This window comes from Gammaproteobacteria bacterium, assembly GCA_036381015.1.
Lineage (GTDB): Bacteria > Pseudomonadota > Gammaproteobacteria > Steroidobacterales > Rariloculaceae > ZC4RG20.
This window is the reverse complement of record DASVDR010000037.1, coordinates 1-115,343: the sequence shown is the minus strand read 5'-3', so window position 1 is coordinate 115,343 and position 115,343 is coordinate 1. Positions and strand designations below refer to the sequence as shown.

Below are 115,343 nucleotides of genomic sequence, written 5' to 3'. Positions count from 1 at the left end.
GGTGTACATGCTGACGGTGCCCACGGATGTGCCCGAGCACATGGAAACGGCCTTCGAGATTCTCGAGGACTGGTCGCACGCGCTCACGCTCGATCCCGACGAGATCGAGCAGGAGCGGAGCGTCGTGCTCGAGGAATGGAGGAGCGGACAAGGCGCCGGATCCCGGGTTCGCGATCTGCACTTTCCGATTCTCTTGCGAGGATCACGGTATGCGCAGCGGCTGCCGATCGGCACGCCGGAGAGCATTCGGTCGATGGACCGCGACACGCTGCTCGGCTTCTATCGAAAATGGTACCGCCCCGATCTCCTCGGAATCATCGCCGTCGGCGATTTCGACGCCGACCGCATCGAGGCCCTGATTCGGCAGCACTTCGAGGATCTGCCGGCCGCCTCGCCCGAAGCGCCGGAGCGTGTCGCCTACGACGTCCCGAGTCACACGGAGACGCTGTTCTCCGTCGCGGCCGACCCCGAGGTCGGAACGGCGTCCGTGCAGGTTTTTCACAAGATGGCGCCCGACACCGACTGGACGATCGGCGGCTATCGCCGGCGCCTCGTCGAGGAGCTCTACAACGATCTGCTCAACCTGCGCCTGCTGGAGATCGCACGCGAGCCGGACGCGCCTTTCTTGCAGGCGTCCTCGGAAACGACCCAACCCATTCGCGCCACCGGTGCCTACACGCTCTCCGCCGTCGTCCCCGAGGACGGCATCGAGCGCGGGTTGCGCGCCCTGCTCGTGGAATCGGAGCGCGTGGAGCACTTCGGATTCACGGAGTCGGAGCTCGAGCGGGGCAAGACTGCGCTCCTGCGCGAGATGGAGCGCCGGTACGCCAGGCGTGACGACCGCCCTTCGAGGGCGTTCGCGGGCCGGTACACCGAAGCTTTTCTTACGGGCCGGCCCGTTCCGGGCATCGAGTACGAGAAGGCACTGCACGAGCGCTTCGTGCCCGGAATCACCCTCGAAGAGGTCAACGCCGTCGGGCGCCGCTGGCTCGACGATTCGAGCCGGGTAGTGCTGGTCACTGCGCCCGAGAAGGACGGGCTCGAGCTCCCGGACGAGGCGGCGCTCGCGGCGGTCCTTCGCGAGGCCGAAGAGGCCGAGGTCGAGCGCTACGTCGATACATCCGCCGGCGCCGAACTGCTCGCCGAGCCGCCCGCCGGCTCGAGCATCGTCGACGAGCGGACTCGACCGGGCGGCCTGACGGAGTGGGAACTGGGCAACGGCGTTCTCGTCGTGCTCAAGCCCACGGATTTCGACGACGATGAGGTCGTCTTCCGCGGCATTCTCCCCGGCGGCCTATCGCTCGCGAGCGACGAGGACCTCATCGCGGCGCGAACAGCCGTGCCCGTGATCATGGCCGGCGGCCTCGGCGAGCTCGATGCCAACGCGCTTCAGAGGGTGTTGACCGGCAAGGCGGTCAGGGTCGACCCCGTGATCACCGACAGCGAAGTCGGCGTCTCGGGCCGGGCATCGGTGCAAGACCTCGAGACGATGTTCAAGCTGATCTACTTGCGGTTCACGGCGCCGCGCGCGGATGAGCGCGCTTTCGCCGCGGTCCAGAATCAGCTGCGCCTCGTCCTCGCGAACCGAGACAACGATCCTGCCGTCGCGCTGAACGACGCGTTCACCCGTCTGATGACGCGCAATCATCCACGCGCTCGGCCGATGACGGCCGAAATGGTCGACCGTATGAGTCTCGAGCGCTCGCTCGCGTTCTATCGCGATCGTTTCGCGGATGCGAGCGGCGCCACCTTCGTCTTCGTCGGCGCATTCGATCTCGACACGATACGGCCGCTGGTCGAGCGCTACATTGGAGGGCTTCCCGCCGCGGGCAAGGCCGAGGCGTGGCGCGACCACGGCTTGCGCTGGCCCGAAGGCGTCGTCGAGGAGACCGTGCGTAAAGGCCTCGAGCCGCGCAGCCAAACGCGCATCGCCTTCCACGGCGACCTCGAGGGTCCGCGCGAAAGAACGATGGTCGGCGCCCTGGCGGCGTTCTTGCAAACGCACCTGTTCGAGGTCTTGCGCGAGGAGCTCGGGGGCACATACGGCGTGTCGGTGCGGCCCGTATACCGCTGGGTGCCGGCCGAGGGCTACATGATGACCATCGAGTTCAGCTCCGATCCGGAACGCGCAAACGAGCTCACGGCGGCGATTTTCGCCGAGATCGAGGAGCTGAAGCGCGCAGGTCCCCCAGCCGACAAAGTGGCCGACACGCGCGAAGCCATGCTGCGCAGACATGAGACGCGCCTCAGGCAAAACGATTGGTGGTTGACGGCGCTCAGCGGCTCCTACCAGCACGAGCCGGAGCCGGGCGCCGCGACCCTCCTCGCCTTTCCGGAATGGATCGAGGCGCTGACGCCGGAAGCGATTCGCGACGGCCTCGAGCGCTACCTCGACCCGGAGCGCTACGTGCGCGTGACGTTGGTGCCGGAAGAGAGCGACGCCAGGAGCCTGTCCGAGTAACGAACGCCGTAGCTACCGCGAGGACTCGTCGGCCGCCGCCTGCCGGCTCTGCGACGTTTCCGCAAAGTAGTTCGTGATCCCGTCCGGATCGTCCAGCCAAATCGTCTGCAGGCTGAAGCCGCGCAGCTCGCTCAGCGGCTGATCGATCGCCACGCCGCGCTCCTTCGCAAGACGGTCCACGGTCTCGACGTTCGTGACGACGTATTGGATACCGCCCGTTCCCGTGTCGGCCGGAAGCTCGTCGCCAAAGCTGCGCAGGCTCACGATGGTCGTGCCGTGGCGGTACGGATACTTGGTGGTATCGAAGACCGGATCTCGAACCGGCGGCAGCTCCTCGAGCCCGACGAACTCCCGATAGAATGCGCGGCTCTCGTCGAGATCGCTTACCGTCAAGCCGATCTCGACGGTATCGTAAAGCTCGGCCGGCGCGTCCGGAGCGATCACGAGCTGTACCGGATGGCCGTCGGGATCGTTAACGAGCGCGGACGAGCGGTTCGTGCCCGGCAGCGCATCGAACTGCGGCTCGGGATAGCCACGCGCGAGAAAGCGTTGCACGACCTCGTCCCGATCCGGATAGAAGAACGTCAGCAGCCGAAGGCCCGTGGCATCGCGAACGCCCCCCGGCACGTAGGTTCTGTCGCCGACGCGCTTCGTCAGCTTCACGACCGATCCGCCGGCGCGGAACCGCGCCACGCCGGTCCCGCCGCCGACGTTGAAGGTTTCCATTTGCTCGAGACCCAGCACGTCGCCGTAGAACTCGAACATCGCTTCCGGCTCCACCGCGAAACGGCGAAACACGTTCATCGACGGCTGCCACAGGAGCGGACCCGCGGACGGCGGGGGATCGTCCTCGGCGGACGCCGCAGGGCCCGCACCCATCAAAACGATCGATACCGCGGCCAGCGCCGACATCGAACCGACTGACCATTTCATGTCCGCCTCCCGCTCCAATGTGATGCTCGGCCTCCGGGTCGCATTTTCCGCCCGACGGGCCGGTCGGACACGCGCGCCTGCGCGTCCCCGCCGACCGAGGATACGACTCGGGCAGCGCCTGCCACAATCTCCGCCGATTCCCCGGCGCCGGCCGCTGCTTGACACGCCGGCTCGTGTTACAGTATTACCGTATTGCTTATGCAATACACCAAAGCGGGAACGGTGGCCGCAGTCGCGTCCCGAAAACGATCGCATCGAAATTCGTGCCGGCGAACCTTGGCGGCACCGAGCGGGAGGAACGAATGAGCGCGGTGCATGAACTTCAGGAGTCGAAGCCGTCCCGCCATTCCCTCGCCGTGGAGGGGCGCGACCCGGAACGGACCGAAGGCCGAGTCGCGCACGCCAGCCGCACGCTGATACGTCTGAAGGGCGTCACGAAGCGCTACCGCACGTTCGAGCTCGAGACCAAGTCTCTCGACGGCATCGACCTTGCCGTCGAGCAAGGCGAGTTCGTCGCGGTCATGGGGCCCTCGGGCTGCGGCAAGTCCACGCTGCTCAACATCGTCGGTCTGATCGATACGCCGACGAGCGGAGTGTATCACTTCGGGGTGCACGAGGTCTCGCGCTACTCCGAGGACCAGCTCGCCGACCTGCGCCAGGGCAAGGTCGGCTTCATCTTCCAAAGCTTCAATCTGCTCGACGAGCTGACGGTGTACGAGAACGTCGAGCTGCCGCTGCTGTATCAGAGCATTCCGCGAGCGCAGCGCCGCAACCTCGTGCGCGAAGCGCTCGAGCTCGTCGACCTCTCGGCCCGTGCGAAGCACAAGCCCGATCAGCTTTCGGGCGGTCAGCAGCAGCGCGTGGCCGTCGCGCGCGCGGTCGTCGGCGATCCCAAGCTGATCCTCGCCGACGAGCCCACCGGCAACCTCGACTCGCAGAACGGCGAGGAGATCATGAGCATGCTGGAAATCCTGAACGAGCAGGGTGCGACGATCCTGATGGCGACGCATTCGCCGAGCCACGCGAAGCGCGCCGACCGCATCGTGCATCTGCTCGACGGGCGCATCGTGCCGCCCGATCGGGCCGAAATCTGACATGCTCGCGAGCTACTTCACGACGGCGTTTCGCTATCTCCTTCGCCGCCCCGGCTACTTCGCGATCAACGTCCTCGGCCTCGCGATCGGTCTTGCCGCGTGCCTTGTGATTGCGCTCTACATCGAGAGCGAGCTCTCGTACGACGACTTCCACGCGAAGGCCGACCGCATCTACCGGGTGCTGCGCGAGTTCGACCGGCCGAATCTGCATGCGACGATCGAGACGACGCCTTTAGCGCTCGCGCCGGTGCTCGACGGCGTGCCGGGCGTCGAGCAGGCCGTGCGCGTCGCGCCGAGCAGCCCGCGCGTGCGCCGAGGCGGCCGGGAGTTCGTCGAGCCCGCGTTCCTCTTCGCCGACGCGGGCTTTTTCGACGTCTTCTCGTTCGAGGTCCTGCGCGGCGAAGCGCGGCTCGACCGTCCCGGCACGCTGCTGATCACGGAGAGCAGCGTTGCGAGGTATTTCCCGGACGGTGATCCGATCGGGGAAGTGCTGCGGGTCGACGACATGGACATGGTTGTCACTGGCGTGCTCGCGGATCCGCCCGCGGTCTCTCATCTCCAGTTTGACTTCGTCGCGTCGGTCCCCGAGGTGCCGGCGAACCAAGGCGGCCTCGAGTGGAGCGTGAACAGCTTTCTGACGTACGTGCTGCTCGACGAGGGCGCGATCGAAAGCCGGGTCGCCGACGAGATCGCACGCGTCATCGATGCGCGCAACACCGTGCCGGCCGACCAAGGCAGCAATTTCGTGTCGCATCTTCAGCCGCTGCCCGACATCCACTTCGGCCAAGGCGTCCCGGTCGAGATCGCGGCCGACGGCGATCCGCTCTACGTGTCTCTTTTCGGCGTGCTCGCGGTCTTCATCCTGCTGCTCGCGTGCATCAATTTCACGAACCTCGCGACGGCCCGATCATCGGAGCGGGCGCGCGAGATCGGCGTGCGCAAGACGCTCGGCGCGCGCCGCCGGCAGCTCGCCCGGCAGTTTCTCGCCGAGTCGATCTTGACGAGCGCTTTCGGCCTCGTGCTCGCGCTCGCGTTGTGCAAGCTCGCGCTGCCGTGGTTCAACGCGCTCGCCGACAAAACGCTGACCCTCGACACGCTCTACGATCCGCCGCACGCGCTCGCCCTGCTCGGCTTGACCGCGCTCGTCGGCGTTATCGCGGGGGCATACCCCGCGCTCATGCTCAGCCGCTTCCAGCCGATCGGCGTGCTGAAGGGCGGGCCGGTCCGCGGAGGCGGCGCCGGCGAGCGCTTACGCAAAACCCTCGTCGTCTTTCAGTTCGCGGTCTCGATCGGGCTCATCACCGCGACCGCGATCGTGCTCCAGCAGTTCCGCTACCTGAGCGGCGCGGGGCTCGGCTTCGATCCGGAGGCCGTGCTCGTCATACGGCAGATCGACTACCTCGACGAAGGCGCCGACGTCTTCGAGCAGGAGATCGGCCGGCTGCCGGGCGTGCAGGCCGTGACCTCGGCGGCATCGCTGCCGGGCACGTTCTTCTTCAACTCGATGTGGCGGCCGGACGCGCCGGGCGCCGAAGCACGTAACCTCGATTACACGTTCGTCGATTCCGATTACGTCGCGACGCTCGGGATGACGCTCGCCGCGGGCCGCGCGCCGTCCCCGTTGCGGGCCGAGGACGCGACGGCCTTGGTGCTGAACGAGGCTGCCGCGAAGCAGCTCGGCTGGACGCCCGAGGAAGCCGTGGGCAAGAGGCTCGTTCCGCCGTGGGGAGGCACGCTCGTGCACACGGTCGTCGGCGTGACGGAGGACTTCAACTACCGCTCGCTGCACAGCGAGGTCTATCCGGTCGTGCTGGCCGTCGCGTCCGATGCGCTCGAGGGGTTTGCGAGCGACGGGCCGCGCTACATCGCCGCACGGGTCGATGCGAACGCGGCCGCAAGCACGATCGACGCTGCGCAGGCGCTGTGGCGGCGCTTCTCGGACCTCCCCTTTCAGTTCTCGTGGCTCGCCGACGATCTCGGCGCGCAGTACGGCGCCGAGGAGCGTCTCGCCGGCGTCTTCGCGTCCTTCGCCGGGCTCGCCGTGGTGATCGCGTGCCTCGGTCTGCTCGGGCTCGCCGCGTTCGACGCGGACCGCCGGCGAAAGGAGATCGGCGTGCGCAAGGTGCTCGGGGCGAGCCGGCGCCGCCTGCTCGGCGTGCTTTCGGCCGAGTACCTGCTGCTCGTCGCGATCGGGTTCGCGATCGCCGCGCCGATCGCTTATGTCGGCATGCAGCGTTGGCTCGGGACCTTCGCCTACCGGACGGAGCTCGGGGCGGGACCCTTCCTGCTGGCCGGCGCGCTGGCCGCAGCGACGGCGCTGCTGGCCGTCGGCTCGCAGGTCGCGCGCGCGGCGAGGACGCACCCCGCGCATGCGCTGCGCTACGAGTAAACCGTGCGCTCTAGTTCTCCCGATCCTCCGCGCGGCCCGAAAACAGCTTCTGCCCGTTCGCGAGCACGACCGAGCCCGCATTCGCAACGTGCGGCGCATTGCGCGCGCGCCACCCGTTGACCGTGACCGTGTCGCCGGGCTTCAGCGAGTCCGGCCTCCACCCCTGACGCATCAGAATATTCGGCGTCGTCAGCTCGAAATCCCAAGTGACCTTCGCGCCGTCCTCGCCCTCCGCCTCGACGTAGAAGCGCGCGTGCGGGTTCATCCACTCCACCTTCACCACCTTGCCCGTGACCTCGATCGGCAGATCGCGGCTGAACTCCGCGGAGAACGAGTGATGGCCGAGTGCGATCGTCGGCAATGCCATTCCGCCGATGCCGGCGAGAAGCGCGACGGCGAGATATCGCTGACGTGTCATCCTTTGCATTCCTCGTGGATCGTCTTCGTGCTGCGGGGCGACCGCCCTCCCCGACCGATCGTACTACATCGGCCCGTCCGGCGCTCAATCGAGCATCGAGTACAGATCCATCTGCCGGTCGTCGCCGATCACGCGCTCGAAGTCGAGCCCGAGCGCCGCGAGCACCGGCTCGGCCACCGCCTTGACCTGCTTGTGAACGTAGTGCTCGCGGTCGAGCGGATGCCGCACGTTGTCGATCGGCTCGGCGCCGGCGGTCGTCATCACGTAGCTGACGAGCTTCCCGGACTGGCTCGACTTGCGCGCGGCGGCGACGTGAGGCGGCGTGGTCGCGGTGTACTCGTCCGCGCTCTTGCGCAGGCTCTTGCGATAGACGAGCGCGTCGTCGAGCTCGCCGTTCCTGACCCGGCGCACGACATCCGCGAGGTAGCGATCCACGGCCCGATCGGTGAAGAGCCGCCCGTAGAGCTCGCGCTGCACCTCCTTCGCGAGCGCCGTCCAGTCGCGCCGCACGACCTCCATTCCGACGAACTCGACCGCGTCGGCGCCCTCCTCGCCGTGGCGCAACCCCGCATAGCGCTTGCTCGCGCCCCGCGTGCTGTGGCGCGCCCGCGGCAGAAAGAGCTTGGAGTAGAGCTTCTCGAACTTGAGCTCGAGCCGGCTCGTGACGCCCCAGCGATCCTCGACGTGCCGTGCGAGATCCGCATTCAGCGCGGCGGCAAGCTCGGGTCCGCGACGGCGGGCGGCGTCGGCGTCCTCGATGCACGAGCGCACGAACAGGCTGTCCGTGTCGCCGTAAAGCACTTCGAATCCCGCGTCCTCGAACCAGCGCTTCGACCACAGCAGGAGATCGCGCCCCATGCCGGTGATGGCATTCGCGAGGACGGGATTGTGAAAGCGGCATGCCGGCGTGCCGAGCACGCCGTAGAACGAGTTCATCAAAATCTTGATGGCATGCGAGGCGACCTCGTCGCCCGCCGCTTTCGCGGCCTCGCGGCGCGGAAAGAGCTCGTCGAGCATCCGCGGCAGGATTGCGGGCTCGCGGCGGAAGGCCGCGCCGGGCGTTTGGATCGGGGCGGTTTCCAGACCGAGCTCCGGTCCGGCGCCCGAACCGCTTTCCAGTGCGGCTTCCGGATTGCTTTCAGGCGCGGCGTCCAGACCGCCCGTACGCTCGGCCACAAGCGCGCCGCCGCCCCCCGGCTCCACGAGCGACAACGGATCGATGTTGAACGTCCGTATCACGCTCGGGTAGAGGCTCTTGAAATCGAATACCCAGACGTTGCGGTGCAGACCCGGGACCGGCTCGAGCACGTGCCCGCCCTGCTGCGCGACGTGCACTCGGGAGTCTCCGGAGCGCACGGTCGGGGCCACGATGCCCTTCCTCTCGAGCTCGGTGAGGTAGAGGAAGTCGAACGAGGCGATGCTCGCGGCGACACGGTCCGGCGTCATGCCGGTGAGCCGCGAGCGCGCGTACGCGAGCTCGACGAGATGCATGCGCTCGATGATCCGGTACGCGAGACGCGCGTCGGTGCGCGCATAGAGGGCGAAGGCGTCTAGATCGTGCTCGTAGTTGCGCATGATCTCGCCGATCCGATCCCGCACATCGCCCTTCAACGCCTTGCCTTCACCGAGCACCTCGCGCGCCACCGCATCGAGCGAGTAGTCGTCCATTCTCACGAACGCGCCGCGCAGAAGATCGATGCCGTCGAGCACCAGGCGGCCGGGAATCGTGGCCTGACCGCTGCCGAAATAGCCTTCCGCCTTTCGCAGCCGCAGCGCCCCGGGGCCGCGCCCGAGAACGAACGGGTGCTCGAGGCGCTCGGCGATACGCGCGAGAACCGTGAAATCGAAGTCGATCGTGTTCCAGCCGGTGAGGACGTCCGGGTCGAGCGTCCGGATGCGTTCGCAGAAGAGATCGAGCGCCGCCCGCTCGCTCTCGCACCGCGTCGCATGCTCGGGCATCGGGCGGCCGCGCGAATCGACGATCAGCACCTCGTCGAGCTCCGGCGAGAACAGCGAGATCGCGAGCAGCCGTTCGCCGGCCGGGTCCGTCTCGATGTCGAACGCGAGCATTCGCGGCTTCACGTCCACGTTCGCGGGGCGGACCTCCGGATTGTCGAACACCCAGGTCACGCCGTTGCCGGGAGAAGCGCCGCCGTCGATCTCGCATCCGCCTTTGACGCCTCGCTCGATCAGGTAGCGCATCGCGAAGCGTACGTCGGCCTCGAAAGTTTCGACGCCCGCGTCGTGCAGGCGGCTTCGGAGCGGCGGCACGTCGGACGGGACTTGCACCTCGACGCGCGCGACCGGCGCGCCGTCGAACGTTCGCTTCGGCGTCGGAATCGGCCGCGGGGCGCCCAGGGCCTCGATCCGCGACGCATCCGCCGCGCGGACGTAGAAATGCGGCCGGCGCCGGTCGTCGCGGACGAGAAACGTTGCTCCGTCCTCGAGCCGGCCGTAGACATGAACGACGGGGATGCGCCCGCCGTCTCGACCTTGGACGATCCGGTAGCTTGCCTGAAGGATGAAGCCGCGTGCGATCATTGGGGCTTAAGAGCCTGTCCGAGTAACGATGCGGTCAAAGCGGGCCCGGCATTAGGTATAGTTTCCGGCTCGAGGTCGTTCCACGTCCACCCGGCGCACCGGAAATAACGAGGAGAACCAGGGTATGTGCGATCATCACTTCGTAGAAGACATGAAGAAATATCTGCAGCGCGGCAACGTCACGCGGCGGGAGTTCGGCGCGATGTCCGCAGGCGTCGGCGTGGCGGCACTTCTGCCGAGGGCCGCAAATGCGCAAGACGTCGTCGAGTCCGACGTGGAGATCGAGACGCCGGACGGCGTCGCGGACTGCCACTTCGTCCACCCGTCCAGCGGCGCGCACGCAGGCGTTCTCGTCTGGCCGGACATTCTCGGCCTGCGGCCCGCCTTCCGCGAGATGGGCAGGCGGCTGGCCGAGTCCGGATACTCGGTCTTGACGGTCAATCCGTTCTACCGCCAGGCCCGCGCGCCCGTCGTTCCGGAGGGGGCGAGCTTCGCGGACGAATCGGTCCGCAACAAGGTGTTTCCGCTCATGCAATCACTGACGCCGGAAACGACGGCGACGGACGCACCCGCGTTCATCGCCTGGCTGGACGAGCAGGACGCGGTCGACACGAATCGCGGCATCGGGACCACCGGCTATTGCATGGGCGGGCCGCTCGTCATGCGAACGGCTGCGGCCGTGCCGAACCGGGTGGCCGGGGCGGCGACGTTTCACGGCGCGAACCTCGTCAGCGACTCGCCCGACAGCCCGCACCTTTTGATCCCGAAGATGAAGGCACAGTTCCTCGTCGCGATCGCGGATAACGACGACGAGCGACAGCCCGAAGCGAAGGACGTGCTGCGCCAGGCCTTCGCGGACGCCGGGTTGCAAGCCGAGATCGAGGTGTACGAAGGCGCCGCGCACGGCTGGTGCCCGCCCGACTCCGCCGTCTACAACATGGAGGCGGCGGAGCGCGCCTGGAGCCGGCTGCTCGCGCTCTTCGGCACCGCGCTCGCCTGATCAGCGCCTCCGGGGCGGAAGGAAACGGCGTCTGACACCCCCGAAAAAGGTGTCAGACACCTTTTCCACCGAACAGGTGTCAGACACCTTTTTTGCCGAAATGGTGTCTGACACCTTTTTTGCGCGGTCAATGCGTGAGCGCGTATACGGCGAAGTTCACGCCGAGGCGAATCGCCAGGTTCGCGGCCTCTTGGGGGTACCGGTACTCGTCGGCGCGCTGCCAGCCGTCGGCGATGTCGTTGTTGTACGCGATCATGACCATCACGCGGCCGTCGTCGTCGAGGATCGCGCGCCAGTGCGGCGTCGCGCCGTCGTTGCGGTAACCGCGCGGCAAATGCTGCCACGTGGGGACCTGGGGGCGCTCCGTCAGATCGTAGACCACGTGAAAGAGCGGATGATCGTCCGGTAGCTCGACGATCGGCCGGTCCGGAAACACGCGCCGGATCCCTTCGAAGAACCCCGCCCACTCGTACGTGCCGTAGAAGCTGTCGCAGAGGAGGAAGCCGCCGCGCAGCAGATACTCGCGAAGCTTCGCGGCCTGCGAGTCGGTGAGGTCCCAGGCGCCGACGAGCCCGGAGATCAGGAACGGCCAATAGTAGACGTCGATCTCGTCGTCGAGGTTCACGGGCTGCTCGACGAGTCGCACGTCGATCGTCGTCAGGCGCTCGAGCAGGCGCGCGAACGTACGGTCGCCTTCCGGATAATCCACGGTCCACGCCGTGCCGCCGCGCCGCCAATCGCCGGGACCGACGCCGAGCGCGAAGCCGGTGCGCGACTGCGGGAACATCAGGCGGCCGACGACGAACTCCGCGGGCTCGCGGTCGTGGTCGGCAGGCAGCTTGCGCGCCCGGTACCAGCCGCCCTCGATGCCCGGATATTCGCGCCACGCCTTCTGCGCCCACGCCCCCTCCGCCGCGAGGCACAGGACCAGCAGGGCGAGCAGCAGGTGCGTTGCGTGCCGGACATGCATTGCGTGCGTTAGGTGCCGGACACCATTCGCCCTATTCGCCGTCGTCGGACGCGAAGGCCCTTTCCGCGGCCCCCTCGAGCAGATTCTCGAGGGCGAGATCGGGGTACTTCTCGAGCATCTTCGCCTCGAGCTCCTCCCCGGAGCTCGACGAGGCTACGGCTTCGCGAAAGTCCGCGATGTACGTGCGCATGAAGTCGATCGCACCGGGGTCGTTCGGCGCGCCTTGCCGCTGGTGACCGGCGACGAGGATGGCCGGATCGAGCGCCTCGATGCGATCGAAGGTCGCGAAAAGAGCCGCCGGATCCTCCGGCGGAGAGAAATGCGACGCGTTGAAAACGATATCGCCCGCAACCACGGCGTCGAGCGCGGGCACGTAAACGAACGAATTTCCGGGCCCGTCGCCCATCAGTCCCCCCGTAATCGGCAGCTCGTGGCCCTCGATCGTCAGCGCCCCTTCGATCGGCTCCGGCATGATCGGCGTCGCCGAGGGCAAATCGTCGCCGTACGTCGCGTACCAGAAATTACGCCGCGCCGGCCACGCCGTCGCGATCCGCTCGCGCACTTCCGGCAGCGCCACGTATCGGGCGTTCGGGAACGCCTCCTTGATCGCAGCCACGCCGAGGAAGTGATCCGGGTGCGCGTGCGTGGTGTAGATCGTCGTCAGCGTGCGCCCGGTGGCCTCGATCCGGTCGACGACCTGCCTCGCCTCGCTCAACAGGAACTGCGGGTCGATCAGGATCAGCTCGCGCTCGCCGTAGATCAGCGTCGACGTGACCGAGAAGCCGTGTGGCGACGACGTGTAGACCTCGAGGTGCAGCGGCGACGGCGAGGCAGCCTCCTGTGCAATCGAAGCCGCACCGAAGCCCGCGACGAGCACCGACGAAACGACAGCCAAGACGTGGTTCTTCTTCATATCGACTCGCTCGTTGTTCCTTTTCGGGGGCGCGCCGCCATGTTTGAAGAGCGCGAGCGCAGTGTCAAGGCGCGCTCGCGCGCCGGAGCTCCTCCGCCGGCACCCACGTCCCGTGCACCTGATTGCGAAGCCGCATCGGCATCTTGATCCGCGCGATCGGTCCGCGCTCCGGATGCTCCGCCTCGAGCAGGAAGATTTCCGAGGACATCGTCTCGTGAAAATCGACGGCGAAGACGAGGTAGCCCTCATGATCCGGCACCCGCGAAGGCACGTGCACGTGCTCCTGAACGGTATGCGCCGGCCCCGGGCTGAACGTGCGCAGCTCGCCCGTCCGAAGATCGATCCGCACGATCGTGTTGAACCCCGCACCGACCGGCCCGGCGAGCCGCGGAGGGCCCTTCTCCGGATCGAAAAGCTGGTAGTAGCCGATCGCGTAGGCCTTCATGTGATCCTTGCGGGCCACGATCGGAAAATCGCCCCCCGGCCCGAGTCGAGTCTCGCGCCACGTGTCCGTCGCGCCGCCGAGATCGAAGGTCCAGCGCACGAGACCGCTGTGCTCCCCGGGCACGAACGGCCCTTCGAGCCCGGAGGCTTCGCGGATGAACGGGAACATGATCTCGTCGAGAACGCCGAAATCGAGATGCACGAGGTCGCCCTCGGTATGCGCGTTCATGAAATGGAAGAACGAGCGGGCCGGGCCGCGGAACCAACGGATTTCGTCCACGCCGCCTTCTCGAGGCATGATGCCGACCACCGTCCCCTTTTCGGGCTCCCATACCCAATGCGGTCCGCCGGCTCGCAGCCTCGCCTCATCCGCCGTGACCGGCTGGAACGGAAAGATCACGTGCTCCTCCGTCACGGCGAAGTCGTGCACGAGCCCCACGTACGGCGCTTCGAACCAGCTCTCGCGGACGAGCCGCCCCGCCCGGTCCGCGACGCAGAACGCGACGTCGCGCGACGCGAGGCCGCCGGCCTCGTAGCCGAAAAAGAGCATCTCCCCGGTGTCGTAGTCGATGCGCGGATGCGCCGTCATCGTGCGGCTCTCGAGACGGCCGCCGAAGTCGTACTCGCCGAGAGTCTCGAGCGTGTCGGGATCGAGCTCGATAGGCCGGCCGTCTTCCTTCGTCGCGAGCAGCTTGCCGGCGTGATGAACCGGCGTAGTGTTCGCCGTGCTGCGCCCCGGCTTGCCCTGCACGGACGGGTCGTCGGTGAACGGATTGCGGTAGAGCCCATAAAGCGACCGACGCGCCGCGCGCTCGTTCTTCAAGCGCTCCGTCATCACGTAGCGGCTCTTGTAGTCCACGTGGCCGTCCTCGAACGTGAACATCGACACCATGCCGTCGCCGGAAAGATACGTATCGCGGCCGAGCATCGGCGGGTACTGCGGGTCCGGCGTCTCGCGGTACCAGCGTCCGCGAATCTCGGCCGGTATCTCGCCCTCGACGACGAGGTCGTAGATGTCGCACTCGATACGCAACGGCTGATTGAATCCGGCGAAGTCCATCGTGTCCGGGAAAGGTGTCGTCATTGGGCGTCCCTCTGGTCGAAAGCGATGGTCGAAGGGCCGAAGCCCGGTCACGCGTAGCGGGAATTGATCTCGCTCAGCTGGCCGTTCAGCGTCCAGTAGTCGTACACGATGCCGATCAGAAACAGCCCGCCGGTCAGGAGATAGAGGATCCCCGTGATCCACTTCTCCATGTAGAACCGGTGGATGCCGAAAACCCCGAGGAAGGTCAGCAGAATCCACGCCACGTTGTAGTTCTTCGGTCCGGGGGTGTAACGCACTTCCGCGACGCGGTCCATCCATGGAATCAGGAAGAGGTCGACGATCCAGCCGATGAAGAGCAAACCGAGGGTGAAAAACCAGATCGTGCCGGTAATCGGCCGGCCGTAGTAGAAGCGGTGGGCGCCCATGAAGCCGAAGATCCAAAGGACGTACCCGATCAGCATGTTGTGCATCCGGACGCCTCCCGAGAGGTCGCGTGGGCCGGCGAAGCGCGGCCGGGCACGACTTTACCTCAAACGGCGCGGCGGACGGCGATCGACGGCGCTTGCGGAGCAGCAATCGACGGCGCGCACGGATCGGCGATCGACGGCGCGCGTGGACCTGCGGCAGCCGGCGCCGGCGCCCGGCGCGGCCTCCGGCGTCCGGCCCGCGCGCTATGGCGCAGCAGGAGGTGGCGCACGATGGTGACGAAATCGTCGATCTCGTCCAAAACTTGAAACAGACGTTCCATGCGATCCGGCCCTTCGGCTGTTCCCTCAGCTCTTTTCAAACACGGCCCGCAGCACGCCGCGTTCCGCCGGGCAAGCGAGGACACCGGGCAATTTTCGGGCCATCCGGGGGACGGCGAGGCCTCGCATGGCCGGAAGGTCTCGCGCCGAAAGGCGTCGCGCGGCCGGAAGGTGTGCCGAAAGGCGTCGCGCAACCGGAAGGCCGCGCCGAGAGGCATCGCGCGGCCCGAAGGTCGCGCCGTGAGGCGCCGCGTTGCCCGAAGGTCGCGCCGTGGGGCGCCGCGTGGCCGGGAAGGCCGGCGTGGAAGGACATGCCCCCGGGGCGGCGAGGCTCGCGCGCGTCAGTAAACGAGATCCCGGCGCACCTTGCCGCGGAACACGTAGTACGAGTAGGTCGTGTAGAACAGGATCGCGGGCAGCGTGATCGCGGCGCCGACCAGCATGAAAATCTGACTGGACGGCGCCGCCGACGCTTCCCAGTAAGGGATCTCGTGCGGAACGATGTTCGGCCAGAGGCTGATCGCGAGGCCGGCGTATCCGAGGGTGAAGAGGACCATCGTCAGCACGAACGGCGCGATCAAGCGCCCCCGCGTCGTCGTGTACCAGTGCAGAAAGCCGGTCACGACCGTCAGGAGCGGCACCTGGGAGAGCACGTAGAAGTTCGGCAGCGAGAACCAACGCTGCTGAATCGTCTCGTTCAGGAACGCGACCCATACGCTGATTACGGCGATCGCGCCGAGCACGACGATCAGCAGGCGCACCGACACCCGGCGCGCCCACCGCTCGAGCTCTCCCGGCCCCTTGATGATCAGCCAGGTGCTCCCGAGCAGCGCGTAGCCGGCGATCAGCGCGACGCCGACGAGCAGGCCGAACGGCGTCAGCCAGCCGAGCGTGCCGCCAGCGTAAGCGCCGCCCTCGATCTCGAAGCCGCGGACGAACGCGCCGAGCACGATGCCTTGCGCGAACGTGGCCACGAGCGAGCCGATCTGGAACGAACGATCCCAGATTTTGCGGCTGCGGCTCGCCTTGAAGCGGAATTCGAACGCGATCCCGCGGAAAATCAGGCCGAAGAGCATGAAGATGAACGGCAGGTAGAGCGCCGGCAGGACGATCGCGAAGGCTTCGGGGAACATCGCGAAGAGGCCGCCGGCGCCGAGGACGAGCCACGTCTCGTTACCGTCCCAGATCGGCGCGACCGACATCATCATCGTGCCGCGGTTCTCGTCGCTCGGCGCAAAGGGAAACAGGATGCCAATGCCGAGGACGAAGCCGTCGAGCAGAACGTACATGAAGATCGCGAACGCGATCAGCGCGAGCCAGACGAGGTCGAGCCACTCCCCCGCCATCACCCCGGCTCCTCGATCGAATCGCCCGGCACGGACAGCGGCCGCCGCACCGTCGGCGTATCCGGGCGCGCGGGCTCGGCCTCGAGGGGACCGTGCCGGATCAGCTTCATCACGTAGTAGGCGCCGGCGCCGAACACCACGCCGTAAACGAGAACGAACAGCGCGAGCGTCGTGCCTACGCTCGCGCTCGGCACCGGCGAGACGCCTTCCGCGGTCCGCAGCAGACCGTAGATCAGATACGGCTGGCGGCCGACCTCGGTCGTGAACCAGCCCGCGAGCAGGGCGACGAGCCCGGCCGGCGCCGCGTAGCGGAACGCACGCAGCAGCCAGCGGGTTCGCTCCAGCGTGCCGCGCCAAAGGTGCACGAGCGCGATCCAGGCGAGCGCGAGCATCACGAGACCCAAGCCGACCATCACCCGGAACGAGTAGAACACCCACGCGACCGGGGGGCGCTCGTTCGGCGGAAAATCCTTCAAGCCCGCGACGCGCGCGTCGAGATCGTGATGGAGGATCAGGCTGCCGAGGCCGGGGACGGCCATCTCGAGCCGGTTGCGCTCGGCCTCCTGATCGGGCACGGCGAAAAAAATCAGCGGGGCGCGGGTTTGCGACTCCCAATGGCCCTCGATGGCCGCGACCTTTACCGGCTGGTGCTCCTGCGTGTTGAGGCCGTGCAAGTCGCCGATCACGATCTGGATCGGCACGACGATGCTCGCGAAGATCACCGCGAGACGAAGCGTCGCTCCCGCACGCCGTGGAAACCGGCCTTCGAGCAGATGCGTGGCCGCAACGCCCGCGATGATGAAGCAGGTCGAGAGAAACGCCGCGGTCACCATGTGCGCGAGGCGGTACGGGAACGACGGGTTGAAGATGACTTCCAGCCAGCTTTCGGCGTAGAACACGCCGTCCTCGTAGCGGTGTCCCGCGGGCGTCTGCATCCAGCTGTTGGCGGCGAGAATCCAGAACGCCGAGAGCAGCGTCCCGAGCGCGACCATGCACGTGGCGAAGAAATGCACGCCGCGGGACACGCGTTGCGCTCCGAAGAGCATGACGCCGAGGAACGTGGCCTCGAGAAAGAAGGCCGTCATCACCTCGTAGCCGTGCAACGGCCCGATGATGTTGCCGGCCGCCTCGCTGAAGCCGCTCCAGTTCGTGCCGAACTGGAAGCTCATGACGATGCCCGAGACGACGCCGAGACCGAACGAGACGGCGAAGATCTTGAGCCAGAACTGATAGAGGCTCTGGTAGGCCGGCTTGCCCGTGCGAAGCCAAAGGAGCTCGAGCATCGCGAGCCAGCTCGCGAGCCCGATCGTGAACGCCGGGAACATGATGTGGAACGCGATCGTGAAAGCGAACTGGATTCTCGCCAACAGGACCGCGTCCATGGCCTTCAGCCCTCGACGCTCATGTCGGGAACGTCATGTTCGGCTACCTAACGCACGCGACTCACGTCCACCCGGTGCACACCGCTCATGTCCAGCACACGATACACATCCTACGCACTCGTGTCCGCCACCCGATGCATGCTCAATGGGCGAGCGGATCGGGGCGAATTTGAAAGCGCACGAGCTTGCCGCGCGTGCCCTTGCCGCCCTCGATGTGCCAGACCAGGTGCGTGCCGTAGTTCGCGTAGAGGGCGCGGCCCTTCCAGCCGGCGCTCGGATCGTCGATGCGACCGTCCATCCCGCGATGGTAGAAGCCGAGCGGGTACGGCACGCGGAACGTGAGCCACTCTCCGGTTTCCGGGTCGAGCGCGAGCAGCGCGTCGGAGTTCGAGCCGGTGGCGAACGGCGTGTTCTCGCCGAGCCCCGAGACGTTGTGCTGGTCCACCCAGTTGTAATAGTGGAAATCGGTTGGCACGTCGGTGCCTTTCAGGTTCGGCCCATCCGTCTCGTAGAGCGTCCAGCCCTGCGGGCACAGCTCGCCGAGATGCGCCTCGGGGCCGTTCAGCACGTCGCACTTCGAGCGGTCGAAGCTCGCGAGGTGGCTGCTTGCGGCGAGCGCCGTCCAGACGATGCCGTTCGAATCGATGTCGATGCCGCGCGGATCCAAGCCTCCCTCGGGCACCTTGTAGACCTCGGTGATGCAGGTCTCCGGCGGATTGTCGCCTCGGTCGACGCGGACGATGTAGCCGGGGAACTCCTCGGATGCGCCCCATACCGCGCCGTCGACCGGGCTCGGGATGACCGAGTAGAGGTTGAAGCGGACCTCCGTGTCGCGGCTCGGATCGAACTCGCCGTCCGGCGCGTTCCACGGCTTCGTGATGCGCCCGTCGCCGTTGGTGTCGACCACCTGCGGGCACCAGCCTTGCGAAGCCTGCTCGTCACGCGTGAGGTCGTACTGGCGGGTATTGATCCAGCCGACGATCGGGCCGAGCAGCTCGTTGAAGTAGAGCGTGTGGTCGGCGTCGTTGTCGAACTGCAAGTGGTGCGTGCTGAAGCACGTGTCGATCAGCACGAACTCGCCGGTGCTCGGGTCGTAGTACGACGCCTGCCGAGCGCTGAAGTTCAGCGGATAGTACTGCGCGAACTTGTTGTCCGAGCCCGGCCGGCACCAGGCCGGCTGCTCGTTGCGGATCTTCGACGTCATCCACACCCGGCCCTTGTGATCCATCATCGGATTGTGGGGGTCGGCCGGATTCTCGAGCCCCCAAAGGTGCTCGTTCCCCCAGAAGTTCGACGGCATGCCGGGAGGCGGGAAGCGCGAGTTGACCTTGCGCGGATCCTCCCGGGTGGGAATCGTCAGCTCGTAGGTGTCGTTCTCGATGGGGTCGAGCACCGTGAGCTTGCCGTGCCCCGACGAGACGGCGTAGATCGGCCCGTAGGCATTGACCGTGGGGTCGTTCTTGTCGGTGGCGACCTCGTCGTGCATGAACGAGGTCTCGACGCCCCAGTCCCAAAGCGTCAGGACGACGTTGCGCTCGATGCCTTCCGGCCGCGGCGGCTGGGGAGGCACTTCGCCCGCGGCGATCCGACTCGTCCAATCGGCGAAGACGCGGGAGGCCGCCTGCGTGCCGAAGGTCGCGAACGCCCCGGCCATCGAGCTGCCGCGCACGCCGAGCTGCGTGCGATAGATCCACGCCTCCTCGGGCGTCGCGAAGCCGAGGTGATCCATGTGATCGAGCGTGCGCGTGATGTGATTGCCCAGCTGGTGGCAGAAATTGCACGCGCTCTTCAAGTTATAGATCCAGTGCTGCTGCGTGAGCATCTGCGGGGAGATGCCGTTCCCCTCGGGGCCGGTGCCCGGAAACGCGCTCTTCGGCGGCGGCTCGTACAGCGACATCCAATAGTTGCCCGGATAGACTTGGGCGGCCTCCTGCGGCGTCTTGGCGACGACGGCATCGAGCTCGAGCTCGTGGTCTCCGGGGCGGCCTTCGATCGGCTCGGAATCGACGAGCCCGTACCCGCGAACCCACACGCGGTAGGTCGCCTCCGGCATCTGCGGCAGCACGAAGCGGCCGTCGTCGTCCGTCACGACGATCTTGATGAAGGGCGTCTTCAACTCCGAAGTCTCCGCGATGACCCACACGCCGGCCTCCGGACCCTCTTCGCTCTCGACGACTCCCGCGATGTACCCCTCGGGGATCTGCTCGGCGCGCTGCGCGTGCGCGGCACCGAACGCCGCAGCGGCCGCAGCGGCCGCGCCGACTCGCAATGCCAATCCCCGAATCCGCCGACGCATGAGCTCACTCATCGAACTTCCTCTCCAGCAAAAAGGGGCGAGAGCGCCGGCGAATTTCTCTTCTTGCTCATGCCGGCTCCGTGCCCCGAGAGAAGCGATTGTACCGACGATCGCGGCCGGCCGGTCAAGCAGCGCAAGAAGCCGCCGGAAGGGGCTCTTCCGGCCGACCCGTCAGGTCTTCGCGCCGCTCGCGAGCGTGCCGTCCCGTTCCGCGCTCGCGAGCCACTCCCGAATGACCTTCGCCTTGTTCGCGAGGTGCAGCGCGAGGATCTCCTTCAGCCGCTCGCTGTCCCGGTGGACGAGGGCATCGAGAATGCGCTCGTGCTCGCTCATCACCTCGTTCCACCGCGGACGAGAGAGGTTCGCCATGTAGCGGCCGCGGCGGATGCGCACCGAGATCCGGCGGTAGGCGTCGGCAAGCTCCCGATTCCCGGCGCAATCGATGATCTTCTGATGGATTTTCTGATTCAGCTCGAAGTACGTCACGAGATCGCCCGCCTCGTGGCATCCGCGCATCTTCTCGTGGAGGCGCCTGACCTCGTCGATGTCCTCATCCGACGCTCGGCGGCACGCGAGCTCGCCGCCGAGCGCCTCCAGCACGGCCATCACCTGGAACATGTCCTCGGCGTCGGCGCGCGTGATCGTGGTGACTACCGCGCCGCGGTTCGGCAGAAGCTTTACGAGCCCTTCCGAGGAGAGGATCTTCACCGCTTCGCGCAGCGGCGTGCGTGAGATTCCGAACCTCTGCGTGAGCAACCGCTCGTTGAGGCGCTCGCCGGGCGCCAGCTCTCCGCGCGTGATCAGCTCCCGCAACCGGTCCGCCACCTCGTCGTGCAGCGGCCGCGGACGAATGGCTTCGAGCGTCTTCATCTCTCGTAAGTGGAAGTTCTTCGAATTCGCTTCCGCAGCTTACCATATCTCGTAATCGAGACTGTCCCCGCGATCGGCGCACCTCGGCGCGTTTCCGGTCTGCGATACTAGCGAGGCGCGGCGGCGAGATCGAGGCTGATCGAGACGAGCTTCGGGTCGTCCGGCACGTTCTCCTGCTCGAAGCCGATCTCCTTCGCGAGCGCGAGCATGTTGTGGTTCTCGCGCAGCACGAGGCCGTTCATGCGCTCGAGCCGGCGCTCGCGGGCGATGTCGATCAGCCGGCGCAGCAACCGCGTCGCGATACCCCGCTGCCGCCATTCGTCCGCGACCACGACGGCGAACTCGCAGCTTCGGCCGTCGGCGTTCACGACGTAGCGCGCCACGCCGACCTGCTCCTCGCCCCGTTCGGTCTCGACGACCGCGATCAGCGCCATCTCGCGGTCGTAGTCGATTTGCGTGAACCGCGACAGCATTTCGGGCGTCAGCGACCGCAGCGAGTACATGAAGCGCAGGTATCGCGACCGCTCCGAGAGATTTTCGACGAAGCGCTTCTCGATCAGCGCGTCCTCGGGCCTGATCGGCCGGATCTCGAGCGGCACCCCGTCGCGCAACACGTACGGGCGGGCCAAGCGGCTCGGGTACGGATGGATCGCCATGTGCGCGTACGGACGGGCGTCCGGGTCGACGGGACGCACGACCACGCGCGCGTCGAGCGCGGCCGCCCCGTGCTCGTCGACGACGAGCGGGTTGACGTCGAGCTCGTCGATCCACGGCAGCTCGCACGCCATCTCCGACACCCGCAGCACGGCTTCCACGAGCGCGTCGCGGCTCGCCGGCGGCTTGCCGCGGAACGCGTCGAGGTACTTCGCGGCGCGCGTTCGATCGATGAGACGCTCCGCGAGGTAGCGGTTCAGCGGCGGCAGGGCGACCGCCCGATCGGCGACGATCTCGACGAGAGTGCCGCCGAGGCCCACGCTGATCACCGGTCCGAAGACCGGATCGCGCACGACGCCGAGCATCAGCTCGCGCCCATGGGGCACGCGGTACATCGGCTCGAGCAGCACGCCTTCGATGCGCGCGTCGGGCCGGGCTGCGGCTGTGCGCGCGACGATCTCGCGAAACGCGGCGGCCGCTTGCGCCTCCCCTTCGATACCGAGCCGCACGCCCCCGACGTCGGTCTTGTGCGTGATGTCCGGCGACAAGAGCTTCATCGCCACCGGGAAGCCGATCTCGCGCGCCCGCACGGCCGCATCCTCCTCGTCGCGCGCGACCGCCGCCGGCAGCACGGGAACGTGAAACGCGGCGAGGAGCGACTTCGACTCGAGCGGGTCGAGCACGCGGCGCCCGGCGCGGAGCGCCGCCTCGATGACGCGCCGAGCCGCGTCGAGATCCGGCGGGTCCCGACGGCGCAACGGCGGCGGCACTTGCAGCAGCAGCTCCTGGTTACGGCGATGCGCCGCGATCGCCGCGTACGCCTCGACCGCGTCCTCCGGCGTGCGGAACGTCGGGATGCCGTGCTCGCGAAACAGACGCCAGCTTTCCCGCATCGATGCATCGCCGATCCAGCACGTCAGGATCGGCTTCTCGGTGCCGCGTGCCGCGTCGATCACGGCGCTCGCGACGTCGCCCGGCGACGTGAGCGCCTGCGGGATCAGGATCGCGAGGATGCCGTCGACGCCGGGGTCCGCGGCGCAGACACGCAGCGCGGCGGCGTAGCGGGCGGCGTCCGCGTCTCCGAGGACGTCGATCGGATTGCCGCGGGACCAGGCCGCGGGCAGGATGCGGTCGAGCTCGGCCTGCGTCGTCTCTGCGAGCCGCGCGAGCTCGATCCCTTTGTCCGCGGCCGCGTCCGCGGCCATCACGGCCGGCCCCCCGCCGTTCGTGACGATCGCGAGGCGCGGCCCGCGCGTCGTGAGCCCGGCGTTCAACGTCTCGGCAACGGCGAAGAAATCCGCGTACTCGAGCACGCGCACGACGCCGGCCCGGCGAAGCGCGGCCGCGAACACGTCGTCGGCGCCGACCAGCGCGCCCGTGTGCGAGACGGCCGCCCGGCCGCCGGCGGCATGCCGGCCGACCTTCATGACGACGATCGGCTTGGCGCGCGAGACCGCGCGCAGCGCGCTCATGAAACGGCGCGCGTCGTGCACGCCTTCGACGTAGAGCATGATCGCGCGCGTCTCGCCGTCGAGCAGGAGGTAGTCCAGGATCTCGCCGAAGTCGACGTCGGCGCCGATGCCGGTCGAGACGACGCACGAGAACCCGATGTCGCGCACGCTCGCCCAATCGAGCAGTGCCGTGCAGACCGCGCCCGACTGGGAGACGAGCGCGACGTGCCCCGGCTTCGCCATCGCCTGGCTGAAGCTCGCGTTGAGCTTCGCCGCGGGGCGCAGCACGCCGAGGCAGTTCGGCCCGATGAAACGGATGCCGCGCCGCTTCGCGACGTCCACCGCCCGATCCTCGAGCGCGCGCCCCGTCGGCCCGCTCTCGCGGAAGCCGCCGGAAAGGATCACCGCGGCCCGGATGCCGGCCTCGCCGCACTCGTCGAGCACGCGGGGCACGACGCGGGCCGGCGCGACGATCACGGCGAGGTCCGTCGGCGCGCCGATCTCCACCGCGCTCCGGTAGCAACGCCGCCCGAGCACCTCCGCGTACTTCGGGTTGACCGGATGGACCTCGCCGTCGAAGCCCGCGTCGAGCAGATTGCGGAGCACGACGGTCCCGAGCGAGCCGGGCCGCTCGCTCGCGCCGATCAGCGCGACCGACGCAGGCTCGAAGATGCGGGCGATCTCGAAGCCCGCACGGCCGGGGCGGATACCGGGCTTCGTGGACGGCGCGTCGCCGTGTGACTTCATCCGCAAGACTCCCCCCTGGAGCGCCTGCAACCCTCGTGCCGTCGCCGCAATCGGCGGCGCCGCGGCCGACGGCTGCAAAGCCCGCGCTCGGTCAAGGCAGCGTTGCGCCGAGCAGCCGCGGGACCGCCGCGCATCGGTTCCGCGGCGACAGCGGTAACGGTTCCACGTTACGCTGACCGCATGGTCGCCGTGCCCGCGGAACGCCCGAAGAGCCGCTCGCTGAAGCCGTTGCGCGCGCTGCCGCCGCTGCTGCGCCCGCATCGGCGCATCCTCGCGGCCGCCGTGGCCGCGCTCCTGATCGCCGCCGCGGCGCAGCTCGCGCTGCCGATCGCGTTGCGCTTCCTGATCGACCAGGGGCTCGCACCGCGAGACGCCGAGACGATCGATCGCTATTTTCTCGCCTTCCTCGGCGCCGCCGGCGTGCTCGGCGCGTTCGCCGCCCTGCGCTACTACCTGATCAGCTGGCTCGGCGAGCGCGTCGTCGCGGACCTGCGCACCGCAGTATACGACCGCGTGATTCGGCTCGACCCCGCCTTCTTCGAGATCACGCGAACCGGCGAGGTGCTGTCGAGACTGACGACGGACACGACGCTCGTGCAGTCGATCGCAGGCGTCGGCATCTCGATCACGCTGCGCTCGGGCGTGATGCTCGTCGGGTCGCTCGGGCTGCTCGTCGCGACGAGCCCGGTCCTGACCGGCATGATTCTGCTGCTGATGCCCGCGGTCGTCGTGCCGCTGATCGTCCTCGGCCGCCGCGTACGCCGCCTATCCCGCGACTCCCAGGATCGGATCGCCGACGCGAGCGCGCTGGCGGGCGAGACGATCAACGCGGTGCAGACGGTGCAGGCCTTCACGCTCGAGACTCTCCAAGCGCGGCGCTTTCGCGACGCGGTCGAGCACTCCTTCCGCGTCGCGGTCCGACGAATCGGCGTACGCGCGGTGCTGACGGCGCTCGCCACGATGCTCGTGTTCGGCGCGATCACGCTCGTGCTCTGGGTCGGCGCGCATCAAGTCATTCGCGGAGGGCTGACGTTCGGGCAGCTCGGTCAGTTCCTGCTCTATGCCGGCTATCTCGGCGTCTCGGCGGCGTCGCTCAGCGAGATGTGGAGCGAGGTGCAGCGCGCGGCCGGGGCGCTGGAGCGGCTCGTCGAGCTCCAGCACGCATTGCCGTCGATCCGCACGCCGGCGCATCCCGTCGCGCTGCCGACGCCGGGCGAAGGCCGCATCCGCTTCGACCGCGTGACCTTTCGCTATCCGTCGCGCCCGCAGTCGCCCGCGCTCGAAGACTTCTCGCTCGAGATCCGGCCGGGGGAGACCGTCGCGTTCGTCGGGCCGTCCGGCGCCGGGAAGAGCACGACGTTTCAGCTGCTGCTTCGGTATTACGATCCGACGGCGGGACGCATCCTGATCGACGGCGTCGACATCGCGGAGGCGCGGCCCGAGGACGTGCGCTGCCGCATCGGCCTGGTCCCGCAGGACACGGTGCTGTTCGGTGCGACCGCGCGCGAGAACATCCGCTACGGTCGGCCGGATGCGAGCGATGCGGAAATCGAGGCGGCCGCGCGCGCGGCCGCCGCCGACGAGTTCCTCCGCGCGCTTCCGGAAGGCTACGACACGTTCCTCGGCGAGCGGGGGATGCGGCTCTCCGGCGGGCAACGCCAGCGCATCGCGATCGCCAGAGCGCTCCTCAAGGATCCGCCGATCCTGCTGCTCGACGAAGCGACGAGCGCGCTCGATGCAGACAGCGAGCGGCTCGTGCAGCAGGCGCTCGAGCGCCTGATGGAGCATCGCACGACGATCGTGATCGCCCACCGCCTCGCGACGGTTCGCAAGGCCGACCGCCTCGTCGTGCTGAACGAAGGGCGGATCGTCGCGGTCGGATCGCACGCCGAGCTGCTCGAGACGAGCGCCCTCTACGCCCGGCTCGCGGAGCTTCAGCTCACCGTCGACGCGCCGTCGGCCGTGCCGGACCTAGTGTGAATGTGAATGTGAATGCGACGTCTCGCAAATATCTATTCATCGTGCTTGCCGGGACGCTCGCGGGCACGGACGCCCGCGAGCGAGCCTACAGGGACGTATTCACGGCGGTCCCGGCAAGCACGATGCATAGATGTTTGCGGGACACGATAGTTGGGTTCCGCCTTCAAAGGCACTTCGCGATCTCGGTGTAGTCGACGGGCTTCGTCAGATGCCGGTCGATGCCGGCGTGCGCGGAACGCTCGCGGTCTGCACGCTGGCCGTAGCCGCTGATCGCGATCAGCTTCAGCCCGGTCCCGCCGGCGGACTGTTCGCGCAGCGCGCGCGCAAGCTGCCACCCGTCCATGTCCGGCAGCCCGAGGTCGAGCAGCACGACTTGCGGCGCGAACGCCCGCGCGATCTCGAGCGCCGAGTGCGCGTCGCCCGCGGCCCGCACCTCGTGCCCGGAACTCTCGAGCAGCATGGCGAGGCTGTGCGCGGCGTCCTCGTTATCGTCGACGACGAGGATCCGGCGCGCCGGCAGCGCCGGCGCTGCGGGCTCGGGCCTCGCGCCGGATACCCGGGCCGCACCGCCCGCGAGCGGCAGCCGCACGATGAACGCGGCTCCGCGACCCTCCCCCTCGCTCTTCGCCTCGACCTTGCCGTCGTGCAGATCGACGAGCCGCTTGACCAGGGACAAGCCGAGCCCGAGGCTGCCGTCGTCACGCCGCTCGTCGACGCGGGTGAACGGGTCGAAGAGGTGCGGCAACGCTTCCTTCGCGATGCCGATTCCGCTGTCGCGCACGGTGACCACCGCCCATCCTCGGTCCTCCTCGAGCGTGATCTCGATTCGGCCGCCGGCCGGCGTGAACTTCGCCGCATTGTTCACGAGATTCGTGACGACCTGCGCGAGCCGCACGGGATCGCCGTCGACGTGCACCGGCGCATCGGGCTCGGCGCGCACGATCGTATGCTCGCGCGCCGTGACGAGCGGCTCGCTCGTCTCGACGGAGTGGCGCAGCACGTCGCGCATGTCGAGCTTCTGCCGCCGGAGAACGATCTTGCCCGTCGTGATTCGGGACGTATCGAGCAAGTCGTCGACGAGCCTCGTCAGGTGCTCGAGCTGACGCTCGATCATTTCCTTGAGCTCGCGCACGCCGGGTTCCGCCGGAAGGCGGCGGCCGAGCAGCTCCGTCGCCGTCGTCAACGGCGCGAGCGGATTCCTGAGCTCGTGCGCGAGCGCGGCAAGGAACTCGTCCTTGCGCCGGGCGGCGTTCTCCAGCGCCTGCTCGGCGAGCTTGCGCTCCGTGATGTCGATGATCGAGCCGATGTAGCCTTTGAACTTCTTGCCGGGACTGAAGCGCGGCACGGCGGCCTGAAGGGCCCAGCGGTACTCGCCGTCGCGGCGGCGCAGCCGAAACTCGCTGCGGAACGGCTCGAGCCGCGCCTGGGCGTTGCGGAACGCTTCCGCCAGCGTCTCGCGGTCCTCGGGATCGACGGCATCGAGCCAACCCGCGCCGAGCCCGCTCGCCGGCGGGAACCCCGTGAACTCGTACCAGCTGCGCGACAGGAACGTGAACGCGCCGTCGGGCGCGCTGACCCAGACCATGAACGGCGCGTGATCCGCCATCTGGCGAAACCGCGCCTCGCTTTCGCGGAGCTGCGCCTCGGCGAGCCGTCGCTCGGTGATCTCCTGCACGACGGCGGCAAGCCCTACGATCTGCCCGCGCACCCGTACCGGGAAGAAGTCCTCCTTCCACGTGCGCGTCTCTCCCGGGCGCGCCGGCGTCTCGCCCCGTACCTCGACGCCGAGCCACGGCTCGCCGCTCGCGAGAATCTCGCGCCATTTGAGGTAAAGCTCGTCGGTCTCCTCGATGTCCGGGAGCAGCTCGTCGATCCGGCGCCCGATGTGCGCGTCGACCGGCAAGCCGTGCATCTCGGCGAGACGCTCGTTGATACGCTGGAAGCGCAGGTCGCGGTCCCAGAATCCGAGTCCGATCGGCGCGGCGGCGAAGATCGCGTCGAGCAGCGCGTTTGCCTCGCGCTCCCGCTCGCCCGCGAGCGCGGCCGCGAGCTCCGCGTGCTTGCGGTGCGTGATGTCTTCGCTGATGCCGACCCAGCCCCGGACCGTGTCGTCGTCGTTCATCAGCGGCACGGCGCGAATGCGCACCCAGCGCCAGTCGCCGCTCGCATGTCGGACTCGAAGCTCCTCGTCCACCGAGGAGCGGCGCTCGACCGCCGCACGCCAACGGGCGCGAGCATCCGCCGCGTCGTCCGGATGAGCGGCGCCGAGCCACCCGGCATGCACCCAGTCCTCCTCCGACTGCCCGGTGAACGCGCGCCAGGACGGCGAGTCCTCGATCCCCCGCCCTTCGGCGTCGCACGTCCACGTGACCGGCGACGAGACGTCGATCAGCGCACGGGCGCGGGCCTCCTCGGCGCGCTTCCGCGGCGTGATGTCGAGAGCGACGCCGAGCACGCGGACCGGCCGCCGCTCCGCGCCCTGGCCTTCGAACAGGGTCCTGCCCTTCACCAGGAGCCAGCGGATCGTGCCGTCGGCGCCGAGGGCGCGATGCTCGGACTCGAAGTGGCCGTCTCCGGACGGATCGTTCGATCTCCGGATCGCCGCCTCGACGCGCGGCCGGTCGTCGGGATGGACGTGCTCCGGGACGATCCCTTCGGCGCCGAAGGTGCCCGAGTCGGGCGGGAGGCCGAGGACGCGGCACATCTCCGGCGACCAGTAGGTGCGGCCGGCGGTGAGATCGACGTCGAACACGGCGGCCGGGATCACCTCGGCCCAGACGCGAAACGCCTCCGCCCGCGGGCCCGCCGAAGCCTGTGTCGCGGCGATCGCCACGGGATATCCGCCGTCGTCGCGCAGCAACGCAAGCGACAGCATTCCGAAGCGCGCCTGCCCATCCTTCGTGACGCGCGAGCTCTCGACGGCGCGCACGAGCGCACCGGCCGCGCATTGCGCGCGCAAGTCCTGTTCGCGTCCGCGTTCGCCTGGCGGAACGAGCATCGTGTAGGGCTGCCCGATCAGCTCGTCCCTGCGCCAGCCGTACCAGGCTTCGGCGGCGGCGTTCGCATCGAGGATGCGCCCGTCGAGGTCCTCGATGACGATCGGCTCCACCGCATCGACGAACAGTCGCTCGTGGAGCAGGTCGAGGCCCGGGTAGGCCGTTTCAGATCGCATCAGCACGCTGTCGCGTCCGGGGCAACGTCGGATGGCGCGTCGTGCCGCGCCGCCGGCCGATCACTGAGCGGATCGAACGACGAGCGTGACTCCGCCGCGAACGATGAACGTGCACCGTTTCCCGCCTGCCACTCCGGGCAAGTGAGTCCTGCTGTATGTCCCGCGCAAACGGCCGCGATGGGTAGCGGCGGTCCGGTTCGGGCCGAGTATAGCTCGCCGACGAAAGCGGACCAATGCGGGTTTCCGGCCGTGCAGGCTGCGTCGATCGGCGCACCGATCGCCCGGGAAGCCGGCCACTTGCATGGAAGCGCGCTCCGGATCTACTGTCGCGACGATCTCGCTCCGAGGAATACCAATGACGAATCTCGGCCGCCCGCGCCGCGGGGACATGCTCCTTGCCGGCTTCCCTCCGACCGCGCCCGCCGACCGGCTTCGGCCGTCGAGCGCCGCTCGGCCGCGCGTCCGCCTCGCGGTCGCCTCGCTGCTCGTTGCCGCCGTGCCCGCCGCCGCGCAGACGGACGCCGAGGTTGCGATCGACGCGGACGACATCGGCGGCATCGTCACGAGCCCCGATGGTCCGGAAGCGGGCGTCTGGGTCATCGCCGAGACCGACGATCTCGGCACGCGCTTCGCCCGGATCGTCGTCACGGACGACACCGGCCGTTACGTCGTGCCCGACCTGCCCGACGCCGACTATCGCGTCTGGGTCCGCGGCTACGGCCTCGTCGACTCCGAGAAGGTCGCCGCCCGGCCGGGCCGCCACGTGAACCTCGATGCCGTCGTCGCGGAGGACGAAGCCGCCGCGGCCCGCGTCTATCCCGCGATCTACTGGTACTCGATGATGAAGCTGCCGTCGCCGGCGGAGATCGCCCACGTGCCGGGCGGGCTGAATCAGTATCTCGCGACGATGAAGAACCTCGGCTGCGTCGGCTGCCACCAGCTCGGGCATCTCGCCACGCGAACGATTCCGCCCGCGCTCGGCGACTTCGAAAGCTCCGTCGATGCGTGGACGCGTCGTCTTCAGTCGGGGCAGGCCGGCGGCCAGATGATCCGGATCGCCGGCGGGCAGCTCGGCGGCGTGCCGTTCCGCTATCTCGCCGATTGGACCGACAGGATCGCGGCCGGCGAGCTGCCGCGCACGCGGCCCGAGCGGCCGGCCGGCATCGAGCGCAACGTGGTCGTCACCGTGCGCGATTGGTCGACCGAGAAGGCGTACATGCACGACCTCTCGTCCACGGATCGCCGCAATCCCACGTCGAACGCCTACGGCAAGCTGTACGGCGCGCCGGAGCTCAGCACGGACGAGTTCCCGATCCTCGATCCCGTCGCGAACACCGCCACGAGCTTTCACGCGCCGGTTCGCGACGCCGACACGCCGACGACCGCGTCGACGCCGCCGGTGCAGCCTTCCCCGTATTGGGGCAACGAAGCGATTTGGGACAGCCGCGCGAACGCGCACAACCCGATGTTCGACCACCTCGGCCGCGTCTGGTACACGGCGCGCATCCGCGCGCCCGCGAACCCGGACTTTTGCCGAGGAGAATCGGACCAGCCGTCCGCGAAGCTCTTCCCGCTCGAGCGCTCGGGTAGGCAGCTGGCGGTCTACGAGCCGGACACGGGCGAGTACACGTTCGTCGACACGTGCTTCTCCACCCATCACCTTCAGTTCGACGATGACCCCGACCACACGCTGTGGACGAGCGGCGGCGGCCAGGTGGTCGGCTGGCTGAACACGAAGCTGTTCGACGAGACCGGCGATGCGGCACAAGCCCAAGGCTGGACGGCGCTCGTCCTCGACACGAACGGCAACGGCCGCCGCGACGACTACGTCGAGCCCGACGAGCCCGTGGATCCGTCCAAGGACAAGCGCATCGTGGCGGGCTTCTACGCAGTGATGCCGAGCCCCGTGGACGATTCGGTGTGGGGCTCCACGTTCGGCTACCCGGGGTCGATCGTGCGCCTCGATCCCGGTCCGAATCCGCCCGCGACGGCGCTCGCCGAGATCTACAACGTGCCGCTGCCGGGATTCGGTTCACGAGGCGCGGACATCGACGGAAACGGCGTCGTCTGGGTCTCTCTCGGCAGCGGGCATCTCGGCGCGTTCGATCGGCGCAAATGCGAGGGGCCGCTGAACGGACCCGAGGCCACCGGCGACCACTGCCCGGAAGGCTGGACGTTTTACCGCTTCCCGGGCCCGGGCTTCGACGACCTTCCGGAGCAAAGCGCCGAGTCGAGCTACTACACGTGGGTCGACCAGCACAACACGCTCGGTCTCGGCGAGAACGTGCCGATCGCGACCGGCAACCTGTTCGACGGCGTGCATGCCCTCGTCGACGGCGAGTTCGTCACGCTGCGTGTGCCCTACCCGCTCGGCTTCTATACGAAGGGCTTCGACGGCAGGATCGACGATCCCGACGCGGGCTGGAAGGGCCGCGGGCTCTGGGTGCCGAGCGGCGACCGCACGCCCTGGCTGATGGAAGGCGGGAAGGGTAACAAGCCGCTCGTCGTGCACTTCCAGGTGCGGCCGGATCCGCTCGCGAAGTGAGCTGGCCCCCGGCCCTCAATCCGCCCAGCGAAGATCGGCCGTCGGCAAGGGCTTGATCGTCACGCGGTCGCCGATATCGACCCACGGCTTCGCGAGCACGCGATCGACGTAGAAGAAGACCGGAGCGATCGCGTGCGCGTCGAGGAGCCGCTGCTCCGCTTCGTGCAGCAGCGCGAGCCGGCGTTCGGAGGACGTCTCGCGGTGCGAGCGCTCGAGAAGCTCGTCGTAGACGGGGTCGGAGAAGCCGACGAAGTTGTTCGGCGAGCCCGTGCGAAAGATTTCGAGGAAGGCATACGGGTCGTCGAAGTCGGCGCGCCACGAAAGCCGGGCGACGTCCCAGGCCGACGGGTCGCGCAGCGTATCGAGGAACACGCCGAACTCCATGTTCCGAAGCTCGGTCTCCACGCCGAGCGCCGCCCGCCACATCGACGCGACCGCAACCGTGATCAGCCTGATGCCTTCGTTCGTGTTGTAGAGGACGCGCAGCCGCGGCGGAGCGCCGCCGTCGCGCTCGAGCAGGGCTTTCGCGGCCTCGTCGCGCGCCTCCGGGCTCAGGTCGGCGAATCCGACGCGCGCGGGCTCGTAGCCGGCGAACATCGGCGGCACGAAGGAGTACGCGGGAGGCTGCCTGATCCCGGTCACCTCGGCGGTGATGATCTCGCGCCGAATCGTCGCGGACAGCGCTTCGCGAAGCGCGGGCGAATCGGCGAGCGGCCCTTCGCGTAGGTTGAAGGCGTAATAGAACGTGTCCTTCGTCGGGCGCACATACAGCTCGCCGGGGAACTGGTCGCGCACGATCTCGAGGCCCGAGGCCGGCACGACGTCCGTCAAATCGATGTCGGCGACCCGGTACGCCGTGAACTGCGCGAACTCCTGCTCGAACGGCACGTAGCGCACGCGCTCGATCGCAATGCGGTCTGCGTTTCGATACGTTTGGCTGCGCACGAGCTCGACGTATTCCTGATTGCGCCGCGACAGCACGTAAGGGCCGTTCGAGACCAGGTTCTCCGGGCGCGTGAACTCGCGATCGAAGCGCTCGACGCTCTCGGCGTGCAGCGGCACGAGCGCCGGATAGGTCAGCATCGCGAGGAAATACGGGGCCGGCGTCTCGAGCTCGATGCGCAGCGTGCGCGGGTCGAGCGCGGTGACGCCGAGCGCGTCCGGCGGGAGACGGCCGGCGACGATCTCGCTCGCGCCCCGTACCGCGACGAGCTTGCCGGCATGCGGGGAGCCGGTCGCCGGATCCACGAGCCGTCGGAACGACCAGACGAAGTCGTCCGCCTCGACCGGGGAGCCGTCCGACCAGCGCACGTCGTCGCGCAGCACGAACGTGTATTCCCGGCCGTCGGCGCCGATCGTCCAGCTCTCCGCCGCGGCCGGCACGACGTTGCCCCGGGCATCGAGCCTGACGAGCCCTTCGTAAAGGTCCATCAGCAACGATTCCTGCTCGACGAGGACGGAGAAGTGCGGATCGAGCGTCCCGATCTCCGCCGTGATGCCGCGGCGAAGCACGCGCGCGTCGTCGGTCGCAGGCGCGGGCACATCGCAGCCCGCGATCGCGAGCGCCGCCGACAACGCGGCGAAGAGAACGACGCGACCGGCCGCCAAACCCTTCATGCTCCCCCCCATGCCCCGCTTGGTCGCCGCACGCGCGGCCGACCGCGGCGATTCTAGCGCCGCCCCCCGGGGGCCGTGCCGTGAACTGCTACGCCGCTGGGCCGACGACGGTCCGGCCGCCCATGTAGGGGCGCAGCGCGTCCGGCACGCGGACGGTGCCGTCCGCTTGTTGATAGTTCTCGAGCACCGCGACGAGAGCCCGGCCGACGGCGACGCCGGAGCCGTTCAACGTGTGCAGCGGCTCCGGCCGCCCGGTATCGGGATTGCGCCACCGTGCCTGCATCCGCCGCGCCTGGAAGGCCTCGCAGTTGCTGCACGACGAAATTTCACGGTAGCGGCCCTGGCCGGGCAGCCACACCTCGAGATCATAGGTCTTCGCGGACGCGAAGCCGAGGTCGCCGGCGCAGAGCGCGACGACGCGGTACGCGAGGCCGAGCTTGCGCAGTATCGCCTCCGCGTGCGAGGTGAGCCGCTCGAGCGCATCGTAGGAGTCGTCGGGGCGCGTGATGTGAACGAGCTCCACCTTGTCGAACTGATGCTGCCGGATCATGCCGCGCGTGTCCTGCCCGTGCGCGCCGGCCTCGGACCGAAAGCACGGCGTATGCGCCATCAGGCGCATCGGCAGATCCTCCGCCTCGACGATCGTCTCGCGGACGAGGTTCGTGAGCGGCACTTCCGCAGTCGGAATCAAACGGTAGCCGCCATCGACGGCGAAGAGATCCTCCGCGAACTTCGGCAGCTGGCCCGTGCCGTACAGCGCGTCGTCCCTGACGAGATAAGGGACGTAGACCTCGGTGTAGCCGTGCTCGCGCGCGTGCACGTCGAGCATCAGCTGTGCGAGCGCACGGTGCAGGCGGGCGACCTCGCCGCGCAGCACCACGAAACGGCTGCCGGAGATCTTCGCGGCCGCGTCGAAATCGACGAGGCCCAAACGTTCGCCGACGGCGACGTGGTCCTTCGGCTCGAAGTCGAACTGCGGCGGCTCGCCCCAGCGGCGCACCTCGACGTTCGACGTCTCGTCGGCACCGTCCGGCACGCTGTCGTGGGGCAAGTTCGGCAAGCCCGCGAGGAAACCGTCGAGCTCCGCGCCGACCGCCGCGAGGGCCTGCTCGGCGCGCTCGAGCGCCGCACCGAGCTCGCCGACCTCCGCCTTCAGCGGCTCGATGTCGGCGCCGGCCGCCTTCGCCCGGCCGATCTCCTTCGACCGCTCGTTGCGATCGCGGCGCAGCGTCTCGACCTCCACTTGGAGGCGCTTGCGATCGGCCTCGAGCGCCTGGTAGCGCTCCCGGTCCAGCACGAAGCCGCGCCGCGCGAGCGCGCGGGCCACGTCGTCGAGATCGGTGCGAAGGAGCTTGGGATCGAGCATCGGCGCAAAACGCGAATCAGGCGACGAGGATACACGCCCTTCAGGGGCGCGACCACGCGAACCACCGCTCCATGCGCTGGCACCAGCCTTCCAGCAGCCAGAACGACAACGCGAACGCGATGAGGATGCCGGCCGCATTGGCGGCGATGTCGCGCGGATCGAAGCTGCGGCTCGCGACGCTCAATTGCAGCAGGTCGAGGCCGGCGCCGAGCGCGAAAAGCACCAGCGCGATCCACACATGGCGCGCGCGCGGGTAGAGGCCGGCGAACCAGACCATCAGCAGGAAGTAAGACGTGCCGTGCTGCAGCTTGTCGCTGAAGCCCAAGTCGGGCACGGCGGCGCCCGGCAGCAGGCTCCCCGCGCACACGCCGGCGACGAGCAGCCAGCCCAAGAGCATCCACACCCAGCGGTAACGCAGCGGCAACATCGGCGGGCTAGCGGGGCGTTCCGATGACGTCGACACGGCGCGGCGGATCGAACTCGAAGAGGTCCTCGTCGAGCTCGGGGTTCACGGCGACGTTCGACAGCTCGATCTCGGTGGTCTGGTTCAAGCCGTCGACGAGCTCGAGGCGCTGCGGTGTCGTGTCGCGAAAGCCGATCAATACGGACATGAAATCCGTGCCCTGAAGATTCGGCGCGAGACGCACCCACTCGAGCCCGTCGCGCTCGAAGCGCTCCACGACGTCGAAGCCGTCGCGCACCGCACGGTCGCCGCTCAGCAACATCGCCGGCGTCGATGCGACGTCGTCGTCGAGCGGCGTCACGGTGACCTGCTCGAGCTCGACGTCGTAAATCCAAAGGTTCTTGCCGTCGGCCACGACCAGCTGATCGAACGGCTGCTCGTAGTGCCAGCGGAAGCGCCCCGGGCGGCTGAGCGCGAGCGAGCCGGACGACGTCTGCATCAGCCGGCCGTCCGCGCCGTGAAGCTGCTGCACGAAATCGGCCTGGAGCGATCGGACCTCGTCGAGAAACGTGTCGAGCACGCCCGCCGGCTGCGCCGCATCGGACTGCTCGCGCCCCGGGCTCTCGTCCGGATCCTCGGCCGGCTGTTGAGGCGACGCGGGAGCCGCGAAGGCGGCGGCGACGACGATCGACGAGACGATCGCGGCGGGCAAGCGGCACCGCCGCTCAATCGGAAGCCGGAGGCGGCGCGAGAACCTCCCTGAAACCATTCGACTGCAACTCTCCAACGATGCCGGCCTCCTCCATGGTCTCGACGAGTCGCGCCGCGCGGTTGTACCCGATCTTCAAGCGCCGTTGGATGCCCGAGATCGACGCCTTCCGCGTTTCCGTCACGATCCGCACCGCTTGATCGTAAAGGGGATCCTGCTCGCCGTCCAATGCTCCCCCGGGCTCGGCATCGAAGCCTCCCGAAGCGTCGCCGCCCGGGCCGTCGAGAACCTCGTCGATGTAGGTCGGCTCGCCGCCCGCGCGCAACGCGCGCACGACCGCGTGCACCTCGTTATCGGAGACGAAAGCCCCGTGGACGCGCATCGGAATCGACGTTCCGCCCGGCAGATACAGCATGTCGCCGTGGCCGAGCAGATGCTCGGCGCCGATTTGATCGAGGATCGTCCGGGAGTCGACTTTCGCCGACACCTGAAACGCAATGCGGCACGGAATGTTCGCTTTGATGAGCCCGGTGATCACGTCGACGGACGGCCGCTGCGTCGCGATGATCATGTGCATGCCGGACGCACGCGCCTTCTGCGCGAGACGCGCGATCAGCTCCTCGACCTTCTTGCCGACCGTCATCATCATGTCCGCGAGCTCGTCGATGATCACGACGACGTACGGCAGCGGCTCGAGATCCGGGGGCTCGTCGTCCTCGAGCACCTTCTTGAACGTCGGGTCCTTGAGCGGCTGGCCTTTCGCGGCGGCGTCGGCGACCTTCTTGTTGTAGCCCGCGATGTGCCGCACGCCGAGCCCGGCCATCAGCGCGTAACGGCGCTCCATCTCCGCGACGCACCACCGCAGCGCATTCGCCGCCTGCTTCATGTCGGTGACGACCGGCGCGAGCAGGTGCGGGATGCCTTCGTAGACGGAGAGCTCGAGCATCTTCGGGTCGATCATGATCAGCCGCACGTGCTCGGGCGTGGCCTTGTAGAGAAGGCTCAGCACCATTGCGTTGATCGCGACGGACTTGCCGGACCCCGTGGTGCCGGCGATCAGCAGATGCGGCATGCGCGCGAGATCGGCGACGACCGGCTGGCCGCCGATGTCCTTGCCGAGCGCGAGCGTCAGCGGCGATTTCAGCTGGTCGTACGCCTCGGACTTGATGATCTCGCCGAGGGCCACGAGCTCGCGCACCTCGTTCGGAATCTCGAGCCCGACGTGCGGCTTTCCGGGGATGACCTCGACGACGCGCACGCTGATCGTCGAGAGCGAGCGGGCGAGGTCCTTCGACAGGTTCGTGATCTGGCTCACCTTGACGCCGGGCGCGGGCTTCAGCTCGAAGCGGGTGACGACCGGACCCGGGTGCACGGCGACGACCTCGACCTCGATCCCAAAGTCCGCGAGCTTGATCTCGACGAGGCGCGACATCGCCTCGAGTGCCTCGGCCGAATAGCCGCCTTCGCGGGGCGGAGGATCGTCGAGCAGGGACAGCGGCGGCAGCTCGCCGGACGTGACCGGCTCGAACAGCGGGACTTGCCGCTCGCGCTCGACGCGACCGCTCGTCTCGACCCTCTCGATCGTCGGCTCGATCCGCGGCGCCTTCGCCTTCGGCTTCGCGCGGCTCTTCGCCACGACCTCGTGGCGCTGCTGCTTCGCCCGGCGGCCCACGAAGAACAGCCGGATGCGGCCGAAGAACGCGTTGATCGCGCTGAGCACGGCGAAGACCGCGCGGCCGATGCCGTCCATGATCGCGAGCCACGAGACGCCGGTCGCGAGCGACACGGCCCCGAGCCACACCACGAGCAACAGCACCGTCGCACCGAGGATGCCGAGGACATTCGACAGGCCGACGCCGACCAGCTGACCGAGGACGCCCCCGGCCGTCTCCTGAAGCTCGGGCGCCGTGAAGTGCAGCGTGGCGAGGCCGGAGCTCGTCGCGATCGTCACGAGCACGCCGACGACCTTGTAGAACGCCGAAGCCCGCGGCAAGGCCGCATCGCGGGGCCGGAACAGCAGCACGCCCCCGAGCAGCACGAGCACGGGGAACAAGTACGCGGGAAGCCCGAACAGCAGGAACGCGACGTCCGCGAACCACGCACCGGCCGGACCCATCCGGTTCGAAACGGACGAGTCGTCGCCGGTGACGGTGAAGGCGGGGTCCGACGGGTCGTAGCTCAGCAGCGCCCACAGCAGAATCAGGGCGAGGCCGGTCAGCACCCAGAACGCGGATTCCTTCAACCCTTTGATCCGAGGCACGAAGAACCCCTGCACGTCCGTGCTCGTCTTTGCTCTTGTCAAGTTCTACCGCAGATTCCGATCTTAAGGGCCTGATTATACGTCTCGCCGACCCGGATCAAAGCCGACTCCTTCCGGCCGCGAAAAATAGTGTCAGATGCCGAAAAATGGTGTCTGACACCCATTTCGGTAGACCTTTTCGAACCCGTCTTCGGACGGCTACACTGGCCCGGCCGGGCGCGAGAAGATGGACCTGGAACGCCTCACCACACTCGACGACGTCGAGCCGCGGGAGTGGAACGCGCTCGCCGCCGGCCACCCTTTCCTGCGCCACGAGTTCCTGGCCGCGCTCGAGCACAGCGGTTGCGTCGGCGCGCGCACGGCGTGGCAGCCCTGCCACATCGGCGTCCGGGACGAGGCAGGCGGCCTGATCGGTGCACTGCCGCTTTACCTCAAGCACGACTCCCGCGGCGAGTTCGTCTTCGACTGGAGCTGGGCGGACGCGTACGAACGAGCGGGCCGAAGCTATTACCCGAAGCTCGTCGCGTCGATCCCGTTCACGCCGGCCACGGGCCCGCGGCTCCTCGTCAGGCCGGACGCGGACCGCGCCGCCGTCGTCCGGCGCATGGTCGCGGCGGCGCTCGCGCTCCAGGAAGAGCTCGAAGCCTCGTCGGTCCACGTGCTGTTTCCGACCGACGCCGAGCGCGCAGCGCTGTCGGCCGCCGGCTTTCTCGTCCGCAAAGGCTGCCAGTTCCACTGGCACAATCCGGGCTATGTCGACTTCGACGACTTTCTCGGCCGTTTCAGCTCCGAGAAGAGAAAGAAGGTGCGCCGCGAGCGGCGCCGGATTGCCGAAGCCGGCATCCGTTTCGAGCACCTGGCCGGCGACGAGCTCGATGCCGAGGACTGGGACGCCGTGTTCGCGTTTCACGCCCGCACGTTCCTGCGCCGCGGGCGGCCGCCCTACTTGAACCGCGCCTTCTTCGAAGAGATCGCGCGGACGATGCCGGAGAACGTCGTCGTGATCCTCGCCCGTCACGGCCGAGCGCCGATCGCCGCCGCGATTTGCTTTCGCGGAGACGACGCGCTCTATGGGCGCTACTGGGGCAGCCTCGCGGACTTCCACAGCCTGCACTTCGAGGCGTGCTACTACCAGGGCATCGAGTACTGCATCCGGGAACGACTCGGAACGTTCGAGCCCGGCACGCAGGGCGAGCACAAGATCAGCCGTGGATTTACGCCGACGCCGACTTGGTCCTGCCATCGACTCCGCGACCCCGGCTTCCACCGCGCGGTGCAGCAATTCTTGACCCGCGAGACCGTGCAAGTGGATGCTTACATGGACTATCTCGAGGATCACGTGCCTTACCGGCGGGACCTGCGCGATTCCGAGCCGACATGAGCGCGATCCGGTGGCTTTCGGCCGGCGCCGACGTGGACGCGTTCCCACCGCCCGACGAAGCGCTGGAAGAACCGAACGGGCTGCTCGCCGCGGGCGGCGATCTCCGCCCCGAGCGCCTGCTGCTCGCCTATCGATGCGGGATCTTCCCGTGGTACGAGCGCGGGCAGCCGATCCTGTGGTGGTGCCCCGATCCCCGCGCCGTGCTCTTCCCGCCGAGCCTCAAGGTCTCGCGAAGCCTGCGGCGCGTCGTCAGGCGGGGCGAGTTCGAGATCACGGCCGACAGCGCATTCGACGACGTCGTCGAAGGCTGCGCCGCGCCGCGTCGCTACGGCGCCGACACATGGATCACGGACGAGATGCGCATCGCCTACTCCCGCCTCCACCGGCTCGGTTTCGCGCACTCGTTCGAGGCCTGGCGGGACGGCCGGCTCGCGGGCGGGCTGTACGGCGTCGCGATCGGTGCGGTGTTCTTCGGGGAGTCGATGTTCGCGCGGGCAACGAATGCATCGAAGGCGGCGTTCGTCGCCGCGGTGCGTTACCTCGAGGCGCGCTCGTTCGCGCTCATCGATTGTCAGGTCGCCTCAGCGCACTTGAGCAGCCTCGGCGCCGTCGATCTCCCCCGAACGAAATTCCTGAGGCTGCTGTCGAAGCTTTGTGAGCGGCCCGACCGGCGCGGCCGCTGGACCGCGGATTTCGCGGAATGGGCGGCGGCACGGAGGCGCAGCGCCGGCGGGGAGTGATCCCGCGCGACCGGCCGAGGGCACTGACGACCGCCGCTCGGCCGCCCCGAAGTGTTTGCCGCTTTCGCCGGCGATGTGCAACAATGCTGCGCCCCGCCAGGGCAGAACTGTTGTTTTCGTGGCAAAAGAAGACGCCATTCAAATTGAAGGCACGGTAATGGAGACATTACCGAACACGACCTTTCGCGTGGAGCTCGAGAACGGGCACATCGTCACGGCGCACATTTCCGGCAAGATGCGGAAAAACTACATCCGCATCCTGAAGGGGGACCGAGTCACCGTGGAGCTCACCCCCTACGACCTCACGAAGGGCCGGATCGTCTACCGGTCGCGCTAGACGCGCGGGCTCGCCAAATCACGAATCGGCCGCGCCGTTACGCGGGCCGCCGTGTGACCGCCTCGGCGCTCACGTCTATTCCGGCAAATGCTCGAGCTCGCGGGTCGCAGGCTCCGGCAGAAGCACGAGGGTCTCCTCGTCCGGAGCGACGTCGACGCGCACGTGGCCGCCGTCGACGAGCTTGCCGAACAGGAGCTCCTCCGCGAGCGGACGCTTGATGTGCTGCTGGATCACGCGCGCCATCGGCCGCGCGCCCATCTTCTCGTCGTAGCCGCGCTCGGCAATCCACGCGCGAGCGGCCGGCTCGAGCTCGATCGTGACGTTGTTCTTGTCGAGCTGCGCCTCGAGCTCGAGGATGAGCTTGTCGACGACGCGCGCGATCGACTTCTCGTCGAGCGGCTTGAACTGGATGATCGCGTCGAGGCGGTTGCGGAACTCGGGCGTGAACAGCCGCTTGATCACTTCCATCGCGTCGGACGTATGGTCCTGCTGCGTGAACCCGACCGACGCTCGGCTCATCTCCTGCGCGCCCGCATTCGTCGTCATGACGATCGTGACGTTGCGGAAATCCGCCTTGCGGCCGTTGTTGTCGGTGAGCGTGCCGTGGTCCATGACCTGAAGCAGCAGGTTGAAGACCTCGGGATGAGCCTTCTCGATCTCGTCGAGCAGCAGCACGCAGTGCGGATTCTTCGTGATCGCCTCCGTCAGCAGCCCGCCCTGATCGAAGCCGACATACCCGGGCGGCGCGCCGATCAGCCGTGAGACCGTGTGCCGCTCCATGTACTCGGACATGTCGAAGCGCACGAGCTCGACGCCCATCGTGAGCGCGAGCTGCCGGGTGACCTCGGTCTTGCCGACGCCCGTCGGCCCCGAGAACAGGAACGAGCCCACGGGCCGACGCTCGTCGCCGAGGCCCGATCGCGACATCTTGATCGCGGACGCGAGCGCCTCGATGGCCTCGTCCTGACCGAAGATCACGAGCTTGAGATCGCGGTCGAGGTTGCGCAGCACGTCGCGATCCGACGCCGAGACGGTCTTCGGCGGGATCCGAGCCATCTTCGCGACGATGTTCTGAATGACCTCGACGTCGACGACCAGCCGGCGCGATTCCGGCGGCTGGAGCCGGCAGTGCGCGCCGGCCTCGTCGATGACGTCGATCGCCTTGTCGGGCAAGTGCCGGTCGTTGATGTGCTTGCTCGAGAGCTCGGCGGCCGCGCGCAGCGCTTCGTCCTCATAGACGACGCCGTGGTGCTCCTCGAACCGCGTCTTCAGCCCGCGCAGGATCTCGACGGTCTCCTCGATCGAAGGCTCCGGCACGTCGATCTTCTGAAAGCGGCGCGCGAGCGCATGATCCTTCTCGAAGATGTTGCGGAATTCGGTGTACGTGGTGGAGCCGATGCAGCGCAGGTCGCCGTTCGCGAGCACCGGCTTGATCAGATTCGACGCGTCCATCACGCCGCCGGACGCCGCGCCGGCGCCGATCAGAGTGTGGATCTCGTCGATGAAGAGAATTGCGCCGGGCTGCTTTTTCAGCTCCGCGACGACGCCTTTGAGCCGCTTCTCGAAGTCGCCGCGGTACTTCGTGCCGGCGATCAGCGAGCCCATGTCGAGCGCATAGATCGTGCATTCGGACAGAACCTCGGGCACCCGCCCCTCGACGATGAGCCGCGCGAGCCCTTCGGCGAGCGCGGTCTTGCCGACGCCGGCCTCGCCGACGAACAGCGGGTTGTTCTTGCGCCGCCGGCACAGAATCTGGACGGTGCGCTCGATCTCGAGCTCGCGGCCGATCAGCGGATCGATCTTGCCGGCCTCCGCCTGCGCGTTCAGGTTCGTGGTGAAGCGCTCGAGCGCGCTCGGCTCGGCGCCGCCGCGGCCCTCGGGGCCGCCGATCGTGCGCTCCGTCTCGGCCTTGTCGTCGTGCAGCTTCGCGACGCCGTGGGAGACGTAATTCACGACGTCGAGCCTCGAGATGTCCTGGAGCCCGAGGAAATAGACCGCCTGCGACTGCTTCTCGCTGAAGACCGCCACCAGCACGTTGACCGGCGTGACCTCCTTCTTGCCGCTCGACTGAACGTGGAAGACGGCCCGCTGGAGCACGCGCTGGAACCCCAGCGTGGGCTGGACGTCGACGTCTTCGTCCTCGTCGGCCCGCAGCCGGGGGGTGGAATCGTCGATGAAATCGGTGAGCTCCTGCCGCAGCCGTGTGATATCCGCGCCGCAGGCCCGTAAGATCTCGATGACTTGCGGGACGTCGAGCAGCGCCAGCAGCAAGTGCTCGACGGTGATGTATTCGTGGCGTTCCTCGCGTGACCGCTGGAACGCCTCGTTGAGGCAGTATTCGAGTTCGCTCGAGAGCATCAGGTTTCTTCCATCGTACAGAGCAGCGGATGTTGATGCTGCTGGGCCATGCCGGTGACCTGAGCAACCTTTGTTTCCGCTATTTCATAGGTGTAGACGCCGCAGACACCCTTCCCCTTCGTGTGGACCTCCAGCATGATGCGGGTCGCCGTGTTGCGGTCGAGCGAGAAGACTTTCTGCAGCACCTGCACGACGAATTCCATCGGGGTGTAATCGTCATTGAGTAGAATGACGCGGTACAACGGCGGGCGTTTCAGGAGAGGGCGAGCCTCCTCTATCGCGAGCCCGTGGTCGTCGTCCCTGCCCGGTTTCAATCGCTCGTCGGACATACGCGGAATTCTATCGACCTTCCTCACTCAATTTACAGACGGATTCGGCACCTCGCAATGTTCGGGCGAGGCGTTCCGACCGCTGCCTATATGACAGCGCAAGTGGCATTAAATTCAGGCACTTGTCGTTTAACGACGACTTGTAGACGACACGCCCGGCTGCCTATGATTCCTCACCTGCCGGCGAGGGAAGGAGCGGACGGATCGTGATCGACGTCGCAAGAACGCTGACCCTCCTGAAGGAGCGCTCTCCGGAGCACTGGGTGCGGGCGGTCAATCGCTTCGGGCCGCCGATAGTCACCGCTGCCCTCGTGCTCGTGATCGCCCGTCAGCTCGCAGCGCTCACATGGACGGTGGTGCCGCATCACACCTTCGACCGTCCGGCGCCGGTAATCGTTCAGCCGGCCGCCGGAGCGGAGGAGATTTCGGCCGCGCGTTTCGCCGCCTTGGAGGGCGCGCACCTCTTCGGCGAAGCGCCGGCCGAGGCCCCTGCCGCGCCGATCCCGGCCGAAGTCGAGGCGCCGGACACGACGCTCAGCATCCGCTTGACGGGCGTAATCGCCGGCGGCGAAGGCGGCGGCGGATACGCGATCATCGCAAGCGGCCGGGACCAGGAGAAAAAGTACGGGATCGGGCAAGCGATCGACGGCACGAACGGCGCGACGCTGCAGGCCGTTTACGGCGATCGGGTGATCTTGAGCCGAGGCGGCCGGCTCGAAACGCTGCGCCTGCCGAAGGAGACGCCGACCACGGGCACGGGTCCCGCCGCCGCGCGGCTTGCAACGCCGCGCCCGGCGGCCGAAGAGGACGCGTCGCTGCGCACCGTGCTGAGCGACAACGCGTCGCGATTGACCGACATCATGCGAATGGCCCCGCACGTCGAAGGCGGCCAGATGGTAGGGTTCCGGATCAATCCCGGCCGCGACCGGGAGACGTTCGAGGCGCTGGGGCTGATGCCGGGCGACATCGTCACCGACATCAACGGCATCGTCCTCGACGATCCGAGCCGTGCGCTCCAGGTGTTCGAGGCGCTCGGAGAGTCGACGCAAGCGAACATCACGGTCCTTCGGGACGGCGTCCCGAACGTGATGGTCATCGACACCACGCAGCTTCAGAGCCTCGCACAGGACAGGCAGTAGAACTTACGTAGAGCATGGGGGCACGATCATGGATCCGATCTTGAAATCGAGGGGCGGCACGTGAACGCGGCGAGCGCGCTGCGCGCCGGCGCCGGCTTGCGCTCGACGTTTCTCGTCCTCGCCGCCGTCGCGGCCGGCGCCGCGCACGCGCAACTGCTGACGCCGAACTACCGGGACACGGATTTGCGCCAGGTGATCGAGGCCGTGGGCGCCGTCACCGGACGGAACTTCCTCATCGATCCTCGGGTGCGCGCTCAGGTCACGCTGATCTCGAACACGCCGATGTCGCCGGAAGCTTTCTACGAGGCGTTTCTCGCCACCCTCGCGGTCCACGGCTTCATCGCGGTCGAGGAAGGCTCCGTCACGAAGATCGTGCCGGACGTGAACGCCCGTCAGCTTCCGGGCGGGGCCGCCGAGGCGGAAGGCGAAGAGCTGATCACGCAGGTGGTGCGCGTCGACAACGTCGCCGCGCCGACGCTCGTACCCATCCTCCGCCCGATGCAGCCCCAATACGCTCACTTGGCCGCGCCGCCGGGCGCCAACGTCCTCGTCATCGTCGACCGGGCGTCGAACGTCCAGCGGCTGCTCCGCATCATCGAGCGCATCGATCAGGAAGCCGTGTCGGACGTCGAGGTCATTCCGCTCGAGAACGCCTTCGCCGGTGAGGTCGCGCAGACCTTGATGACGCTGACCCAGGCGGCGCAGGCCGGCGGCGGTGCGGCGATGGCGCAGATCATCGCCGACGAGCGGACGAACAGCATTCTATTGAGCGGCTCCGAGTCCGACCGCATGCGCTATCGCGCCCTGATCGCCTATCTCGACGCGCCGACCGAGGGCGGCGGCGACACGCGGGTCCGATATCTCAACTACGCGGACGCCGAGGAGCTCGCGATGCGCCTGCAGACGCAGTTCGGCGCGGGTGCCCCGGCCGCCGCGGGGGGCGAGGGCGGTGCGCCGCCCGCGGCCGAAGGTCCGGTCAGCATCTGGGCCGACCCCGCGACGAACGCGCTCGTGATGAGCGCGCCGGCGAGAGTCATGCAGGACATGATGGCCGTGATCGACCAGATCGACATCCGCCGCGCGCAGGTCGCGGTCGACGCGATCATCGTCGAGCTCACGGAGGAGAAGGCGGCCGAGCTCGGCGTGACCTGGATCGTCGCCGACGAGGACGATGCCCCCATCGGGCTGACGAACTTCGGAGCGACGGTCCGCGGCCTCCCGCAGCTCGGCGTCGCCGCGCAGGGCGACACGCCGTCGATCGACGTGATCCCGGACGGCATCCTCACGGGCGTCGGCAAGATCACTGACACGGGCACGAGCTGGGCGGCGCTGCTTTCGGCGCTGCGCGGCGACGGCTCCACGAACATCATCGCGACGCCGCAGATCACCGTCCTCGACAACGAGGAAGCCGAGATCTCGGTCGGACAAGAGGTGCCGTTCCTCACCGGGCAATTCACGAACACCGGCACGTCCGACGGCGCGATCAATCCGTTTCAGACCATCACGCGAGAGCAAGTGGGCACGCGCCTGCGGATCATTCCGCAGATCAACGAAGGCAGCGGCGTGAAGCTCACGATCGAGCAGGAGCAGTCGAGCCTCAGCCCCGGCGCGGGCGGCGCAGTGGATCTCGTCACGAACAACCGCACGATCACGACGTCCGTTTTCGTCGAGGACGGCGACATTCTCGTGCTCGGCGGGCTCATCGATAACCAGCTTCGGGAAAGCGAGCAGCGCGTGCCGGGTCTCGGCCGCATCCCCGGCCTCGGGTGGCTTTTCCGCGCTCGCAACACCGAGCGCGTCAAGACGAATCTGATGGTTTTCATCCGCCCGCGGATTCTGCGCGACAGCATACAAGCCAACTCGCTGACGAATGAGAAGTACGACTACATCCGCGAGCTGCAACGGCAGCAGGCGGAGGAACGCGTGCGGCTGATGCGCGAGGAATCACGTCCGGTGCTGCCGGAGCTTCCGGCCGGCCAGCCGCCGGCCGGCCAGCCTCCGGAGGCGCCGACGGACGAGGCTGCGCCGCCGCCGGGCGAGGCCGACGAGCCGGAAGGCACGGAACCGGACGATGGCAACGAACCCTGATCCCGCCGTCGTTCCGGTCCCCGAGGCCTCTGCGGCCGTCGAGACGCCGCGGCCGCGGCGCCTGCCGTTCGCGTTCGCGAAGCGGCACGGCGTGCTGATCCAGGACGTCGACGACGGCCGGGCGCAGGCGATCTATCGGGAAGGCGCGTCGCCGCTCAGCCTTGCCGAGGTGCGGCGCTTCGTCGGAATTCCGGTGAGGTTCACGCGAGTCGATGCGGAGAGCTTCGATCTGCGCCTGCAAGCGGCGTACGAGAGCGGCGCCGCGATGACGATGGTCGAAGGCCTCGACGACGATACCGATCTCTTTGCCGTCGCGCAGCAGCTGCCGGAGCCTTCGGATCTTCTGGACAGCGACGACGAAGCGCCGATCATCAGGCTGATCAACGCGCTCCTCACGCAAGCCGTGAAGGACAACGCGTCGGACATCCACATCGAGCCCTACGAGAATCGGCTCGTCGTCCGCTTCCGAATCGACGGGGTACTGAAGGAGGCGCTCCAGTCGCGGCGGGCGGTCGCGCCGCTCGTCGTGTCGCGCATCAAGGTGATGTCGAAGCTCGACATCGCCGAGAAGCGGCTGCCGCAGGACGGGCGGATCTCTCTGCGGATCGCCGGCCGTGCGGTCGACGTGCGCGTGTCCACGATCCCCTCCGGCCACGGCGAGCGCGTCGTGCTTCGTCTGCTCGACAAGCAGGCCGGCCGCCTGACGCTCGAGCACCTCGGAATGTCGGCCGAGGATCAGAAGGCCATGGATGAGCTGATCCATCGGCCGCACGGCATCCTGCTCGTGACCGGGCCCACGGGCTCCGGCAAGACGACGACGCTCTACGCCGCGCTCGAGCGCATCAACGATGCGAGCCGCAACATCCTCACCGTCGAGGATCCGATCGAGTACCACATCGACGGCATCGGCCAGACGCAGGTGAACACGAAAGTGGACATGACGTTCGCCCGCGGGCTTCGCGCGATCCTCCGCCAGGATCCGGACGTCGTGATGGTCGGCGAGATCCGCGATCTCGAGACGGCCGAGATCGCCGTGCAGGCGAGCTTGACGGGCCATCTGGTGCTGTCGACCCTGCATACGAACACGGCGGTGGGCGCGGTGACTCGGCTGCGCGACATGGGGGTCGAGCCGTTCCTGCTGTCGTCGAGCCTGATCGGCGTGCTCGCGCAGCGGCTCGTGCGCGTGCTCGATCCGGCAACCCGCGAGCCGTACACGGCGAGCGAATACGAGTGCCGGCTGCTCGGCATGGATCCGAGCGATCCGCCGACGTTGTACCGGCCGCCGGAAGCGGATGCGGGCTACCAGGGACGCACGGGCATCTACGAGCTGATCACCGTGGACGGGCGCATGCGCACGATGATCCACGACGGCGCCGGCGAGCACGAGCTCGAGCAGTATGCGCGCACGCGCGGCCCCAGCATCCGCGAGGACGGCGTCCGCAAGGTTCTCGCCGGCACCACCACGCTCGAGGAAGTGCTGCGCGTCACCCGGAGCGACTGATGCGCCCGGCGTCTGTGACGGTGGTGCATCCGGGGTCCGGGAGGCGCACGGCGTGATGCTTTCCGGGACCGCCGTGAACCCATCCCTGGGGGCTCGCTCGCGCGCGTCCCTGCGCGCGAGCGTCCCGGAAAGCATCACGCCGTACGCCTCCCGGACGCGACACCGTCACACGCCGCCGGTACCGATACCGATGTGGTCCCCACGGCTCGACGTCGCGGCAAGCGATTCGCGCACGCGCGCCCTATCGGACACCGCGACGCCTTCCTGCCCGCGCGACGGTTTCGCGGCGGGGATCACACAACCGAAGGGCATCCGCAAGACGCTGGCGCGCCCGGGAGTCGGTATGTCTCCGGCTTTCCGGGGCGCTCGCGCGCAGGGACGCGCGCGAGCGAGCCTACAGGGACGTACTTGCGGCGGTCCCGGAAAGCTGGAGACATGCCGGCTCCCGGGCCCCGAACGAGGGGAACCCAAGACGCGCCGCCCCGAACTAAGGGAACCCGAGACACCGGGCACTCTGCATCGGCGATGCCCGGAGGGGTGCGGCTGATGGGCGCGTATCAGTACGTCGCCGTCGACGCGAGCGGCAAGGAGCACAAGGGCGTCCTCGAGGGCGACACGCCGCGGCACGTCCGGCAGCTGCTGCGCGAGCGCGAGCTGCTGCCGGTCGACGTCGCCGAAGTCGAATCGCGCGAGCGCGCCAAGTCGCGCGCGCTGCCGCTGCGCCGCGGCATGTCCACGCTCGATCTCGCCCTGCTCACGCGGCAGCTCGCGACGCTGCTCCGCGCGGGCCTGCCGCTCGAGGAAGCGCTCCTCGCCGTCAGCGAGCAAACCGAGAAAGCCCGCCTGAAGAGCATCGTCCTCGGCGTGCGCGCAAAGGTGCTCGAAGGTCACTCGCTCGCGACCGGCCTCGAGGACTTCCCGCACGCATTCCCGAACGTGTACCGTGCGACCGTCTCGGCCGGCGAGCAGGCCGGGCGCCTCGACGCCGTCCTCGAGCGCCTCGCCGACTACACCGAGTCGCGCCACGGCCTGCGCCAAAAGGTCAGCCACGCCATGATTTATCCGATCGTGCTGACCTCGCTCGCGCTCGCGATCATCGTGCTGATGCTGATCTACGTCGTGCCGAAGGTCGTCGGCGTGTTCGAGAACACCGGGCAGACCCTGCCCTTGCTGACCCGCGCGCTGATCGCGCTTTCGACCTTCCTGCAAAACTGGTGGTTCGCGGTTCTCGCAGCGATCGTGCTGGCCGTAATCGGCGTGAGGCGGATACTGCGGACCGAAGCGGCGCGCCGCAAGCTGCACCGGTGGATGCTGAAGACGCCCGTCGTCGGCCGCGTGCACCGCGGCCTCAACACCGCGCGCTTCACGCGCACGTTGAGCATCCTCACATCGAGCGGCGTGCCCGTCCTCGAGGCGCTGCGGATCAGCGCCTCGGTGGTCACGAGCCTGCCGATGCGCGACGCCGTTCAAGACGCGGCCGTGCGCGTCAGCGAAGGCGGCGCGATCGGCCGATCGCTCGGGCAGTCGAAGCTCTTCCCGCCGATGAGCATTCACCTCATCTCGAGCGGCGAGTCGAGCGGTGAGCTCGATCGGATGCTCGAACGGGCGGCCGCGCACCAGGAAAGTGAAATGGACGGATTACTCGGCGCGTTGCTGAGCGTGCTCGAGCCGGCCCTGATCGTCGTGATGGGACTCATCGTGCTGGCGATCGTCATGGCAATTCTGCTGCCGATTTTTCAGATCAATCAGCTCATCGGCTGACGCTCCAGACGGCGCCCCGTAGGCATTGTGACGCGCTTCAAAACCTAGTGCGAAGACGCCTTGCGAGGATATTGCCAAGGTCTTACCTTAGGTTTATAACAGCGCCGATTCGGCAAGGGTATACCGGCTCATTGATCTGGGAGGGAGTGATGAAACGCGACGAGTCGGAACCGGAAGACGACCTGAAGGAAGACGAGTCCGCCGAAAGCGAGGAAGAAGACGAGGTCGAAGAGGTTACCGACAACGTGGGTGACGCGTCGGTCGAGATCAACGTCGAAGAACTGATTCAAGAGCTCGAGATTCAGGGCATCGCGCATCAGCTCGGCAAGGAAGCCGCTACGCGACGCCGTCTCGAGGAGCTGATGGAGCAAAGACGAGCGAGAAGAGAGCTGGAGGATTTCGAAGACTACGAGATCTGAGTGCCGGAGAGACGCCGCACGGGGATCAGCGGAAATTCCTCGCATCGGTCTCGACTCCGCCGAGCAAGGGGCTGTAGTCGTAGAGCCGTTCCGCGATCACGTGCAGCACCTCTCCCTCCTTCTGCACACGCCCCGTGACCCCGAGCAGCCGGGCTCCGAGAAGCGGCCGGCGCTCCCGTTCAGCCACGCGAGCCCAAACGATCAGGTTCAGATAGCCGGTCTCGTCCTCCAGCGTGACGAAGATCACGCCCGAAGCGCTCGACGGGCGCTGCCGCGTGATGACGATACCCGCGGCATGCACGCGCTCGCCGTCATCGAGGGCGTGGACTTCGGCGGCGGACCGTAAGCCCATCCGCACGAGCCGCGCGCGCAGCAATGCGAGCGGATGGCGGCCGAGCGTAAAGCCGAGTCGGCGGTAGTCGGCAGCGATGTCCTCGCCTTCGGACGGACGCCTCAACATCGGAATACCCTCCGGGATCGGCGCATCGCCGAGCAGCGGCGACTCCTTCTCGACGCCCGCGACCTCCCACCGGGCGCGGTGGCGGTGCGCCGCAAGCGGCTTCAACGCGCCGGCCGCCGCCAATGCGCCGAGATCCTTCGCGTCGAGGCCCGCGCGGCGGGCGAGATCGCTCACGTCCGTGAAAGGCGCGGCGCGGCGTGCGGCCGTGATGCGCTCCGCGGCCTTGACCGTCAGCCCCTTCACCCGATCGAAGCCGAGCCGAATGCCGGGCTCGCCGCGCTCATCCGCCTCGAGCGTCGACTCTACGTCGCTCGCCGTGACGTCGACCGGCATGACCACGACGCCTTGCACGCGCGCGGCGCGGAGCAGCTGCGCAGGCGCGTAGAAGCCCATCGGCTGACTGTTCAGAAGCGCGCAGAAGAACGCGGCGGGCTCGTGGCACTTGAGCCACGCGGAAACGTAGACGAGCAGCGCGAAGCTCGCGGCGTGCGACTCGGGGAACCCGTATTCGCCGAAGCCTTGAATCTGATTGAACAGGCGCGTGGCGAACTCTTCCGAGTAGCCGCGGTCGCGCATGCCTCGGATCAGCCGCTGCTCGAAGAACGTGAGATCGCCGCGCCGCCGCCAAGCGGCCATCGCCCGGCGCAGCTGATCGGCCTCGCCCGGCGAGAAGCCGGCCGCGACGATCGCGAGCTGCATGACCTGCTCCTGGAAGATCGGCACGCCGAGCGTACGCTCCAGAACCTTGCGTACCTCCGGGCTGGGATAGTCGACCTCCTCTTCGCCGTTACGGCGGCGAAGATAAGGATGCACCATGTCGCCTTGAATCGGCCCGGGACGAATGATCGCGACCTCGATCACGAGATCGTAATAGCAGCGGGGCTTCAGCCGCGGCAGCATCGCCATCTGCGCGCGCGACTCGATCTGAAAGACGCCGATCGTGTCGGCCTTCGAGATCATGCGATAAACGGCCGGGTCCTCGGCCGGAATCTTCGCGATCGACATCGGCAGCATCGCCGCCCTCGCGGAGGAAGAAGGTGTCTGACACCTTTTTTCGCCGGTGTCCGGCACCTTCTTCTTTCCGTAGAAGGCGTCGATCAGCTCGAAGCTGCGCCGGATCGCCGTCAGCATGCCGAGGCCGAGCACGTCGATCTTGAGCAGCCCGAGCTCCTCGAGATCGTCCTTGTCCCATTGGATGACGGTGCGCTCCGGCATCGCCGCGTTCTCGATCGGCACGAGCCGATTGAGCGCGCCGTGCGAGATCACGAAGCCGCCGACGTGCTGCGAGAGGTGGCGCGGGAAGCCGATCAGCTGAGCGACCAGAGCACCGAGCATGCGCAGCCGCGGGCTTTCCGGATCGAGGCCGGCTTCCTTCACGCGATCGGCATCGATGCGGCGGCCGTCCCACCAATGCAGGGACTTCGCGAGCGTGTTCACCTGCACGTCGTCGAAGCCGAGCGCCTTGCCGACGTCGCGCACGGCGCTGCGCGCGCGGTAGGTGATGACCGTAGCGGCGAGCGCGGCGCGCTCGCGCGAATACTTCCGGTAGATGTACTGAATGACTTCCTCCCGGCGCTCATGCTCGAAATCGACGTCGATGTCGGGCGGCTCGTTGCGCTCCTTCGAGATGAACCGCTCGACGAGCATCTCCATGCGGGAAGGATCGACCTCGGTGATCCCCAAGCAGTAGCAGACGGCGGAGTTCGCGGCGGAGCCCCTGCCCTGGCACAGAATGCCGCGGCTGCGTGCGAACTCGACGATGTCGTACACGGTGAGAAAATACGGCTCGTACTCGAGCGCGCGAATCAGCTCGAGCTCGTGCTCGACGAGGCGGCGGACCTTCTCCGGCGCCCCCGAAGGCCAGCGCCGACGCATGCCTTTCTCGGTCAACGCCCGCAGATGACTCGCCGGCGTCTCGTTCTCCGGCACGAGCTCGTACGGATATTCGTAGCGCAGCTCGCGCAGCGAGAAGCTCACGCGATCGGCGATCTCGACGGTTTCCTCGAGCAACGCTTCGGGGTAAAGCTGCGCGAGCTCGGAGAGCGGCCGCAGGTGCCGCTCGCCGTTCGGATACGCATCGAAGCCGAGCCGGTCGACCGGCGTCTTCAGGCGTATCGCGGTCAACGTGTCCTGAAGCGCGCGCCGGCCGCGCTCGTGCATGTGAACGTCGCCGGCGGCCGTCATCGGCAAACCGAGCGCCGCGGCTGTGTGGCGGAGGCGCGCGAGCTTCTCGCGGTCGCCCGCGTCGCGGTGCAGCTCGACGGCGAGCCAGACTCGGCCTTCGAAGCGCTCCTTCAGCCACGCGCCCGCTTCGGCGTCCGGGGACGCCGACGGCACCCACAGGATCAGGCAATCGGACGGCTCGAGATAGCGGACGAAGTCTTCGCGGCAGAGCCGGTAGCCGCCTTTCTCGGCGGCGCGGCGCGCACACGTGATGAGCGCCGACAGCGCGCCGTAGGATGCCCGATCCGGCGCGAGCACGACCGTCTTCATACCACCCGGCAAAGCGAGCTCGCTGCCGACGATGAGCTTCAGCCCGTGCTCCTCGGCCGCGGCTAGCGCCCGCACGACGCCCGCCACCGAGCATTCGTCGGTCAATGCGAGCGCGGCGTAGCCGAGACGCGCGGCCTCGGCGACCAGCTCCTCCGGATGCGATGCGCCGCGGAGAAACGTGAAGTTGCTCAATGCATGGAGCTCCGCGTAGCGCATCAGCCGAATACTCCGTGCAGATACCAATGGCCGGCGGTGCGATCACGGTAAATCCAGAGCCTTTCTCCGCTTCGAGCGGCGGCGGCGAAATAGTCCCTGGCGATCCCTCCATCCCACCAGCCGCTCTCGATGCGCTCGGGACCATCGAGCAGCCGCAGTGCCGCGCCGCGAAAGCACGGCTCGCCTTCGACGCAAGCGAGACGCTCCGGAGCGGGAGCGAGCCACAGCGGCCGATGGGGCACCGGCGGCGACGCCGAGCCGCAAGGCGCACCGGGGACGACCGCGATCCATGCGCGCTCCGGGCGGTGATCCGCGGCCGGCGCGATCCCGTGAACGGCATCGGCGCCGAAGCGCGCGCGCAGGCGCTCGACGAGCTGCATGCGCGAGACGTGAGTCTCGGCGCCGTGCGCCCCGCCCGGCCTTCCGAGCAGCGGGCCGGTGGAAGGCCGCACGGGCTCGAGCGGCCCGGCCTCGAGAACGACGGCGGTTGCCGGAGCGGGCAGCGCGATGCGCTCGAGCCGGTCGCAAAGCAGATCGAGCAGCCTCGACCGATCGGCGGTGGCTTCGAGGAGATCGAGATCGTGAATGCTCGCCGGATGCCGCCTGTGCTCGAATCGCAGCCGCATCTTGCCGACCCGAGCTTGCCGAATGCGAAGCTCATCGGCCAGGCGCGCAGTCATCCGCGTCACGGCATCGACGAGGACGCTCAGGCTCGTGCTTTCGTCGATCAGCTCGATCTTGAAGCTCAGGCTCCGCGGCGCTTCGAAGCCCGTGCGCAAATCCGGATGCCGGCCGAGCGCCTTGTCCAGATCCTCGAGATAGCGCTTGCCTACTCTTCTTGCGAACCCGCCGCGCGGCAGCCGCAGGCACTCGCCGACGGTGCCTATACCGAAGCTTTCGAGGAGCTCGAGGACCGTCTCCGGCCAGCCGGTGACGTGCAACGGCAGGGGCCCGAGGCGCGCGACCAGCTCCTGCGACGAGACGGCATCGCCGCCTCCGCATCGCGCGAGCCACAGCGCGCCGAGCGGCGTGACCGCGGCCGAGAGACGAAAGTCGAGACCGCGGCGCGCGATTTCCGACGCCAGCGTCCGTTTCAAGCGCTCGAGGCCGCGGAAGAGCCGGAGGCTCGCGAGCACCTCGAGCAGCAAGGCCTGCGGAGGCTCGAGGCTGACCGCCGGAGTGAACCGGCAGCATGCGGCGGCCAACGCTTCGAGCAGCACACGCTCGGCTTGCGGAGAACGCTCGAGCACGCGAAGCGCGCCCGAGAACCCGAAGGCGGCGCTCAGATCGAGGCCCGGACCGATCCCTCTCGATCGGGCCGCTTCGTTCAGCGCGACGACGCGAAGCCGGCCTCGCAGCGCTTCGACGACGATCGTCGGCCGCGCATCGGCCGAGGCCGCCTGCGCCGCGCGCAGCGCGAGATCCGGCAAGTGCACCGCGATCCACAGCTGGACCTTGCGCAGCGGCGGATGCGCATCGACCGAAGAGGCGCGAGCCTCTCCGAAAGGCGGAAGAGCAATCGGCTTGGCGAACGGGGCCATGGCCAAAAGCGGACGTCAGAGCCCTTTATCGTGGTGACTCCGACGGACCGGCGATACTCCCGGTAAAAAAGGCGCCGCCTCTTCTGCAGGCTGCGAGAACGAACCGCTCGACGCCGACGAGGAGAGGTCGAGAATGAGCGTCGTGGGCCGACCGCCGCGGCACTTCAACACTTCGACCCGGACGCCTGCGGCGTCTGCGGACACTCTCAGCCTGAGCGCGGCGGGCGATCGCTGCGCACACGCGGCTTCGGGACGGAATAGCACGAGCCCCGTGTCGCGCTCCTCGGCGGAGAGCTGCAAGCGCCGCAGCGCCTTGTCGTTCGCCGAGTCGACCCACGCGAGCACGACCGCGCTCGTGCCCGAGCGCACCGCCTGCTCGGTTGCCCAGAGCGCCTCCTCCCCGGCCGCCGGCCCGGGACGCGCCGCGCCCTCGAGACCATTCGACGTGCGCGCAGCCGGACGCGGCGGCCGCACCAGCAGAACGCGCGCCACGTCGACGCCGTGACTGGCGAGCGCCGGCGCATACGGCACGAAAGGCGGCGCAATCCAGACGATCCACCCCGCGCTCGCCGCCTCGGAACGGCTCGTGGCGGCCAGCGCCGGCATCAGTAAACGAAGCTCGCCGATGCCGTAACGCGCGACGAAGATTTCGATGACCGCGCCCCAAGGCCAGCCGCCGCCGATCGTTTCGTCGAGCGCGGGGAAGCCGGTGGCGAGCACGGCCCGCCTCGAGCAGCCGCTTGCGCCGCGCCAGACGTGCGGGCCGGTGAGCGCTTCGAGGCTTGCCGCCATCGTCACCCCATCGAATGCCTGACGACGCCGACGACGATGCCTTCGATCGTGAGCGACTCTTCGCGGAGATCCACCTCGATCGGCTCGAACTCGGGATTCTCCGGAAGCAGCCAGACGCGATGACCTTCGTGCCGGTAACGCTTGACCGTGACCTCGTTCTCGAGGCGCGCGACGACGATCTGCCTGTTTCTGATCTCCGGCGTGCGATGCACCGCGACGAGATCGCCGTCGAGAATGCCGGCGTCGCGCATGCTCATGCCGTGGACGCGCAGCAGGAAATGGGGCTGCAGCTTGAAGAGATCCGGATCGATTTGATAACGGGCCTCGATGTTCTCCTCCGCGAGGATCGGTGCGCCGGCGGCGACTCGGCCGACGAGCGGCAACCCGATCTGCTCCCGAAGCGAATCCTTCAACCGAATGCCGCGGGAAGTGCCGGGTATCAGCTCTATCGCGCCCTTGCGCTCCAGTGCCCGAAGATGCTCCTCGGCGGCATTCACGGAACGGAACTTCAAGCGCCGCGCGATCTCCGCCCGCGTGGGCGGCATGCCGGTAGTGCTGATCGCCTTTTGAATCAGGTTGAGGATTTGCCTTTGCCGTGGGGTGAGCTCGCGCATCGCTGGACCTGCCCTGACCTGTATAGGTACCTACCCTGATGATATGTACAGGTCGAGGGCGCGGTCAAGGGGAAAACGGCCGTATCCGCATGCGCCCCGACACGCTCCGATGCGGCACGGCAGCCGCCGATGCCACCGGCAGGAAAGGGAGGAAGGTGCTGCGTGCCGGTCGAAGCTCAGTCGACCTGCAGATGCTCGAGACGATTGCAGCTGCTGACAACGATCTGCAGCTCGTCGATGCAGCCGCTCGATGACGGTCTGCGACGCCGGCCCCATCGAACAAGACGATCGATCAGCTCGAAGACTCGAGCCTCCGTGAGCGGGGTAACGATCCGCCCTTCGATCGCAACCTCCACGCAATTCCTGCGGATGAATTGCGCATCGGCACGCCCCGGACGTCCCCTCCTCCGGCCCTTCGATGGGTGAAAACTTCTGTTGAGTCAATTGTCTGCTTATGGAGACGCCCTTATAACCGCAATTGCAGTAGCGTTCGCTTTAGTCAATAATCACGCGTGTTTTTCCACCACCAACCCAGGGGATACTCAATGACGATGAAGTTAACGGGCGCACTGCGAGCAGCAGCACTGATCGTCGGAGCGGCAATCGCCACCGGCTGCGCCTCGGTGACCGCCGAGCAACTCGAAGAGGTCCGTGCCGCGGCTGAAGCTGCTCAAAACGCCGCCGACCAAGCGCAGCGTGCAGCAAACGAAGCCCGTCAGGCTGCTTCCGGTGCGCAGAGCACCGCGAATCAGGCGCTTCAGGCCGCTCAAGCCGCACAGGCCTGCTGCGACGCGAACAGCCAGCGCATCGACAGGATGTTCGAGCAGTCGCAGGCCAAGTAGTCAGGCGAACGAACAACTCGAATAAAGCCTTCAAGGCGACGTACTCCCGATACCGCCTCCCGTCTTCGAGAAGAGCCGCCAAGGCCCATTTGGCGGCTCTTTTTTTTCTCGCTGAAAGCTCTTCGAAGCCGGCGCCCGAACGAGCCCGTGCGGTGCATCGTCGGATCGCGCGTAGGCCGAACGGCCGCAGGTGGAGGTTCGAGCCGGCGCCGTTCGGGCGGCGGCACCGCGTAGAGAAAGCGAATCAGTAGCCGGCAGCGTCGGGAAGGGCCGGGTCCGCTGCGGGAAGCGCCGCCTCCGCAGCCGGAAGGACAGCCTCCGCCGCCGGAACGGCCGCGTCGACCGCCGGCGCGCTCGCCGGCTTGCTCGCGAGGCCCGACTCGTTCTCGGCCGCGTCATCGGACGCGGTCGTCGCGAGCGCGCCGCTTCCGTCGAGCTCCGCGAGCGACACCGCGAAAGGCATGCCGAGCGCGTCCCGCATGACGCTCTCGGCCAGGCCCCAATCGACGCGCGCGGCGCGCTCTTCGGTGGCCGCGACGAACTCGCGCGTGAGCTCGGTCAACGTCCAGCGGCCCGCCTCGACCTCCTCGGCGAGCGGCGGGTGCGCCTCCAAATAGAGCTCGCCGCCCTCGCTCCAGCCGGCCTTGTAAGGCTGGTTCACGATCCGGACCGGCGTACCGATCGGCACGCGCGCGAACAGCGCCTCGATGTCCTCGGGGAACATCCGCACGCAACCGTGTGTGACGCGCATTCCGACGCCCGATGGCCGGTTCGTGCCGTGAATGAGGTACCCGGGGATTCCGAGGTACAACGCGTGCTTCCCGAGCGGGTTGTCCGGGCCCGGAGGCACGACGGCCGGCAGCGGATCGTTTCGCGCCGCATGCTCCTCGCGGATCGATTCGGGCGGATACCACGTCGGGTTTCGCGCCTTGTCGACGACCGTCGTTTTGCCGAGCGGTGTCGTCCAGTCCAGGCGGCCGATGCTGATCGGGTACGTGAAGACCTTGTCGGGCGCGTCGGCCGGATAGTAATAAAGCCTGAGCTCGGCGACATTGACGACGATGCCTTCGCGGGGTGCGCGCGGCAGGACGTACTGCGTGGGCAGAACGATCCGCGTGCCCTCTCCCGGCAGCCATGCATCCACGCCGGGATTCGCGTCCTTCAGCTCCTCGTAGCCGAGGTCGTACTGCCTCGCGAGCGCGACGAACGTGTCCTCGTAGCGGGCCGTGACGTAACGGACCTCCCCGATCACGTCGTGACCCTTCGGCAGAAGGTACTCCGCCGCGTCGGCCACGGATACGGCGAGCGCGAGCAGCAGCGGCAAGAGAAGGGGCGGTTTCCGCATCGCCGCCATTATACGTATCACGACGCGTGCAAAAAGCGAACCGCGTTCACCAGGCGCGACGCGGGCCGACACGACGATCGGGCTGTCTCGCGGCGCGGCGCCGAAATGCGCTTCGACCCGATTCCCGACATGATGGAGCGGGGCCGCTCGGGGTCAGTAGCGCACGAGCCCTGCGCCCCAAGTGAAGCCGCCGCCGAAAGCCTCGAGCAGCAGCAGGTCGCCGCGCTTCACGCGCCCGTCGCGGACGGCGGCGTCGAGCGCGAGCGGAACGGAGGCCGCCGACGTGTTGCCATGCTCGGCCACCGTCAGCACGACGCGTTCCATCGGCAGCTGCAAGCGCTTCGCGGTGGCCTTGATGATCCGGATGTTGGCCTGGTGCGGAATGAGCCAGTCGATCTGGCCCTTGTCGAGGCGGTTGGCGTCGAGAACCTCGTCGACCATCGTCTCGAGGGTCTTCACGGCGACCTTGAACACCTCGTTGCCCTTCATCCGCAGCGCGGCGCGCTCGCAGTCCCGGCCCTGCTTCGAGACGCCGTTCGATGCGTAGAGCAGATCGCGAAACCGGCCGTCCGCTCCGAGCCTCGTGTAAAGGATGCCGGGAGCTTCCGCGGCCTCGAGGATCACCGCGCCGGCGCCGTCGCCGAAAAGCACGCACGTCTCGCGCTCGCTCCAATCGACGATGCGCGACATCGTCTCTGCGCCGACGACCAGCGCCCGCTTCGCCTGGCCGCCTTTGATCATCTGATCGGCGACCGTGAGGCTGTACATGAAGCCGGAGCAGGCGGCCTCGAGGCTGAAAGCGGGGCAGCCGCGAATTCCGAGCCGCTCCTGAAGCAGGCAGCCGACGTTCGGGAAGATGAGATCCGGAGTCGTCGTGCCGACGAGGACGAGATCGATGTCCCCGCCGTCGACGCCCGCGCTTTCCATCGCCGCGACGGCGGCCCGGTAGGCCAGGTCGCTCGTCGTCTCGCTCTCGCCGGCGATGTGGCGCCGCTCGATGCCCGTTCGGCTGCGGATCCATTCGTCCGACGTATCGACCATCCGCTCGAGGTCGAAGTTCGTGAGGACCCGCTCGGGAAGATACGACCCGGTGGCCGCTATGCGCGAATACATTCTGCTGGCTGGTCCTCGATGAGCTTGCCGATCTGGATCGGCACGCCTTTTCGGGCTTCGACGATCGCCGTGCGCACGGCGGTCTCGAACGCGAACGAGTCGGCGCTTCCGTGGCTCTTCAAGACCACACCGTTCAGACCGACGAGGCTCGCACCGTTGTAGCGGCGCGGATCCACCCGCACACTTATCGCGTCGAGCGCGGACTTGGCCACCACGCCTTGCAGCACTCGCAGGCCGTTGCGGTGGAACTCCTGCTTCATGAACTCGCCGATCAGCCGCGCAACGCCCTCCATCGTCTTCAACGCGACGTTGCCGACGAACCCGTCTGTCACGACGACGTCGACGTCGGCGTGAAAGATGCCGTCACCCTCCACGAACCCGATGTAGTTGAGGCCGCTGTGCGCGAGCAGCTCCCCGGCCTCGCGCACGACCTCGTTGCCCTTGATGTCCTCCTGGCCGATGTTGAGCAAGCCGACGCGCGGGCGCTCGACGTCGAGCATGTCGCTCGCAATCACCGAGCCCATCAGCGCGAACTGCAGCAGGTGCTCGGCCGTGCAGCCCACGTTCGCGCCGAGATCGAGCATGTAGGTGGGACCCGTGACGCCGGGGAGCGCGGAGATGATCGCCGGCCGATCGATGCCGGGCAGCGTCTTCAGCACGTAGCGCGCCGTGGCCATCAACGCGCCGGTGTTGCCGGCGCTGACGCACGCGTCCGCCTCGCCCGCCTTCACGAGCTCGAGCGCGACGCGCATCGACGAGTCCTTCTTCCGCCGCAGCGCGTCCCCCGGAGGCTCGTCCATCTTCACGACCTCGGTGGCCGCGCGGTAACGAAGCCGCTCGCCGTGGTTTTCGCCGCCCTCGCGCCGCGCACGCTCGAGCACCTCGGGCAGCCCGACCAGCACGAGGTTGACGGAGTCGTCCTTCTCGAGCGTGGCGAGGGCTGCCGGCACGACGGTGTCCGGACCGCGGTCGCCGCCCATCGCGTCCAGGGCAATCGTGACCTTGCGGTTCATTTAGTGAAGCTTCGGACGGAACGCGGGGTGGGAGCCCGGAGTCGACGTACGGCGAGCGCGAACGGCGCGCTCAATCCTCTTCGGCTTCCTGAGGAACTTCGACGACCTTGCGGCCGCGGTAATAGCCGTCGGCCGTCACGTGATGACGCCTATGCGTCTCGCCGGTCGTCGCGTCCACGGCGAGCGTCGGGCCTCGCAACGCGTCATGGGACCGGCGCATACCCCGCCGCGACGGCGTCTTGCGCGATTTCTGCACAGCCATTTTCGGATACTCCTGATTGCAACTCGAAGCGTCGCGGACGACTCGGCTCAACCGAGCTCGTCCGCTGCGATCGGTCCGGCGCCCGCGCCGCCGCAATCCTCCGGCCGCTCGTGCCTGGGGACGATGGGCAGCGAGATTATAAGTTCATCTTCGATCAATATGGCGGGCATCAGCCGCTCGTCGTCGAGCACGAGCGGCTCGTACCGATCCGGCACGTGCTTCTCGAGGGACGCGCTTTCCAGCAGCACCATCTCCACTCGGTCCCGAAGCGGGTACTCGAGCGGCTCGAGGCACCGCTGACACAGCAGTTGCACCGTGGTCTCGTATTCGACGTCTATTATCAGCCAGCCGCCCGGGTCCTGTCGAAAGCGGAGCGTCGCCTTGACGGTGCCCTTGTCCGATTGCAGCAGCTCGGTCAGCCGGTTGAAGCGGTTCAGCTCGATTTCCCCGCCGACCACGCCGCCGCGCTCCCCAAGCGCTCCGAGCTCACGCGCACCATACCAGCTATAGAGCGACGCGGGCATGACGGCGTATCATAGGGGTGGAGGATTATCCTGTCAAAACCGCAAGTTAGCGCGGAGTTCGCTCGCGTGACGACGCTCACAAAAGGCCGCACATGACGCGCTTGATACTGGCTTCGACCTCCAAATACCGCTCGGAGTTGCTTGCGCGGCTCGGCCTGCCGTTCCGGACCTGCGCGCCGAACGTCGACGAGCGCATCGAGCCGGACGAGGGGCCGGGCGAGGCCGCCGCACGGCTCGCGCGGGCGAAGGCCGAGGCCGTGCAGGCCGCGGACGCGATCGTGGTCGGCGCCGATCAGGTCCCTTCCCTCGAAGGACGCATCCTGCGCAAGCCGGGCACGCACGAGGCGGCGGTCGAGCAGCTCCTGGCGTGCGGCGGCCGCAGCGTCGCGTTTCATACGGCCGTGGCGGTCATCGAGAGACCCGGCGGCCGGCGATGGGAGAGCGTCGACGTCACGGAAGTGCTCTTCGACGATCTCACGCGGGAGCGAGTCGACCGCTATCTCCGGCGCGATCGGCCCTACGACTGCGCCGGCGGGTTCAAGGCCGAGGGGCTCGGCATCGCTCTGTTCAAGGCGATCCGCACGAACGACCCGACGGCGCTGATCGGCCTGCCGCTGATCTGGCTCGCCGGCGCGCTGCGGGAAGCCGGCTTGGACCCGCTCGGAGCCTGATCCGACCTGCCCCGACGAAGCCTATCCGGGCCGGCCTTGGCGCGTCCGGTGCCGAACGCGCGTCACGGGCGCGCGGCACGCGCCTCGTGGAGAGCGCGGAGGACGGCGCCGAGCTCGGGCGGCAGCGGCGCGCTGACCGCGAACGGCTCGCCGCTGTCGGGCCAGTCGAATCCGACGGCGTGGGCGTGCAGGAACATCCGGTGCAGGCTGAACGCACGCATTTCCGCGTCGAAGCCCGCGTCGCCGTAGCGCTCGTCACCGGCGATCGGGTGCCCGGCCCAGGCGGCATGGACGCGGATCTGGTGGGTGCGACCGGTTCGGATCGTGACCTCGACGAGCGACGCGAGCGGCCCGAACGCCTCGATCCGGCGGAACCGGCTTCGCGCGGGCTTCCCGGCCTCGTCGACCGTGACCGTCACCTCGCCGAGGCGGCGATGCGCCTTCAGCGGGGCGTCGAGATCGACGGCGCCGTGCTCCCACGCGCCCCGAACCAATGCGAGATAGCGCTTCTCCACGGCGCCTTCGCGCAGCGCGGCGTGCAGCGCGCGCAGTGCGCTGCGCCGCTTGGCGACCAGGAGGCACCCGGACGTCCCGCGATCGAGCCGGTGCACGAGCTCGAGCGTCCGCAGCTCCGGTCGCAGGACGCGCAGCGCCTCGATGCAGCCGAGCCGGATGCCGCTGCCGCCGTGCGAAGCGAGCCCGGCGGGCTTGTCGACGACGAGCAGCCGCCGGTCCTCGTAGATGATCCGGTCGCGCAGCCACTCCACCGAGTCTCGCCCGGCCGGGACGGCCGCCGGGCCCGCCCGCTCCACCGGCGGGACCCGCACGCGGTCGCCCGCGCGCAGCCGGTACCCCGGAGTCACGCGGCCCGAATTGACCCGCACCTGCCCCGAGCGAATCAGCCGGTACACGTGGCTTCGGGGCACCCCTTTCAGGCGGGCGATCAGGAAATTGTCGAGGCGCTGCCCGGCAATCTCCGCGTCGATCTCCCGGTGCTGAACCGCCGGCTTGCTCCGTAATGCGCCCACTGGACCTGCAAATTGTGCATAAGCGCGTCTATGTTATAGTACCGCCAACGGATTTCGCCCTGGGCAGGCCCGCCTGCGAGGGCTGGTCCGTGTCCGATTTCCGCCGCATCGTGAGGAATCGTGAGCGGCCATTGAGTTGATAGAGTTTTTGTTGTCGGCGAACCCGGAGTGGGTGCCGCGATCTCGGGCATGGCTCTCCGTCGCAGAAGAAGCTCACAGACGCTGACGGATCGAGCACTTCGAGCCTACCGCAGAATCATGACACGGCGGTTTCACGACACATACTGCTTGCATTCTGCACCGCGGATCACGGCTGTCGTACCAGGCACCGGGCCCGCCCCTAACGGGCTGAGGTCTTATGAAACGCATGTTGGTGAACGCAACTCAGCAGGAAGAGTTGCGCGTGGCCATGGTGGATGGCCAGAAACTTTACGATCTTGATATCGAGGTACCTTCGCGAGAACAGCGTAAGGCGAACATCTACAAGGGGCGAATCACTCGCATCGAGCCGAGCCTCGAGGCCGCCTTCGTCGACTACGGCGCGCAGCGCCACGGCTTTCTCCCCCTAAAGGAAATCTCCCCCGAATACTTCATCCGCCAGCCAGAGGCGGGCGAGCGCGTGCAGATCAAGGACGTGCTCCGCGAGAACCAGGAGATCGTCGTCCAGGTCGAGAAGGAGGAGCGCGGCACGAAGGGCGCGGCCCTGACCACGTACGTGAGCCTTGCCGGCCGCTTCCTCGTGCTGATGCCGAACAATCCGCGCGCGGGCGGCGTCTCCCGCCGGATCACGGGCGAGGACCGGGAGATCGTCCGGCAGTCGCTCGAGGAGCTCGCACCGCCGGAAGGCATGGGCTGCATCGTGCGCACGGCCGGCGTCGGCCGCAGCACCGAGGAGCTGCGCTGGGATCTCGACTACCTGCTGCGCGTCTGGGAGTCGATCAAGCAGGTCGTCGTGACCCGTCCGGCCCCGTTCCTGATCTACCAGGAAGGGAACGCGATCGTCCGCGCGCTGCGGGACTACTACTCGAGCGAGATCGGCGAAATTCTGATCGACGATCCGAAGGTTTACCAGGAAGCGCTCGAGTTCATGGAGCGGGTGCTGCCGCAGAGCGTGCGCAAGCTCAAGCTCTACGACGACCCCACCGTGCCGCTCTTCACGCGCTTTCAGATCGAGAGCCAGATCGAGTCCGCGTTCGCGCACAAGGTCCAGCTGCCGTCCGGCGGCAGCATCGTGATCGACCACACGGAGGCGCTCACGGCCATCGACATCAACTCCGCGCGGTCGACGAAGGGCGAGGACATCGAGGAAACGGCGCTCAACACGAACCTCGAGGCGGCGGACGAGATCGCTCGGCAGCTGCGCATCCGCGACCTCGGCGGCCTGGTCGTGATCGACTTCATCGACATGGGCCCGCACCGGAACCAGCGCGAGGTCGAGAACCGGCTGCGCGAGGCCGTTCGTCAGGATCGCGCGCGGATTCAGATCGGCCGCATCTCCCGTTTCGGCCTGCTCGAGCTGTCGCGGCAGCGGCTGCGCCCCTCTCTCGAGGAATCCACGCAATCCGTGTGCCCCCGGTGCAACGGCACCGGGAACGTACGCAGCGTCGAGTCGCTCGCGCTCGCGATCTTGCGGCTCGTCGGGGAAGAGGCGCGCAAGGACCGGACCGCGAAGGTCATCGCGCAGCTGCCGATGGAGGTTGCGAACTACGTGCTGAACGAGAAGCGCGACTGGGTGCAGACGATCCAGGAGCGCAACAACGTTCAGATCGTGCTGATCGGCAATCCGGACATGGACACGCCGAACTATTCGATCAAGCGCGTCCGCGACGACGAGGCCCATCTGCCGGAGAACTCCGGCACCAGCTACAAGATGGTCGAGCCGAAGGAGGATCCGTCGCTCGCCTACGAGGAGATCAAGCGCGCCGTGAAGGCCGAGGAAGCGGCGGTCTCCGCCGTGCTGCCGACGACGCCGGCGCCGCTGCCGGCTGAGCGGACGGCGCGCGACGAGCCGAAGGCACCGGGACTGCTGCGTCGCATGCTCGCGTGGCTGAACGGAGGCGGCCGGGAAGCGGAGCGATCCGCTCCGGCGGCACGCGGCGGGCGGCGTGCGTCGTCCAGCCGCGAACGTGACGGGCGCACCGGCCAAGGCGACCGGCGAAGCCGCGAACGCGGAAGCACGCGCAAGAGCCGCGGCGGGCGCAGCGACGCGAGCGCGCAGGGCGGCCGCTCCAGCCGTGCACAAGCAAGCGGCCAAGGCAACGCGTCCGCCGCGCCGACCGGCAGCCAGGAAAGCCCGCCGGCCGGGGCTCACGGCGGGGGCTCCCGCAACCGCCGCTCGCGCAATCGCAAGGCATCGCGCGGCGACCGGCGCAACGGCGGCCGCTCGGACGAGAGCGCGACAGCGGAAGCCCAGACCGCAAAAACCGACGCCGCGCGGACGCGTGCCGGCGACGAACGCGGCGCGCCCGAGCAGGCCGGCGCGAAGCCGGCCGAGCCGGCGACGCCGAGGAGCACGAACGGCAGCGGAGCGGAGAGCGCGCCGGCCATGCCGACGGGCGGCGCCGGAGCGGCGCCGCGGCTCGTCGCGTCGCCTCTGAGCGGGGCCGACTCGGTCTCGGCTGACGCATCGCCGGCGCCGCGCTCGGACACGCCGGCCCGTGCCGTTCCGGATACGCCGCGAAGCGCCGAGCCCGCCTCCCGCGCGGCCGACGATGCCGCGGGCTCCGGCGGAGACGCAGCGCACCGGACCGGCACGGAAGGCCCGGGCGAGGACCGCAATCAGGAAGCGTCGGCTTCGGGCTGACGTCGGGCGCCTTTCGAAGCCTCTCCGCCGCCCGCGGCGGCGACGTCGGCTGCCCTCCGCATCGCGGCGGCGCGCAGTGACTCGGGTACGGCGGAGAACCGCGTCAGACGCCCGCGCTTTGCAGCCGGCGCTTCACGTGCTCGAGCAGGCCGAGCGAGGCCTCCTCCACGAGGTCCAGAACGTGCTCGAAGCCGTTGCTGCCGCCGTAGTACGGATCGGGCACCTCGGTGCGCCCGACGTGAGGTGCGAACTCGAGGAGCAACCGGATCCGATCGTGATACTCGGCCGGGGAAAGCTCCCGCAGCAGCTCGACGTTCGTGCGATCCATCGCGAGCACCAGGTCGAAGCGCTCGAAATCTCTCCGCTCGATCCGCCGCGCACGCTGACCGGAAAGATCGATGCCGCGGCGAGCCGCCGCCCGCTGCGCGCGCTGATCGGGCGGCTCGCCGACGTGGTAGGCGTGCGTGCCGGCCGAATCCAGGCGGAGCGCCAGCTCGGGTGCACGCTCCTGCCAGACCTTGCGGAACACGGCTTCGGCCGTCGGCGAGCGGCAGATGTTGCCCATGCAGACGAACAGCAGGCCGAATCCGCTTTCGGCCGCCGCGCCCGGATCCTCGTCGGATTCCGCGGCGGTGCGCCGCAGTCTGTCGAAGATCATCTTCAAGCTCGGCCCCCGGCGTTTCGCGATCCTTTGCGAAGCGGAACAAATTGTAGCGCACGAGCGCCTCGCGGGCGGCACCGGCCGAGTCGCCGTCACTGGGAGACGAGCCTGCGTACCGTTGCGAGGTCCTCGGGCGTGTCGACCCCCCGCGGCGGCGGCACCTCGGCATCGGCGACCGCGATCCGATAGCCGAGCCACAGCGCCCGCAGCTGCTCGAGGCGCTCCGTGAGCTCGAGCGCGCACGGCGGCTCGGCGGCCAAGGCCCGCAGATCGCCGGCACGGTATGCATAGAGCCCGATGTGCCGGCGCGGCGGCTCGTTTCGCTGCCCGTCGCGTATCCACGGGATCGGCGCGCGGCTGAAATAGAGGGCGCGCCCCGCGCGATCGCACACGACCTTCACCGCGGCGGGGTCGTGCAGCTCCCGCTCCGACGTCACCGGCGTCGTCAGCGTGGCGATGGAGGCGTCCGGGTCGGCCGCAAGCAGCTCGGCGACCTGTGCGATCAGCCGAGGCGGCACGAGCGGCTCGTCGCCCTGCACGTTCACGACGATCTCGGAGTCGCCGAAGCCGCGGCGGGCCGCGACCTCCGCGATCCGATCCGTGCCGCTCGCGTGCGCTGCGCTCGTGAGCTCGACGTCGGCGCCGCAGGCCCGGGCGGCGGCCACCACGCGCTCGTCGTCCGTCGCCACCACGACGAGCGCGGCGCCGCTCGCGCGCGCCTGCTCGTGCACCCAAGCGATCATCGGCCGTCCGCCGATGTCCGCGAGCGGCTTGCCGGGCAGCCGACTCGACGCGTAGCGCGCGGGAATCACGACATTGAAGCGAACCGTCATCGTGCTCGGTCGGAAGCGTCGTCAGTCGTCAGCGGGACGGCGCGACGGGCGAAAAGCGCTCTCGCCGACCGCGTCGGGCCGCGCGGCGCGCCGTTCATTTCACTCGACGTCCGGCACCGGCCTTGCATGCCCGTGCGCGGCGGGACGTCACGATAGCGCAAGCGTCCCGACCTCGGATAGGCACGGGTTGGAGGAGAAGGAACATGGCGGCCATTCGGCGACAAGCGACGACGATCTGGAAAGGCGATCTCGCATCGGGATCGGGGAAGTTCAGCGGCGGGAGCGGCGCCCTCACCGAGCTCCCGGTCACGTGGGCCTCGCGGACGCAGGCGCCGGGCGGAAAGACCAGCCCGGAGGAGCTGATCGCGGCCGCGCACTCGACCTGCTACGCGATGGCGCTGTCGCATACGCTCGCCGGCGCCGGGACGCCCGCGGAATCGCTCGAGGTCACCGCCGTCGTCGAGCTCGACACGGGCGCGGCCGACGGGCCGCGAGTGACGCGCTCCGCGCTCGAGGTCGTCGGCCGCGTGCCGGGGATCTCGAACGAACGCTTCGTCGAGCTCGCCCGGCAAGCGGACGAAGGCTGCCCGATCTCGAATCTGCTCCGCGGCGGCACGACGGTCACGCTGAACGCGCGCTCGAGCTGAGCGGCCGACCTCGCGAAGGGAAAGCGGCGCGCGCGCCGGCGCGTCATGCCCGCACGGCGGGCCTGCCGCCGCTCGCGCGAAGCCGCTCGTCGATCGTGCGGGCCAGGCGCCCCCCGGCCTCGGCTTCGAGGACGGCCTCGACTGCAACACACCACAGATCGTCGTGAGCGATCTCCCGGCATTTCACCGCGTCCTTCTCCGTGACGAGCACCGCGCCGTGCGGCGCGGGACGCAGATCCGCGGCCGTGATTTCGGCATGATCCGGCAACGGATGGCGGCATACGTCGAGGCCCGCGCGCTCGAGCATCCGGAAGAACCGCTCCGGATCGCCGATGCCGGCCACGGCGTGGACGGTGCGTCCGGCGAAGTCCGCGAGCCGCGCCGTGGCGCCGTCACGAACCCGGTACACGCGGCTCACGCGCAGCGTCATTCGCAACGCGCTCGACGGCACGCCGGCGCACGCCGACGTGCCGGAGCCCGACGCGGAGGAGGCCGTGCCGCCGTCGTTCACGACGACCGCGTCGACCGTGCCGAGCCTCGACGCCGGCTCGCGGAGAGGCCCGGCCGGCAGGCAGAGCCCGTTGCCGAGCCCGCGCCGCCCATCCACGACCGCGATCTCGAACGCGCGCGCCATCCGCCGGTGCTGCAAGCCGTCGTCCGAGATCACGACGTCGACGCCGCCGTCGGCGAGGAGCGCGCCCGCCGCAACGCGGTCGGGTCCCGCGCTGACGGGGACGCCGGTGCGCGCGGCGAGCAGCACCGCCTCGTCGCCGACGAGCGCCGGATCGTCGTCGGCCGCGACGTGCCGGGGCCACGAGCGTGCGCGCCCGCGATACCCGCGCGTGACGATCCCGGGAGACCAGCCCCGCGCGCGGAGCGTTTCGGCGAGCCAGATCACGAGCGGCGTCTTCCCGGTGCCGCCGGCGGTGACGTTGCCGACGACGACGACCGGCACCGGCAGCCGCACGCTCCGCTTCACGCCGCTCGCGTAGGCGGCGGCCCGAAGCGTGACGACGAGCCGAAACAGGAGCGAGAGCGGCCACAGCGGCCAACGCCACGCGCTCTCGCCGTACCAGATCGAGTCGACGGCCCTTGCGGTCTCCGCGCGCATGCCCGGCGCCTCAACCGGCGAACTGCATCCGATAGAGCGCCGCGTAGTGCCCGCCGCGCGCGAGGAGCTCCGCGTGCGTGCCGGTCTCGACGACCTCGCCGTCGCTCATGACGACGATCGAGTCGGCGTTCTCGATCGTCGACAGGCGGTGCGCGATCACGAGCGTCGTCCTGCCCTTCATCAGCGCGCCGAGCGCGCTTTGCACGCGCCGCTCCGACTCCGTGTCGAGGGCGGACGTCGCCTCGTCGAGGATCAGCACGGGGGCGTTCTTCAATATCGCGCGCGCGATCGCGATGCGCTGCCGCTGGCCGCCCGAGAGCAGCACGCCCCGCTCGCCGACCGGAGTATCGAGGCCTTCGGGGAGCGCCGCGGCGAACTCCGACACGTACGCGGCCTCGGCCGCATGCTCGATCTCCTCGCGCGGGCAGTTGCCGAGCGCGCCGTACGCGATGTTGTTCGCGATCGTGTCGTCGAAGAGCACGACGTCCTGGCCGACGAAGCTGAGCTGGCGGCGAAGATCCGCGAGCCGATAGCGGCGGATGTCCGTGCCGTCGAGCAGAATCTCGCCCTCGTCGGGGTCGTAGAACCTCGGCAGCAGGCTCGCGACCGTCGACTTGCCGCTGCCGGAGCGGCCGACGAGCGCGACCGTGCTGCCCGCGGGGGCGCGGATGTTCACGCGGCGCAGCACGCGCCCTCCTCGGCCGTACCCGAACGATACGTTCCGATACTCCACGTCGCCGCGTGCGCGCTCGAGGCGCTCGGTGCCCTGGTCGATCTCCCCGCGCGCGTCGAGTGTCTCGAACAGGCTCTCGGCCGCCGCGATCCCGCGCTGCACCGCGGCGTTGATGTTGATGAGGCGCTTGAGCGGCGCGAGCAGCGTGCCCATCGCCATCAGAAAGGCGACGAACAGCGACGCGCTCAGATCCTCGAGCATCCACTCGGAGAACGCGACGAGGATCACGGCCGCGACTCCGAGCGCGACCACGTACTGCGTCAGCGCGTCGCCCGCGGCCCGCGTCGCGGCGAGCCGCACGTTCAGCCGGAAGTTGCGCCGATTGATCGCGTCGAACTGTTCGCGCTCGTAGGCTTCGCCTTGAAAGACCTTGACGATGCGATGCCCGTGCAGCGATTGCTCGGCGACGCGCGTCACGTCGCCCATCGAGCTTTGAATGCGCGCGCTGTAGCGCCGGAACGCCCGGCTCATGTACCTGACCATGACGCCGATCGTCGGGCCGACGACGGCAACCAGCAGCGTGAGCTGCGGGCTGAGATACAGCATCACGCCGATCAGCACGAGGATCGTGAGACCGTCGCGGAGCAGCGTGACGATCGACGTCGAGATGGCTTCAGCCACCTGCTCCGTGTCGTAAGTGAGCTTCGAGATCAGCACGCCGGACGGGATGCGGTCGAGATCGCCGGCCGGCATCACGAGGTAGTGGCCGAAGAGCTCGTTGCGAAGATCGCGGATCACCGAGCGGCCGACCCAGCTGAACCCGTAGACTGCGAGAAAATCCATCACGCTGCGCACGCCGAACGCGAGCGCGATCAGGAGCGGTATGCGCCACGGAGAGTCGGCTGCGCGGCCCACGTCCTGCAGACGCTCGATCACGTCCTCGAGCAGAAACGGGAACACCCCGTTCGTGGCGGCATAGACGGCCATCGCGACCATCGCGCCCGCCATCGTGCGCCAGTGCGGCGCGAGGTAACCGAGCAGGCGGCGGTACACCGCGACGGCGTGCCGGTCCAGCACCGCGCGTCTCCCGACGGCGCGCCGCTCTCGCGGGGCACCGTCTTCCACGTCGCTCACCGCGCCCGGGAGCGGCCGCGGCTCTTCAGATGCCATTCCGTCGACTCGGGGCGGCTCACGCTTCCGGAGGGGTGATCGTCGCGATGTTGACGTGGACGAAGCCGAGCTGGCCGACCACGTCCATCGCTGTGACGACGGACTGGTGGGTGGCGTTCGCGTCCGCGCGGATGTAGACCGGCATGTTGCGGGCGTCGCCGATCAGCCGCTCGATCGCGGCGCGGAGCGTGCGCCGCTCGCTGTTCACGAGCGGCCTGCCGTTCACCGCGTATTCGCCCGCCGCGGTGATCGTGATCTCGAGAGTCTCGACGGGCGCGTCGGCCGGAGCGCTCGCGTTCGCTTCGGGCAACGTCAGATTGATCTCGGCCTCGCGCACGAAGCTCGTGGAGACCATGAAGAAGATCAGGAGCAGCAGCACGACGTCGATCAGCGACGTCAGGTTGATCTCAGGCTCTTCTCTTGATCGCGTGCTGAGCTTCATCTATCGCGCGGACCGACTCCGCGTACGGTTGCTGCGGAAGCGTCTCGAGAAAGTTCCACGCTTCCTTCTCCATCTTCACGACGAGCGCGTCCACGCGCCCGCGCAGGTATCGATAAGCGACTAAAGCCGGAATCGCGACGCTCAGGCCGGCGGCAGTCGTGATCAGCGCCTCCGAGATGCCCCCGGCGAGCGCCGCCGGGCTGCCGAGGCCGTTCGCGGTCAGCGCGGTGAACACCTTCATGATACCGACGACTGTGCCGAGCAGGCCCAGCAACGGGCTGATGCCGGCGATCGTGGCGAGCGCGTTCAGGTAGCGCTCGAGCTCGTGGACCACGTGCCGGCCGCTATCCTCGATGCGCTCCTTCATGAGCCCGCGGTCGGCGTGTCGGGCGGAGAGACCCGCTGCGAGGATCTGCCCGAGCGGGGAGTTTTGATGCAGCATCTCGAGATGCTCGGGCTCGAGCTCGTTGTACTTCAGCCATTCGCGGATCTGCGCGACGAGATCCTTGGGCAGCACGCGCTTTTGCTGCAGCGTCCACAGCCGTTCGAGGATGATCGCGACGGTCAGCACCGAGCACGCGATGATCGGCACCATCAGCCAACCACCCGCTTTCACGATCTCCCACATCCGCCGGCCCGCAAGCTCCGAAAGGTGCGCGCACTATAGCGCGTCCGGGGTCGAATGCACCACAAATCAACGGGCATTTCGAGAACCGCTGCTCGTTCCCGTCAATTCGTCTGCCAATAGCGACGCCGCCGCTCGCGCTCCGCGGTGAGCTCGACGCCGTTCTCGCCGAGCTCGATCGTCAGGGCCCCGACCTCGCCCGTGGTCAGAACGGCGGCCCCGCTCCGCTCCCAGCGCTCCACCACTTCGGGCTTCGGGAAGCCCCAGCGGTTCGCGTGCGCCGCCGAAACGATCGCGACCTCGGCCCGGGCGGCGCGCACGAATCGGGGCGTGGACGACGTCGCGCTGCCGTGATGCGCGACGACGACGACATCCGCGGCGACGCGCGGCCCGGAGGCGAGCAGACGCTCGCCGCGCGCCTCGATGTCGCCCGTGATCAGCAGCGAGCCGCCCGCCGCCGTGACCTTCAGCACGCACGAGCTTTCGTTGCCGCGCTCGGCGAAGTCAGCGGGCGGATGCAGCATCTCGAAGTGAACGCCATCCCAGTGCCAGCGCCGGCCGGCCGTGCAGACGCGGCCCGGAATCGCGGCGACGTCCGGCCCCTTGATGACCGCGGTCTCCGGAAACGCGTCGAGCACGGCCGGGACGCCGCCCGCATGATCGTTGTCCGAATGGCTCACGATCAGAGCGTCGAGCCCGACCGAGCGGCGCGCGAGCGCAGGCACGACGATTTCCCGGCCGATATCGAAGCCCGACGGGAAGCGCGCGCCCGCGTCGAAGAGGAGCCGATGCGCGCGCGTCTCGACGACGACCGCAAGACCGTGACCGACGTCGAGCACCGTGACCTCGGCGGTGCCGATCGCGGGACGCGGATCGAACGGCACGCAGACCGGCAGAAGCGCGCACCACGCGAGACGCCTGCCCGGAAGCGGCGGGGCGGCAAGCGCTGCGGCCACGCCGAGGAGCGCGAGCGCGACGACCGGCGGCGCCGGCTGCGGCAGCGCGAACGCGGCCCCTTCGACGCCCGCGGCCGCGTGTATCCCGGCCCACGCCCAGCTCGCGAGCCCGGCGGCCGCATGCACCAACGCCGGCGCGCCGATCACGTGCAGCGCGGACGCGGCGAGCGCCGCGAGCCCGAACGGCACCAGCACGAGGTCGAAGTACGGGATCGCGACGAGGTTGACGAGCGGCGACACGAGCGAGACCTCGCCGAAATACGCCGCCGCGATCGGCGCGAGGCCGAAGCTCATGCAGAGTTGCAGCGTGACGAGCGCGGCCGTCCACCGAGCGACGCGCCGCGCCGCTCCGGCGGGACGCACCCGCACGTCGCGCCGAAGCGCGACGAGCAGCAGCATCCCGACCGCGGCGAACGACAGCCAGAACGACGCGGAGAGCACGGCGAACGGATCGGGGATCACGACGGCGAGCAGCGCGGCCGCGAGGCCGTCGCCCCATCCGATCGCGCGCCGGCTCGCGGCGACCGCGAGCGCCGCGACGACCATGACGACGGAGCGCTGCACCGGCACGTCGAAGCCGGCGAGCGCCGCGTAGCCGACCGCCGCGAGCCCGGCAGCGACCGCCGCGGCCTCGAGATCGCGATGCACGACGGCCTGCGGGAGGCGCAGCCACAGCCGCCGCACGCAGGCGAAGACCAGCAGCGCGACGAGGCTCACGTGCGAGCCCGAGATCGCGACCAGATGCGTCGTGCCGGTGCGGCGCAGGTCGTCCCACTGCGCCTCCGTGAAGCCGAAGCGCTCGCCGATCGTGAGCGCCGTCAGGAGCGCGCCGGACGCGGCGTCGGGAGCGGACGCGGCGAGGAGCTCCGCCGCTTCTCGCCGCACGCGCAGCCACCAGCGCGCGAGCGACCACGGACCGTCCGGGGCGGCGCGGGCCGATCGGACGTACCCCGTGGCCCCGTAGCCCCGGACGAGCAGCCACTGCTCGTAGTCGAAGCCGCCGGGATTCGCGAGACCGCGCGGCGCCCACAAGCGGACGGTCAGCTCGAGCGATGCGCCGGGCTCGAGCAGCGCGGGCGGGTCGTACCAGCCGAGCCTCAGCCGTGACGGAACGGCGGGATCCCCGGCCTGCTCGACCGTGAACGAGAACGTCTTGCGCTCGGCCGTGCCGCTCGGGAAGTCGTCGACCCAGCCAGACACGGCGAAGTCGCTGCCCGTCAGCGCATCCGGCAGGCGGTCGTCGAGCCGGCGCTCCGCGGCGAAGCCCGTCCAGACGCTCGCGGCGATCGCGACGAGCAGCAAGCGGCCCGCCGGCCGCTCGAGCGCGGCGAGCGCGAGGATCGCGAGCGGCACGAGCCACGCCGGATCGGGCAGCCGAGGCAGCCGATGGACGCCGAGCGCGGCCGCGCACACGACGAGCGCCGCGAGCCGCAGGCCGAGGCTGCGTGCGCCGCCGCGCGCGGTGCCGGAAGCGTTTGCGGCCGCAGCGGGCACGCGCGGACAGAGCGCCGGCCGTCCGGACGCGCCCCGCTATGCGCTCGGGCGGAGGACGCCGTCCTTCAGCTCGAGCACGCGGTCCATGCGCGCGGCGAGGTCCGGATCGTGGGTGACGACGACGAGGCTCGTGCCGAGCGAGCGGTTCAGATCGAGCAGCAGATCGAAGACCCGCGCGCCCGTGGGCCGATCGAGGTTGCCCGTCGGCTCGTCCGCGAGCACGGCCGCCGGGCGCGTGACGAGCGCGCGCGCGACCGCCGTCCTCTGCCGCTCGCCGCCGGAAAGCTGCCCGGGCCGATGCTCGAGACGCTCGCCGAGGCCGACGCGCTCGAGCAGCGCGCGCGCTTCGCGCTCGGCTTCCGCGGCCTTCACGCCGCGGACGAGCAGCGGCATCGCGACGTTCTCGAGCGCGGAGAACTCGGGCAGCAGGTGATGAAACTGATAGACGAAGCCGAGCGCTCGATTGCGCAGCCGGCCGCGCTCGACGTTGCCGAGCCTGAGCATGCTCTCGCCGGCGACGATCACCTCTCCGGCGGTGGCGTCGTCGAGACCGCCGAGGAGCTGGAGCAGCGTGGTCTTGCCGGAGCCCGACGCGCCGACGATCGCGATGCGGTCGCCGGGCGCGACGGCCAAGTCGATGCCGCGCAGCACCTCGAGCGTGCGTCCGGCCTCGTGAAAGGTCTTCACGAGGCCGCGCGCGATCAGCACCGGCTCGCTCGCGGCCCCGCGTGCCTCCTCGGACATCGCCTCATTCATAGCGCAGAGCCTCGGCCGGCGGCTGGCGCGCGGCGGACAGCGCCGGGTAGATCGTCGCCGCGACCGCGAGCAGGAGCGCGATCAGGCAGATCTTCGCGACCTCCCCGGCGCGGATCCGCGTGGGAAGCTCGCCGAGGAAATAGACCTCCTCGGAGAGGAGATCGATGCCGAGCCACGCCTCGAGCAGCTCGACCACGCTGTGGAGCTGCGTGATCACGAGCAGCGCGAGCAGCACTCCGAGCAGCGTGCCGGCGACACCGATCATCGTGCCTTGGCTCGCAAACACGGACATGATGCTCCGCGGAGCGGCGCCGAAGCTGCGCAGAATCGCGATGTCGCCGCGCTTGTCGCGCACCACCATGACGAGCGTGGAGACGATGTTGAACGCCGCGACGGCGACGACCATCGAGAGAATCACGAACATGATCGACTTGCTGAGGCGTATCGAGTTGAAGAAGTTCACGTGCTGACGCGTCCAATCCGTGACGTAGACGCGCTGATCGAGCGTCTCGGCGAGCTCTATCGCGATCGCCTGGGCCGAGTAGATGTCGCGGACGGCCAAGCGCAGGCCGGTGGGGTCGCCGCCGGTGTTGAACAACCGCGCCGCGACGGCGATGTTCACGAGCGCGAGGCCGTGATCGTACTCGTACATTCCGGCGTCGAAGACGCCGCTGACCGTGAACGAGCGCTGGCGCGGCACGATGCCGACCGGTGTGACGATCGGATCGCGGGCGAGCGCGATCACGATCTCGTCGCCGACGCCGACGCCGAGCGATTCGGCGAGGCTCGCGCCGATCACGATCCGGTAGCCGTCCGGCGTGAGCGCGCCGAGCGTGCCCGTGCGCATCATTCCGCCGATCCCGGAGACGCTGGCCTCGAGCGCCGGATCGATGCCGCGCACCGTGACGCCCGCCGTCTTCTCGCCCGCGACGATCATGCCCTGCCCTTCGACGAACGGAGCGGCGCCGAGGACGTCGGGCCGCGCGAGCGCGCGCTCGCGCAGCGCGCGCCAGTCCTCCAGGGCCGTGAAGCTGTTGATCGACGCATGCGACGCGACACTCAGAATCCTTCGTTGGAGCTCGTACTCGAAGCCGTCCATCACGGACGCGACGACGATCAATACGGCCACGGCCAGCGCGATGCCAATCATCGAAACGAGCGATATGAACGAGATAAAGCTCTCGCGCCGGCGGGCGCGGAGGTAGCGAAATGCGACGGAGAGCTGATACGGCTGCCTCACGGCGTCGTCCTCCGGGCGCCGGCCGGTGCGTCGTCCGGGCGCACGAGAGCCGCTCGCGGGCACCCGCTCATTCGTAGCGCAGCGCTTCCGCCGGGCCGATCGCTGCCGCCCGGCGCGAGGGATAGAGCGTCGCCAGCACGGTCAGCGCGAACGCGATCACGGGGATCAGCGTGACGTCGACGGCGTGCACCTCCGAAGGCACTTCGGTCACGTAGTAGACGTCGCCGGGGAAGATGCGGAAATGGAAGGTTTGCTCGAGCCACGGAACGATCACGTCCACGTTCAGCGCGAGCGCGAGGCCGATCACGGTGCCGAGGATCGTGCCCGCGAGGCCGATCACCGAGCCTTGGACGAAGAAGATTTTCGCGACCCGGCCCGGCTCGAGGCCGCTGGTGCGGAGAATCGCGATGTCCTTCTTCTTCTCGGTGACCACCATCATCAACGAAGCCACGATGTTGAAGGCCGCAACGCCGACGATGAACATCAGAATGATCGTCATCATCGTCTTCTCGATGCGAATCGCGGTGAAGTAGCTCGCGTGCTCCTCGGTCCAGTCGGAGTACCGAAGGGACGTCTTCTCGAGCACGTCGCCGATCGAGGCACGAAAGAGATCCACGTCGAGCGCGTCGGCGAGCCGCACGGCAAGGCCTTCGACGCGGCCGTCGAGCCCTCCGATCACGCTCGCGTCCTCCACGTTCGCGAGCGCGAGGCCCTGGTTGTGATCGGGCACGCCGGCGTCGAACACGCCGGCGACGGTGAACGCGAAGAGCTTCGGCGTCAGCCGGCCGTGCTCGACCCTCGGCACGAGCACGTCCACGGTGTCGCCCGCGCCCGCGCCGAGGAGCGCCGCAAGCGTGCGGCCGAGAATGAGCCGGCGGCGGCCGGGCTCGAGCGCGTCGAGCCCCGCGCCGTCCACGATCGCGACGCTGTCGGCGATCATCCGCTCCCGCTCCGGAAGAACGCCGCGCACGACGGCGGGCACGAGGTTCGGGCCGGAGCGGAGCATGCCTTCGAGCGTCACGAACGGCGCGATGCTCTCCACACCGTCGCGCGTCGCGAGCGTGTCGGCGAGCGCCTGCCACGTGTCGAGGCCGCCCTCCGGCGAGGACAACGTCGCGTGCGCCGTCATCGCGAGAAGGCGCGTCCGCAGCTCCGACTCGAGACCGTTCATGACGGAAAGGATCACGATCAGCGCGGCCACGCCGAGCGCGACGCCGATCAGCGACGCGCCGCTCATGAACGAGACGATGCCGCGGCGGCGCCGGGAGCGAACGTACCGGAGGCCGACGAAGAGCTCGAGCGGTTGAAACATCGACGGCATTAAACCACACGCCGCCGCCGGCGGGAGGAAAGCCCGGAAGAAGGGAGAAATGTGACCCGCGCCGCAAAACGGCCCGCGCGTTGATTTCAGGCCCGAGGCCCGGTGCTATAGTCCGGGCGTTCCAGCGAGGATCGAGCCGATGCTGCCGAGGACGATTTTGGCTCTGCTGCTCGCGGCGTCGCCCGCCGCGCTCGCCGACGTGCTGCTGATCGACGGCCTCGAGAGCGCTCGGCAGAGCGCTTCGGAGCGCCCGGCCCGAGGCGTGACGATGGCGAGCGTCGAATCGAAGTTCGGCGCGCCGCTGCAGCGATACGACGCGGTCGGCGATCCGCCGATCACGCGCTGGGAGTACCCAGACTTCACCGTGTACTTCGAGTACGACCGCGTGATCCACGCCGTCGCGCGTCACGGCGCGGCGGTTGCCGCCGCCGGGCAAACCTCCGCGCGCGCCGCGCGCTGAATCCCGCCGGCGCGGCCGCCGAACGCGCGGCGCGCTGACCCCCGCCCGCGCGGCCGTCGAGCACGCCGCGCCGTCGCGACGGCTTCGCGCCGATCGCGTTCCGCATCGCCGCGGGCCCGCGGCGATGCGGGAACGGCCCCGCCCGAAGGGGTGTCGAAGCCATCCCGCCCTCCGGCTATGGAATAATTCCGGCTTTTGCCGACGACCCGATGGACCGGAACAGTCCTCTCGCCGGCCTTCCGCTGCCGGCGCCCGAATCGCCTCACGTCGTCTGGGGACACCTCCCGGGCGCGTCCGTTGCGCTCGCGGCCGCCGAGGCCGCCGCGCGCCACCGGGGGCCGGTCGTGATCGTCGCGCCGTCGGCGGCCGCGGCGGATCGGCTCGAGCGGGAAATCGCGTTCTTCTCCGGCGGCGCGCCGACGCACCGCTTCCCGGACTACGAGACGCTGCCGTACGAGCCGATCTCGCCGCCGCAGGATCTCCTCGCCGAAAGGCTGACCGCGCTCTCCCGGCTCGCGCGGCGCGAGCGGTGCACGTTCGTCGTCGACGCCGAGGTGCTGCTGAACCGGCTGCCGCCGCCCGATTTCATCGTGAGCCGCTCGCTCGAGCTTCGTGTTGGCCAGGTCGTCGACCGCGACACGCTCGTGCGGCGGCTCGTCGAGCACGGGTACATGCGCGTCGAGCAGATCACCGAGCCCGGCGAGCTCGCCGTGCGCGGCGCGCTCGTCGACATCTACCCCGCGGGAGCGGCCGAGCCGGTGCGCGTCGATTTCTTCGACGACGAGATCGAAACGCTGCGGACTTTCGACCCGCAGACGCAGCTCACGCGGGCCGAGACCGACGCCGTCAGCGTGCTGCCCGCCCGCGAATTCCCGTTCGATCAGGCCGGCATCACCGGATTCCGCCGGCGCTTCCGCGCCCATTTCGGCGGCGATCCGACGCAGTGCCCGCTCTACCGCGATATCTCCGAAGCGCAGTTGCCGGCCGGCGTCGAGTACTACCTGCCGCTCTTCTTCGATGCCACCGCGTCGCTGCTCGACTACCTGCGGCAGCCGGAAGCTTCGGCCGGCGGCGCGGACGAACGCGCGCTCGTCGTGCTCGTCGACGATGCCGAGGGAGGCCTCGAGTCGGGCTGGCGGCTGATCGAGGAGCGCTACGAGCAGCTCGCCGGCGACCTCGAGCGGCCGGTGCTCCGGCCGGAGGACGGGTTCTGGCGCCCGGCCGACGTGCTCGCGGCGCTCCGCGGCCAGCTGACGCTGAAGCTCGCGCACGGGGAGATAGAGGCCGGGCGCGCGGCGTTCAACGCGCCGGTCTCGCATCCGCTCTCGGCCGGCGCCGCCCCGGAGGCCGACCGGATCGCGCGCTGGCTCGACGGCGCGGAAGGCGATCGCACGTTGATCGTCACGTCGTCCCCGGGCCATCGCGAGATGCTCCTCGAGCTGCTCCGCGGCCGGGGCTATGCGCCGCACACGGTCCCCGGGTGGGCCGCGTTCCTCGACTCCGACGTGTCCCTCGGGATCGCAGTCGGCGAGATCGAGGACGGCTTGAGGCTCGGCGAGCGGCAAGTCCGCGTCATCACCGCCGAGCAGCTCGGCATGGAGCGTCCGCGCCAGCGCGCGCGGAGGCGGCGCCCGCCGCGTGATCCGGAAGCGGTCATCCGCGAGCTCACGGATCTCCGCGTCGGCGCGCCGGTCGTGCACGAGGACTACGGCGTGGGCCGCTACCAGGGCTTGAAGACGCTCGAGGTCGACGGCCTGCTCACCGAGTTCCTGCTGCTCGAGTACGCCGGCGGCGACAAGCTCTACGTGCCGGTGCACAGCCTCCATCTCGTCACGCGCTACAGCGGCGCGGACCCGGAAAACGCACCGCTCCATCGCCTCGGCACGGACCAGTGGGCGAAGGCGAAGCGCAAAGCCGCCGCGCAGGCACGCGACGTCGCCGCGGAGCTGCTGCACCTTTACGCGAAGCGGGCGGCGCGGGAAGGCATCCGATATCCGCCGGCCGAGGACGGGTACCAGCGCTTCGCGCTCGAGTTTCCGTTCGAGGAAACCGAGGATCAGCAGGCCGCGATCCGGCAAGTGCTCGACGACCTCACGAGCGGCAAGCCGATGGACCGGATCGTCTGCGGCGACGTCGGCTTCGGCAAGACCGAGGTCGCGCTCCGCGCCGCGTTCGTCGCGGTTCACGGCGGGCGCCAGGTCGCGGTGCTCGTGCCGACCACACTGCTCGCTCAGCAGCACTACCGCACGTTCGCCGACCGCTTCGCGGATTGGCCGGTCCGCGTCGAGCTGCTCTCCCGGTTCCGCAGCGCGAAGGGCGGCCGCGAGGTGCTCGACGGCCTGGCCGACGGCAGCGTCGACATCGTGATCGGCACGCACAAGCTCCTGCAGCGCGGCGTCGAGTTCAAGCGCCTCGGTCTCGTGATCGTCGACGAGGAGCATCGCTTCGGCGTGAAGCACAAGGAGCAGCTCAAGAAGCTGCGCGCCGAGGTGGACCTGCTGACGATGACCGCGACGCCGATCCCGCGCACGCTGAACATGACGCTCGGCGGCCTGCGTGATCTCTCGATCATCGCGACGCCGCCGGCCGAGCGACTCGCGGTGAAGACGTTCGTCGGCGAATGGCACGACCGGCAGATCCGCGACGCGGTGCTCCGCGAGCTCCGTCGCGGCGGCCAGGTCTACTTCGTGCACAACCGCGTCGAGAACATCGAGAGCATCGCGAATCAGCTTGAGAAGCTGCTGCCGGAGGCCTCGATCCGCGTCGCGCACGGGCAGATGTCCGAGCACGCCCTCGAGTCGGTGATGCTCGATTTCTATCATCGCCGCTTCAACGTGCTGGTCTGCACGACGATCATCGAGAGCGGCATCGACATCCCGACCGCGAACACGATCATCATCAACCGCGCGGACCGTCTCGGCCTCGCACAGCTGCACCAGCTCCGAGGGCGCGTGGGCCGGTCGCACCATCAGGCCTACGCGTACCTGATCGCGCCGCCGCTCCGGGCGTTGACGCCCGAGGCCGCGAAGCGCCTTCAAGCCATCGAGTCGCTCGAGGCGCTCGGGTCGGGCTTCACGCTCGCGACGCACGACCTCGAGATCCGCGGCGCCGGCGAGCTGCTCGGCGAAGGTCAGAGCGGCCAGATCGCGGGCGTCGGCTTCACGCTCTACAACGAGCTGTTGGCGCGCGCGGTGAAGGAGCTCAAGGAAGGCCGCGAGCCCGATCTCGACGACCCGTTCACGCACGGTCCGGAGATCGAGCTCGGTCTGCCGGCGTTGATCCCCGAGGACTACATGCCCGACGTGCACACGCGGCTCGTGCATTACAAGCGCATCGCGAACGCCCGCTCTCGGGAGGAGCTGGATCGGCTTCAGATCGAGCTCATCGATCGCTTCGGCTTGCTGCCGCCGCCGACGCGGACACTGTTCGAGATCACGTGGCTCAAGCTCCTCGCGCAGCGCCTCGGCGCCGTGAAGCTGCAGGCGGGCGCGAGCGGCGGCACGCTGCGCTTTGCGCAGCGGGCGAACGTCGACCCCGCGGCGCTCGTCGGCCTGATAGAGGACCAGCCCGCGCGCTTCAAGCTCGACGGGCCGTTCAAGCTCAAGTTCACGTGGCAGGCCGCGGCCGAGGAGCAGCGCATCCGCGAGGCCGAGAAGCTGCTGCTCCAGCTCGGCGCCGGCGAGCTCGAAGCCGCGGCGTGACGGCGCGGACGGCGGTCGTCGATCGCGCCCCGCGCACCGCCGCGCGCTCCGGTCCGTCGCCCGAAAGCGTCATATTTCGTCACCGACGCGCCGGTTTTCGGTCGCTATAATCGGCCGGATGAAGCTTCATCCGCTTGCTCGCGGCGTCACCGCATGCGCGGCCGTGCTCACGGTCGGCGCCGCGGCGCAGGAGCCCTCCGGCGGCACGAGCGTCGAGGCGCCGGAGCCGCCGGTGCCGCTCTACCGCGTCGAGATCATCGTCTTCGCGAACGAGGGCGGCGATCCGAACGAGGAATATTTCCGCCACCACGCCGCGCAGTCGACGCTGCGCGAGCTGGCCGACGCGGGACCGCTGCGCACGTTCGACTTCAGCCCGTGGGTGCCGGCCGATCCGTTCGCGGAGGATCCGTCCGGGGATACCGACGATCCGTTCGCGGACGCCGACGCAACGGCCGGCGGGCTCGGCGAGCGTCGCCGCGCGCGGCGCGAAGACGTGCTTCGCGCGAGGGTGGAAGCGGCCGCGTCGCGGGAAGGCGGTCTCGATCGGCCGGGCCGGGCGGGCACGATCGGGCCGGTCGGGTCCGAAAGCACACCGCCGGTGGAAGCCGACGGCGCTGCGCGCCCCGGCGCCGGTGGAACAGCCGAGCAGCCGGGAGCGCAGGCTGCGGACGGCGCAAGCGCGGCGGGCGATGCGAACGCCGCGGCGGCGCCGCCGTCACCGTTGGCGGGCCCGCCCGATCTCGCCTTCGCCCCGTTCCCGTTCCGACGGCTCGCGCCGGACGAGCTTCGCCTGACGGACGCCTACCAGCGGCTCGACAGTCTCGACGGCTACACGCCGCTCGTGCACGTCGGCTGGATTCAGGAAGGGCTGCCGCTCGAGGAAGCGCAGCCGTTCGACCTCTCCTATCTCGGCGTCGCGAACCCGGCCGGCTCGATTCGGCTGCACGTGAGCCGCTATCTGCACGTGACCCTCGATCTCGACTACCGGCCGCAGGCGGCTTTCGGCGCGCCCGGTGCAGGCGTGGGGGCGGCCGACGGCGAGGCGCCGGCCGGCGAGCCCGGCGCTCTCGGACCCTCCGGCCCACGAACCGATCCCTCGGGCGCGTTCGGCGGCGCCGCGGCCGGTGCAGGGCGCCCGGGCAGCGTCCGAAACGACCGGAGCGCGCCGGCCGGCGCGCGCCGCGGGCCGGGCCGCGACGCGTTCGCGCCGATCGAGCTCTCGGAGATCGCGCTGCCCCCTCATTACACGCTCTCGGTGGAGCGGCGCGTGCGAAGCGGGGAGATTCACTATTTCGATCACCCGCGGTTCGGCGTGGTCATCGCCGTCGAGCCTTACGAGGTGCCGGCGGAATCGTCGGACGACGTGCGCCCCGCCGCCTGACCGCGACCGCGACGACGCGAGGCGAGCCCGCCCGGGCCGTCTCTGCCCGCATCGTGGTCGCGGGTGGGAAGGGCGAGCCTGCGGCTAGCTGGCGTAGCTCTTCTTGGCGGCCGCGATCGACGGCAGCAGCTCGCGCCGCGCGCGCTCGACGAGCGCTTCCACACCGTCGTCCGCGCGCGGCACGCCGCCCACGACCGCGCGCGCGACGCTCACGTAGCGCCCCGACTTCGCGTGGGGATTGTGCAGCTTCAAGCCGCGGACGTTCTCGACGATCTTGTCGGCGAGCTGCTCCGCCTCGACGACCTCCTGGCCGAGCACGGATGCGACGAGGAGCGAGTCGCTGTGGCGCGCGCACAGGTCGCCGGCACGGCGCAACGTGCCGCTGATCTGCGCGCCGATCATTCGCACGCACGAGTCGGCGGCTTTCGCGCCGAACGTCCGGCGGTAGACGTCGAGCTCGACGATCTCGAACGCCATCAGCGCGACCGAGCGACGTTCCCGCCGAGCGATCGCGAGGTCGCGTTCGAGCATCTCCGTGAAATGCTCGTAGCGCAGCAGGCCCGTGGCCTGGTCGATGCGATTCATGTGGTCGAGCTTCCGGCGGGCGCGGCCGAGCTCGCGGCGCAGCAGGCCCACCTCGATGTTGGAGGCTGCGGACGCCGGCGGCGCCTCGCGCTGCAGAACGAGAAAATAGCGGACGTCGCCGCGGGCGTCGTGCAGCGGAGAGAAGCTCACGCGGCTCGTCCACGGCGTGCCGTCCTTGCGCGCGTCCGCGAGCTCCACGTCGACCGCTTCGGCGCGCGCCATCGCCGACTCGAGCTCGGCACGCGCGCGGCGATCCCCGGCGCGCCCGAGCAACGGCCAAGGTTTGCCGAGAACGTCGCCGGCGGCGTATCCCGTCATGGATTCGAACGCGGGATTCACGTAGATCACGGGTCTCGACGGATCGAGAGCGTCGAGGAGCATGACGGCTTCGGAGCTGCGGGTCACGATCTGCTCCAACGAACGGCGATCCAATGTGTTGTTGTTCGTTTCGGTCGCGATCTCCATCGAAATTATGTTCGATCAGCGCGCGCGACGGCGTCTATGATCCGCTTCACAGTGTCGGGCCGCTCCGCTCGACATAACTCGAAAGCGGTTCAGGAAATTCGCGGGAGCGGGAAAGGCAGAGCGCGGTTATGTCACGAAAGATCGGCGACGAGGCGTGCGAGCACGGCCGCGATTCGGCGCATGCCTTCGCTCAAGTTGCGCTCGATTTGATCGTGAATCGGCGCGCCGGACGGATCTCTGCCGGCCGCGTAGTTGATGCCGAGCGCGCAGATCGCGTAATTCATGCCGAGCTCGCGGGCGAGGACGGCTTCCGGCATCGCGGTCATCCCGACCATCGTGCAGCCGTCGCGCGCGAGGCGCTCGATCTCGGCTATGGTCTCGAGCCGCGGTCCCTGCGTCACGCCGTACACGCCGCCCCGGACCACGCGCTGCCCGCACGCTTCGGCGGCCGCGGCGATGCGCGCGGCGAGGTCGACATCGATCGGCTGCGCGAATTCCGCGTGCACGACGCCGCGCTCCGCGCTGCCGTAAGTGCTCTCCCGGCCCCACGTGTAGTCGATCAGCTGCTCCGGCACCGCCACGTCGCCGGGGTGGAAGTCGCGGGCGATCGTGCCGACGACGTTGACGGCGACGCACCGGCGTACTCCGTGCTGATAGAGCGCCCAAAGATTCGCGCGATAGTTCACCTCATGCGGCGCGATCGAGTGCTCCTCGCCGTGGCGGGCGACGCAAAGCACGCGGCGGCCGCCGATCTCGACCGTGAGCAGCGCGCTGCTCGGCGGCCCGTAAGGCGTATGCGACTGCGACCGCGCGACGACGTCGAGGCCGAGAGCCGGGAGGCCGCTGCCGACGACGAGGCCGAGCGTCCCGCTCATGTGCCGCTCTTCGGGGCGTCGACCGCGAGCAGCTCCGGCAAGCCGCGCCAATAGCCCCTGTAGTCCATGCCGCAGCCGAACACGTACACGTCCTCGACGTGCACGCCCTCGAAATCGACGCTCGGGCGGACCGCCGGCCGCGCGAGCGCCTTGATCGCGAACACGGCTTTGTAAAGCCTCTCGATCCCGAGCGAGCGCATCGACCGCTCGAGCTCGCCGAGCGTCACACCGCCGTCGAGGATGTCGTCGACGATCAGCACCGTTCTGCCCTTCAGCTCGGGCTTCGGCTCGACTTTCCAATCGAGCTCGCCGCCGGTGAGCTCGTGGCCGTACCGCGTCGGATGCACGTACGCGAAGTCGTATGGGAACTCGAAGCGCCGGCAGAGCTCGATGGCCGTGAACACCCCTCCGTGCATGACCGCGACGACGACCGGATTCGCGCCGGCGAGCAGCGCGGCGATGTCGCCCGCCATGCGATCGTAGACGGCGTCGACCTCCGGGGCCGACAGGAGACGGCGCGCGCGTCGGCGCGCCTCGACGGCGTCGGCGAGCCGGTCGTCGCGCATGACGTCAGCCGTGCAGGACGAGCTCGGGCCGCGAGCGAAGCGGCTCGAGCACCGCGCAAGCGCGGCGCCACTCCTCGGAAGCATGCAGCGCGTCCCAGCCTTGGCGTTGCCGCCCGCGAAGGCGCATCAGCCTGAGCTGCGCGGCGGGGTTCACGTAGCCTTCGAGGGCCGCGAGCACCTCGGGCACGGCTTCGGGCGCATTGCAAACCAGCACCAGGTCGCATCCGGCGTCGAGCGCCGCCTTCACGCGCTCCGCGTGCGACCCGCCGATCGATGCGCCGGCCATCGACACGTCGTCGGAGACGATCACGCCGCCGAACCCGAGCTCCGCCCGGAGCTGCGTGCGGATCCACCACGGCGACAAGCTCGCGGGCCGCGGATCGAGCCGCGGGAAGATCACGTGAGCGACCATGATCGACGGGAGACCGGCCGAGATCAGGGCCCGGTACGGCGCGAGATCGTCGAGAAGCTCCTCGTAGTCGCGCCCGTCCTCGGCGAGATCGGTATGCGAGTCGGCGCGAGCGCCCGCATGCGTCGGAAAATGCTTCGCGGTCACCGCCATCCCGGCCGCCGCCGCGCCGGCCATGAAGCGGCGCGCGAGGCGCGCGACGACGTCGGAGTCGCCGTGCAGCGCGCGGTCGCCGATCACGTCGGCGAGCTTCAGATCACGGTCGACGACGGGCGCGAAGCTCAGGTCGATGCCGACGGCGCGGAGCTCCGCCGCCATGAGCCAGCCGAACGTCCTCGCGGCGTCGAGCGCCGCCTCGGGCGCCTCGTCGTGCAGATGCCCGAGGCTGCGCATTGGCGGCAGCCGAAAGAACGGATCCTTGAAACGCTGCACGCGGCCGCCCTCCTGATCCACGGCGACCAGCAACGGCGGCTCGCGCACGGCATGGATGTCGGCGACGAGCCGCTCGAGCTGCTCGAGGTCCGCGAAGTTGCGCGCGAAGAGGATCACGCCGGCGACCAGCGGCGATTCCAGCATCCGGCGCTCGTCCGGCTCGATCGACGTGCCGCGCAGATCGATCATCAGCGGCCCCAGCGACACCTCGCACCTCCTCTGCACGCCGTCACTCGATGTCGACGACCGTTCCGACCGGAACGCGGTCGAACAGCTCGACGATCTCGTCGTTGCGCATCCGGATGCAGCCGATCGATCCGGGAACGCCCATCGGCTCGGAGTCCGGAGCGCCGTGAATGTAGATGTAACGGCGCATCGTGTCGACGTCGCCGAGCCGGTTGCGCCCGACCTCGGTGCCGGAGAGCCACAGAATGCGAGTGAGGACGAAGTCCCGGCCCGGGAACGCCCGCGCGAGCTCCGGCGTGTAAATCTCGCCCGTGAAGCGACGGCCGCGGAACACCGCGCCGGGCGGCGCGCCGGCGCCGATTTTCGCGCGCACGACATGCCGCCCCCGCGGCGTGCGGAAGCTGCCGCGGCGCTCGCCGGGCCCGTGCTTCGACGTCGACACGCGGTACTCCCGCACGAGCTCGTCGTCCTCGAGCAGCTCGAGCGACTGGCGCTCGAGGCTCACACGGATTCGGGTCGTCATGCGCCGCGCTCCGCGTCGGACCACGCGCAGTATGGATGCTCGACGAGCTTCACATTGTAGTAGCGGGTCAGGTGCGTGACCTCGGCGCCGATCCACGGGGGCCGCGCGAAGTGCTGTCCTTCGTGCTCCAGCTCGATCTCGGCCACGACGAGCCCGGCGTTCCGGCCGTGAAACTCGTCCACCTCCCATTCGAGGCCGGCGTACGGAACGAAGTGACGCGTCTTCTCGATCCGCGGCTCGGGCGAGGCGGCGAGCAGCGCTTCGGCGTCGGCGACGGGGATCGGGTATTCGAATTCCTCGCGCACGGCGACGAGGCCTCCGACCTTGATGTTGAGCCACGCCCGCTCGGCACCGACGCGCACGCGCACGGACGCGCGCGGCCCGTTCGCGAGATAGCCTTGGCTCATCCGCTCGGTACGAACCGCCGCACGCCGCCACTCGTCGCCCGAGACGAGAAACTTGCGCTCGATCTCCCGCCCCACGCCCGTAACCTAACCCACCGCCTCGAACAGCGCCATCGCCTCGACATGATGAGTGTGCGGGAACATGTCGAGGACGCGCGCGGCCCGCAATCGATAGCCCTGCTCGGCCACGAGCACCTTCGCGTCCCGGGCGAGCGTCGCCGGATGGCACGAGACGTAGACGACGCGCCGCGGGCGCGCTCGCCGGAGCTCGGCCACGGGGACCTCGGCTCCGGTCCGCGGCGGGTCGAGCACGACGACGTCCCAGTGCTCGCGATAGAACGGCCACTCGGGTTGCGTCAGATCCGCGGTGATGAAGCGGGCGTTGGAGATCGCGTTCAGCGTCGCGTTGCGCACGGCCCGGCCGACGAGCCCGGCCTCCCCCTCGACGCCGAGCACCTCGGCCGCGCGGCGCGCGAACGGCAGCGAGAAGTTGCCGAGCCCGCAGAAGAGATCGAGGACGCGATCCTCGGGACCGACACCGGCAAGCTCGACGGCTGCGCTCACCATCCGCTCGTTCACCGCGGCGTTGATCTGCACGAAATCGGTGGCCGCGAACTCGAGCGTGACGCCGAACTCGGGCAGCGAGTAAGTGAGCGTCCGCGGCTCGGGGCCCAAAGGCTCGACGGTGCCCGGCCCGCCGGTCTGCACGTGCATGTCGATGCCCCGCTCGGCGCCGAACGCGGCGAGGCGCGCACGATCCTCGCTCCCCGGCGGCTCGAGCACACGCAGCACGATCGCGGAGGCGTGCTCGCCGACGGCGACCTCGGCCTGCGGGATGCGGCGCTTCAAGAACGTGCCGGCGATCGCGTCGGCGAGATCGCCGATCACGGTGTCCATCGGTGGAGCGAGGACAGGGCAGCCCGACATGTCGGTGATGTACGGCGCGGCGCGCTCGCGGAAGCCGACGAGCACTCTGCCCTTCGCGTCGACGTACTTGATGCCGAGGCGGGCTCTCCGCCGGTAGCCCCACTGCGGGCCGACGATCGGCGCGAGCCATTCCTCCGGCGCGGTGCCCGCGATGCGGGCGAAGGCTTCCTCGACGACCCGCTGCTTGAAGCGAAGCTGCGCGTCGTAGGTCATGTGCTGGAGCGCACAGCCGCCGCAGCGCCCGAAATGCGCGCACGGAGGCGTGGCGCGGGTCGCGGCCCGCTCGACGATCCGCACGAGATCCGCCTCCGTGAAACGGCGCCGGCGCCGCCGCGGCGCGATCACGACTCGCTCGGCCGGCAGCCCGCCCGGGACGAACACACGGCGGCCGTCGACATCGGCGATCCCCTGCCCGTCGTGCGTCAGGTCGACGATGGCCGTCTCGATTTCGATTCGCTCAGGGGCCGCCACGAGCCGAACGCCACGCGTCGAGGAAAGTTCGAAGATGAGGCTGCTCGGACTGCTCGAGCTTCGCTTCGAGCCGCTCGCACTCGGCGTCGTAGCGGCTGCGGTCGTAGACACCGCGGATCAGCTGGAAGCGCAGATAGATCAGGTACGTGTTGAGAACGTCCGTTTCGCAATAGTGGCAGATCTCGGCCAGCTCGCCGCGCTGATAGCACTCCCATACCCGATCGCCGCTCATCCCGAGCTTGCCGGGACAACCGAGCAGCTGCGCCACGAGCTCGAGCGACGCGCGACCCGAGGACTGGTAGCCGGAGAGCACGTCCATCAAATCGAGATGCCGCCAGTGGTAGCGGTTCATGTAGTTGTTGAAGCGAAAGTTAGGATCGGAGTCGCCGGTCTCCCAGTAGCGCGCGGCGCTCACGCCGTGCTTCAGGCAGCGGTAGTGCAGCACGGGCAGGTCGAACCCGCACCCGTTCCAGGAGACGAGCTCGGGCGCATAGCGGTCGAGGCCGTCGAAGAAGCGCCGCAGGATCTCCTGCTCCGGCTCGCCGTCGGCGCCGAGGCTGAACACGTGCAGGTCGTTCGGCGTCCTGAGCACGGCGGATATCGCGACGACCCGCTGCTGCGGCAGCGGCAGAAAATCGCTGTTCCGCGCCTGCTTCTGCTTGAAGAACATGATCTTCGCGACCGCGCCGTCGTCGAGCTCCGGAACGCCGTACAACCGCCGGCCGAGCTCGACGTCCGGCACCGTCTCGATGTCGAACACGAGCGTGTTCACGCTCGTCCCCGCCCGCGAAAAGGTGTCAGACACCATTTTTCCCCTCCAAAAAGGTGTCTGACACCTTTTTTTCTTGTCGAAGCAGCACGGCGACGGCGAGCACGAGCCCCGCTTCGTCCGTCAGCGTGAGATAGCCGGCGCCGATGCCGAGCTTCTCGCACATCGCTCGGCCGCGCGGCGAATAGATGACCTGCGGCTGCCCGAGTCGATCGGGCACGGTGCCGACATCCCGCACCCACATGCCGTTCGCAAATCCCGTACCCATCGCTTTGACCACGGCCTCCTTCGCGGCAAAGCGCATCGCGAGAAAGCGCGCGGGGTGCTTGGTGCGGGCAAAGAGCTGGTACTCCTCGTCCATCAGCACACGGCGCGCGAAAGCGTCGCCGAAGCGCGCCACGGTGCGCTCGACGCGCTCGAGCTTGACGATGTCGGTGCCGATTCCGAAGATCACGACGCGAGCTCGGACCGCCGGGAGCGTGTCCCTCCTACAACCCTCTGGTCACGATGTCCTTGAGCACGGCCCGGCTCTTCAGCGGCTGCTCGCCGAGGTACTCCTGCAATACGCGCCCCAGCAATCGCCTGGCGGCCCGCAAGCTCTCTTCGTCGTCGAGGGTTTCGCAGCGCAAAGCGATCAACTCGCGGCCGGTGTAGGCCTGCTCCTCGGCGACGCGTTCACCGGCGGACCGGGGACCGCGCTCCACGTCGTACAGGTACCGGCCTTCCGGCTGCAGCGGCTCGCCGCTCTCGATGTCGCAATCGAGCTCGAGGCCGTAACCGAGCGCGCGCAGCAGACGAAGCTCGAAGAGCCGCAGCGCGCGCGCAACGCTCGACGATGCGTTGAGGCTCGAAAGGCAGTCACTATAGCAGGAAAACAGCGCCTCGTTCGGATCACCCCTGGCGAGCAGCCTGAGCAGCAGCTCGTTGACGTAATACCCCGCGAGAAGGCGCTGCGCCGTGAGCTCGAACGCCGAGCCCCGAGCTTCCACGTGCGTCAGCCGGCCGAGCTCGCCGCGCCGGCTCCAGGACAGCGAGAGCGGCACGAACGGCTGCAGGAGCGCGCGCTGCCCGCGGGGCGAGCGCCGCGACCCGCGGGCTACGAGCCCCACCCGACCGTGCCCGGGGGTGAGGCACTCGAGGAGCTGGCTCGTGTTGCGGTACGGCCGCTGATGCAGCACGAAAGCCTGCTCGAGGAGGACGGTCTCTCTGTCGCTCATGAGTCGATCGCCGCGGGCCGCGATGCTCGCCTGCGCCTCATTCTCTCATTCCAGATCGTAGCCGAGGCGGCCGAGCTCCCGTTCGCTGTCCGACCAGTGCTCGCGCACCTTGACCCAAAGCTCGAGGTGGACGCGGTCGCCGAGGAGCTTGCGCAGCTCGAGCCTCGCCTCCCGGCCGGCCTGCTTCAGGACGGCGCCGTCCCTGCCGATCACGATCGGCTTGTGACTTTCGCGCTCGAGCCAGATCAGCGCGTGCACGAGCCATTGGCCGTCCTCGTTTCGCGCAAGATGCTCGATCTCGACCGTGAGCCCGTACGGCACCTCCTGCCGCAGCTGATTCATGAGCTTCTCGCGGATCACCTCCGCGCTCCGGAATACGACGTCGCGATCCGTCTTCACCTCTCGGGGGAAGAGCGGCGGTCCCGGCGGCAGCCTTCGAAAGAGCTCTGCGACGAGGCCATCGAGATTCTCGCCCGTGCGCGCCGAGACGGGCACGAGCGCGGCGAACGCAAGCTCGTCATCCAGACGCTTCAAAAGCGGGAGCAGCTTCGACCGCGGCCGCACGAGATCGACCTTGTTCAGCACGAGCAAAGTCCGCTCGCGGCGCGGCTTCAGCATGTCGGCCACGTCGCGGTCCTCGTTCGTGAAGCCGCGGGCGTCGACGACGTGCAGAATCAGATCGCACTCCTCGATCGCGTGAACGACCGCACGCGCCATCAGCCTGTGGAGCGCGCGCTTCGAGCGGCGCGCGTGCCCGGGCGTGTCGACGAACACGGCCTGGTCCCCGTCGCGGTTCAAGATGCCGAGAATGCGGTGCCGCGTCGTGTGCGGCTTGGGCGTGACGATGCTGACCTTTTCGCCGACGAGCGCGTTCAGCAACGTCGACTTGCCGACGTTCGGCCGGCCGACGATCGCGACGAAGCCGGAACGCGTGCCGGCGTCACTCGCGCTCACGCGCCAGCTCCGCGAGCATGACGGCCGCGGCCTGCTGCTCCGCGAATCGCCGGCTGCGCCCGCGCCCGACGGTTTGCGCGTCGCGCTCGCCGACCGTGCAGACGACCGTGAAGATCTGCTCGTGCTCGCGACCCTGCACCGAATCGACGCGATAGACCGGCAGGGGGAGACCGCGGCCCTGGAGCCACTCCTGCAGCCGCGTCTTCGGATCCTTCAGGTCCGCGGATTCGGGAAGCCGCTCGAGCCGATCGGCGAAGAGCCTGTCGACGAGCCGCTCGGCCGCGGCGTGCCCGGCGTCGAGCAGCACGGCGCCGATCACGGCCTCGAGCGCGTCGGCCAGCACGGCCGCCCGCTGCGCGCCGCCCGAGCGCAGCTCGCCGCGCCCGAGCACCAGCTGACGATCGATGCCGATCTCGCGGCCGATCGCAGCGAGGGTCGACTGGTTCACGAGGGCGGCACGGGCGCGGCTCAAATCCCCTTCGCTGTCCTCGGGACGCAGATCGTAGAGCCGCCGTGCCACCGTGAAATTCAAAAGCGCGTCGCCGAGGAACTCGAGGCGCTCGTTGTTGTGCTTGGATGCGCTTCGATGCGTGAGCGCGAGCTCGAGCAGGTCCTGGTTCTCGAAGCGGTGCTGAAGGTGACTCTCGGCCCAACGGGCTCGAGAGCTCACCGCCTGATCTCGACCGTCTTGTCGAACGTCACGAGGAACCAAATATCTGCGAGATATCGAGTGCGGTTGTCGTACTGGATGCGGACCTGATAGCCGTTGCGGGCTTGATTGATCTTAACATTCTCGTCGGGAAGGTCTATGCCCTCGACGTCGAAGCGTTTGCCGAGCGCCACCCGTATCTGGCCCGGCGTGGCATTGGTGCCGTCGAGCTCCTGACGCACGTCCTCGAGGACCGTGGCGAGGCGCATGTTCTGGAGGTACATCGGCACGAGCTTGAGACCGGCGAGACCGACGACGCCGACGAGGCAAGCGAGGATCAGGAAGCCGATCAGCGTGATGCCGCGCTGGCTACGGCGCCGGCCGGGCACGCTCATTCGATTGACTTTCCGATGCGGCTCCAACGCGGCCCCCCCTCGCTCAGCGAGCGCCAGCTCATCCAGATCCGCTCTGCCCGGCCGACCAGCTTGTCCTCCGGGATGAACTCGACGCCCGGGAAGCGGCTGTCGCGGCTGTTGTCGCGGTTGTCGCCCATCACGAAGTAGTGCCCTTCCGGCACCTTGTACGTGCCTCCCCGGCTCAACGCACCGCGGGTCAACAGCAGCAGATGCTCCTGATCGCCGAGCTTCTCTTCGGCGAGCGTGAGATCCGGGTCGGCCGGATAATCCCCGAGGATATCGAGCGGCACCTTCTCGCCGTTGATCGTCAACTGCTTGCTGCCCCGGTCGTACTGCACGATGTCGCCGGGCAAGCCGACGACGCGCTTGATGTAGTTGATCGACGGATCCGACGGCAGCCTGAACACGACGACGTCGCCGCGCTCGGGCTCTCCGATCTCCACGATCTTGGTATTTAGTACCGGGAGCCGCAGCCCATACACGAACTTGTTCACAAAAATGAAATCGCCCTCGAGGAGCGTCGGCATCATCGAACCGGAGGGAATTCTGAACGGCTCGAAAAGAAACGAGCGCAAGACCAGGACCAGCAACAACACCGGAAAAAAGGATTTCGCGTACTCGACGACGATCGGCTCTCTGACGGCGCCGCCGTCGCCGGCGCTCCCGCGCATGCGCTTGAAGATCAGTGCATCGAGCGCCCAGATGAGCCCGGTCACGAAAGTCGCCAGAACGAGAATCAGCGCAAAATCCAAGGGCGGTTACCTGCGAAAAGTTTCGACGGCTTAGGGAGTTGCCCAGTATTGGTCATTTCTTATCGCCCTGCAACACGGCCAAGAACGCCTCTTGCGGAATCTCCACCGAGCCGATTTGCTTCATGCGCCGCTTGCCGGCCTTCTGCTTCTCGAGCAGCTTGCGCTTGCGCGTGACGTCGCCGCCGTAGAGCTTCGCGGTGACGTCCTTGCGATAGGCCTTCACGGTGCTGCGAGCGATGATCTGGCTGCCGATCGCGGCCTGCACGGCGACCTCGAACTGCTGACGCGGAATCACCTCGCGCAGGGTCTCGACGAGGCTTCGCCCTTTCCTCTCGGCGCCCTCACGGTGCACGATCATCGCCATCGCGTCCACTCGTTCCTTGTTGATCAGAATATCGAGCTTCACGAGCGGCGCCGGCGCGAAGCGCAAGAACTGATAATCGAACGAGGCGTAGCCGCGGCTTGCGGATTTCAGGCGATCGAAGAAGTCGAGGACCACCTCGGCGAGCGGCAGCTCGAACTCGAGCGATACTTGTCCGCCGACGTATTGGAGCTTGCGCTGCGTTCCGCGCTTCTCGATGCACAGCTTGATGACGGCACCGAGATGCTCCTGCGGCACCAAGATGCTCGCGAGAATCATCGGCTCGCGTATTTCCTTGATCTTCGAAGGCTCGGGCAGCTGCGAAGGGTTCTCGATCTTGCGCACCTCGCCGTCGTGCGTCTCGACCTCGTAGACGACCGTCGGCGCGGTGGAGATCAGCGACAGACCGTGCTCCCGCTCGAGACGTTCCTGCACGATCTCCATGTGCAGCAGCCCGAGAAACCCGCAACGGAAGCCGAAGCCGAGCGCGGCGCTCGTCTCGGGCTCGAACGTGAGCGCGGAGTCGTTCAGTGCGAGCTTCTGGAGCGCCTGGCGAAAAGAGTCGTAGTCGTCGGAAACGACGGGAAAGAGCCCGGCGAACACGCGCGGACGCACGCGCTTGAAGCCCGGCAGAGGGAGCACGTCGCGGCGATCGGCCGACACGATCGTATCGCCGACCGGAGCCGCGTCGATCTCCTTGATGGAGGCGACGAGGTAGCCGACCTCGCCCGCCTGGAGCGCATCGCGTTCCGCGGCCCGCGGTGTGAAGACGCCCACGCGGTCGACGACATAACGACGTTGCGTGGAGTGGACGACGATGCGGTCGCCCTTCTTGAGCGCGCCGTTTACGACGCGCACGAGGGATACGACGCCGACGTAGCTGTCGAACCACGAGTCGACGATCAGCGCCTGCAACGGTGCCTCGACGCTGCCGCGCGGCGGGGGAATACGCTCTACGATCCGCTCGAGCAGCGCTTCGATGCCGAAGCCCGTCTTCGCGCTGATCCTGACCGCATCCTGAGCCTCGATGCCGATGATGTCCTCGATCTGACGGATCACCCGCTCCGGATCCGCAGTCGGCAGGTCGATCTTGTTGATGACCGGAACGACCTCGAGCCCCTGCTCGATGGCCGTGTAGCAGTTCGCGACGCTCTGCGCCTCCACGCCTTGGCCGGCGTCGACGACGAGCAACGCGCCCTCGCACGCCGCGAGCGAGCGCGAGACCTCGTAGGAGAAGTCGACATGCCCGGGCGTATCGATGAAGTTCAGTCGGTAGACGCCCCGATCGCCCGCGTCGTAACGAAGCGCGACGCTTTGCGCCTTGATCGTGATGCCGCGTTCGCGCTCGAGGTCCATCGAGTCGAGGACCTGATCCGCCATCTCGCGCTCGCTCAGCCCGCCGCAGAGCTGGATGAGCCGGTCCGCGAGCGTGGATTTGCCGTGATCGATGTGCGCGATGATCGAGAAGTTCCGGATCCGTTCCATGGTACCGAGGCGGGGCGCCGGCGACGGCGCATTATAGCGGCGGCTCGAGCGCGGAGCCGGCTCGCGGCTGCCGGCAGCCGAAGCGCACGTCAGCCGCGCTCGATGTGCTGCTCGACCCGCTCGCGATCGAGCGGATAGCCGGAGAGCTCGACGTCGCCGTCCGCGAGCACGGGTATGCGCACGCCGTAACGGCGCTCGAGCCCCGGATCGCCGTCGATGTCGACGACGTCGACCACGAACGGCCGTCCCTCGAGAAGGGGGCGAAGCTCGGCCTCGAGCGCCTCGCAGAGATGGCAGCCGGGCCGGCTGTACAGCGTGAGGCGCCTCACGTCGTGCGCTCGAGCTCGGCGCGCGCCGCCGTCCGCGCTTCCGCCCGACGGCGGATCGAGCGCGTGCCCCAGCACGCGGCCGCGACGCCGGCGACGGCGCCGGCCAGCGTGCCGGCGTCCGTATGAAAGGCGGCCGCACCGATCAGGGCACCGCCGAGGAGCGCCGCGAGCGGCAAGCCATGCAGCAGCAGCGCCGTCGACAGAACGTGGCCGGCCGGCAGGGACACCCGCACGGCATCGCCGGGCCGGAGCGGCAGCGGGGACGCGAGACGAACGCGCCGCGGCCCGACGGGGCGGCGCCACGTGCACATGCCGGCACAGCCCGCGCATCGAGCGGGCTCCTCGAGCTCGAGCTCGACCGTGCCGTCGGCTCCGACGGCGCGGACCTTGCCGTCGACCGCGAGGCAGTCCTGCCGGCCGACGCGGCGGCGCGCGACTCTCGGAGGAAGCGGGCTCACACGGCGGCCGGCCGGCTCACCTCGCCGACAGTGACATGGCGATGGCGCGCACCGTCTCCCGCGGGACTTCGCCGATCGCCGTGACCTTGCGTCCGTCCAACGTGAGCGAGTACGCGTTCGTGCTGCCGAACCTGTTGAAGCCTTCGCCCACCTCGGGGTTGTTGCGGGGATCTTCGATGAAGACGGAGACCGTGGCGAGGCCGTCGGAATAGACGAGATGCTCGACGGGATATTCGGAGTCTGCGAATGCGCTCTGCGTCGCCACCGAGAGCTTGAAACCTCCGGGCAGCATCGACGCTTGCCACGACGGCGAGTAGGGCCGGCTCGACGGCCCTGGCTCGGGCTCGGGCGACGGCAGGAACGTGAACCCTTCGGTATCGACGGTGGGGTGCAGCGCCGAAGCAGGGATGAACTCCGAGATCTGGATCTGCGTGAAGACGAGTTGCTCGATCACCTCGCCGTCCTCGTCCCGGAGTTGCGACTTCAACGGCATGGCGGTGGCCTTGTCGAGCCACAGCATGTAGCCGTAGCGGTATTTGTCCTTCGGCTTGATGCCGACGATCTGTGCGGGATGCTTCGCGACGCGTGCGCTCCGGTAGAGCGTGAACTCGTAATGCGGCTCGAGCTCTTCGGAATAGCTCGGCAAAGTGGACAACGGGCTCTGGTCCTTGCGCGCTTCGAGGAGCACGAGCTTCCGATCCGGGAAAATCACCCGCACCATGCCTTCTTCACGGATGATCTCGCGCCCCACGCCGTCGAGCGACACGAGCCGCTCGCTGATGCGCCCGTGGTGATTACGATGGACGATGTGCATGATCTCGGCGTTGCCGCCGCGTACATGCACGAAAGTGCCTTCGTAGTTCAGCTCCTCGACGGCGCGATTCATTCGATCGAGCCACCAGCGGGCGTCTTGCGCACCCGCGTCGGCGACGGCAAAGACGAGCAACACGCACGAAACGTTCGTCCACGCCCTGGCGCCGGGAATCATTGCACGTCACGCTCGACTTCGGCAGCGGCAGGCGTGTCGGTGACGACGATGCTCTCGAACAGCAACGGCGCGTCCATGGCACCGACGACGTTCGAGCTCACGGACGTGCGGCTGAGGCGCGAGGCGTACTCGCTATGGTGCATGAGGTAGTTCGTGAGCCTGATCGGGGGCGGGGCGACGACGGTGTCCGGGCTGTCGGCCGGCACCACGTAGCTCGCGGCGCCGGCGGCGCTCGCCTGCGTGGCGCCGAATGCGTCGGCGTCGCCGACGTCGTTCACCGCTCTGAACGTGAAAAGCGCAGCGACGGCGACTCCGGCTGCGACGCCGAGCCCGACGGCGGGGTTGCTCCAGCGGCTCGCGACCGCCGTGGGAGGAGGACCGGCGACGGCCGGTGCTCGCGACGGCAGAGGCGTGCCGCTCAACGCCTCGTGAACTCTTCGACGCAACGCTTCCGGATCCGGCGCGATCAGATCGCCGCGCAGAGCCGATCCGATGAGCGAATACCGGACGAGCTTGTTGCGCGATTCGGGGTCACGCTCCAGCCGGCGGACTAGAAAGGCAGATTCCTCGGGGGACAGCTCGTCGTCGACGAAGGCCGACACTTGATCGTGAATCTGTTCGCTCATAGTCGTCGCTATTGAAGCAGCCCACCGATACGCTTGTCTATCGCTTCACGCGCACGGAAGATCCGCGAACGAACCGTGCCGACCGGGCATTCCATCGTCTGCGCGATCTCCTCGTAGCTCATGCCCTCGATTTCGCGCAGCAGAATGGCGGTGCGCAGATCTTCCGGCAGATCGGCGATCGCTCCGTTGACTGCATCACGTATCTCGTCCGACAACGCAAGCCCTTCCGGCGTGTCAAGCTCCCGAAGCTTCGAAAAGGCTTCGAACTGTTCCGGATCCTGCAGATCGAGGTCGAAGTGAGCCGGACGCCGGCCGGCAGCCACAAGATAGTTCTTCGCGGTATTGATCGCAATACGATACAGCCAAGTATAGAAGGCGCTGTCTCCGCGGAACGAAGGCGCGGCCCGATAGGCCTTCAAGAATGCCTCTTGAGCGACATCCATGGCCTCGGACGGGTCCCGCACGTATCGCATGATCAGCTTCAGGATCTTGTGCTGATACTTGACAACCAACAGATCGAATGCCGATCTGTCACCTTGTTGAACGCGCTTGATCAAAGCGAGATCGGAAGCCCCGCTTCCCGGCTTCTCGCTGCCGCCGGGTTCCATCAAACGCCTCTCAGTAGACCGCATACCTCACCAAAAAGTTCGCCCGCCGGATCGGGCGCAAACCGGTCGCCGAGCTTCCGCCCCGAAGTCAACATCAAGACTCATTCTAAGACTATTGCGACGACGTTGTCGTGCTCAAAGCGTGCCAAGCGGCCGCGATCGCCGCAGCTCCGCCTGCAGCGCTCGCCAGGCTTCTTGGTCGACCTGGTCCTTCAAAAGGAGCACCACGAACGCGCGCGCGCCCGGCGCGGCGAGCCGAAGCGAGACCCAGAACGGGGCGACGGCCGTGCCGGGGCGAAGCTCGAGCCCGTCGAGACCGCGATCCGGAAGCGCCCACGCGCCGTCGGCCGTGCGCACGATACGGGACGGCCGCGGGACCCGGCGTGCGGCCGCATGCGCGAGGACGGCCGCGACCGCGCCGAGCTTGACCGGCCATCCGATCCCGCTCGCGGCGACACCCGCGACGGCCAGCGCGTGCACGGCAAATCGCCAGGCGGCGAGCAGCCGCGACGGCTCAGGCGTGAGGACGAACGCTCGCGCGGATGCGCTCGAGGAGACGGTCGAGCTCGGGATCCGTCGGCGCATGGCGCCGCAGAAGATACGCGTGGAGCTCGGGGTCGGGCAGGTCCAAAAGTGCCGCGAAGCGCGCTTTATCCGCATCGGGCAGTCGGGCGAACTCGGCGTCGAAGAACGGCAGCAGTATCGAGTCGAGCTCGCGCATCCCGCGGCGGCATCGCCACCGCACTCTCGCCGCCTCCGCGTGCTCCGCGGCGACGCTTTCTTCCGCTCGAGAACCCATCACGCTCTCGGCGCGCGCGCCGTCAATGACGGCGCTCGACCATCAGCTTCTTGATCTCGGCGATGGCCTTGCCGGGGTTCAAGTTCTTCGGGCAATCCTTCGTGCAGTTCAGGATCGTATGGCAGCGATAGAGCCGGAACGGATCCTCGAGCGCGTCGAGGCGCTCGCCGGTCGCCTCGTCGCGGCTGTCCACGATCCACCGGTAAGCCTGAAGCAGCGCCGCCGGGCCGAGATAGCGGTCGGAGTTCCACCAGTAGCTCGGGCACGCCGCGGAGCAGCACGCGCAAAGGATGCAGGCCGACGGCGTGTTGATCTTTTCCTGGTCCTCCTTCGACTGAAGCCGCTCCCGATCCGACGGCGGCGGCGTGCGCGTCTGGAGCCACGGCTCGACCGATGCATACTGCGCGTAGAACTGCGTGAGATCCGGCACGAGGTCCTTGACCACCGGCATGTGCGGCAGCGGGTAGATCTTCACCGTGCCTTTGACCTCCTCCACGGGCTTCAGGCACGCGAGCGTGTTGGCGCCATCGATGTTCATCGAGCACGAGCCGCAGATGCCCTCTCGGCACGAGCGCCGGAACGTGAGCGTCGCATCGACCTCGTTCTTGATCTTGAAGAGGGCGTCGAGCACCATCGGGCCGCAATCGTCCATGTCGACGCGATAGCGGTCGACGCGCGGGTTCTCTCCGGACTCCGGGTCGTAGCGATAGATCTCGAACGTACGGACGTTCGGGCCCTCGGGACCGCCGTGGTCCTTGCCGGGCGTGATCCGGGAGTTACGAGAGAGAAAGAACTTCGCCATGGTGGGTCCTCGGAGCCTTGGGAAAAGGTGTCAGACACCCTTTTCGGGAAAAAAGGTGTCAGACACCGGCATCAGTAAGTCCTCGCTTTCGGCGGGATGGGCTCGACGTCGTTCGTCAGCGTGTTGAGCTGCACCGGGCGGTAATCGAAGCGCACGCTCCCGTCGGGCGCGACCCAAGCGAGCGTGTGCTTCAGCCAGTTCGCGTCGTCGCGCTCCGGGTAGTCCTCGCGCGCCTGCGCGCCGCGGCTCTCGGTGCGGTTCAACGCGGACTTGATCGTGCCCATGGCCTGGAGCAGCAGATTCTCGAGCTCGAACGTCTCGACGAGGTCGGTGTTCCAGACGAGCGTGCGGTCGGTGACGCCGACCTCGGCGAACGACGCGAAAACGGCCTCCAGCTTTTCGATGCCCTCCTGAAGCGACTCGCCGGTGCGGAACACGGCCGCGTGGTCCTGCATCACGCGCTGCATGTCGAGCCGGATCTTCGCGGTCGGCAACCGGCCCTTGGCGTTGCGCAGCTTGTCGAGGCGCGCGACGGCTTCGTCGCCGGCCCCGGCCGGCAGCGGCGCCTGCCGCTCGCCGGGCACGATCAGCTCCGCGCAGCGGTACGCGGCGGCGCGGCCGAAGACGACGAGGTCGATCAGCGAGTTCGAGCCGAGGCGGTTCGCACCGTGCACCGAGACGCACGCGGCCTCGCCGACGGCCATGAGGCCCGGGACGACTTGGTCCTCGCCGCGCTCGTTCCTCGTAAGCACCTCGCCCATGTAGTTCGTCGGGATGCCGCCCATGTTGTAGTGCACGGTAGGCAGGACCGGAATCGGGGCTTTCGTGACGTCGACGCCCGCGAAGATCCGCGCCGTCTCGGCGATGCCGGGCAGCCGCTCCTCGATGACGTCGCGGCCGAGATGCTCGAGATGCAGATGCACGTGGTCTTTGTGGCGGCCCACCCCGCGGCCCTCGCGAATCTCGATCGTGATCGAGCGGCTCACGACGTCGCGGGACGCGAGATCCTTGGCGTTCGGGGCGTAGCGCTCCATGAAGCGCTCGCCTTCGGAGTTCGTGAGATAGCCGCCTTCGCCGCGGACGCCTTCGGTGATCAGCATGCCCGCGCCGTAGACGCCCGTGGGGTGAAACTGCACGAACTCGAGATCCTGGAGCGGCAGCCCGGCGCGCAGCACCATCGCATTGCCGTCGCCGGTGCAGATATGGGCGGACGTGCACGAGAAGTAGGCCCGCCCGTAGCCGCCCGTGGCGAGGATCACCATCTTCGACCGAAAGCGATGCAGCCTGCCCGTGGCGAGCTCGAGCGCGACCACGCCCCGGCATACGCCGCCGTCCATGATCAGGTCGATGGCGAAGAACTCGACGAAGAACTCCGCTTCGTGCTTCAACGACTGCTGGTAGAGCGTGTGCAGCATCGCGTGGCCGGTGCGGTCGGCCGCCGCGCACGTGCGCTGCGCGATCCCCTCGCCGAAATGCGTGGTCATGCCGCCGAACGGCCGCTGATAGATCCGCCCTGCCTCGGTGCGCGAGAACGGGACGCCGTAATGCTCGAGCTCGATGACCGACGCCGGCGCCTCCTTGCACATGTACTCGATCGCGTCCTGGTCGCCGAGCCAGTCGGAACCCTTGACCGTGTCGTACATGTGCCAGCGCCAGTCGTCCTCGCCCATGTTGCCGAGCGCCGCGCTGATGCCGCCCTGCGCAGCCACCGTATGGCTGCGGGTGGGGAATACCTTGCTCAGCGACGCGGTCTTCAGCCCTCGCTCCGCGAGCCCGAGCGTGGCGCGCAACCCCGCTCCGCCGGCGCCGACGACGACCACGTCGTAAGTGTGATCGATGAACTCGTAGTCCTTGATCATTGCGCGGATCCGAACGCGATCTTCAGAATCGCAAACAGGCTGACGACGGCGAACGCCGCGTGCACGAAGGTCGACAGCGTGAGCAGCACGACCTTGGCCGCATTGTCGTGCACGTAGTCCTCGATCACGACCTGCACGCCGAGACGGGAGTGATAGAGCGCGGTGAGGGCCGTCAGGATCAAGAGCACGCTCGTCCCGGGCTCGCGAATCCAGGCCACGACGGTGCCGTACTCGAAATCGTCGAGGCCCGCGACTGCGATCGCGAACCACAGCCCGAGCAGCACCAGCGCCGCGGCGCTGACGCGCTGCACCCACCAATGCTCGGCGCCGCCTTTCGCGGACCCGAGCCCCAAAACGCGATTCAACGGAGTGACGAGATTCACTGCACTGCGCTCCTAAACGATCACGAGCAGCGCGTAGACCAAGGTCGCCGCAACGGCCACCACGACGACGGCCCATCCGCTCGCGCGAATCCGCTCGCGCTCGAACCCGAAACCGAAATCCCAAGCGAGATGACGGATGCCGTTCGCGAGGTGGTAGAAGAAGGCGAGCGCGAACACGATCAGCGGGAGCTTGAACCATCCGCTGCCGACGATCGCCCGCGCGTCGTCGTAGGCGTCCGCGCCGCTCGCGACGGCGAGCAGCCACCAGGCGAGGACGAAGGCGCCGACGGTCAGCACGAGCCCGGCCGCGCGATGCAGAATCGACAGCGTGTTCGTGATCCGCCAGCCGTAAACTTGCAGATGCGGCGACAACGGCCGGTCAACGTCCATTCTCAATGCTCCAGGCAGTCGATCGAAGCGCGACGCGCGCAGGGCGCGCGCAAGGCTAGACCCATCACGCTCCGCTTCACCCCCGAATCAAAAGTCGATGCAGCGGCCGGCGCGCTCCCAGTCGCCGTAGCGTGTCGGCTCGGGCCCTTTCGGTCCGCCGATCTCGCGGGGAGATTCGGCCGCCCCTTCGCCGGCGACCGGCTCATCGGGCGTCGCCGCGGGTTGCGGCGCGGAGGGCTCTTGTTCGCGTCCACGGGTCATCGTTACAGTGTGCCAGAAACCGCGCCGATTGGCATCCCGGCCGATGTCTCTGCTCCCGCTGTACTGTCGAGTTCCGTGGACGATCTGCGTCGACGCGAAAGGCGCCGACGCCGACGACTTCCTGCGCAGGCAGCTCACGCAGAATCCGCCGCCTCGCGACGGCGGACGCTTCACCTTCGCCGCATGGAACGACGCACGCGGGCGCGTGCGCGCGCTCTTTCGCATGCTCCGGCGCGACGACCGCCTCGTGCTGCTCGCCGAGCGCGACGGTGTCGATGCCGTGCTCGCGCGGCTGCGAATGTTCGTGCTGCGATCCAAGGTCGAGCTCGTGCCCGACGAGTCGCTCGCCGCGGCCGCCGTCGTCGGCGATGCCGGCGAGCGGCTCGAGGCCCGCGGCGTGCGCCTCGGCGCGGAGCCCGGCGCGGCGGTCACGGATGCCGAGCTCACGTGGCTGCGAATCGGCCCGGACCTGGTTTATGTCGTCGGCCCCGAGGATCGGCTCGAGCGCGCCGGCGAGGGCTTCGCTCGCGGATCCGCCGAGCAGGCCGAGCTCGCCGAGATCCGTCTCGGCCTGCCGCGAGTCGGCGCGGCCGTCGCCGAGCGTTACGTGCCGCAGATGCTGAACCTCGACCGCCTCGATGCAGTCGCTTTCGACAAGGGCTGCTACCCGGGCCAGGAGGTCGTCGCACGACTGCACCACCTCGGCAACGTGAAGCGGCGGATGCGGCGCTTCGTCGGCGCCGCGCCGGCGGTTGCGCCGGCGCCGGGCACGCCGATCGTCGATGCGGAGGGCGCCGAGGCCGGCGAGACGATTCGCGCGGCCGCGGCCGACGGCACGCTCGAGCTTCTCGCCGTGGTCCGGCTCGACGCCCGCGGTCCGCTCTCCGCCGGATCGGAGCACCGCGTGGCGCTCGCGGCGGCGCCGTTGCCGTACGAGCGCGCGAGCCCGGTTTAGCCGCCCCTTCGCACGAACGCGTAGAGCGGCTCGAGCACCCATTCGTAAAGACGCCGCGTCTCGAGCCTGACGTCGGCCTCGACCAGCATGCCGGCGCGCAGCGGCCGGGGCTCGCCGTACGCCTCGACCGACTGCGCGTGAAGCGCGACGACCACGCGGTACACCGGCTCTCCGCTCCGTCCCGAGCCCGGCCCGAGCGGCCGCTCGGCGGCGGCGAGCGCCGTTCGCGAGACCGAGCGCACGGTGCCCGCTTGGTGCCCGAACTTCTGATACGGGTAGGCCGGAAAGCGCAGCAGCACCTCGTCCCCGGGGTCGACGAACCCGACCGCGCGGCTCGGCGCGTAGAGGTGCGCTTCGAGGGCCGCGCCGCGAGGCAGAATCGAGAGCAGCACGCGGCCGGCGTCGACGACCTGCCCGACCTCCCCAGTGACGGCAGCGGCTACTCCTGACGCCGGCGCGACCACGGTGAGCTCGCGGCGGGCCTCGTTCTCGGCGATCTCGAGATCGAGGCTCGAGATCGCACGCTCGAGCTCGGCGATCCGGTTCCGATACTCGAGCGGCAACCTCTCGAGGCGAGCCTCGAGATCCGTGCGCTGCCGCTCGGCGGCACCAAGCTCGCGCTCGAGGCTCGCGAGCCGCGCGCGCTGCTCGAGCGCGTGCTCGCGCTTCGCGACGGTCTGCTCGGTCGGCACGAACCCCTGCGCGCCGAGACGCTCGTAGCGCTCGGTCGCCTCGTCCGCGAGCGCGACGCGCGCACGCTGATCCTCGATCATTGCTCGGAGCCCAAGGAGCTCCTCGTCGAGCGCGGTTCGCTGTGCCGCGAGCGACACGTGCTCCGCTTGCTCGAGCCGCCGCGTTTCGCGTATCTGCGACGCGAGGCTCTCGCGCCGCGCCTCGAGCTCGCGGCCGATCCGCTCGTGCGTCGCGCCGAGCGCGCTGCTCTGCCGCTCGCTCGAGACGACGTAGAGCGGATCGCCTCGTGCGACGGCATCGCCCTCCGCGACGTGCTTCGCGATGATCGTGCCGAGCTGCGGCGCCCGCACGTCGACGACGCCGCCTTCCGGCAGCAGCTGACCGCGCAGCGTCTCGTGCCGCGTGTAGGCGCCGAGAACCAGAAACGCGACGATCGCGGCCGCGACGGCGAGCGCGCCCGCGCCGAGCAGGCCGAACGAGACCGGCGTGACGAGCACGATGTCTCCGGCGACCTTCGCGCGGCTCGCGGCCACCGCGGCCGGCCTGAACAGCGGGATCGACGACACGGTTGCTCTCCTTGCGGAGCGCAAGCGTAGCGCGGCGAAGCGCCGTCACGATCGGGCCGTTTCCGGCGGCTGTCGCCGGATTTCGGTCTCCGGAGGCGGCTGCGCGATTCGGAGCGAATCGCGCGGAAACGGCTGCTGCGGCAGACCCGGCGGGGCCGTGAAATGAGCCGCGAAATGCAGCACGAAAATCCCTTCGGCGCGGCAGGGCGGGCAGCTTCGCTGCCGTCCGCCCGCGGTCGCCTGCAATCTTTTCTCGAGCACTTCGTTCGCGAGACCGGCGTGCCGGGCGTCGCGCTCGCGGCGAGCGTCGGCGGCGCACGCATCGAGGCGAGCGCCGGAACATGCCGGGCGGGCGAAGCCGCGCCGCTCACCCCGCAGCACCGCTTTCATCTGGGCTGCACCGCCAAGCTGCTCGCGGCGGCCGTCACGCTCGCGCGCGTCGATCGCGGCGAGGTCGATCTCGACGCGCCGATCGGCGAGTATCTGCCGGAGCTGCGCGGCACGCCTCACGGCCGCGCGGTCCGCGTGTCGCATCTCCTCTCGCACACCTCCGGCTACCGCGGCGCGGATCTCTTCGCTCCGCAGGCGCGGGCGCTCACGTGGGACGGCCTCGTCGCGTACTTGCGCGCCGCGCCGCGCTTCTTCGCGCCGGGCACGGTCTTCAGCTACGAGCACACCGAGTCGGTGCTGCTCGGGCGAATCCTCGAGCGGGTCGCCGGCCGGCCGTGTCTCGCGGTGATCCGCCGGGAGCTGATGGGTCCGCTCGGCATCGAGCCCGGGCGCATCGAGGATGCAGGCAACGATCCGCACGACGCGGGCCGGCACGCATTCGACGCGGCCGCGAACGGCTACGCGCCCCTCGGGCCGATGACGGCGATGTCGGAGCTGTGGCATCCGGCCTTCTCGAATTACACGCTGTCCCCGGCCGACCTCGCGACGGTCGGCGAAGCGCTTCTCGGCGTGCGGTCGGCCGCCGGCGTCTCCGCTGCCGTGCGCCCGCGGCTGCTGCGCCCCGTCGTGCGGCTTCCGCCGGCGCTCGGCGGTCCGCTTCGCGAGCTCTTGCCGATCGCATTCGGTCTCGGCGCGGCCGCATGGCGCGGCGGGCAGCACGGGCACAACGGCCTCACGCACGGGCAGTGCATCGGCTTGCGCCTTCACGTCGAGCCGCCCGTCGTCGTCGCCGTCGGAGTCAACGCGGTCGCGCCGCACTTGCGCGACTTCGCGCTCGGTGCGGCGTCGGCCGCGTTGACCGGCGAAGCGGCGAGCGCCGCCGAGCCGCCGCCGGTCGAGCTCGAGCTCGAGCGGCTTCAGGGCGTCTATCTCGGGCCCGGCCGAGCGTGGGCGAGCGCGGCGTTCGGCGACGGCCGGCTCCGCGTCTCGATCCGATCCGGCGCGGCCGGTCCGGCCGTGACGGCCGAGCTCGCGGACGCCGGAGAAGGGCGCGGGCTCGTCCTTCGCTCGCCGATGCCGCAGCTTTCGCTCGGCTTCTTCGGCGCGCCGGAAAGCGAGGAAGCGGGGCTGATGGTCGGCCTGCACGCGTTCAAGCGCGTCGCGCCGAATCCTCGCGCCGCGGCAGAACGAAGCGTCCGTTCCAAATGAATCGGTATCCGGCCGCGCAAGGCGAGACGAGCTGCACGTACGGGAACTCGGCGAGCGCCGGCCGCGTGAAGCAGACGCCGTGCTCGGCCGGGCACAGCGATGCGCGCGCCGCAGGACGGTACCGGCCGCCGGTGCGCGCGGCCGTGCGTAGCACCAGGCCGCCGCCGGCGCCCGCGGCGACGGAAACGGCGTATCGCGCGGTTCGGTAGAGCCCCTCGCCTCTCTTCGCGGCCGAAGCTTCGGCCGAGCCGACGTCGAGCAGCCGTGGGACGCGCAGCGCCGCAAGCTCGGGCAGCCGGGCGCCGAGGACGCGTGCCGCGACGACCGCCGCCGCAGGCCCGGTCGAGCAAACGGCGAGCGCCACGCCGGCGCGCGGATGCACGCGCACGAGCGCCGACGCGTTCGGCCACGCGGACTGATGCCCGAGCCACCCCGGCGCGTGCACCTTCCATCCGAGACGGCAGCCGCGCTCGAGCGGGTGCCACCCGGGCAGCGGCGTGCCCGCGCCGGCGTCGCCATCGCAAGGAGCGTGAGCGCCGACGAGCTCGAGCAGGCCGCGGACCCGCACGGCGAGCGCGCCGCCGACGGCCGGGCAGATCTCGCCGCCGCCCGATGCCGAGCAGCGGACCCCGGCCGCGACGCCGAGCGGCGCGAGCAGCTCGTCGTGCAACAGCCGCGCGTACGCCAGGCCGGCGGCCGTCTCGAGGACCGCGGCGAGCAGCCACGCGCCGGCGTTCGAGTAGCTGTAGATCTCACCCGGCGCGGCGAGCCGCGGCGCCGCCGCGAGCGCCGCGACCAGCCGGCGCGCGTCGATGCGCCCGTCCTCGCAGCGGGGCGCGCGCTCGAGCAGCGAGTCGTCGAGACCGTGCGTGTGCTCGAGCAGATGACGCAGCGTGATCCCGCGCAGCTCGATACCGGCGCCGGACGGAAGGCGCTCCGCGACGGGATCGTCGAGCCCGAGCCGGCCCGCCGCGCGAGCCTGCATCACGAGCGCCGCCGTGAAGAGCTTCGCGAGACAGCCGATCGGCATCGGCGCATCGCACGCCGTATCCGTCACGCCTTGCTCGCCCGCCGCTGCGATTGCGACGCGGCCGCCGGCGCGAACGCCGACGATCACGCGTTCGCCGCATCCGACGTCGAGCCCCGCGGCGAGCCACTCGCGCAAGGCGCTCGGATCCGCAAGCTCTGCGAGCGCATCTGCCGTCACGAATCGAGCCTCTCTGCCGACCGGGGATCGCCGCCCGATCTTCGTCCTCGATCTTCGTCGCTCGCGGCCCGCGATCGCGACGCGTCAATCTCGCGAGGATTTCGAGGATCGGCGTGCGCGGCTCGCGAAATTGCCCGAATCGTCGAGGTATGCGCCTCGCGAAAGCGCGCCGGCGCGCGCTCTACTGCGTCGTCGCGCCGCGGCCCGGAGGGCCGCGCCGCGGCCGGGCCGGATTGCGCGCCGCGAACGGCGTCGCGGCCGGCGATCGCGGCGCCCCCGCGTCCGCGAGAAGGCACATGAGCCAGGGAAGGCACATGAGCGAGATCGGCTTCCGACATTTCGCGCAGCGCGACCCGCACGCCGTCGCCGTCGTCGAGGCGCGCGGCCCGCGCTGGTCCTACGGGCGCCTCGCGGGCCTCGTCTACAGCACGGCTCGCGCATTGCGCGGGGCCGGGCTTTCCGTCGGCGACGCGGTCGCGATCGTCGCCCCGAACTGCGCCGAGTACCTGGCCGTCTATCTGGCCGCGATCGAGGCCGGGCTCTACGTCGTCCCGATCAACTGGCACCTCGCCGACGGCGAGATCGCGTACGTGCTCGAGGACTCTCAGGCGAAGGCCGTCGTCGCGCACGCGCGGCTCGGCCGAGTCCGGCTCGCGGCGCTGCGGCGGCTCGCGGCGGATCGCCTCGCGATCTGCATCGGTTCCGCGCCCGGGTTCGCGGCGCTGCGCGAGCTCGCGGCCGCATGCGCACCGCGTCCGATCGACGGCCCGAAGGGGCGCGTCATGGCCTACACGTCCGCGACAACCGGCCGGCCGAAGGGCGTGCTCCTGCCGCTCGAGAACGCCGACGCGGCCGTCGCGAAGACGATCGCCTGGCATCGCTCGCTCGGCATCCAGCCGGGCGAAGGCAACGTGCATCTCTGCGCGTCGATGCTCTACCACTCGGCGCCGCTCGACGGCGCGATCACGGCGCTGCGGATGGGCCACCGTGTCGTGCTGGCCGACGGGTGGCAGCCGAAGACGCTGCTTGCGCTGATCGACCGCCATCGCGTGACCACGAGCTTCATGGTGCCGGCGATGTTCGTGCGCTTGCTGAAGCTCGCGCCCGAGATCAAGCGCCGCTACTCCACGGCTTCGTTGCGCTTGGTCATCCACGGCGGCGCGCCGTGCCCGGCCGACGTCAAGCGCGAGATGCTCGAATGGTGGGGCCCCGTGATCTCGGAGTCCTACGGTGCGGCGGAAGCTCAAGGCACGATCGCGAGCGCGGCCGAGTGGCTCGCGGGGCCGGGCACCGTCGGGCGGCCGATTCCGGGGTCGGCGGTCGAGATCGTCGACGATGCGGGGCGCGCGTTGCCGCCGGGCGAGCCCGGCCGCGTCTACCTCAAGCCTTTTACCGGCGACCGCTTCGCCTACAAGGGCGATCCGGAGAGAACGCGGGCGAGCTATCGCGGCGACTTCGTCACGGTCGGCGACGTCGGCTATCTCGATGAGCGCGGGTATCTGTTCCTTTGCGGCCGGCGGGCGGATCTCATCCTGTCGTCTGGAATGAACATCTATCCCGCCGAGATCGAGCACGTGCTGATCCGGCATCCCGCCGTCGCCGACTGCGCCGTCGTCGGCGTGCCCCATGCGCTGCTCGGCGAGGTGCCGAAGGCGTTCGTCCAGCCGATGCCGGGCGTCGTGCCGGGGCGCGAGCTCACGTTGGCGCTCCTGCGGTTTCTCCGCGCGCGGCTGTCGCCGATGAAGCTGCCGAAGCGCATCGAATACACGCACGCGATCCCGCGCGATCCGAACGGCAAGCTGTACCGGCGGCTGCTTCGCGAGGCGCCGGAGGCCCTCCGCCGGGAGGCGCCGGAGGCCCCCCGTTGAGCGCACCGGCACGGCACGCGTCCGCGGGCTCGGCCGTTTCCGGCCCGAGGTGGCGTCGAGGCGCCGGCGTGCTGGCGGCGCCGAGCGCTTCGGCCGCTTATCGCGGCTTCGTGCTGGCGCTACTCGTCGCGGCCGGCGTCGCCGGATGGATGGACCGCAACGTGCTCGCGGTGCTGCTCGAGTCCATCAAGCTCGACCTCGGCTTTTCCGACACCGAGCTGGGCTTGCTCGGCGGCGCCGCCTTCGGCGTGCTCTACTCGATCGCGGGCCTGCCGATCGCGTGGGTCGCGGACCGCGCGAACCGGAGCGCGTTGCTCGCGCTCGCGCTCGGGCTCTGGAGCGTGATGACGGCGCTTTGCGGCGCGGCGAGCAGCTTCTCGGCGTTGTTCCTCGCGCGCGTCGGCGTCGGGTTGGGCGAGGCCGGCGGCTCCCCGCCGTCGCAGTCGTTGATCTCGGACTACTTCCCGCCGGAGCGGCGCGGCTTCGCGCTCGGCGTCTTCTATCTGCACATTCCGCTCGGGTTCGTCGCGGGCTTCCTCCTCGGCGGCTGGCTCGACGAGACGGTCGGATGGCGCCTCGCGTTCGTGATCGTCGGCGTCCCCGGCGTGCTGCTCGCGCTCGTGTTGCGCCTCACGCTGCGCGAGCCGCCGCGCGGCGCCGCGGATCCGTTCGTACCGCGGGCGGAAGCGCCGGCGCTTTCGGCCGCGCTGCGCGACCTCGCGAGCCGCCGCTCGCTGCGCCATCTGCCGGTCGCCGGCGCTGCATACGGGATCGGAGCGTTCGCGGCCGCGGTCTGGCTGCCCGCCTATTTCGTCCGCGTGCACGGCGTCGGGGCCGCCGAAGCGGGCGCCTGGATGGCGCTCGCGTACGGCGTGGGCGGAGGCGTCGGCGTGCTCGCCGGCGGGTGGCTTGCCGATCGAACCTCCCGGCGCACTGGCGACGAGCGGTGGTACGCCTGGGGGTCGGCCGCGGCCGTCGCGGCGACCGTGCCGTGCGCATGCGTGCTCTATCTCGCGGAAAGCCGCGCCCTCGCCGTCTCGTCGCTGCTCGCGGGGACCGCGGCAGGCCACATGTTCCTGGGCCCCGTCACGGCCATGGTCCAGGGGCTCGCCGGCGTATCCCGGCGCGCCGTCGCCGCCGCGATCTATCTGCTGCTCGTGAACCTCGTCTCGATGGGCGTCGGGCCCGTCGCCGTCGGCATTGTAAGCGACGCGCTCGGCCCGCGCTTCGGTCACGCGGCGCTGCGCTTCGCCCTCCTCGGCGTCGTCGCGGCGAGCGCCGTCTGGGCGGTCGTGCACTTCGTGCTCGCGGCACGAACGTTACGCGAGGATCTCGCGAGCGCCCGCGGCCTTCGCCCGGACGCTGCGAGCTGCCAGCCGGCCGCGCCGTGCGTGCGATGAGCGCGACGGAGCTGTTGCGTCTCGGGTGGCTCCCGAAGCTGCCGGTGCTGCTGCAGACCGAAGCGGCGGAGTGCGGCCTCGCGTGCCTCGCGATGGTCGCGAGCTATCACGGCCGCCGCATCGACGTCGCGTCGCTGCGGCGCAGCCATCCGGTCTCTCTGAAGGGCACGACGCTCGCCGCGCTGATCGACGTGGCTCACCGTCTCGGCTTCGCCGCGCGCGCGGTGCGCGCCGAGCTCGGCGAGATCCCGCGTCTCGCGACTCCGTGCATCCTTCACTTCGACATGGATCATTTCGTCGTGCTGCGCCGGGCAGACCGCAGGGGGATCGTCGTGCACGACCCCGCGCGGGGCGCGCGCAGGCTCTCCGCCGCGGAGGCGTCGCGCGCATTCACCGGTGTCGCGCTCGAGCTCTGGCCGACGCCCGCTTTCGAGCGGCGCGACGAGCGCGCGCGCGTGAGGCTGCGCGAGCTGATCGGCAGCGTCACGGGGCTGCGCCGGTCGCTCGGCCAGATCTTCCTGCTCGCCGCCGCGATCGAAGTATTCGTCGCCGTCGGGCCGCTGTTCGTCCAGTGGGTCGTCGACCATGCGCTGCCGTCGGGCGCGAGGGACATGCTGGCGACGCTCGCGCTCGGATTCGGGTTGCTCGTGATCCTCCAGCACGCCGTAACGGCGTTCCGCGCCTGGGTCATCATGCACCTCGGCGCATTGCTCGATCTGCAATGGCAGGCGAATGCTTTCGGGCATCTGCTCGAGCTGCCGCTGCCGTATTTCGAGAAGCGCCATCTCGGCGACATCGTCTCGCGCTTCCGCTCCATCGACGCGATCCAGCGGACGCTCACCACGGCGTTCGTCGAGGCGGTCGTCGACGGTCTGACGACGATCGTCGTGCTCGTCGTCGTCTTCCTCTACAGCCCGCGGCTCGCGTGCGTGAGCGTCGGCGCGATTGCGCTCTACGCGTCGTTGCGTGCGCTCTGGATTCGGCCGCTGCGCGCCGCCGTCGAGGAGCAGATCGTGCATGCGGCGAAGCAGGAGAGCCACTTTCTCGAGACGGCGCGCGGCATCCGCTCGATCAAGCTCTTTCAGCGCCGAGAGGAGCGCCGCGCCGCGTGGATCGCGCTGCTCGTCGACCAGCTGAACGCGGGGCTGCGCGCGCAAAGGCTCCAGATCCTCCACCGGCTCGCGAACGGATTGTCGTTCGGCGTCGAGCATGTGCTCGTGGTGTGGCTCGGCGCGAATCTCGTGCTTGACGGCCGGTTCTCGGTCGGCATGCTGATGGCCTTCCTGTCATACCGGCAGCAGCTCGCGTCCCGCGTCGGCGCCCTGATCGACAAGGGCGTCGAGCTCAAGATGCTTCGCGTGCAGGGGGAGCGGCTGGCCGACATCCTGCTCACGCCGACGGAGCGTACGGACGGACGCGGCCGGCTGCTGCTTTCCGATCTCGATGCGCGCGGCGCACGCGTCGAGATCCGGGGGCTGCGCTTCCGGTACGCCGAGCACGAGCCGCCCGTGCTCGACGGCGTCGAGCTCGACGTCGAGGCCGGCGAGGCGGTCGTGATCGTCGGGCCGTCGGGCTGCGGCAAGAGCACGCTCCTGCACTTGATCCTCGGCATCCTCACGCCCACCGGCGGGGAGGTGCGGATCGCGGGCGTGAACGTGCACCGCACCGGCCCCGATGCGGTCCGCCACCTGATCGGCAGCGTAATGCAGAACGACATGCTCTTCGCCGGCTCGATCGCAGACAACATCAGCTTCTTCGACACCCAACCGGATCAGCGCCGCGTCGAGGAGTGCGCCCGGCTCGCTTCGATTCACGACGAGATCGCCGCGCTGCCGATGGGCTACAACACGTTCGTCGGCTACATGGGGCAGGTGCTGTCGGGCGGCCAGCAGCAGCGCGTGCTCCTCGCCCGCGCGCTCTACAAGCGGCCGGCGATCCTCGTTCTCGACGAAGCGACCAGTCATCTCGACGTGAGACGCGAGCGTCTCGTCGGGGCGTCGATCGGCGCGCTCGCCATGACGCGGATCATCGTCGCGCATCGGCCGCACACCGCCGCGACCGCGGACCGGATCGTCGTGCTCGATCGGGGCCGAATCGTCAGGCAGACGCGCGTACGCCCGGCCGCGCGGCCTTCCGCCCGGCCGGCGGACGGCGCGCTCGACGACGCGGCGCTCGCGGTGCTCGCGTCGACGGGCTGCTGACCCGCGGGAGCCCCCTTGCCGGATCCCGAGACGCTCGAACGGCACGTGCTCGGCACGCTCGCGGCCGCCGCCCGCGCGGATCCGAGCGACATCGACAGGGCCACCGTGCTGTCCGATCTGGGGCTCGACTCGCTCACGCTCGTGTCGATGCTCGCGGAGCTCGAGGCCGCGCTCGACCTGGCCCTCACGGACGACGACACGCTCGAGGTCCTCGGTGCGCGAAACGCCGGCGAGCTGGTCGCGGCCGTGTCGCGCATCGCAGGGCGCTCGCCCGGCACCGGAAAGCCGCGCTGATTTCCACGCGAAGCCGCCGGAAAGAGGCGCTGCGCCGGAGGCGGCCGGAACGGTTTAATCGACGCTGCCGATCGGCGCGTTGCTCGCCGCTTGCGGCGGAGCGGCGCTCGCCGGTCTTCGACGAGGCGCCGCGAGCAACGTGTCGGCGGGCTGCCCCGGCGACGGCGGCGCGGAGGCGGCTTCCTTCGGTCCGTCGACAACCACGGAGGGTTACAAATGCGCGATTTGACGATGTCCGAGCTTCATGCGGTTTCCGGAGGCAAGCTCAGCGAGCCCGACGCGGCCGCGATAACGGTTGCGCTGATGGCGATGTCGCCCACGCCGTTGGTCATCGGCGTCGGCGCCCTCGCTCTCCTCTATTATGCGTGGTGTTGAGCACTCGTCGCAACGACGCCGGCGGCCGGCGGCATGGCTCATCGGAAGAGCCATGCCGCCCGCCGCATCCAGCGGCGGGCGGTGTGAGCTGGCGGGATCTCGAAAGGCTGCCGCGGGCCGCCGGCGACGAGTGGCAGGCACGTCGCGGCGGCGGCCGGATCATCGTCGGCAAGCGCGAAGTCGACGCGGCTGTCGCCAAGTGGCATCCGCTCGACCCGCTGTTGATCGCGCGGCCCGGCGGCGGCAGATTCCTTCCGGTGCTCGAGATCCCCGAGTTGCGCGATCCGGCGCGCCGGGGACTCTTGCGGAAGCAGCTCTGGGCGATCGCTGTGCTCGCGGTGCTCGCCTGCGTGTTCGCGATGTCCGCGTATTTCGGCGCCGGGGCGCAGCCGCTGCGCGCGGCCGGCATGGCGCTCGCCGTCGCGGCATTCGCGGCGGCCGACTATCACCTGGTCCTCAAGCGCCTCGAAGCGCTGCGCGAACGCGCGTTGTTCGTGCTCTGGATCACCGAAAAGGCGCGTGTGCACGTGCTCGGCTGGAGCGCGGTGATGATTGCGGCGGGCGCGCTTCAGCTCTATGGAGAGCGCAAAGCAGGCCACGAGGCGCTGGTCCTCGAGTACGGCACGGTCTTCGAGCGGATCCGCGAAGGCGAGATTTGGCGCCTGGTCGTCGGGCCGTTCCTGCACTCGGGGCTCGATCACTGGTTCATGAACTTCGTGATGCTCGTCCTCGGCGGCGCCATCGCCGGTCCGTTGCTCGGCGCCGCCGTCGTCGGCGTCTTTCTCGCCGGGTCCACAGCGGGCGCGCTCACGGTCCTCGCCCTTTCCGAGCCGCTTGGATTCGACGCTTATCTCGGCGTCTCCGCCGGCATCTTCGCGCTCTACGGCTGGTGCGCCGGCGCGGCGGCGCGCGAACCGCACGCGTTTCCGATGCGCTTCGCCGTCACGGCCTTTGCATTCGCCGTGCTGAACGTGCTGATCGCATGGCTCGGCAATCCGAACTCGAGCAACGTCGGGCATTGCGCGGGGCTCCTGTGCGGGCTCGTATGGGGCGCCGCGCTGCCGCCCCGGCCTCGCACCTCCTAGCTGCCGCCGCAGGGGCGCTTCAACCTTCCGCCTTCCTCCCTACTCGCACTTTACTCGCAGCGAATGCGCGAGGGACGTGGGGCGGTGCACCGCTTTCCGAGGCACGCCGTGAACCCATCCTTGGGGGCTCGTCTGCCGCCGTCCTGGCGGCAGACGGC

General features: G+C 68.9%; 100 protein-coding genes (1 of these 100 running past the window's edge). 29 read left to right on the top strand and 71 right to left on the bottom strand.

Going from position 1 to position 115,343, the window contains the following annotated elements; all coding sequences use genetic code 11:
• Positions 1 to 2,461 carry the 3' portion of an insulinase family protein gene (locus VF329_13275; protein HEX7081979.1) on the top strand. It extends 416 nt beyond the left edge of the window, so 2,461 of the gene's 2,877 nt are visible here — the last part of the coding sequence; its start codon lies off the left edge, out of view; it ends in the stop codon at positions 2,459 to 2,461.
• A 12-nt stretch (positions 2,462 to 2,473) separates the two neighbouring features.
• Here VF329_13275 and VF329_13270 read toward each other — a convergent pair whose 3' ends face one another.
• Entirely contained in the window at positions 2,474 to 3,394 is a 921-nt protein-coding gene (locus tag VF329_13270) for a VOC family protein (GenBank protein HEX7081978.1), read from the bottom strand.
• Between the two features lie 413 nt (positions 3,395 to 3,807).
• Here VF329_13270 and VF329_13265 point away from each other — a divergent pair, with 413 nt between their 5' ends.
• Both VF329_13265 and VF329_13260 read left to right on the top strand, forming a co-directional pair.
• On the top strand, positions 3,808 to 4,488 hold the full coding sequence (locus VF329_13265) for an ABC transporter ATP-binding protein (GenBank protein HEX7081977.1): 681 nt from the start codon (positions 3,808 to 3,810) through the stop codon (positions 4,486 to 4,488).
• Position 4,489: 1 nt separating this feature from the next.
• Complete coding sequence (locus VF329_13260) at positions 4,490 to 6,877, top strand: FtsX-like permease family protein (protein HEX7081976.1); 2,388 nt, start codon at positions 4,490 to 4,492, stop codon at positions 6,875 to 6,877.
• A 10-nt stretch (positions 6,878 to 6,887) separates the two neighbouring features.
• Here the strand turns inward: VF329_13260 and VF329_13255 are convergent, their stop codons facing one another.
• Together VF329_13255 and VF329_13250 are read right to left on the bottom strand one after the other, a co-directional pair.
• Positions 6,888 to 7,295, bottom strand: a complete 408-nt coding sequence (locus tag VF329_13255; protein ID HEX7081975.1) for a DUF6152 family protein — start codon at positions 7,293 to 7,295, stop codon at positions 6,888 to 6,890.
• 84 nt (positions 7,296 to 7,379) lie between these two features.
• Positions 7,380 to 9,836, bottom strand: a complete 2,457-nt coding sequence (locus VF329_13250) for a DNA polymerase II (GenBank protein ID HEX7081974.1) — start codon at positions 9,834 to 9,836, stop codon at positions 7,380 to 7,382.
• Between the two features lie 124 nt (positions 9,837 to 9,960).
• Here VF329_13250 and VF329_13245 point away from each other — a divergent pair, with 124 nt between their 5' ends.
• Positions 9,961 to 10,836, top strand: coding sequence for a dienelactone hydrolase family protein (locus tag VF329_13245; protein ID HEX7081973.1), 876 nt, complete (start codon positions 9,961 to 9,963; stop codon positions 10,834 to 10,836).
• 127 nt (positions 10,837 to 10,963) lie between these two features.
• Here VF329_13245 and VF329_13240 read toward each other — a convergent pair whose 3' ends face one another.
• The 10 genes from VF329_13240 to VF329_13195 form a co-directional block, all read right to left on the bottom strand.
• Positions 10,964 to 11,806: a DUF4159 domain-containing protein gene (locus VF329_13240; GenBank protein HEX7081972.1), complete on the bottom strand. Its 843-nt coding sequence runs from the start codon at positions 11,804 to 11,806 to the stop codon at positions 10,964 to 10,966.
• Positions 11,807 to 11,837: 31 nt separating this feature from the next.
• Positions 11,838 to 12,701 carry an MBL fold metallo-hydrolase gene (locus tag VF329_13235; protein ID HEX7081971.1) on the bottom strand — a complete coding sequence of 288 codons (864 nt, stop codon included), beginning with the start codon at positions 12,699 to 12,701 and terminating at the stop codon, positions 11,838 to 11,840.
• A gap of 82 nt (positions 12,702 to 12,783) precedes the next feature.
• Positions 12,784 to 14,247, bottom strand: coding sequence for a carotenoid oxygenase family protein (locus VF329_13230; GenBank protein HEX7081970.1), 1,464 nt, complete (start codon positions 14,245 to 14,247; stop codon positions 12,784 to 12,786).
• 47 nt (positions 14,248 to 14,294) lie between these two features.
• Positions 14,295 to 14,678, bottom strand: coding sequence for a TM2 domain-containing protein (locus VF329_13225; GenBank protein HEX7081969.1), 384 nt, complete (start codon positions 14,676 to 14,678; stop codon positions 14,295 to 14,297).
• 59 nt (positions 14,679 to 14,737) lie between these two features.
• Positions 14,738 to 14,935: a hypothetical protein gene (locus VF329_13220; protein HEX7081968.1), complete on the bottom strand. Its 198-nt coding sequence runs from the start codon at positions 14,933 to 14,935 to the stop codon at positions 14,738 to 14,740.
• Between the two features lie 360 nt (positions 14,936 to 15,295).
• Positions 15,296 to 16,300: a cytochrome d ubiquinol oxidase subunit II gene (gene cydB, locus VF329_13215; GenBank protein ID HEX7081967.1), complete on the bottom strand. Its 1,005-nt coding sequence runs from the start codon at positions 16,298 to 16,300 to the stop codon at positions 15,296 to 15,298.
• Complete coding sequence (locus VF329_13210) at positions 16,300 to 17,682, bottom strand: cytochrome ubiquinol oxidase subunit I (GenBank protein ID HEX7081966.1); 1,383 nt, start codon at positions 17,680 to 17,682, stop codon at positions 16,300 to 16,302. Before VF329_13210 ends, cydB begins: the two co-directional genes overlap by 1 nt.
• Positions 17,683 to 17,824: 142 nt before the next feature.
• Positions 17,825 to 19,990 (bottom strand): carboxypeptidase-like regulatory domain-containing protein, encoded by a 2,166-nt coding sequence (locus tag VF329_13205; GenBank protein HEX7081965.1) that lies wholly within the window; start codon positions 19,988 to 19,990, stop codon positions 17,825 to 17,827.
• 159 nt (positions 19,991 to 20,149) lie between these two features.
• Complete coding sequence (locus tag VF329_13200; protein ID HEX7081964.1) at positions 20,150 to 20,848, bottom strand: GntR family transcriptional regulator; 699 nt, start codon at positions 20,846 to 20,848, stop codon at positions 20,150 to 20,152.
• Between the two features lie 107 nt (positions 20,849 to 20,955).
• Positions 20,956 to 23,700, bottom strand: a complete 2,745-nt coding sequence (locus VF329_13195; protein HEX7081963.1) for a bifunctional acetate--CoA ligase family protein/GNAT family N-acetyltransferase — start codon at positions 23,698 to 23,700, stop codon at positions 20,956 to 20,958.
• A 180-nt stretch (positions 23,701 to 23,880) separates the two neighbouring features.
• Between VF329_13195 and VF329_13190 the strand changes: the two genes are divergently transcribed.
• Positions 23,881 to 25,680 carry an ABC transporter transmembrane domain-containing protein gene (locus tag VF329_13190; protein ID HEX7081962.1) on the top strand — a complete coding sequence of 600 codons (1,800 nt, stop codon included), beginning with the start codon at positions 23,881 to 23,883 and terminating at the stop codon, positions 25,678 to 25,680.
• A gap of 163 nt (positions 25,681 to 25,843) precedes the next feature.
• Here the strand turns inward: VF329_13190 and VF329_13185 are convergent, their stop codons facing one another.
• A complete protein-coding gene (locus VF329_13185; GenBank protein HEX7081961.1) occupies positions 25,844 to 28,852 on the bottom strand; it encodes a PAS domain S-box protein in 3,009 nt (1,002 codons plus the stop codon).
• A gap of 355 nt (positions 28,853 to 29,207) precedes the next feature.
• Here VF329_13185 and VF329_13180 point away from each other — a divergent pair, with 355 nt between their 5' ends.
• Positions 29,208 to 31,397 carry a carboxypeptidase-like regulatory domain-containing protein gene (locus VF329_13180; protein ID HEX7081960.1) on the top strand — a complete coding sequence of 730 codons (2,190 nt, stop codon included), beginning with the start codon at positions 29,208 to 29,210 and terminating at the stop codon, positions 31,395 to 31,397.
• A gap of 15 nt (positions 31,398 to 31,412) precedes the next feature.
• Here the strand turns inward: VF329_13180 and VF329_13175 are convergent, their stop codons facing one another.
• The 5 genes from VF329_13175 to VF329_13155 form a co-directional block, all read right to left on the bottom strand.
• Complete coding sequence (locus VF329_13175; GenBank protein HEX7081959.1) at positions 31,413 to 33,014, bottom strand: peptide ABC transporter substrate-binding protein; 1,602 nt, start codon at positions 33,012 to 33,014, stop codon at positions 31,413 to 31,415.
• A gap of 88 nt (positions 33,015 to 33,102) precedes the next feature.
• Positions 33,103 to 34,380 carry a serine--tRNA ligase gene (serS, locus tag VF329_13170; protein HEX7081958.1) on the bottom strand — a complete coding sequence of 426 codons (1,278 nt, stop codon included), beginning with the start codon at positions 34,378 to 34,380 and terminating at the stop codon, positions 33,103 to 33,105.
• Between the two features lie 40 nt (positions 34,381 to 34,420).
• Positions 34,421 to 34,807 (bottom strand): VanZ family protein, encoded by a 387-nt coding sequence (locus tag VF329_13165; GenBank protein ID HEX7081957.1) that lies wholly within the window; start codon positions 34,805 to 34,807, stop codon positions 34,421 to 34,423.
• A 7-nt stretch (positions 34,808 to 34,814) separates the two neighbouring features.
• A complete protein-coding gene (gene lolA / locus VF329_13160) occupies positions 34,815 to 35,495 on the bottom strand; it encodes an outer membrane lipoprotein chaperone LolA (GenBank protein ID HEX7081956.1) in 681 nt (226 codons plus the stop codon).
• 13 nt (positions 35,496 to 35,508) lie between these two features.
• Positions 35,509 to 37,794 (bottom strand): DNA translocase FtsK 4TM domain-containing protein, encoded by a 2,286-nt coding sequence (locus tag VF329_13155; GenBank protein HEX7081955.1) that lies wholly within the window; start codon positions 37,792 to 37,794, stop codon positions 35,509 to 35,511.
• A gap of 184 nt (positions 37,795 to 37,978) precedes the next feature.
• On the opposite strand from VF329_13155, the gene VF329_13150 reads away from it, so the two are divergent.
• The 3 genes from VF329_13150 (at position 37,979) to infA (ending at position 40,210) form a co-directional block, all read left to right on the top strand.
• On the top strand, positions 37,979 to 39,133 hold the full coding sequence (locus VF329_13150) for a GNAT family N-acetyltransferase (GenBank protein HEX7081954.1): 1,155 nt from the start codon (positions 37,979 to 37,981) through the stop codon (positions 39,131 to 39,133).
• The gene (aat, locus tag VF329_13145) at positions 39,130 to 39,873 is read left to right on the top strand and encodes a leucyl/phenylalanyl-tRNA--protein transferase (protein HEX7081953.1); all 744 of its coding nucleotides are present in this window, start codon (positions 39,130 to 39,132) and stop codon (positions 39,871 to 39,873) included. Before VF329_13150 ends, aat begins: the two co-directional genes overlap by 4 nt.
• Positions 39,874 to 39,991: 118 nt before the next feature.
• Positions 39,992 to 40,210, top strand: coding sequence for a translation initiation factor IF-1 (gene infA, locus VF329_13140; protein HEX7081952.1), 219 nt, complete (start codon positions 39,992 to 39,994; stop codon positions 40,208 to 40,210).
• 75 nt (positions 40,211 to 40,285) lie between these two features.
• On the opposite strand, the gene clpA is transcribed toward infA, so the two are convergent.
• On the bottom strand, positions 40,286 to 42,568 hold the full coding sequence (gene clpA, locus VF329_13135) for an ATP-dependent Clp protease ATP-binding subunit ClpA (protein HEX7081951.1): 2,283 nt from the start codon (positions 42,566 to 42,568) through the stop codon (positions 40,286 to 40,288).
• Positions 42,568 to 42,897 (bottom strand): ATP-dependent Clp protease adapter ClpS, encoded by a 330-nt coding sequence (gene clpS / locus VF329_13130; protein HEX7081950.1) that lies wholly within the window; start codon positions 42,895 to 42,897, stop codon positions 42,568 to 42,570. The genes clpA and clpS overlap by 1 nt, the downstream gene beginning before the upstream one ends.
• 206 nt (positions 42,898 to 43,103) lie before the next feature.
• On the opposite strand from clpS, the gene gspC reads away from it, so the two are divergent.
• The 5 genes from gspC to VF329_13105 all read left to right on the top strand — a co-directional run bounded on the left by gspC (position 43,104) and on the right by VF329_13105 (position 49,805).
• Positions 43,104 to 44,036 carry a type II secretion system protein GspC gene (gene gspC / locus VF329_13125; GenBank protein ID HEX7081949.1) on the top strand — a complete coding sequence of 311 codons (933 nt, stop codon included), beginning with the start codon at positions 43,104 to 43,106 and terminating at the stop codon, positions 44,034 to 44,036.
• Positions 44,037 to 44,096: 60 nt separating this feature from the next.
• Positions 44,097 to 46,124 carry a type II secretion system secretin GspD gene (gene gspD, locus VF329_13120; protein HEX7081948.1) on the top strand — a complete coding sequence of 676 codons (2,028 nt, stop codon included), beginning with the start codon at positions 44,097 to 44,099 and terminating at the stop codon, positions 46,122 to 46,124.
• Positions 46,108 to 47,625 (top strand): type II secretion system ATPase GspE, encoded by a 1,518-nt coding sequence (gene gspE / locus VF329_13115; protein HEX7081947.1) that lies wholly within the window; start codon positions 46,108 to 46,110, stop codon positions 47,623 to 47,625. The genes gspD and gspE overlap by 17 nt, the downstream gene beginning before the upstream one ends.
• A gap of 546 nt (positions 47,626 to 48,171) precedes the next feature.
• On the top strand, positions 48,172 to 49,386 hold the full coding sequence (gene gspF / locus VF329_13110) for a type II secretion system inner membrane protein GspF (protein ID HEX7081946.1): 1,215 nt from the start codon (positions 48,172 to 48,174) through the stop codon (positions 49,384 to 49,386).
• A 149-nt stretch (positions 49,387 to 49,535) separates the two neighbouring features.
• A complete protein-coding gene (locus tag VF329_13105; GenBank protein HEX7081945.1) occupies positions 49,536 to 49,805 on the top strand; it encodes a hypothetical protein in 270 nt (89 codons plus the stop codon).
• Positions 49,806 to 49,830: 25 nt separating this feature from the next.
• Here VF329_13105 and VF329_13100 read toward each other — a convergent pair whose 3' ends face one another.
• The 5 genes from VF329_13100 to VF329_13080 form a co-directional block, all read right to left on the bottom strand.
• Positions 49,831 to 52,974, bottom strand: a complete 3,144-nt coding sequence (locus VF329_13100) for an error-prone DNA polymerase (GenBank protein HEX7081944.1) — start codon at positions 52,972 to 52,974, stop codon at positions 49,831 to 49,833.
• Positions 52,974 to 54,515: a DNA polymerase Y family protein gene (locus VF329_13095; protein HEX7081943.1), complete on the bottom strand. Its 1,542-nt coding sequence runs from the start codon at positions 54,513 to 54,515 to the stop codon at positions 52,974 to 52,976. Before VF329_13095 ends, VF329_13100 begins: the two co-directional genes overlap by 1 nt.
• A 15-nt stretch (positions 54,516 to 54,530) precedes the next feature.
• Entirely contained in the window at positions 54,531 to 55,307 is a 777-nt protein-coding gene (gene imuA / locus VF329_13090) for a translesion DNA synthesis-associated protein ImuA (protein HEX7081942.1), read from the bottom strand.
• 2 nt (positions 55,308 to 55,309) lie between these two features.
• On the bottom strand, positions 55,310 to 55,921 hold the full coding sequence (gene lexA / locus VF329_13085) for a transcriptional repressor LexA (protein HEX7081941.1): 612 nt from the start codon (positions 55,919 to 55,921) through the stop codon (positions 55,310 to 55,312).
• Positions 55,922 to 56,097: 176 nt separating this feature from the next.
• Positions 56,098 to 56,277: a hypothetical protein gene (locus VF329_13080; GenBank protein ID HEX7081940.1), complete on the bottom strand. Its 180-nt coding sequence runs from the start codon at positions 56,275 to 56,277 to the stop codon at positions 56,098 to 56,100.
• A 189-nt stretch (positions 56,278 to 56,466) separates the two neighbouring features.
• On the opposite strand from VF329_13080, the gene VF329_13075 reads away from it, so the two are divergent.
• A complete protein-coding gene (locus tag VF329_13075; protein HEX7081939.1) occupies positions 56,467 to 56,763 on the top strand; it encodes an Lpp/OprI family alanine-zipper lipoprotein in 297 nt (98 codons plus the stop codon).
• A gap of 244 nt (positions 56,764 to 57,007) precedes the next feature.
• On the opposite strand, the gene VF329_13070 is transcribed toward VF329_13075, so the two are convergent.
• The 5 genes from VF329_13070 to VF329_13050 all read right to left on the bottom strand — a co-directional run bounded on the left by VF329_13070 (position 57,008) and on the right by VF329_13050 (position 61,020).
• Positions 57,008 to 58,108: a L,D-transpeptidase family protein gene (locus VF329_13070; protein ID HEX7081938.1), complete on the bottom strand. Its 1,101-nt coding sequence runs from the start codon at positions 58,106 to 58,108 to the stop codon at positions 57,008 to 57,010.
• A 153-nt stretch (positions 58,109 to 58,261) separates the two neighbouring features.
• Positions 58,262 to 59,221: a beta-ketoacyl-ACP synthase III gene (locus tag VF329_13065; protein ID HEX7081937.1), complete on the bottom strand. Its 960-nt coding sequence runs from the start codon at positions 59,219 to 59,221 to the stop codon at positions 58,262 to 58,264.
• The gene (gene plsX, locus VF329_13060) at positions 59,206 to 60,234 is read right to left on the bottom strand and encodes a phosphate acyltransferase PlsX (protein ID HEX7081936.1); all 1,029 of its coding nucleotides are present in this window, start codon (positions 60,232 to 60,234) and stop codon (positions 59,206 to 59,208) included. Before plsX ends, VF329_13065 begins: the two co-directional genes overlap by 16 nt.
• Positions 60,235 to 60,304: 70 nt before the next feature.
• On the bottom strand, positions 60,305 to 60,496 hold the full coding sequence (rpmF, locus tag VF329_13055; protein HEX7081935.1) for a 50S ribosomal protein L32: 192 nt from the start codon (positions 60,494 to 60,496) through the stop codon (positions 60,305 to 60,307).
• 47 nt (positions 60,497 to 60,543) lie between these two features.
• Positions 60,544 to 61,020 carry a YceD family protein gene (locus VF329_13050; GenBank protein HEX7081934.1) on the bottom strand — a complete coding sequence of 159 codons (477 nt, stop codon included), beginning with the start codon at positions 61,018 to 61,020 and terminating at the stop codon, positions 60,544 to 60,546.
• 92 nt (positions 61,021 to 61,112) lie between these two features.
• On the opposite strand from VF329_13050, the gene VF329_13045 reads away from it, so the two are divergent.
• Positions 61,113 to 61,691, top strand: a complete 579-nt coding sequence (locus VF329_13045) for a Maf family nucleotide pyrophosphatase (GenBank protein HEX7081933.1) — start codon at positions 61,113 to 61,115, stop codon at positions 61,689 to 61,691.
• A gap of 62 nt (positions 61,692 to 61,753) precedes the next feature.
• On the opposite strand, the gene VF329_13040 is transcribed toward VF329_13045, so the two are convergent.
• Entirely contained in the window at positions 61,754 to 62,719 is a 966-nt protein-coding gene (locus VF329_13040) for an RluA family pseudouridine synthase (GenBank protein HEX7081932.1), read from the bottom strand.
• 367 nt (positions 62,720 to 63,086) lie between these two features.
• Here VF329_13040 and VF329_13035 point away from each other — a divergent pair, with 367 nt between their 5' ends.
• A complete protein-coding gene (locus VF329_13035; protein HEX7081931.1) occupies positions 63,087 to 65,522 on the top strand; it encodes an Rne/Rng family ribonuclease in 2,436 nt (811 codons plus the stop codon).
• 103 nt (positions 65,523 to 65,625) lie between these two features.
• On the opposite strand, the gene VF329_13030 is transcribed toward VF329_13035, so the two are convergent.
• Positions 65,626 to 66,087 carry a low molecular weight protein-tyrosine-phosphatase gene (locus VF329_13030; GenBank protein ID HEX7081930.1) on the bottom strand — a complete coding sequence of 154 codons (462 nt, stop codon included), beginning with the start codon at positions 66,085 to 66,087 and terminating at the stop codon, positions 65,626 to 65,628.
• Positions 66,088 to 66,275: 188 nt separating this feature from the next.
• Complete coding sequence (kdsB, locus tag VF329_13025) at positions 66,276 to 67,016, bottom strand: 3-deoxy-manno-octulosonate cytidylyltransferase (GenBank protein ID HEX7081929.1); 741 nt, start codon at positions 67,014 to 67,016, stop codon at positions 66,276 to 66,278.
• Positions 67,017 to 67,219: 203 nt separating this feature from the next.
• On the opposite strand from kdsB, the gene VF329_13020 reads away from it, so the two are divergent.
• Positions 67,220 to 67,663 carry an OsmC family peroxiredoxin gene (locus VF329_13020; GenBank protein HEX7081928.1) on the top strand — a complete coding sequence of 148 codons (444 nt, stop codon included), beginning with the start codon at positions 67,220 to 67,222 and terminating at the stop codon, positions 67,661 to 67,663.
• 43 nt (positions 67,664 to 67,706) lie between these two features.
• On the opposite strand, the gene lpxK is transcribed toward VF329_13020, so the two are convergent.
• The 8 genes from lpxK to VF329_12980 all read right to left on the bottom strand — a co-directional run bounded on the left by lpxK (position 67,707) and on the right by VF329_12980 (position 77,442).
• On the bottom strand, positions 67,707 to 68,774 hold the full coding sequence (gene lpxK, locus VF329_13015; GenBank protein HEX7081927.1) for a tetraacyldisaccharide 4'-kinase: 1,068 nt from the start codon (positions 68,772 to 68,774) through the stop codon (positions 67,707 to 67,709).
• A 10-nt stretch (positions 68,775 to 68,784) separates the two neighbouring features.
• Positions 68,785 to 70,617: a lipid A export permease/ATP-binding protein MsbA gene (msbA, locus tag VF329_13010; protein HEX7081926.1), complete on the bottom strand. Its 1,833-nt coding sequence runs from the start codon at positions 70,615 to 70,617 to the stop codon at positions 68,785 to 68,787.
• Between the two features lie 19 nt (positions 70,618 to 70,636).
• Positions 70,637 to 71,059: a biopolymer transporter ExbD gene (locus tag VF329_13005; protein HEX7081925.1), complete on the bottom strand. Its 423-nt coding sequence runs from the start codon at positions 71,057 to 71,059 to the stop codon at positions 70,637 to 70,639.
• On the bottom strand, positions 71,025 to 71,687 hold the full coding sequence (locus VF329_13000) for a MotA/TolQ/ExbB proton channel family protein (GenBank protein ID HEX7081924.1): 663 nt from the start codon (positions 71,685 to 71,687) through the stop codon (positions 71,025 to 71,027). The genes VF329_13005 and VF329_13000 overlap by 35 nt, the downstream gene beginning before the upstream one ends.
• A gap of 101 nt (positions 71,688 to 71,788) precedes the next feature.
• Positions 71,789 to 74,134, bottom strand: coding sequence for a DNA internalization-related competence protein ComEC/Rec2 (locus VF329_12995; protein ID HEX7081923.1), 2,346 nt, complete (start codon positions 74,132 to 74,134; stop codon positions 71,789 to 71,791).
• A gap of 36 nt (positions 74,135 to 74,170) precedes the next feature.
• Entirely contained in the window at positions 74,171 to 74,890 is a 720-nt protein-coding gene (locus VF329_12990; GenBank protein HEX7081922.1) for an ATP-binding cassette domain-containing protein, read from the bottom strand.
• Positions 74,883 to 76,130, bottom strand: a complete 1,248-nt coding sequence (locus VF329_12985) for a lipoprotein-releasing ABC transporter permease subunit (protein ID HEX7081921.1) — start codon at positions 76,128 to 76,130, stop codon at positions 74,883 to 74,885. Before VF329_12985 ends, VF329_12990 begins: the two co-directional genes overlap by 8 nt.
• A gap of 67 nt (positions 76,131 to 76,197) precedes the next feature.
• Entirely contained in the window at positions 76,198 to 77,442 is a 1,245-nt protein-coding gene (locus VF329_12980) for a lipoprotein-releasing ABC transporter permease subunit (protein ID HEX7081920.1), read from the bottom strand.
• A gap of 148 nt (positions 77,443 to 77,590) precedes the next feature.
• On the opposite strand from VF329_12980, the gene VF329_12975 reads away from it, so the two are divergent.
• The 3 genes from VF329_12975 to VF329_12965 all read left to right on the top strand — a co-directional run bounded on the left by VF329_12975 (position 77,591) and on the right by VF329_12965 (position 82,993).
• The gene (locus tag VF329_12975) at positions 77,591 to 77,911 is read left to right on the top strand and encodes a hypothetical protein (GenBank protein ID HEX7081919.1); all 321 of its coding nucleotides are present in this window, start codon (positions 77,591 to 77,593) and stop codon (positions 77,909 to 77,911) included.
• A 209-nt stretch (positions 77,912 to 78,120) separates the two neighbouring features.
• The gene (gene mfd / locus VF329_12970; GenBank protein ID HEX7081918.1) at positions 78,121 to 81,612 is read left to right on the top strand and encodes a transcription-repair coupling factor; all 3,492 of its coding nucleotides are present in this window, start codon (positions 78,121 to 78,123) and stop codon (positions 81,610 to 81,612) included.
• Positions 81,613 to 81,730: 118 nt separating this feature from the next.
• Entirely contained in the window at positions 81,731 to 82,993 is a 1,263-nt protein-coding gene (locus tag VF329_12965; GenBank protein HEX7081917.1) for a CsiV family protein, read from the top strand.
• An 84-nt stretch (positions 82,994 to 83,077) separates the two neighbouring features.
• Here VF329_12965 and VF329_12960 read toward each other — a convergent pair whose 3' ends face one another.
• The 27 genes from VF329_12960 to VF329_12830 all read right to left on the bottom strand — a co-directional run bounded on the left by VF329_12960 (position 83,078) and on the right by VF329_12830 (position 102,942).
• Positions 83,078 to 84,043, bottom strand: a complete 966-nt coding sequence (locus VF329_12960; protein HEX7081916.1) for a diguanylate cyclase — start codon at positions 84,041 to 84,043, stop codon at positions 83,078 to 83,080.
• A gap of 131 nt (positions 84,044 to 84,174) precedes the next feature.
• The gene (locus VF329_12955) at positions 84,175 to 84,918 is read right to left on the bottom strand and encodes an S-methyl-5'-thioinosine phosphorylase (GenBank protein ID HEX7081915.1); all 744 of its coding nucleotides are present in this window, start codon (positions 84,916 to 84,918) and stop codon (positions 84,175 to 84,177) included.
• Positions 84,915 to 85,484: a hypoxanthine-guanine phosphoribosyltransferase gene (locus VF329_12950; protein HEX7081914.1), complete on the bottom strand. Its 570-nt coding sequence runs from the start codon at positions 85,482 to 85,484 to the stop codon at positions 84,915 to 84,917. The genes VF329_12955 and VF329_12950 overlap by 4 nt, the downstream gene beginning before the upstream one ends.
• A gap of 4 nt (positions 85,485 to 85,488) precedes the next feature.
• Positions 85,489 to 86,532, bottom strand: a complete 1,044-nt coding sequence (gene nagZ, locus VF329_12945; GenBank protein ID HEX7081913.1) for a beta-N-acetylhexosaminidase — start codon at positions 86,530 to 86,532, stop codon at positions 85,489 to 85,491.
• Positions 86,533 to 86,554: 22 nt separating this feature from the next.
• Entirely contained in the window at positions 86,555 to 87,034 is a 480-nt protein-coding gene (locus tag VF329_12940; GenBank protein HEX7081912.1) for a L,D-transpeptidase, read from the bottom strand.
• Positions 87,031 to 87,516, bottom strand: coding sequence for a CYTH domain-containing protein (locus VF329_12935; GenBank protein HEX7081911.1), 486 nt, complete (start codon positions 87,514 to 87,516; stop codon positions 87,031 to 87,033). The genes VF329_12940 and VF329_12935 overlap by 4 nt, the downstream gene beginning before the upstream one ends.
• A gap of 9 nt (positions 87,517 to 87,525) precedes the next feature.
• The gene (gene rlmD, locus VF329_12930) at positions 87,526 to 88,836 is read right to left on the bottom strand and encodes a 23S rRNA (uracil(1939)-C(5))-methyltransferase RlmD (protein ID HEX7081910.1); all 1,311 of its coding nucleotides are present in this window, start codon (positions 88,834 to 88,836) and stop codon (positions 87,526 to 87,528) included.
• On the bottom strand, positions 88,823 to 89,644 hold the full coding sequence (locus tag VF329_12925) for a 3'-5' exonuclease (protein ID HEX7081909.1): 822 nt from the start codon (positions 89,642 to 89,644) through the stop codon (positions 88,823 to 88,825). Before VF329_12925 ends, rlmD begins: the two co-directional genes overlap by 14 nt.
• Positions 89,634 to 90,059, bottom strand: coding sequence for a holo-ACP synthase (acpS, locus tag VF329_12920; protein ID HEX7081908.1), 426 nt, complete (start codon positions 90,057 to 90,059; stop codon positions 89,634 to 89,636). The genes VF329_12925 and acpS overlap by 11 nt, the downstream gene beginning before the upstream one ends.
• A gap of 34 nt (positions 90,060 to 90,093) precedes the next feature.
• The gene (gene recO / locus VF329_12915) at positions 90,094 to 90,822 is read right to left on the bottom strand and encodes a DNA repair protein RecO (GenBank protein HEX7081907.1); all 729 of its coding nucleotides are present in this window, start codon (positions 90,820 to 90,822) and stop codon (positions 90,094 to 90,096) included.
• A gap of 45 nt (positions 90,823 to 90,867) precedes the next feature.
• Positions 90,868 to 91,776: a GTPase Era gene (gene era, locus VF329_12910; protein HEX7081906.1), complete on the bottom strand. Its 909-nt coding sequence runs from the start codon at positions 91,774 to 91,776 to the stop codon at positions 90,868 to 90,870.
• Entirely contained in the window at positions 91,763 to 92,446 is a 684-nt protein-coding gene (gene rnc, locus VF329_12905) for a ribonuclease III (protein HEX7081905.1), read from the bottom strand. Before rnc ends, era begins: the two co-directional genes overlap by 14 nt.
• Positions 92,443 to 92,820, bottom strand: coding sequence for a DUF4845 domain-containing protein (locus VF329_12900; GenBank protein HEX7081904.1), 378 nt, complete (start codon positions 92,818 to 92,820; stop codon positions 92,443 to 92,445). The genes rnc and VF329_12900 overlap by 4 nt, the downstream gene beginning before the upstream one ends.
• Entirely contained in the window at positions 92,817 to 93,593 is a 777-nt protein-coding gene (lepB, locus tag VF329_12895) for a signal peptidase I (protein HEX7081903.1), read from the bottom strand. Before lepB ends, VF329_12900 begins: the two co-directional genes overlap by 4 nt.
• A 52-nt stretch (positions 93,594 to 93,645) precedes the next feature.
• Positions 93,646 to 95,439 (bottom strand): translation elongation factor 4, encoded by a 1,794-nt coding sequence (gene lepA / locus VF329_12890; protein ID HEX7081902.1) that lies wholly within the window; start codon positions 95,437 to 95,439, stop codon positions 93,646 to 93,648.
• An 89-nt stretch (positions 95,440 to 95,528) separates the two neighbouring features.
• A complete protein-coding gene (locus tag VF329_12885) occupies positions 95,529 to 95,768 on the bottom strand; it encodes a glutaredoxin family protein (protein HEX7081901.1) in 240 nt (79 codons plus the stop codon).
• Positions 95,765 to 96,226, bottom strand: a complete 462-nt coding sequence (locus VF329_12880) for a SoxR reducing system RseC family protein (GenBank protein ID HEX7081900.1) — start codon at positions 96,224 to 96,226, stop codon at positions 95,765 to 95,767. Before VF329_12880 ends, VF329_12885 begins: the two co-directional genes overlap by 4 nt.
• A 16-nt stretch (positions 96,227 to 96,242) precedes the next feature.
• A complete protein-coding gene (locus VF329_12875; protein ID HEX7081899.1) occupies positions 96,243 to 97,175 on the bottom strand; it encodes a MucB/RseB C-terminal domain-containing protein in 933 nt (310 codons plus the stop codon).
• 35 nt (positions 97,176 to 97,210) lie between these two features.
• On the bottom strand, positions 97,211 to 97,840 hold the full coding sequence (locus VF329_12870) for a sigma-E factor negative regulatory protein (protein HEX7081898.1): 630 nt from the start codon (positions 97,838 to 97,840) through the stop codon (positions 97,211 to 97,213).
• A gap of 8 nt (positions 97,841 to 97,848) precedes the next feature.
• Positions 97,849 to 98,448 carry an RNA polymerase sigma factor RpoE gene (rpoE, locus tag VF329_12865; GenBank protein HEX7081897.1) on the bottom strand — a complete coding sequence of 200 codons (600 nt, stop codon included), beginning with the start codon at positions 98,446 to 98,448 and terminating at the stop codon, positions 97,849 to 97,851.
• A gap of 135 nt (positions 98,449 to 98,583) precedes the next feature.
• On the bottom strand, positions 98,584 to 99,033 hold the full coding sequence (locus tag VF329_12860) for a protein YgfX (protein ID HEX7081896.1): 450 nt from the start codon (positions 99,031 to 99,033) through the stop codon (positions 98,584 to 98,586).
• The gene (locus VF329_12855; GenBank protein HEX7081895.1) at positions 98,963 to 99,247 is read right to left on the bottom strand and encodes a succinate dehydrogenase assembly factor 2; all 285 of its coding nucleotides are present in this window, start codon (positions 99,245 to 99,247) and stop codon (positions 98,963 to 98,965) included. The genes VF329_12860 and VF329_12855 overlap by 71 nt, the downstream gene beginning before the upstream one ends.
• A gap of 22 nt (positions 99,248 to 99,269) precedes the next feature.
• Positions 99,270 to 100,049, bottom strand: a complete 780-nt coding sequence (locus tag VF329_12850) for a succinate dehydrogenase iron-sulfur subunit (protein HEX7081894.1) — start codon at positions 100,047 to 100,049, stop codon at positions 99,270 to 99,272.
• Positions 100,050 to 100,120: 71 nt separating this feature from the next.
• The gene (gene sdhA / locus VF329_12845; GenBank protein ID HEX7081893.1) at positions 100,121 to 101,908 is read right to left on the bottom strand and encodes a succinate dehydrogenase flavoprotein subunit; all 1,788 of its coding nucleotides are present in this window, start codon (positions 101,906 to 101,908) and stop codon (positions 100,121 to 100,123) included.
• Positions 101,905 to 102,291 carry a succinate dehydrogenase, hydrophobic membrane anchor protein gene (sdhD, locus tag VF329_12840; GenBank protein ID HEX7081892.1) on the bottom strand — a complete coding sequence of 129 codons (387 nt, stop codon included), beginning with the start codon at positions 102,289 to 102,291 and terminating at the stop codon, positions 101,905 to 101,907. Before sdhD ends, sdhA begins: the two co-directional genes overlap by 4 nt.
• Positions 102,292 to 102,303: 12 nt before the next feature.
• On the bottom strand, positions 102,304 to 102,681 hold the full coding sequence (gene sdhC, locus VF329_12835; GenBank protein HEX7081891.1) for a succinate dehydrogenase, cytochrome b556 subunit: 378 nt from the start codon (positions 102,679 to 102,681) through the stop codon (positions 102,304 to 102,306).
• Positions 102,682 to 102,768: 87 nt separating this feature from the next.
• Positions 102,769 to 102,942, bottom strand: a complete 174-nt coding sequence (locus VF329_12830) for a DUF1674 domain-containing protein (protein ID HEX7081890.1) — start codon at positions 102,940 to 102,942, stop codon at positions 102,769 to 102,771.
• A gap of 43 nt (positions 102,943 to 102,985) precedes the next feature.
• Between VF329_12830 and VF329_12825 the strand changes: the two genes are divergently transcribed.
• Complete coding sequence (locus VF329_12825; GenBank protein HEX7081889.1) at positions 102,986 to 103,897, top strand: hypothetical protein; 912 nt, start codon at positions 102,986 to 102,988, stop codon at positions 103,895 to 103,897.
• Here VF329_12825 and VF329_12820 read toward each other — a convergent pair.
• A complete protein-coding gene (locus VF329_12820) occupies positions 103,894 to 105,156 on the bottom strand; it encodes an HlyD family efflux transporter periplasmic adaptor subunit (protein ID HEX7081888.1) in 1,263 nt (420 codons plus the stop codon). The two genes, VF329_12825 and VF329_12820, sit on opposite strands and share 4 nt — an antisense overlap.
• Before the next feature lie 174 nt (positions 105,157 to 105,330).
• Here VF329_12820 and VF329_12815 point away from each other — a divergent pair, with 174 nt between their 5' ends.
• Positions 105,331 to 106,755 carry a serine hydrolase domain-containing protein gene (locus VF329_12815; GenBank protein HEX7081887.1) on the top strand — a complete coding sequence of 475 codons (1,425 nt, stop codon included), beginning with the start codon at positions 105,331 to 105,333 and terminating at the stop codon, positions 106,753 to 106,755.
• Here the strand turns inward: VF329_12815 and VF329_12810 are convergent.
• Positions 106,697 to 107,962, bottom strand: coding sequence for a serine hydrolase domain-containing protein (locus tag VF329_12810; protein HEX7081886.1), 1,266 nt, complete (start codon positions 107,960 to 107,962; stop codon positions 106,697 to 106,699). The two genes, VF329_12815 and VF329_12810, sit on opposite strands and share 59 nt — an antisense overlap.
• Positions 107,963 to 108,258: 296 nt before the next feature.
• Here VF329_12810 and VF329_12805 point away from each other — a divergent pair, with 296 nt between their 5' ends.
• The 6 genes from VF329_12805 to VF329_12780 all read left to right on the top strand — a co-directional run bounded on the left by VF329_12805 (position 108,259) and on the right by VF329_12780 (position 115,185).
• Positions 108,259 to 109,830 carry an AMP-binding protein gene (locus VF329_12805; protein HEX7081885.1) on the top strand — a complete coding sequence of 524 codons (1,572 nt, stop codon included), beginning with the start codon at positions 108,259 to 108,261 and terminating at the stop codon, positions 109,828 to 109,830.
• A gap of 68 nt (positions 109,831 to 109,898) precedes the next feature.
• Positions 109,899 to 111,230 carry an MFS transporter gene (locus tag VF329_12800; GenBank protein HEX7081884.1) on the top strand — a complete coding sequence of 444 codons (1,332 nt, stop codon included), beginning with the start codon at positions 109,899 to 109,901 and terminating at the stop codon, positions 111,228 to 111,230.
• Positions 111,227 to 113,431 (top strand): peptidase domain-containing ABC transporter, encoded by a 2,205-nt coding sequence (locus VF329_12795; GenBank protein HEX7081883.1) that lies wholly within the window; start codon positions 111,227 to 111,229, stop codon positions 113,429 to 113,431. Before VF329_12800 ends, VF329_12795 begins: the two co-directional genes overlap by 4 nt.
• 15 nt (positions 113,432 to 113,446) lie before the next feature.
• Positions 113,447 to 113,725: an acyl carrier protein gene (locus tag VF329_12790; GenBank protein HEX7081882.1), complete on the top strand. Its 279-nt coding sequence runs from the start codon at positions 113,447 to 113,449 to the stop codon at positions 113,723 to 113,725.
• Positions 113,726 to 113,941: 216 nt separating this feature from the next.
• Positions 113,942 to 114,100, top strand: coding sequence for a hypothetical protein (locus VF329_12785; protein HEX7081881.1), 159 nt, complete (start codon positions 113,942 to 113,944; stop codon positions 114,098 to 114,100).
• Positions 114,101 to 114,183: 83 nt separating this feature from the next.
• Positions 114,184 to 115,185, top strand: coding sequence for a rhomboid family intramembrane serine protease (locus VF329_12780; protein HEX7081880.1), 1,002 nt, complete (start codon positions 114,184 to 114,186; stop codon positions 115,183 to 115,185).
• Positions 115,186 to 115,343 lie beyond the last annotated feature (158 nt).

Bases quoted from the DNA above. Each gene is read 5' to 3' on its own strand.
- VF329_13250 (HEX7081974.1), bottom strand. From the start codon at position 9,836: ATGATCGCACGCGGCTTCATCCTTCAGGCAAGCTACCGGATCGTCCAA.
- VF329_13185 (HEX7081961.1), bottom strand. From the start codon at position 28,852: ATGCGATCTGAAACGGCCTACCCGGGCCTCGACCTGCTCCACGAGCGA.
- VF329_13095 (HEX7081943.1), bottom strand. From the start codon at position 54,515: ATGGCCCCGTTCGCCAAGCCGATTGCTCTTCCGCCTTTCGGAGAGGCT.
- VF329_13035 (HEX7081931.1), top strand. From the start codon at position 63,087: ATGTTGGTGAACGCAACTCAGCAGGAAGAGTTGCGCGTGGCCATGGTG.
- VF329_12980 (HEX7081920.1), bottom strand. From the start codon at position 77,442: ATGTTTCAACCGCTCGAGCTCTTCGTCGGCCTCCGGTACGTTCGCTCC.
- VF329_12870 (HEX7081898.1), bottom strand. From the start codon at position 97,840: ATGAGCGAACAGATTCACGATCAAGTGTCGGCCTTCGTCGACGACGAG.
- plsX (HEX7081936.1), bottom strand. From the start codon at position 60,234: ATGAACCGCAAGGTCACGATTGCCCTGGACGCGATGGGCGGCGACCGC.
- VF329_12860 (HEX7081896.1), bottom strand. From the start codon at position 99,033: ATGCGCCGACGGATCCCGAGCTCGACCGTCTCCTCGAGCGCATCCGCG.
- serS (HEX7081958.1), bottom strand. From the start codon at position 34,380: ATGCTCGATCCCAAGCTCCTTCGCACCGATCTCGACGACGTGGCCCGC.
- VF329_13210 (HEX7081966.1), bottom strand. From the start codon at position 17,682: ATGGACGCGGTCCTGTTGGCGAGAATCCAGTTCGCTTTCACGATCGCG.
- VF329_12825 (HEX7081889.1), top strand. From the start codon at position 102,986: ATGTCTCTGCTCCCGCTGTACTGTCGAGTTCCGTGGACGATCTGCGTC.
- VF329_13270 (HEX7081978.1), bottom strand. From the start codon at position 3,394: ATGAAATGGTCAGTCGGTTCGATGTCGGCGCTGGCCGCGGTATCGATC.
- VF329_13005 (HEX7081925.1), bottom strand. From the start codon at position 71,059: ATGAAGCTCAGCACGCGATCAAGAGAAGAGCCTGAGATCAACCTGACG.
- VF329_13255 (HEX7081975.1), bottom strand. From the start codon at position 7,295: ATGACACGTCAGCGATATCTCGCCGTCGCGCTTCTCGCCGGCATCGGC.
- VF329_13030 (HEX7081930.1), bottom strand. From the start codon at position 66,087: ATGGGCAACATCTGCCGCTCGCCGACGGCCGAAGCCGTGTTCCGCAAG.
- VF329_13230 (HEX7081970.1), bottom strand. From the start codon at position 14,247: ATGACGACACCTTTCCCGGACACGATGGACTTCGCCGGATTCAATCAG.
- imuA (HEX7081942.1), bottom strand. From the start codon at position 55,307: ATGGCGGCAAGCCTCGAAGCGCTCACCGGCCCGCACGTCTGGCGCGGC.
- VF329_13165 (HEX7081957.1), bottom strand. From the start codon at position 34,807: ATGTTGCCGCTGCGTTACCGCTGGGTGTGGATGCTCTTGGGCTGGCTG.
- lepA (HEX7081902.1), bottom strand. From the start codon at position 95,439: ATGGAACGGATCCGGAACTTCTCGATCATCGCGCACATCGATCACGGC.
- VF329_13205 (HEX7081965.1), bottom strand. From the start codon at position 19,990: ATGAGTGAGCTCATGCGTCGGCGGATTCGGGGATTGGCATTGCGAGTC.
- VF329_13050 (HEX7081934.1), bottom strand. From the start codon at position 61,020: ATGCCCGCGTCGCTCTATAGCTGGTATGGTGCGCGTGAGCTCGGAGCG.
- cydB (HEX7081967.1), bottom strand. From the start codon at position 16,300: ATGGCGGGGGAGTGGCTCGACCTCGTCTGGCTCGCGCTGATCGCGTTC.
- VF329_12960 (HEX7081916.1), bottom strand. From the start codon at position 84,043: ATGGAGATCGCGACCGAAACGAACAACAACACATTGGATCGCCGTTCG.
- VF329_13070 (HEX7081938.1), bottom strand. From the start codon at position 58,108: ATGCGGAAACCGCCCCTTCTCTTGCCGCTGCTGCTCGCGCTCGCCGTA.
- VF329_13245 (HEX7081973.1), top strand. From the start codon at position 9,961: ATGTGCGATCATCACTTCGTAGAAGACATGAAGAAATATCTGCAGCGC.
- VF329_12975 (HEX7081919.1), top strand. From the start codon at position 77,591: ATGCTGCCGAGGACGATTTTGGCTCTGCTGCTCGCGGCGTCGCCCGCC.
- VF329_13045 (HEX7081933.1), top strand. From the start codon at position 61,113: ATGACGCGCTTGATACTGGCTTCGACCTCCAAATACCGCTCGGAGTTG.
- VF329_12900 (HEX7081904.1), bottom strand. From the start codon at position 92,820: ATGAGCGTGCCCGGCCGGCGCCGTAGCCAGCGCGGCATCACGCTGATC.
- VF329_13020 (HEX7081928.1), top strand. From the start codon at position 67,220: ATGGCGGCCATTCGGCGACAAGCGACGACGATCTGGAAAGGCGATCTC.
- mfd (HEX7081918.1), top strand. From the start codon at position 78,121: ATGGACCGGAACAGTCCTCTCGCCGGCCTTCCGCTGCCGGCGCCCGAA.
- VF329_13260 (HEX7081976.1), top strand. From the start codon at position 4,490: ATGCTCGCGAGCTACTTCACGACGGCGTTTCGCTATCTCCTTCGCCGC.
- lexA (HEX7081941.1), bottom strand. From the start codon at position 55,921: ATGCGCGAGCTCACCCCACGGCAAAGGCAAATCCTCAACCTGATTCAA.
- VF329_13075 (HEX7081939.1), top strand. From the start codon at position 56,467: ATGACGATGAAGTTAACGGGCGCACTGCGAGCAGCAGCACTGATCGTC.
- gspE (HEX7081947.1), top strand. From the start codon at position 46,108: ATGGCAACGAACCCTGATCCCGCCGTCGTTCCGGTCCCCGAGGCCTCT.
- recO (HEX7081907.1), bottom strand. From the start codon at position 90,822: ATGAGCGACAGAGAGACCGTCCTCCTCGAGCAGGCTTTCGTGCTGCAT.
- VF329_12850 (HEX7081894.1), bottom strand. From the start codon at position 100,049: ATGGCGAAGTTCTTTCTCTCTCGTAACTCCCGGATCACGCCCGGCAAG.
- sdhA (HEX7081893.1), bottom strand. From the start codon at position 101,908: ATGATCAAGGACTACGAGTTCATCGATCACACTTACGACGTGGTCGTC.
- rpmF (HEX7081935.1), bottom strand. From the start codon at position 60,496: ATGGCTGTGCAGAAATCGCGCAAGACGCCGTCGCGGCGGGGTATGCGC.
- aat (HEX7081953.1), top strand. From the start codon at position 39,130: ATGAGCGCGATCCGGTGGCTTTCGGCCGGCGCCGACGTGGACGCGTTC.
- VF329_12815 (HEX7081887.1), top strand. From the start codon at position 105,331: ATGCAGCACGAAAATCCCTTCGGCGCGGCAGGGCGGGCAGCTTCGCTG.
- kdsB (HEX7081929.1), bottom strand. From the start codon at position 67,016: ATGACGGTTCGCTTCAATGTCGTGATTCCCGCGCGCTACGCGTCGAGT.
- VF329_13065 (HEX7081937.1), bottom strand. From the start codon at position 59,221: ATGTATTCGCGCATAGCGGCCACCGGGTCGTATCTTCCCGAGCGGGTC.
- VF329_13190 (HEX7081962.1), top strand. From the start codon at position 23,881: ATGGTCGCCGTGCCCGCGGAACGCCCGAAGAGCCGCTCGCTGAAGCCG.
- lpxK (HEX7081927.1), bottom strand. From the start codon at position 68,774: ATGCGCGCGGAGACCGCAAGGGCCGTCGACTCGATCTGGTACGGCGAG.
- VF329_12950 (HEX7081914.1), bottom strand. From the start codon at position 85,484: ATGCGCGACGACCGGCTCGCCGACGCCGTCGAGGCGCGCCGACGCGCG.
- clpS (HEX7081950.1), bottom strand. From the start codon at position 42,897: ATGTCCGACGAGCGATTGAAACCGGGCAGGGACGACGACCACGGGCTC.
- VF329_12925 (HEX7081909.1), bottom strand. From the start codon at position 89,644: ATGGTGTCTGACACCTTTTCGCGGGCGGGGACGAGCGTGAACACGCTC.
- VF329_13180 (HEX7081960.1), top strand. From the start codon at position 29,208: ATGACGAATCTCGGCCGCCCGCGCCGCGGGGACATGCTCCTTGCCGGC.
- clpA (HEX7081951.1), bottom strand. From the start codon at position 42,568: ATGCTCTCGAGCGAACTCGAATACTGCCTCAACGAGGCGTTCCAGCGG.
- VF329_12805 (HEX7081885.1), top strand. From the start codon at position 108,259: ATGAGCCAGGGAAGGCACATGAGCGAGATCGGCTTCCGACATTTCGCG.
- VF329_12990 (HEX7081922.1), bottom strand. From the start codon at position 74,890: ATGAATGAGGCGATGTCCGAGGAGGCACGCGGGGCCGCGAGCGAGCCG.
- sdhC (HEX7081891.1), bottom strand. From the start codon at position 102,681: ATGGACGTTGACCGGCCGTTGTCGCCGCATCTGCAAGTTTACGGCTGG.
- VF329_13105 (HEX7081945.1), top strand. From the start codon at position 49,536: ATGAAACGCGACGAGTCGGAACCGGAAGACGACCTGAAGGAAGACGAG.
- VF329_13225 (HEX7081969.1), bottom strand. From the start codon at position 14,678: ATGCACAACATGCTGATCGGGTACGTCCTTTGGATCTTCGGCTTCATG.
- VF329_13150 (HEX7081954.1), top strand. From the start codon at position 37,979: ATGGACCTGGAACGCCTCACCACACTCGACGACGTCGAGCCGCGGGAG.
- VF329_12830 (HEX7081890.1), bottom strand. From the start codon at position 102,942: ATGACCCGTGGACGCGAACAAGAGCCCTCCGCGCCGCAACCCGCGGCG.
- rpoE (HEX7081897.1), bottom strand. From the start codon at position 98,448: ATGGAACCCGGCGGCAGCGAGAAGCCGGGAAGCGGGGCTTCCGATCTC.
- VF329_13000 (HEX7081924.1), bottom strand. From the start codon at position 71,687: ATGTGGGAGATCGTGAAAGCGGGTGGTTGGCTGATGGTGCCGATCATC.
- VF329_12795 (HEX7081883.1), top strand. From the start codon at position 111,227: ATGAGCGCGACGGAGCTGTTGCGTCTCGGGTGGCTCCCGAAGCTGCCG.
- VF329_12940 (HEX7081912.1), bottom strand. From the start codon at position 87,034: ATGACGACCCGAATCCGTGTGAGCCTCGAGCGCCAGTCGCTCGAGCTG.
- gspF (HEX7081946.1), top strand. From the start codon at position 48,172: ATGGGCGCGTATCAGTACGTCGCCGTCGACGCGAGCGGCAAGGAGCAC.
- VF329_12855 (HEX7081895.1), bottom strand. From the start codon at position 99,247: ATGGGTTCTCGAGCGGAAGAAAGCGTCGCCGCGGAGCACGCGGAGGCG.
- VF329_12965 (HEX7081917.1), top strand. From the start codon at position 81,731: ATGAAGCTTCATCCGCTTGCTCGCGGCGTCACCGCATGCGCGGCCGTG.
- VF329_13195 (HEX7081963.1), bottom strand. From the start codon at position 23,700: ATGAAGTCACACGGCGACGCGCCGTCCACGAAGCCCGGTATCCGCCCC.
- VF329_13175 (HEX7081959.1), bottom strand. From the start codon at position 33,014: ATGAAGGGTTTGGCGGCCGGTCGCGTCGTTCTCTTCGCCGCGTTGTCG.
- VF329_12955 (HEX7081915.1), bottom strand. From the start codon at position 84,918: ATGAGCGGGACGCTCGGCCTCGTCGTCGGCAGCGGCCTCCCGGCTCTC.
- msbA (HEX7081926.1), bottom strand. From the start codon at position 70,617: ATGGCATCTGAAGAGCCGCGGCCGCTCCCGGGCGCGGTGAGCGACGTG.
- VF329_12785 (HEX7081881.1), top strand. From the start codon at position 113,942: ATGCGCGATTTGACGATGTCCGAGCTTCATGCGGTTTCCGGAGGCAAG.
- VF329_13100 (HEX7081944.1), bottom strand. From the start codon at position 52,974: ATGCGCTACGCGGAGCTCCATGCATTGAGCAACTTCACGTTTCTCCGC.
- VF329_13200 (HEX7081964.1), bottom strand. From the start codon at position 20,848: ATGAAGACGCTCGAAGCCATTCGTCCGCGGCCGCTGCACGACGAGGTG.
- VF329_13240 (HEX7081972.1), bottom strand. From the start codon at position 11,806: ATGCATGTCCGGCACGCAACGCACCTGCTGCTCGCCCTGCTGGTCCTG.